At 59.6% G+C, this 115,343-nt stretch carries 99 protein-coding genes (2 of these 99 cut by a window edge); 36 read left to right on the forward strand and 63 right to left on the reverse strand.

The genetic code is table 11. The features are described from left to right. The 5 genes from fmt to ACMG4M_RS00345 all read left to right on the forward strand — a co-directional run. Window positions 1-238: the 3' portion of a methionyl-tRNA formyltransferase gene (gene fmt, locus ACMG4M_RS00325; protein ID WP_272962758.1), read on the forward strand. Its footprint begins 731 nt before the window's first position; only the last 238 of its 969 coding nucleotides appear in the window; its start codon lies off the left edge, out of view; it ends in the stop codon at window positions 236-238. Then, window positions 216-1,520 (forward strand): 16S rRNA (cytosine(967)-C(5))-methyltransferase RsmB, encoded by a 1,305-nt coding sequence (gene rsmB / locus ACMG4M_RS00330; protein WP_414430488.1) that lies wholly within the window; start codon window positions 216-218, stop codon window positions 1,518-1,520. The genes fmt and rsmB overlap by 23 nt, the downstream gene beginning before the upstream one ends. 124 nt (window positions 1,521-1,644) lie before the next feature. Continuing rightward, complete coding sequence (trkA, locus tag ACMG4M_RS00335) at window positions 1,645-3,021, forward strand: Trk system potassium transporter TrkA (protein ID WP_335626691.1); 1,377 nt, start codon at window positions 1,645-1,647, stop codon at window positions 3,019-3,021. 21 nt (window positions 3,022-3,042) lie between these two features. Then, window positions 3,043-4,494, forward strand: coding sequence for a TrkH family potassium uptake protein (locus tag ACMG4M_RS00340; protein ID WP_035249783.1), 1,452 nt, complete (start codon window positions 3,043-3,045; stop codon window positions 4,492-4,494). Between the two features lie 115 nt (window positions 4,495-4,609). After that, window positions 4,610-4,981 (forward strand): hypothetical protein, encoded by a 372-nt coding sequence (locus tag ACMG4M_RS00345; RefSeq protein ID WP_156964914.1) that lies wholly within the window; start codon window positions 4,610-4,612, stop codon window positions 4,979-4,981. Window positions 4,982-5,202: 221 nt separating this feature from the next. Here ACMG4M_RS00345 and ACMG4M_RS00350 read toward each other — a convergent pair whose 3' ends face one another. Further along, window positions 5,203-6,351 (reverse strand): alkane 1-monooxygenase, encoded by a 1,149-nt coding sequence (locus tag ACMG4M_RS00350; RefSeq protein WP_286827384.1) that lies wholly within the window; start codon window positions 6,349-6,351, stop codon window positions 5,203-5,205. Window positions 6,352-6,502: 151 nt separating this feature from the next. Between ACMG4M_RS00350 and ACMG4M_RS00355 the strand changes: the two genes are divergently transcribed. The 3 genes from ACMG4M_RS00355 to ACMG4M_RS00365 all read left to right on the forward strand — a co-directional run bounded on the left by ACMG4M_RS00355 (window position 6,503) and on the right by ACMG4M_RS00365 (window position 9,883). Further along, the gene (locus tag ACMG4M_RS00355) at window positions 6,503-7,171 is read left to right on the forward strand and encodes a GntR family transcriptional regulator (protein ID WP_035249779.1); all 669 of its coding nucleotides are present in this window, start codon (window positions 6,503-6,505) and stop codon (window positions 7,169-7,171) included. 218 nt (window positions 7,172-7,389) lie between these two features. Next, window positions 7,390-9,342 (forward strand): marine proteobacterial sortase target protein, encoded by a 1,953-nt coding sequence (locus ACMG4M_RS00360; RefSeq protein WP_052043054.1) that lies wholly within the window; start codon window positions 7,390-7,392, stop codon window positions 9,340-9,342. Continuing rightward, a complete protein-coding gene (locus ACMG4M_RS00365) occupies window positions 9,329-9,883 on the forward strand; it encodes a class GN sortase (RefSeq protein ID WP_414430489.1) in 555 nt (184 codons plus the stop codon). The genes ACMG4M_RS00360 and ACMG4M_RS00365 overlap by 14 nt, the downstream gene beginning before the upstream one ends. A gap of 260 nt (window positions 9,884-10,143) precedes the next feature. Here ACMG4M_RS00365 and ACMG4M_RS00370 read toward each other — a convergent pair whose 3' ends face one another. The 11 genes from ACMG4M_RS00370 to ACMG4M_RS00420 form a co-directional block, all read right to left on the reverse strand. Further along, on the reverse strand, window positions 10,144-10,593 hold the full coding sequence (locus ACMG4M_RS00370) for a hypothetical protein (RefSeq protein ID WP_414430490.1): 450 nt from the start codon (window positions 10,591-10,593) through the stop codon (window positions 10,144-10,146). A 35-nt stretch (window positions 10,594-10,628) separates the two neighbouring features. After that, on the reverse strand, window positions 10,629-10,964 hold the full coding sequence (locus ACMG4M_RS00375) for a hypothetical protein (protein ID WP_414430491.1): 336 nt from the start codon (window positions 10,962-10,964) through the stop codon (window positions 10,629-10,631). 146 nt (window positions 10,965-11,110) lie between these two features. Next, window positions 11,111-11,392, reverse strand: coding sequence for a hypothetical protein (locus tag ACMG4M_RS00380; protein WP_414430492.1), 282 nt, complete (start codon window positions 11,390-11,392; stop codon window positions 11,111-11,113). Between the two features lie 163 nt (window positions 11,393-11,555). Beyond that, window positions 11,556-12,020 (reverse strand): hypothetical protein, encoded by a 465-nt coding sequence (locus tag ACMG4M_RS00385; RefSeq protein WP_414430493.1) that lies wholly within the window; start codon window positions 12,018-12,020, stop codon window positions 11,556-11,558. A gap of 75 nt (window positions 12,021-12,095) precedes the next feature. After that, a protein-coding gene (locus tag ACMG4M_RS00390) for an IS3 family transposase (protein WP_414430494.1) occupies window positions 12,096-13,276 on the reverse strand; the annotation gives its coding sequence in 2 pieces (ribosomal slippage) (window positions 12,096-12,991 and window positions 12,991-13,276; 1,182 coding nt in all). A 74-nt stretch (window positions 13,277-13,350) separates the two neighbouring features. After that, window positions 13,351-13,782: a hypothetical protein gene (locus tag ACMG4M_RS00395; RefSeq protein WP_414430495.1), complete on the reverse strand. Its 432-nt coding sequence runs from the start codon at window positions 13,780-13,782 to the stop codon at window positions 13,351-13,353. Window positions 13,783-14,189: 407 nt separating this feature from the next. Beyond that, a complete protein-coding gene (locus ACMG4M_RS00400) occupies window positions 14,190-15,329 on the reverse strand; it encodes an acyl-CoA dehydrogenase family protein (RefSeq protein WP_414430496.1) in 1,140 nt (379 codons plus the stop codon). Between the two features lie 198 nt (window positions 15,330-15,527). Beyond that, a complete protein-coding gene (locus ACMG4M_RS00405; protein ID WP_414430497.1) occupies window positions 15,528-15,980 on the reverse strand; it encodes an OsmC family protein in 453 nt (150 codons plus the stop codon). Between the two features lie 87 nt (window positions 15,981-16,067). Next, the gene (locus tag ACMG4M_RS00410) at window positions 16,068-16,922 is read right to left on the reverse strand and encodes an esterase/lipase family protein (RefSeq protein ID WP_414430498.1); all 855 of its coding nucleotides are present in this window, start codon (window positions 16,920-16,922) and stop codon (window positions 16,068-16,070) included. Between the two features lie 208 nt (window positions 16,923-17,130). After that, window positions 17,131-18,294, reverse strand: coding sequence for an alpha/beta hydrolase (locus tag ACMG4M_RS00415; RefSeq protein ID WP_414430499.1), 1,164 nt, complete (start codon window positions 18,292-18,294; stop codon window positions 17,131-17,133). Next, window positions 18,291-18,917, reverse strand: a complete 627-nt coding sequence (locus ACMG4M_RS00420; RefSeq protein ID WP_035249763.1) for a VOC family protein — start codon at window positions 18,915-18,917, stop codon at window positions 18,291-18,293. Before ACMG4M_RS00420 ends, ACMG4M_RS00415 begins: the two co-directional genes overlap by 4 nt. A gap of 162 nt (window positions 18,918-19,079) precedes the next feature. On the opposite strand from ACMG4M_RS00420, the gene ACMG4M_RS00425 reads away from it, so the two are divergent. Then, window positions 19,080-20,003, forward strand: coding sequence for a hydroxymethylglutaryl-CoA lyase (locus ACMG4M_RS00425; RefSeq protein WP_035249761.1), 924 nt, complete (start codon window positions 19,080-19,082; stop codon window positions 20,001-20,003). Between the two features lie 81 nt (window positions 20,004-20,084). Here ACMG4M_RS00425 and ACMG4M_RS00430 read toward each other — a convergent pair whose 3' ends face one another. The 6 genes from ACMG4M_RS00430 to ACMG4M_RS00455 form a co-directional block, all read right to left on the reverse strand. Further along, on the reverse strand, window positions 20,085-20,411 hold the full coding sequence (locus ACMG4M_RS00430; protein ID WP_414430500.1) for an XRE family transcriptional regulator: 327 nt from the start codon (window positions 20,409-20,411) through the stop codon (window positions 20,085-20,087). A 92-nt stretch (window positions 20,412-20,503) separates the two neighbouring features. Then, entirely contained in the window at window positions 20,504-20,941 is a 438-nt protein-coding gene (locus ACMG4M_RS00435; protein WP_297767905.1) for a PaaI family thioesterase, read from the reverse strand. A 254-nt stretch (window positions 20,942-21,195) separates the two neighbouring features. Continuing rightward, window positions 21,196-22,662, reverse strand: a complete 1,467-nt coding sequence (locus tag ACMG4M_RS00440) for a diguanylate cyclase domain-containing protein (RefSeq protein WP_414430501.1) — start codon at window positions 22,660-22,662, stop codon at window positions 21,196-21,198. Window positions 22,663-23,083: 421 nt separating this feature from the next. Next, window positions 23,084-23,632 (reverse strand): YggT family protein, encoded by a 549-nt coding sequence (locus ACMG4M_RS00445; protein ID WP_272962778.1) that lies wholly within the window; start codon window positions 23,630-23,632, stop codon window positions 23,084-23,086. 296 nt (window positions 23,633-23,928) lie between these two features. Then, entirely contained in the window at window positions 23,929-24,738 is an 810-nt protein-coding gene (gene proC, locus ACMG4M_RS00450; protein ID WP_414430502.1) for a pyrroline-5-carboxylate reductase, read from the reverse strand. A gap of 73 nt (window positions 24,739-24,811) precedes the next feature. Further along, window positions 24,812-25,495, reverse strand: a complete 684-nt coding sequence (locus ACMG4M_RS00455; RefSeq protein WP_414430503.1) for a YggS family pyridoxal phosphate-dependent enzyme — start codon at window positions 25,493-25,495, stop codon at window positions 24,812-24,814. Between the two features lie 136 nt (window positions 25,496-25,631). On the opposite strand from ACMG4M_RS00455, the gene ACMG4M_RS00460 reads away from it, so the two are divergent. The 3 genes from ACMG4M_RS00460 to ACMG4M_RS00470 all read left to right on the forward strand — a co-directional run bounded on the left by ACMG4M_RS00460 (window position 25,632) and on the right by ACMG4M_RS00470 (window position 28,349). Continuing rightward, window positions 25,632-26,666 (forward strand): type IV pilus twitching motility protein PilT, encoded by a 1,035-nt coding sequence (locus ACMG4M_RS00460; protein ID WP_272962781.1) that lies wholly within the window; start codon window positions 25,632-25,634, stop codon window positions 26,664-26,666. A 15-nt stretch (window positions 26,667-26,681) separates the two neighbouring features. After that, window positions 26,682-27,803 (forward strand): PilT/PilU family type 4a pilus ATPase, encoded by a 1,122-nt coding sequence (locus ACMG4M_RS00465; protein ID WP_035249738.1) that lies wholly within the window; start codon window positions 26,682-26,684, stop codon window positions 27,801-27,803. A gap of 120 nt (window positions 27,804-27,923) precedes the next feature. Continuing rightward, window positions 27,924-28,349, forward strand: a complete 426-nt coding sequence (locus tag ACMG4M_RS00470; protein ID WP_035249736.1) for a TM2 domain-containing protein — start codon at window positions 27,924-27,926, stop codon at window positions 28,347-28,349. A 155-nt stretch (window positions 28,350-28,504) separates the two neighbouring features. On the opposite strand, the gene ACMG4M_RS00475 is transcribed toward ACMG4M_RS00470, so the two are convergent. Then, entirely contained in the window at window positions 28,505-28,714 is a 210-nt protein-coding gene (locus ACMG4M_RS00475; RefSeq protein ID WP_035249734.1) for a SlyX family protein, read from the reverse strand. Between the two features lie 347 nt (window positions 28,715-29,061). On the opposite strand from ACMG4M_RS00475, the gene ACMG4M_RS00480 reads away from it, so the two are divergent. The 3 genes from ACMG4M_RS00480 (at window position 29,062) to ACMG4M_RS00490 (ending at window position 31,252) form a co-directional block, all read left to right on the forward strand. Further along, entirely contained in the window at window positions 29,062-29,613 is a 552-nt protein-coding gene (locus ACMG4M_RS00480) for a TMEM165/GDT1 family protein (protein ID WP_035249732.1), read from the forward strand. A 94-nt stretch (window positions 29,614-29,707) separates the two neighbouring features. Beyond that, window positions 29,708-30,262 (forward strand): YaeQ family protein, encoded by a 555-nt coding sequence (locus ACMG4M_RS00485; protein WP_414430504.1) that lies wholly within the window; start codon window positions 29,708-29,710, stop codon window positions 30,260-30,262. A 69-nt stretch (window positions 30,263-30,331) separates the two neighbouring features. Beyond that, entirely contained in the window at window positions 30,332-31,252 is a 921-nt protein-coding gene (locus ACMG4M_RS00490; protein ID WP_414430505.1) for a glutathione S-transferase family protein, read from the forward strand. Between the two features lie 146 nt (window positions 31,253-31,398). Here the strand turns inward: ACMG4M_RS00490 and arsH are convergent, their stop codons facing one another. The 9 genes from arsH to ACMG4M_RS00535 all read right to left on the reverse strand — a co-directional run bounded on the left by arsH (window position 31,399) and on the right by ACMG4M_RS00535 (window position 39,938). Beyond that, window positions 31,399-32,109, reverse strand: coding sequence for an arsenical resistance protein ArsH (gene arsH, locus ACMG4M_RS00495; RefSeq protein WP_035249726.1), 711 nt, complete (start codon window positions 32,107-32,109; stop codon window positions 31,399-31,401). Between the two features lie 113 nt (window positions 32,110-32,222). After that, the gene (gene arsB / locus ACMG4M_RS00500; protein ID WP_035249723.1) at window positions 32,223-33,251 is read right to left on the reverse strand and encodes an ACR3 family arsenite efflux transporter; all 1,029 of its coding nucleotides are present in this window, start codon (window positions 33,249-33,251) and stop codon (window positions 32,223-32,225) included. Beyond that, window positions 33,251-33,748, reverse strand: coding sequence for an arsenate reductase ArsC (locus ACMG4M_RS00505; protein ID WP_035249721.1), 498 nt, complete (start codon window positions 33,746-33,748; stop codon window positions 33,251-33,253). Before ACMG4M_RS00505 ends, arsB begins: the two co-directional genes overlap by 1 nt. Window position 33,749: 1 nt before the next feature. Next, window positions 33,750-34,070 carry a metalloregulator ArsR/SmtB family transcription factor gene (locus ACMG4M_RS00510; protein WP_035249719.1) on the reverse strand — a complete coding sequence of 107 codons (321 nt, stop codon included), beginning with the start codon at window positions 34,068-34,070 and terminating at the stop codon, window positions 33,750-33,752. 354 nt (window positions 34,071-34,424) lie between these two features. Continuing rightward, window positions 34,425-35,141, reverse strand: coding sequence for a phosphate signaling complex protein PhoU (phoU, locus tag ACMG4M_RS00515; protein ID WP_035249717.1), 717 nt, complete (start codon window positions 35,139-35,141; stop codon window positions 34,425-34,427). A gap of 21 nt (window positions 35,142-35,162) precedes the next feature. Further along, window positions 35,163-36,056 carry a phosphate ABC transporter ATP-binding protein PstB gene (pstB, locus tag ACMG4M_RS00520; protein WP_414430506.1) on the reverse strand — a complete coding sequence of 298 codons (894 nt, stop codon included), beginning with the start codon at window positions 36,054-36,056 and terminating at the stop codon, window positions 35,163-35,165. A 25-nt stretch (window positions 36,057-36,081) separates the two neighbouring features. Beyond that, window positions 36,082-37,350: a phosphate ABC transporter permease PstA gene (pstA, locus tag ACMG4M_RS00525; RefSeq protein ID WP_035249713.1), complete on the reverse strand. Its 1,269-nt coding sequence runs from the start codon at window positions 37,348-37,350 to the stop codon at window positions 36,082-36,084. 16 nt (window positions 37,351-37,366) lie between these two features. Then, window positions 37,367-38,755 carry a phosphate ABC transporter permease subunit PstC gene (pstC, locus tag ACMG4M_RS00530; protein ID WP_035249711.1) on the reverse strand — a complete coding sequence of 463 codons (1,389 nt, stop codon included), beginning with the start codon at window positions 38,753-38,755 and terminating at the stop codon, window positions 37,367-37,369. A gap of 136 nt (window positions 38,756-38,891) precedes the next feature. Continuing rightward, window positions 38,892-39,938, reverse strand: coding sequence for a substrate-binding domain-containing protein (locus tag ACMG4M_RS00535; RefSeq protein ID WP_035249897.1), 1,047 nt, complete (start codon window positions 39,936-39,938; stop codon window positions 38,892-38,894). Between the two features lie 301 nt (window positions 39,939-40,239). On the opposite strand from ACMG4M_RS00535, the gene ACMG4M_RS00540 reads away from it, so the two are divergent. The 3 genes from ACMG4M_RS00540 (at window position 40,240) to ACMG4M_RS00550 (ending at window position 42,618) form a co-directional block, all read left to right on the forward strand. Further along, the gene (locus tag ACMG4M_RS00540; RefSeq protein ID WP_414430507.1) at window positions 40,240-40,785 is read left to right on the forward strand and encodes a TRAP transporter small permease subunit; all 546 of its coding nucleotides are present in this window, start codon (window positions 40,240-40,242) and stop codon (window positions 40,783-40,785) included. Further along, window positions 40,785-42,155 carry a TRAP transporter large permease gene (locus tag ACMG4M_RS00545; protein WP_414430508.1) on the forward strand — a complete coding sequence of 457 codons (1,371 nt, stop codon included), beginning with the start codon at window positions 40,785-40,787 and terminating at the stop codon, window positions 42,153-42,155. Before ACMG4M_RS00540 ends, ACMG4M_RS00545 begins: the two co-directional genes overlap by 1 nt. Before the next feature lie 67 nt (window positions 42,156-42,222). Continuing rightward, window positions 42,223-42,618, forward strand: a complete 396-nt coding sequence (locus tag ACMG4M_RS00550) for an acyl-CoA thioesterase (protein ID WP_035249705.1) — start codon at window positions 42,223-42,225, stop codon at window positions 42,616-42,618. Between the two features lie 260 nt (window positions 42,619-42,878). Here ACMG4M_RS00550 and ACMG4M_RS00555 read toward each other — a convergent pair whose 3' ends face one another. Continuing rightward, window positions 42,879-44,024 (reverse strand): TRAP transporter substrate-binding protein, encoded by a 1,146-nt coding sequence (locus ACMG4M_RS00555; RefSeq protein WP_272962789.1) that lies wholly within the window; start codon window positions 44,022-44,024, stop codon window positions 42,879-42,881. A gap of 109 nt (window positions 44,025-44,133) precedes the next feature. Then, window positions 44,134-46,296 (reverse strand): DNA helicase II, encoded by a 2,163-nt coding sequence (gene uvrD / locus ACMG4M_RS00560; RefSeq protein ID WP_035249701.1) that lies wholly within the window; start codon window positions 46,294-46,296, stop codon window positions 44,134-44,136. 183 nt (window positions 46,297-46,479) lie between these two features. Here uvrD and ACMG4M_RS00565 point away from each other — a divergent pair, with 183 nt between their 5' ends. Beyond that, entirely contained in the window at window positions 46,480-49,359 is a 2,880-nt protein-coding gene (locus ACMG4M_RS00565; RefSeq protein WP_414430509.1) for an EAL domain-containing protein, read from the forward strand. Window positions 49,360-49,503: 144 nt separating this feature from the next. On the opposite strand, the gene ACMG4M_RS00570 is transcribed toward ACMG4M_RS00565, so the two are convergent. Further along, complete coding sequence (locus ACMG4M_RS00570; protein ID WP_414430510.1) at window positions 49,504-50,487, reverse strand: hypothetical protein; 984 nt, start codon at window positions 50,485-50,487, stop codon at window positions 49,504-49,506. A gap of 86 nt (window positions 50,488-50,573) precedes the next feature. Between ACMG4M_RS00570 and ACMG4M_RS00575 the strand changes: the two genes are divergently transcribed. Next, the gene (locus ACMG4M_RS00575) at window positions 50,574-51,419 is read left to right on the forward strand and encodes a metal-dependent hydrolase (RefSeq protein WP_414430511.1); all 846 of its coding nucleotides are present in this window, start codon (window positions 50,574-50,576) and stop codon (window positions 51,417-51,419) included. 286 nt (window positions 51,420-51,705) lie between these two features. Here the strand turns inward: ACMG4M_RS00575 and ACMG4M_RS00580 are convergent, their stop codons facing one another. Beyond that, entirely contained in the window at window positions 51,706-54,003 is a 2,298-nt protein-coding gene (locus ACMG4M_RS00580; protein WP_414430512.1) for a mechanosensitive ion channel domain-containing protein, read from the reverse strand. A 242-nt stretch (window positions 54,004-54,245) separates the two neighbouring features. Here ACMG4M_RS00580 and ACMG4M_RS00585 point away from each other — a divergent pair, with 242 nt between their 5' ends. The 7 genes from ACMG4M_RS00585 to pta all read left to right on the forward strand — a co-directional run bounded on the left by ACMG4M_RS00585 (window position 54,246) and on the right by pta (window position 66,099). After that, window positions 54,246-54,929 carry a hypothetical protein gene (locus ACMG4M_RS00585; protein ID WP_414430513.1) on the forward strand — a complete coding sequence of 228 codons (684 nt, stop codon included), beginning with the start codon at window positions 54,246-54,248 and terminating at the stop codon, window positions 54,927-54,929. Continuing rightward, window positions 54,929-56,674 carry an SDR family oxidoreductase gene (locus ACMG4M_RS00590; RefSeq protein ID WP_035245597.1) on the forward strand — a complete coding sequence of 582 codons (1,746 nt, stop codon included), beginning with the start codon at window positions 54,929-54,931 and terminating at the stop codon, window positions 56,672-56,674. The genes ACMG4M_RS00585 and ACMG4M_RS00590 overlap by 1 nt, the downstream gene beginning before the upstream one ends. 229 nt (window positions 56,675-56,903) lie before the next feature. Then, entirely contained in the window at window positions 56,904-57,749 is an 846-nt protein-coding gene (locus ACMG4M_RS00595) for a MerR family transcriptional regulator (RefSeq protein WP_035245599.1), read from the forward strand. Between the two features lie 343 nt (window positions 57,750-58,092). Continuing rightward, window positions 58,093-61,182, forward strand: coding sequence for a penicillin acylase family protein (locus ACMG4M_RS00600; protein ID WP_414430514.1), 3,090 nt, complete (start codon window positions 58,093-58,095; stop codon window positions 61,180-61,182). A gap of 203 nt (window positions 61,183-61,385) precedes the next feature. Further along, window positions 61,386-62,366: an NADPH:quinone oxidoreductase family protein gene (locus tag ACMG4M_RS00605; RefSeq protein WP_335625948.1), complete on the forward strand. Its 981-nt coding sequence runs from the start codon at window positions 61,386-61,388 to the stop codon at window positions 62,364-62,366. 192 nt (window positions 62,367-62,558) lie between these two features. Continuing rightward, window positions 62,559-63,758, forward strand: coding sequence for an acetate kinase (locus ACMG4M_RS00610; RefSeq protein ID WP_035245602.1), 1,200 nt, complete (start codon window positions 62,559-62,561; stop codon window positions 63,756-63,758). Between the two features lie 244 nt (window positions 63,759-64,002). Beyond that, window positions 64,003-66,099, forward strand: coding sequence for a phosphate acetyltransferase (gene pta / locus ACMG4M_RS00615; protein WP_232222013.1), 2,097 nt, complete (start codon window positions 64,003-64,005; stop codon window positions 66,097-66,099). 165 nt (window positions 66,100-66,264) lie between these two features. Here the strand turns inward: pta and ACMG4M_RS00620 are convergent, their stop codons facing one another. The 5 genes from ACMG4M_RS00620 to ACMG4M_RS00640 all read right to left on the reverse strand — a co-directional run bounded on the left by ACMG4M_RS00620 (window position 66,265) and on the right by ACMG4M_RS00640 (window position 70,288). Next, the gene (locus ACMG4M_RS00620; protein WP_035245604.1) at window positions 66,265-66,705 is read right to left on the reverse strand and encodes an acyl-CoA thioesterase; all 441 of its coding nucleotides are present in this window, start codon (window positions 66,703-66,705) and stop codon (window positions 66,265-66,267) included. 184 nt (window positions 66,706-66,889) lie between these two features. Beyond that, window positions 66,890-67,216 (reverse strand): hypothetical protein, encoded by a 327-nt coding sequence (locus ACMG4M_RS00625; protein WP_414430515.1) that lies wholly within the window; start codon window positions 67,214-67,216, stop codon window positions 66,890-66,892. Between the two features lie 65 nt (window positions 67,217-67,281). Next, complete coding sequence (locus ACMG4M_RS00630; RefSeq protein ID WP_272963045.1) at window positions 67,282-67,725, reverse strand: acyl-CoA thioesterase; 444 nt, start codon at window positions 67,723-67,725, stop codon at window positions 67,282-67,284. A gap of 149 nt (window positions 67,726-67,874) precedes the next feature. Next, complete coding sequence (locus tag ACMG4M_RS00635) at window positions 67,875-69,269, reverse strand: phospholipase D family protein (protein ID WP_414430516.1); 1,395 nt, start codon at window positions 69,267-69,269, stop codon at window positions 67,875-67,877. 128 nt (window positions 69,270-69,397) lie between these two features. Further along, entirely contained in the window at window positions 69,398-70,288 is an 891-nt protein-coding gene (locus ACMG4M_RS00640; RefSeq protein ID WP_414430517.1) for a DNA ligase, read from the reverse strand. A gap of 151 nt (window positions 70,289-70,439) precedes the next feature. Between ACMG4M_RS00640 and msrB the strand changes: the two genes are divergently transcribed. Beyond that, the gene (msrB, locus tag ACMG4M_RS00645; protein WP_414430518.1) at window positions 70,440-71,501 is read left to right on the forward strand and encodes a peptide-methionine (R)-S-oxide reductase MsrB; all 1,062 of its coding nucleotides are present in this window, start codon (window positions 70,440-70,442) and stop codon (window positions 71,499-71,501) included. On the opposite strand, the gene ACMG4M_RS00650 is transcribed toward msrB, so the two are convergent. Together ACMG4M_RS00650 and ACMG4M_RS00655 are read right to left on the reverse strand one after the other, a co-directional pair. Next, on the reverse strand, window positions 71,484-72,809 hold the full coding sequence (locus tag ACMG4M_RS00650; protein WP_414430519.1) for a Na+/H+ antiporter NhaC family protein: 1,326 nt from the start codon (window positions 72,807-72,809) through the stop codon (window positions 71,484-71,486). The genes msrB and ACMG4M_RS00650 overlap by 18 nt on opposite strands. Before the next feature lie 347 nt (window positions 72,810-73,156). Further along, window positions 73,157-76,432 (reverse strand): carboxyl transferase domain-containing protein, encoded by a 3,276-nt coding sequence (locus ACMG4M_RS00655; protein ID WP_414430520.1) that lies wholly within the window; start codon window positions 76,430-76,432, stop codon window positions 73,157-73,159. A 298-nt stretch (window positions 76,433-76,730) separates the two neighbouring features. On the opposite strand from ACMG4M_RS00655, the gene ACMG4M_RS00660 reads away from it, so the two are divergent. Next, window positions 76,731-77,024 (forward strand): hypothetical protein, encoded by a 294-nt coding sequence (locus tag ACMG4M_RS00660; protein WP_414430521.1) that lies wholly within the window; start codon window positions 76,731-76,733, stop codon window positions 77,022-77,024. Between the two features lie 25 nt (window positions 77,025-77,049). Here the strand turns inward: ACMG4M_RS00660 and ACMG4M_RS00665 are convergent, their stop codons facing one another. The 18 genes from ACMG4M_RS00665 to mnmG all read right to left on the reverse strand — a co-directional run bounded on the left by ACMG4M_RS00665 (window position 77,050) and on the right by mnmG (window position 95,600). Continuing rightward, the gene (locus tag ACMG4M_RS00665; protein WP_414430522.1) at window positions 77,050-77,610 is read right to left on the reverse strand and encodes an RloB family protein; all 561 of its coding nucleotides are present in this window, start codon (window positions 77,608-77,610) and stop codon (window positions 77,050-77,052) included. A 67-nt stretch (window positions 77,611-77,677) separates the two neighbouring features. After that, window positions 77,678-78,934, reverse strand: a complete 1,257-nt coding sequence (locus tag ACMG4M_RS00670; RefSeq protein WP_414430523.1) for an AAA family ATPase — start codon at window positions 78,932-78,934, stop codon at window positions 77,678-77,680. 322 nt (window positions 78,935-79,256) lie between these two features. Beyond that, window positions 79,257-81,086 (reverse strand): glutamine--fructose-6-phosphate transaminase (isomerizing), encoded by a 1,830-nt coding sequence (gene glmS, locus ACMG4M_RS00675; protein WP_414430524.1) that lies wholly within the window; start codon window positions 81,084-81,086, stop codon window positions 79,257-79,259. Between the two features lie 90 nt (window positions 81,087-81,176). Beyond that, window positions 81,177-82,544: a bifunctional UDP-N-acetylglucosamine diphosphorylase/glucosamine-1-phosphate N-acetyltransferase GlmU gene (gene glmU / locus ACMG4M_RS00680; protein ID WP_414430525.1), complete on the reverse strand. Its 1,368-nt coding sequence runs from the start codon at window positions 82,542-82,544 to the stop codon at window positions 81,177-81,179. A 309-nt stretch (window positions 82,545-82,853) separates the two neighbouring features. After that, window positions 82,854-83,276, reverse strand: coding sequence for a F0F1 ATP synthase subunit epsilon (locus tag ACMG4M_RS00685; RefSeq protein WP_035245630.1), 423 nt, complete (start codon window positions 83,274-83,276; stop codon window positions 82,854-82,856). A 21-nt stretch (window positions 83,277-83,297) separates the two neighbouring features. Further along, window positions 83,298-84,680: a F0F1 ATP synthase subunit beta gene (atpD, locus tag ACMG4M_RS00690; protein WP_272974851.1), complete on the reverse strand. Its 1,383-nt coding sequence runs from the start codon at window positions 84,678-84,680 to the stop codon at window positions 83,298-83,300. 58 nt (window positions 84,681-84,738) lie between these two features. Then, window positions 84,739-85,599, reverse strand: coding sequence for a F0F1 ATP synthase subunit gamma (gene atpG / locus ACMG4M_RS00695; RefSeq protein ID WP_035245635.1), 861 nt, complete (start codon window positions 85,597-85,599; stop codon window positions 84,739-84,741). 23 nt (window positions 85,600-85,622) lie between these two features. Further along, window positions 85,623-87,167 (reverse strand): F0F1 ATP synthase subunit alpha, encoded by a 1,545-nt coding sequence (gene atpA / locus ACMG4M_RS00700; RefSeq protein WP_272963053.1) that lies wholly within the window; start codon window positions 87,165-87,167, stop codon window positions 85,623-85,625. 16 nt (window positions 87,168-87,183) lie between these two features. Continuing rightward, complete coding sequence (locus ACMG4M_RS00705; protein WP_272962999.1) at window positions 87,184-87,720, reverse strand: F0F1 ATP synthase subunit delta; 537 nt, start codon at window positions 87,718-87,720, stop codon at window positions 87,184-87,186. Window positions 87,721-87,735: 15 nt separating this feature from the next. Beyond that, window positions 87,736-88,206 (reverse strand): F0F1 ATP synthase subunit B, encoded by a 471-nt coding sequence (locus tag ACMG4M_RS00710; protein WP_035245638.1) that lies wholly within the window; start codon window positions 88,204-88,206, stop codon window positions 87,736-87,738. Window positions 88,207-88,270: 64 nt separating this feature from the next. Continuing rightward, window positions 88,271-88,492, reverse strand: a complete 222-nt coding sequence (gene atpE / locus ACMG4M_RS00715; RefSeq protein ID WP_007151035.1) for a F0F1 ATP synthase subunit C — start codon at window positions 88,490-88,492, stop codon at window positions 88,271-88,273. Between the two features lie 56 nt (window positions 88,493-88,548). Then, a complete protein-coding gene (gene atpB, locus ACMG4M_RS00720) occupies window positions 88,549-89,457 on the reverse strand; it encodes a F0F1 ATP synthase subunit A (RefSeq protein ID WP_272963000.1) in 909 nt (302 codons plus the stop codon). A gap of 35 nt (window positions 89,458-89,492) precedes the next feature. Then, a complete protein-coding gene (locus ACMG4M_RS00725) occupies window positions 89,493-89,921 on the reverse strand; it encodes an ATP synthase subunit I (protein WP_272980109.1) in 429 nt (142 codons plus the stop codon). A 253-nt stretch (window positions 89,922-90,174) separates the two neighbouring features. After that, a complete protein-coding gene (locus ACMG4M_RS00730; protein WP_414430526.1) occupies window positions 90,175-91,278 on the reverse strand; it encodes a hypothetical protein in 1,104 nt (367 codons plus the stop codon). Between the two features lie 31 nt (window positions 91,279-91,309). Further along, window positions 91,310-92,230: a ParB/RepB/Spo0J family partition protein gene (locus ACMG4M_RS00735; protein WP_272963003.1), complete on the reverse strand. Its 921-nt coding sequence runs from the start codon at window positions 92,228-92,230 to the stop codon at window positions 91,310-91,312. Window positions 92,231-92,243: 13 nt separating this feature from the next. Next, window positions 92,244-93,041: a ParA family protein gene (locus ACMG4M_RS00740; protein ID WP_035245651.1), complete on the reverse strand. Its 798-nt coding sequence runs from the start codon at window positions 93,039-93,041 to the stop codon at window positions 92,244-92,246. Window positions 93,042-93,075: 34 nt separating this feature from the next. Further along, window positions 93,076-93,708: a 16S rRNA (guanine(527)-N(7))-methyltransferase RsmG gene (gene rsmG / locus ACMG4M_RS00745; RefSeq protein WP_035245652.1), complete on the reverse strand. Its 633-nt coding sequence runs from the start codon at window positions 93,706-93,708 to the stop codon at window positions 93,076-93,078. Then, window positions 93,705-95,600 carry a tRNA uridine-5-carboxymethylaminomethyl(34) synthesis enzyme MnmG gene (gene mnmG / locus ACMG4M_RS00750; protein WP_335625972.1) on the reverse strand — a complete coding sequence of 632 codons (1,896 nt, stop codon included), beginning with the start codon at window positions 95,598-95,600 and terminating at the stop codon, window positions 93,705-93,707. The genes rsmG and mnmG overlap by 4 nt, the downstream gene beginning before the upstream one ends. 274 nt (window positions 95,601-95,874) lie before the next feature. Between mnmG and ACMG4M_RS00755 the strand changes: the two genes are divergently transcribed. The 3 genes from ACMG4M_RS00755 (at window position 95,875) to ACMG4M_RS00765 (ending at window position 100,709) form a co-directional block, all read left to right on the forward strand. After that, complete coding sequence (locus ACMG4M_RS00755) at window positions 95,875-97,575, forward strand: potassium/proton antiporter (protein WP_035245658.1); 1,701 nt, start codon at window positions 95,875-95,877, stop codon at window positions 97,573-97,575. Between the two features lie 123 nt (window positions 97,576-97,698). Beyond that, the gene (locus ACMG4M_RS00760; RefSeq protein WP_414430527.1) at window positions 97,699-98,508 is read left to right on the forward strand and encodes an SDR family NAD(P)-dependent oxidoreductase; all 810 of its coding nucleotides are present in this window, start codon (window positions 97,699-97,701) and stop codon (window positions 98,506-98,508) included. 386 nt (window positions 98,509-98,894) lie between these two features. Next, entirely contained in the window at window positions 98,895-100,709 is a 1,815-nt protein-coding gene (locus tag ACMG4M_RS00765) for an acyl-CoA dehydrogenase C-terminal domain-containing protein (RefSeq protein ID WP_035245662.1), read from the forward strand. 334 nt (window positions 100,710-101,043) lie between these two features. On the opposite strand, the gene ACMG4M_RS00770 is transcribed toward ACMG4M_RS00765, so the two are convergent. Beyond that, complete coding sequence (locus ACMG4M_RS00770) at window positions 101,044-102,642, reverse strand: isocitrate lyase (protein ID WP_272963008.1); 1,599 nt, start codon at window positions 102,640-102,642, stop codon at window positions 101,044-101,046. Window positions 102,643-103,132: 490 nt separating this feature from the next. Between ACMG4M_RS00770 and ACMG4M_RS00775 the strand changes: the two genes are divergently transcribed. The 3 genes from ACMG4M_RS00775 (at window position 103,133) to ACMG4M_RS00785 (ending at window position 106,028) form a co-directional block, all read left to right on the forward strand. After that, window positions 103,133-104,506, forward strand: coding sequence for a WS/DGAT/MGAT family O-acyltransferase (locus ACMG4M_RS00775; protein WP_035245665.1), 1,374 nt, complete (start codon window positions 103,133-103,135; stop codon window positions 104,504-104,506). Between the two features lie 236 nt (window positions 104,507-104,742). Then, window positions 104,743-105,627 (forward strand): D-hexose-6-phosphate mutarotase, encoded by an 885-nt coding sequence (locus ACMG4M_RS00780; protein WP_414430528.1) that lies wholly within the window; start codon window positions 104,743-104,745, stop codon window positions 105,625-105,627. Window positions 105,628-105,824: 197 nt separating this feature from the next. Next, complete coding sequence (locus tag ACMG4M_RS00785; RefSeq protein ID WP_011590014.1) at window positions 105,825-106,028, forward strand: cold-shock protein; 204 nt, start codon at window positions 105,825-105,827, stop codon at window positions 106,026-106,028. 107 nt (window positions 106,029-106,135) lie between these two features. Here ACMG4M_RS00785 and ACMG4M_RS00790 read toward each other — a convergent pair whose 3' ends face one another. From ACMG4M_RS00790 to ACMG4M_RS00810, 5 genes are all read right to left on the reverse strand, one after another. Further along, entirely contained in the window at window positions 106,136-106,801 is a 666-nt protein-coding gene (locus ACMG4M_RS00790) for a M48 family metallopeptidase (protein WP_414430529.1), read from the reverse strand. Window positions 106,802-106,907: 106 nt separating this feature from the next. Then, the gene (locus ACMG4M_RS00795) at window positions 106,908-110,012 is read right to left on the reverse strand and encodes an efflux RND transporter permease subunit (protein WP_414430530.1); all 3,105 of its coding nucleotides are present in this window, start codon (window positions 110,010-110,012) and stop codon (window positions 106,908-106,910) included. Then, entirely contained in the window at window positions 110,009-111,130 is a 1,122-nt protein-coding gene (locus ACMG4M_RS00800) for an efflux RND transporter periplasmic adaptor subunit (protein WP_272963012.1), read from the reverse strand. The genes ACMG4M_RS00795 and ACMG4M_RS00800 overlap by 4 nt, the downstream gene beginning before the upstream one ends. A 664-nt stretch (window positions 111,131-111,794) precedes the next feature. After that, on the reverse strand, window positions 111,795-113,426 hold the full coding sequence (locus ACMG4M_RS00805) for a fatty acid--CoA ligase (protein ID WP_272974648.1): 1,632 nt from the start codon (window positions 113,424-113,426) through the stop codon (window positions 111,795-111,797). Between the two features lie 259 nt (window positions 113,427-113,685). Further along, window positions 113,686-115,065 carry a class II fumarate hydratase gene (locus tag ACMG4M_RS00810; RefSeq protein WP_272963015.1) on the reverse strand — a complete coding sequence of 460 codons (1,380 nt, stop codon included), beginning with the start codon at window positions 115,063-115,065 and terminating at the stop codon, window positions 113,686-113,688. Window positions 115,066-115,171: 106 nt separating this feature from the next. Between ACMG4M_RS00810 and ACMG4M_RS00815 the strand changes: the two genes are divergently transcribed. Continuing rightward, window positions 115,172-115,343, forward strand: partial view of a GIY-YIG nuclease family protein gene (locus tag ACMG4M_RS00815; RefSeq protein ID WP_198030618.1) — the 5' portion only. Its footprint extends 683 nt past the window's final position; the window shows 172 of its 855 coding nt (coding positions 1-172); it begins with the start codon at window positions 115,172-115,174; the stop codon falls past the right edge of the window.

Raw genomic sequence — 115,343 nt, forward strand, 5'->3', positions numbered from 1 at the left:
CATGCGTATCTGGCAAGCCAGCGAAAGCCCGCAACCTGGCCGGGATAACGATGAGCCCGGCCATATTCTCAACGTGGACGACAGCGGCATCCATGTGGCCACCGGCGATGGCGCACTGATTCTTGAAGAACTGCAACTGCCCGGCAAGCGGCGCATGGCCGTGGCCGATCTGCTGCGCGGTAACCCGGATCTGTTCCAGGTAGGCGAACCGCTGGGTGACTCCATTGACAACGTCTGACCCGCGCCTGACCGCGGTACGTGTCCTCAACAGGGTACTGCCCGGTAAAGGCGACGGGGAAAGCCTGCGCGAAGTGCTGCGTGACTTTCCCCTGCAGGGCGCCGACGGCGGCCTGATGCGCGATATCTGCTTCGGCGTCTGCCGCCACCTACGTCCGCTCAACCACTGGCTCAACCAGCAACTGGGCAAACCCCTTAAAGCCAGCGCCCAACCGGTGCGGCTAGCGTTACTCGCCGGGCTCTACGAACTGTGGTTCAGCGAGCGCCCCGCCCACGCCATCGTCAACGCCTACCCACAGCTGTGTCGCAAACTGAAAGCCCCCTGGGCCGCCGGGCTCAGCAATGCCATTCTCCGCAAGGCCAGCAAACTGACGATGGATGAGGCCGTCGCCGACGCCAACCCCAACATCCAGCTCAGCCTGCCGGACTGGCTATTCAAGCGCTGGCAGCAAGACTGGCCCGCCGACGCGGAAGCCATGGCCCGGGCCAACCTGCAAACACCGCCCTTCACCCTGCGAGTGAACCGGCGCCAGCAGCAGCGCGCCGGAGCCATTGCCGCCCTCGGCGACGGCGCCCGCCCCGGCGAGCTGTCCCCCTGGAGCGTCTACCTGAGCCCGGCCCGCCCGGTATTCCAGCTGCCAGGTTTTGAACAGGGCGCCCTGTCGGTGCAGGACGAAGCCGCCCAGCTGCCCGGCGAAGTCCTGCAGTGTCCACCCACCGGCCGCATCCTGGATGCCTGTGCTGCACCTGGCGGCAAGACCGGCCAGCTCTGCGAGAAATTCCCCGACGCGGAGCTGGTCGCCCTGGAGCTGGAAGGCAAGCGACTGACTCGCATCAAGGAGAACCTGGCCCGCCTCGGTGCCGAGGTCACCCTGCTGCAAGGCGATGCCAGCAACCCGTCAAGCTGGTGGGACGGCACCCCCTTCGACGCCATCCTGCTCGATGCCCCCTGCTCCGCCACCGGCATCCTGCGCCGCCAGCCGGATGTGAAATGGCATCGTAAAGCGTCCGACATCCACGCACTGGTTGATTTACAAGCGCGCATGCTGGATGCACTATGGCCGCTGCTCAAACCCGGCGGCATGCTGGTGTATGCCACCTGTTCGGTACTGCGGGATGAAAACGATCATCAGGTCAGCGCCTTCCTGCAACGCCAGCCACAGGCCCGGGATGTGACGCCACGGCCGGAAGAGGCCACAATGGTCAGCGCGGGATGGCAGCTGTTCCCGCAACACCATGGCCCAGACGGTTTCTATCTGGCGTGCCTGCGAAAGGACACTTGAGCGGGCAGCGTTTTCTCCTTTGTGAGAAAAGTCGTGTAAGAGCGCCGCTCGAGGCACCAATCCTCCCCTGGTCTTACAGGGAAGGGAATCGCGCTGTTCGGGGACTGGAGAGACAGTAAAGCGCATGAAGATCATTATTCTCGGTGCCGGCCAGGTGGGCGGCACCCTGGCCGAGAACCTGGCCAACGAGCGCAACGACATCACCGTCATCGATACCGATGCGGAACGGCTGCGCGAACTGGGCGATCGCCTGGATATCGGTACCGTGCGCGGCATGGGCTGCTATCCGGCGGTGCTCAAGAATGCCGGCGCCGAAGACGCAGACATGCTGATCGCGGTCACCAACTCCGACGAGGTGAACATGATCGCCTGTCAGGTGGCCTACTCCCTGTTCCGCACGCCCTCCAAAATCGCCCGTATCCGCACCGCCCACTACACCAGCCGGTCCGACAAGCTGTTCAACGAAAACGCCCTGCCCATTGATGTGATCATCAGCCCCGAGCAGGTGGTCACCGACTATATCAAGCGGCTTATCGAGCACCCCGGCGCCCTGCAGGTGGTGAACTTTGCCGGTGGCCGGGTACAGCTGGTGGCCGTGCGCGCTTACTACGGCGGGCCACTGGTGGGCAACGAGCTGCGCGAACTGCGCAAGCACATGCCCAATGTGGACACCCGGGTGGCCGCCATCTTCCGCCGCGGCCGGCCCATCATTCCCGAAGGCAACACGGTGATCGAAGCGGATGATGAAGTCTTCTTCATCGCCGCCAAGAACGATATCCGTGCGGTGATGAGTGAATTGCGCCGTCTGGAGCACAACTACAAACGCATTCTGATTGCCGGCGGCGGCAACATCGGTTACCGGCTCGCCAAGAGCATCCAGCACCGTTACAACGTGAAAATTCTGGAGCGCAGCCCCGGCCGCGCGGAATGGCTCGGCGAAAAACTGCATCAGACTGTGGTGTTGCAAGGGCTCGCCACAGACCGGGACGAACTGCTCAAGGCGAACATTGAGAATACCGACGTGTTCTGCGCCCTCACCAACGATGACGAAGCCAACATCATGGCTTCATTACTGGCCAAGCGGCTGGGCGCGCGAAAGGTGATGACGCTGATCTCCAACCCGGCCTACGTGGATCTGGTCCAGGGCCACGATATCGATATCGCCATCTCGCCCCAGCAATCCACCATCGGCAGCCTGCTCAGCCATGTACGGCGGGGTGATGTGGTCAACGTCTATTCCCTGCGCCGGGGTGCAGCGGAAGCCATCGAGGCGATTGCTCACGGGGACAGCAAATCCTCGAAAGTGGTGGGCCGCGCCGTTGAAGACATCGACCTGCCGGAAGGCACCACCATCGGTGCCATCGTGCGCGGCGAAAAGGTGCTGATTGCCCACGATGACGTGGTGATCGAACCGGATGATCACGTGATCCTGTTCCTGATCGACAAACGCCGCACCCGGGACGTGGAAAAACTGTTCCAGGTCGGGTTTACCTTCTTCTAACGGCCGAGGCCACGCCAGCGCATGCATTTTGCACTGATCTCGAAAATTCTCGGCCTGCTACTGGTGGTGTTCAGCTTCACCATGATGCCGCCGGTGGCCGTGTCCTACTGGTATCAGGAAGGCAGCGAAGGCCCCTTCCTGGTGTCATTCGTGATCACCCTGCTGTTGGGGCTGGCCCTGTGGCTCCCCTTCTTCAAGCACAAGGAAGAACTGCAGACCCGCGACGGCTTTCTGGTGGTGACCCTGTTCTGGTCGGTACTGGGTTTGATCGGGGCCCTGCCACTGTATATCAGTAATGACGTCCCCGTCGGCTTCACCGATGCCGTGTTCGAATCCATGTCAGGGCTGACCACCACCGGTGCCACCATCCTTTCCGGCATCGATTTCCTGCCTAAATCGATTCTTTTCTACCGCCAGCAACTGCAGTGGCTGGGTGGTATGGGCGTGGTAGTGCTGGCCGTTGCCATTCTTCCCATGCTCGGCGTGGGTGGCATGCAGCTTTACAAGGCAGAAATCCCCGGCCCCATGAAGGATGCCAAGCTCACCCCGCGCATCGCCGAAACGGCCAAGGCCCTGTGGTTGCTCTACCTGTTTATCACCGTCGCCTGTGCCGTGCTTTATTGGGCAGCGGGGATGACCATCTTTGATGCCATCTGCCACAGCTTCAGCACCGTGGCCACCGGCGGCTTTTCCACCCACGACGCCTCCATGGCCTACTGGGACAACCCCTGGATCGACTGGACCGCCACCCTGTTCATTCTGATCGGCGGCGTCAATTTTGCCCTGCACTTTGCCGTCTGGCGGGGGCGCTCATTGATCGCCTATATTCTTGATCCTGAATTCCGCTTTTTCATGACCCTGTTCCTGCTTTACACCGGGCTGATTACCGTCGGCTTGCTGGCCTTCGAGGTGGATGTGACTGCCGATGATGCACTGCGCCACTCCGCTTTCCAGGTAGCTTCCTTCAGCACCGGCACCGGGCTCACCAGCACCAACGCCGCCGCCTGGCCGGGCTTTATTCCTTACCTGCTGATCTTCACCAGCTTCATCGGCGGCTGCGCCGGTTCCACCGGCGGCGGCATGAAAGCAGTGCGAGCCGCCCTGGTATTCCATCACAGCGTGCGCGAGTTGCGTCGGCTGATTTATCCCAACGGCATCTTTGCCCTTCGCTTTGGCCGCCACTCGGTCCCGGATCGGGTATTACAGGCCGTGTGGGGCTTTGTCGGGGTCTACATCACCCTCTCGGTCATCTTCACCCTGCTGTTCACCATGACCGGCATGGACCTGACCACCGCCGTCAGTGCCGTGGCCGCCAGCCTCAATAACCTGGGTGTAGGTATCGGCCAGGTCGGCGGCGGTTTTGCCAACATTACCGACAGCGCCAAGTGGATGATGACGGTACTGATGGTGGCCGGGCGACTGGAAGTATTTACCCTGCTGGTGCTGTTTACGCCCATGTTCTGGCGACAATAAAAGGGCAGTTACTAGTTAACAGTTAATAGTTGCGCGTGGGGAGCCCTGCCAACGGAAAGGCCGTGCCCACGCCAACAAAACCGCACCGTTATGCAGTCCACATAGGTTATCCCTTATGGCTTTCATTCCGCTGGCATTCGTGGGGCTTTTTATCATTCTGGCAGTGTGGGCCGTTCGCTCACCTAAGTCTCGTACCGATAAAGAAGTTGGTTTAACCCCGCAGTTTGAAGAAATCTGTGGCGGAAGGATTGGAATGATGAACTACACTTGGCCATTAGTTCGTCATTCCATCTATGATGACTTCATTGTTATCAAGTGCCTAGGTGGCTGTTACACCATCCCAAGAAATAGCGTAAAGGTTGAGAGAGGCGACGGAGTTTTATCCAATGGCGTGCTTTATAAATCGCCAAAGTATCTCGGCCAAGAACTACGCATCTGGACTAGCTCTAAAAATGTGGTTTTAGAGGTTCTAGAGAGAAATGCATAACAAGCGGCGCCAGGCAACATCACGACTCCTGCCGTAACCACCCGCTGGCCCGCCCGAAGTGATGGGCGTAACGAATACGCAGCTTTAAGCGCGAAGAGCTGCCAAAGCCAGACGCTAGTCTCGCTTCTGACAGCAGCTCCGCAGACACAAAAAAGCCCCGGCGGTTGCCGGGGCTTTTTTGTTCTAGCTGTTAACTATTCATGATTCACTGTTAACTGCTTTTACGCGATATTGTTCACCCGCTTGGACTCGCGGAACAGCTGGTCCAGTTCGCCTTCGTAGTAGGCTTCCACCCGCGGGTTCATCACTTTCTTCCACAGCGGCGGGATCAGGGCCAGCACGTACATGGTGGCGTAACCGGCAGGAAGCTGCGGGCTTTCCTCGTAGTGACGCAGCACCTGATAACGACGCTTGGCATAGGCGTGGTGATCACTGTGACGCTGCAGCTGGAACAGGGCCAGGTTGGTCAGCAGGAAGTTGGAGTTCCAGCTGTGGGCCGGCGTTACCCGCTCGAAGCGACCTTTTTCGTTCACACGACGGTGCAGGCCGTAGTGCTCGATATAGTTGATGATTTCCAGTGCCAGGGCAGCGAAGAAGCTTTGGCCCAGGAAGAACACCACACCCTGCCAGCCCCACAGCAGACCGAAGGTCACCGCAAACAAGGCAGAAATGCTGTACCACCAGATCAGCTCGTTATAGATACTGATGTTTTTCTTGCCCTTACGCTCCAGGTATTTCTTTTCCAGGCTCCAGGCATTCTTGAAGTTGCGCACAAACGCTTTGGGCAGGAAGTCATACAGGCTCTGGTTGTAGCGGCTGGAAGAGGCATCGTCCGGGGTAGACACATGCACATGGTGGCCACGTACGTGCTCAACCTTGAAGCCGGCATAGGTCACGGTAGACAGCAACAGGCCGCCCATCCAGTTTTCCACCTTGGGATCCTTGTGAATCAGCTCGTGGCCCAGGTTGATGGCGATGATGCCACCCACAGTACCGATGGACACGATCCAACCGATCTTGCCGAGCAGACCATAATCATTGGTCATGAAAACATGGCCGGCGTAAAACAGCACCGCGATCCACACAAAGCCCATGGCGATGGCAGACACCCGGTAAAAAATCTCTTCACTCATGCTGGGGACTTGCACATCTTCACTGGGGTTGGTCGGATCTTTCCCCACCAGATAATCCAGTACCGGGATAATCCCGAAAATAAAGGCATACATGAACCAAGCCCAATAATCCTGAGTGCCGCTATCCACACCCACATAGGCCGAGAAAGGCACAAGCGGCACCATGAATGCCCAGAAAGTCAGGTACCCGTATTTTTTCATTTTTAGCATTACGTCAGCGTTCATGCTCTCGAACATGGCTTATACCTCGCTAGTTCAAGCCAAAAGTAACAGTCTTCAATGTGACGATCAGGTTATCCCTGATTTCTTGAATTGTCAAACAACTCATTTAGTGCCATAGTATCGACCTTGGAGGATAATTCCCGCCGAAGCCGAAAAGGACCTTTTAATGTCGTTGAAAGCCGTCAGCCTGAGTGAGCAGATTGCCCAGCACCTGGCCGAGCAAATCATCACAGGCACCCTGGCACCCGGAGCTCGTTTGCCGGAAAATGATCTGGCCAAGCAACTTGATGTGAGCACCAACTCACTTCGCGAGGCCTTTCGTGTCCTGGAAAAGCAGCACCTGATTGAGTTGCAGCCGCGCAAGGGCGCACGAGTGTGCGACGTCACAGATGAGCAGGTTCACGACCTTTACGACTTCCTTTTCATGCTCCTGTCGCGGCTGGCCGGCCAGGCTGCCAGCAACTGGATGCCCGGCCAGATAGAAGACCTGGTGGAGCTACTGCCCCAGCTGGACCAGCATTATCAGAACAACGACCTGCCCGCCGCCCACCAGCTGGCGTTCCGCTTTGTGGAAATCGCCACCGAACGATTCGCCAACAACCGCTACCTGGCCACCGACATCGTCGATCTGATCCCCCTGCTCAAGCGCTACACCTTTATCGCCCTGCAGGAAGACACCTCCGAGTTCGACGTTTCTCTGCAGCTGTTCAAGCGCTTGCTGATCAACGTGGTCGGCCGCAACACCGCCGATGCCGAAGCAGACATCCGCGAATACGGCGAAAACCAGTGCCAGATCGTCCTGCGCGCCATCGCCAAACGCCGCAACGCGGCTTAAAAGGCAATTAATAGTTCGCGAGCTGAGGCGAGCACCAAGAGCAAACGCATGAGGCCGCGCCTACCTCGTAGACGCGGCCTCATGCATTAGAAAAACAGAGGCGCCTGCTTCGCGCGTTATTAATTATTCATCATTAACTATTAATTGCTTCCCCACACAATCCCCACAAAGCCTCCTTGCTCCATTGCCATGCTGACCTCCATCACAAGGAGGCCACCATGAAACTGACGCTTTTCTTCTCGCTATTGCTACTGACCCTCACCGCCCAGGCGGACTGGCAGGACGAGGCCGCCACCGGCGCGCTGCTGCTGGCCGATGACCAGGGAGACATTACCGCCGCCACCCTGCTCGATACCGATGCTCACATCACCGTCAGCGGCCCGCTGGCGCGGGTCACCCTGACGCAACGATTTCACAATCCCAGCCAGCAGTTTCGTGAGGGCCGTTATCTGTTTCCTCTGCCGGAAAACGCCGCCGTGGACGGCATGGTGCTGACCGTCGGAGAAAGACGCATCGTCGGCCGCATCGACAGGAAAGCCGAGGCGGAAGAGGCTTATCGTCAGGCCCGCGCCAGCGGCAAGAAAGCCAGCCTGGTCAGCCAGCAGCGCCCCAACCTGTTCACCACCGCCGTGGCCAATATCGCTCCCGGCGAAACCGTGCAGGTGGAACTGCATTACCAGCAGACCCTGAACGTGGACGGACGCCGCTTTCAATTGCGCCTGCCGCTCACCCTGACCCCGCGCTTCACCCCAGCCACGGAAACGCCCCATCCCCTGGATTCGCTGCTGCGCAATACCGTGGCCAACCCCGGCGGCCCGGCCGAGGCCGGCACCGCTTCGATCCGCATTGATCTGGACGCTGGCAACCGCCTGGCAACCCTGGGTAGCCCCAGCCACGCCATCCACTCACAACGCCACGGAAGACACTACACCATCACCCCGAAAGGCGGCTCCGTGCCCATGGACCGGGATCTGCTGCTCAGCTGGGAACTGGAAGACAAGGGCGAACCACTGGTCACCAGCTTTCACGAAGAGATCGATGGCGAGCACTACGCCCTGCTGATGGTGGTCCCGCCGGAAACCGGGCAGGTGACAACGCTGCCACGGGAAACCTTATTTATTATCGACAGCTCCGGCTCCATGGGCGGCGCCCCCATGCGCCAGGCCAAGGCCAGCCTGCAGCTGGCCCTGCAACGCCTGAAACCCGGCGACCGCTTCAACATCACCGACTTCGACAGCCAGCACACCCTGCTGTTTGATCAAACTGCCACAGTCACCGACGCCAGCCGCCAACAGGCTCAACGCTTCGTGGACAGCCTGCATGCCGGTGGCGGCACCCACATGCTGCCCGCCCTCAGCGCCACCCTGGCCCAGCCAACCAGCGACGGCTACCTGCGCCAGGTGATCTTTATCACCGACGGCGCCGTGGGCAACGAGAACGGTATTTTCCGCGCCCTGCACGAACAGCTCGGTGAAGCGCGCCTGTTCACCGTGGGCATCGGCTCCGCCCCCAACAGCCACTTCATGACCCGTGCCGCCCAGTTCGGGCGCGGCAGCTTTACCTACATCAACGACCAGAACCAGGTCCAACAGGGCATGGATACGCTCTTCCGCCGCCTGGAATCACCGCTGATGCGCAACCTGCAGGTGCAGCTCCCGGACAACGTGGTCGCCGAACGCTGGCCGCAAAAGCTGCCAGATCTGTACGCCGGTGAGCCCCTGCTGGTGACCATGAAACTGTCCGCCCCCACCGACCGGGTTACCGTCAGCGGCTACAGCCACCAGCACTGGCAGCAGGCGGTCACCCTGCCCGTCAGCAGTAACCACCCGGGCACCGCCAGCCTGTGGGCCCGGCGCAAGATCGCCGACCTGATGGACCGCATCACTCTGGGTGCCCCGGAAACCGATATCGCCCCGCAGATCACCCAGGTGGCCCTGCGCCATCAACTGGTCAGCCGCTACACCAGCTTTATCGCCGTGGAAGAGACCGTCTCCCGCCCGGCCTATGAACCCCTGCTGCAAGACACCGTCCGCAACCAGGCACCTCATGGCACCGCCTGGCCCAGCACCGCAACACCGGCACCCCTGTTATGGCGGCTGGCCGGCGTGCTGCTGATCGTCACCCTGCTGCTCTGGCTGCGTCAGCGGAGGCTAAACCATGGGACGGCTTGAACGAGGCTCGCTGGTATTGAGTCTCGCCGCCCTGCTGGGGCTGGTAGGCTGGGCCAGCTGGCTGGACGGCAAGGCCTGGCTGGCCCAGCACCTGATCGCCCACGCCTGGCACACCACCCTGGACCAGGGCGCCCCCCAGCGCCCCTGGCCCTGGGCAGACACCTGGCCAGTGGCGCGGCTCATCACCCCCGCTGGCAAAACCCTCTTTGTACTGGAAAGCACCAGCGGCGAAGCCCTGGCCTTCGGCCCCGGCCGACTGACAGGGGGAATCGACAGCGACCAGGCCCTCACACTGGCCGGCCACCGGGATACTCACTTTGCCTTTCTGGAAACCCTGCACACGGACGACATCCTCACCGTGCAATTTACCGACGGCTCACAGCAGCACTTTCAGGTCAGCTCGCAGCAGGTCATCAACAGCCAGCAGCACCCCCTGCATATCCCCCGTGACAACCAGCAGCTAGTGCTGATCACCTGCTATCCCTTCGACGCCATCACTGCCGGCGGCCCCTTGCGCTACGTCATCACCGCCAGGGCGTAACCGTGGGAGCCATCGTTCGATGGCGAATGAAGCTCGCGACGGTGAAAGCGAAGCGATTGTAGCGCTTGAGGGGATGGGGATGATTGAATCCAGGAAACAACACTAGATAGGACAGCACCACCCCCGTTGGAGCTTTGCTGGCAAAGCGAAGGCGCTTATCCATTCCGCAGAGATTCGCTTTACCAGCAAAGCCCCAACGGCACACTACCGTTCATCAAGTCAGTATCTTCCAGACACTTGCGGATCGGACCAGCAGGCTCTCAGCCCTGATAGTCACTGCAAAACCCAAGCTTCTCGCTGGCTAGATACGCACAGAACGTCTCAACGTCATCGTTGGCATAAGTATTGGAAATTAGCTCACTGGGAATCAACCCCTCATCCCAGCGGTTCGCGATGATCCTGTGGGCCTTGCCACCCTCGTCACCGGGGTAAATGTTCACCTCGGCGGCTGTCTGATGAATATAAAGATCCCGAATCGCTCTGGAACAACGAAACTGGCCAGCTTCTGAATCAGTGCTGCAGGCATAGCCCGCGTCAGAGAAAAATGTGTTCGCAACAGAGAACAGGCGCTCTGTGCTCAAAGATTCTCCGGTCTGTGGGAAAATGGTTCTTGGAGTATCGCCTGTCACATTTGTGCAGCCGACGAGCACAGCCAGAAGAAGGGGAAGTAACGCAGGCTTCATCATGTCGCGCAATTCTCTCTTTTTCACGTCGTAGCCTTAGTTAAGATATTTTCTGTCGCGGCTCAAAATTGGTACCAGTTTTTTTTGAATGTATCATTGAATGGAATGGCCGCTATTTGATGCTCATCTTGGTATACGATATTCCCTAGTCTATCAGTAGCGACCTGTTTTACTCTAACACCATGCGATTCAAGTATTTGGGAATACTGGCGCATATTCCCTGTATGCTGCGTGGCAGATGATTTAAACCAACTGATAGATCTTGGCTTAACGTGACAACCAGATTTACTGGATTGTACGTCAGGCACTTTTAGATTCTTCTTAAACCAGCTATAGAGCTCTTTCTCAAGATCACGTTCATAGCCATAAAGCGCATTGCTTTCGAGAAGAGCATCCATAGCGATAAATATCCCTCTCTCTCCCGGAGACATCATCCTTCTCATCTACTTCAAAGCGCAAATACATGACTATCTCTTACATTTAATGCCTTTCTCACCAGAGTGATCTGTCATCTGCAAGACAATCTGATAATTTCAGAGACTTGCTAGTTTGCATCTGGCTTCCAGCCTAAGTGCGCTTCAGGGTCGCACCCAAAACCAGCTGCCATAAAAAGATCTCTCCAGTCCTTTTGGGCCAGTGCCACAGCTTCTTTAAGGTGGGTGTAATCACCATCGCTTAATTTCAGCGCAGACAACCTTATCCGGTCCATTTGGTCTGGCGAGCAGCCTTCGCAGAAAGGAATATTTTCCGCACACTCGTAAATCAATTGCTCCCTAACCAGAAGAGCAATCTCTTCTGGAAACATGAGCTGGATGGCTTCTTGCACTCTCTCTGTTAGCTCTATCACTGTCGTCGCCACTCTTCCTGTACACTAACGCCGCCAACAGCGGCAGACTTGTTGTTGTGTGCAACAATGGCAAAGCCATGCACAAAAGGCGCAACGGCAAGGCTGTCCCAATGAGCGAAGCGACTAATGCTGCTTGGCCTTGTTACGCATTGAACTCAATTTTACCTTTAGTGTTAGTGGCGTATGACTCGTGTTTTAGTATTGAGGCCACATATGTTGCTATCATTCTCTTAGTAACATTCTTCTTTAACCACTCATCAAGAGTGCCCTCTTCATAGCTAGACGATTGTACTGAGCCTACTTTTAGAGTTTGACCAGAAAAATGGCTAATCAATTCTTGGTATTTCTCAGCTGTGACTTCTGATGTTTGCTTGGAATTACCGATTATAATTCTTGTGCCTTCCTTTACTGAGCCTGAATAGGAAAACTGTGATTGACCAGCCCAAGTTTTAAGCTCTTTTGGTGAGCCTTTATGTATTTGAGGTGAGGCTACCGCTTTTTTAGGGGCAATTTTAACGTGATTTCTTTGCTTTAAATAATGCGGCAAGGTAGCCGCAATAATCACTGCAACAGCTCCTATAATTGATGCGATAATCGTTGAATCCATAATTCTCTCTATTTATGCATAACGCTGCCGACACGTGCTTGTGATCTTCACCCGATAAAACGGACATATGATTATTTACTCTGCCATTCCTTCATACTCCATTGGCGAACAATGGCCAATTCCCGAGTGCAGGCGCTTCCTGTTGTAATATTGGTTTATGTATCCACTCAGAGCATAGCGTAGCTCTGAAGCACTTTGGAATGATCGACCTCTCAATAGCTCACCTTTCAATGTATGAAAGAACGACTCCATATGAGCATTATCCGTGCATTGACCAGGCCGGTTAAGGCTGTGAGAAATACCATGCCGTTTTAGGGCCGACTGATAATCAGCGCCACGGTATTCAATCCCCCGATCTGTGTGGATCATCAGTCCTGCTTCCGGTTCACGCTTGCGCAACGCACTTACCAGTGTCTTCCTTGTCGTTGCCGCTGTCCGGGATACATTAAGGCTCCACCCCACAATCCGGCGAGAATAAAGATCCATCACTGCTGACAGGTAATGCCACCGGTCCTTAACCTTAAGGTATGTGACATCTGCCACCCAGACCTTATTCATGGCCTTCGGCACACCACCATCCGGTCTCAAATTTTCCCCAGCAGCGATAAAGCGCTTCAAGCCGGGCTGACGACGGGTGACCTTTACCACTCTAGCGACCAGGCCGTTCTCACGCATCAATCTCGCCACTCGCTTTTGACCAATGGCAAAACCCTGCTTTTGAAGCGCCTTGAAAATACGAGGGCTGCCGTAACGGCCATCGTTGGCGTCATAAATTGCTTTAATTCGTTTCGCCAACTCCGCATCTTCTATATCACGCTCACATGGCTGACGCTTACACCAGTCGTAATAGCCACTACGTGACACGCCCAGCCACTCACAAAGTGCCTGCACTCCTAGCTCTTTTCCGAATCTCTGGACGAATCGATATCTAGCTGATGTTCCTCCGCAAGAAACCGTTGCCACTTTTTTAGTAGAGAGTTCTCCTGCTTCAGCCTGGCATTATCAGCCTTGAGCCGCTTTAACTCAGCCAGCTCTTTCTTCTCTTTGCTGACATCAACAACTTTCTTGCGCTTATCAGTCACGATCTTCCCTTCTCGGTATTCTTTTCGCCAACGTGACAGCATGAAAGGATGAATGTCGAGTGTTTCAGCAACAGTCTGAACCTGGATGCCATCCAGAAGGCTTAACTGAACTGCCTTGGCCTTGAATTCATCTGAATACTGCCAGGTCTTTCTTGGGTTGTTGTATCGGGGCATGGGACACCTCATCTTCTGTTAGAGATTGGTGTCCGTTAAAGCGGGTGAGGATCATTGTCGCGTGCTCGGCCTTGTTATAAGTGAATGACCCGGCTGAGCGCATCTTTAAGATTCTCCTCATAGCCATCTCTCGGTTTCACCCCCAGTTCTATTAAGTCCAGCTCATCACTTATCCAAACAAAATGGTCAAATGCTGCACCTCCCCAATCTAAAGCCAGGTACATGCTTTGGCAGGCTGTAGCGATTTGAAAGATATCCCTCTCTCCTGCCCCAAAGAGATCCAGCATTTTCTGTGCAATCAACGAACAATCCGAATCATTTATGGGAGTTAAAACTAAATCCAGCCCTTCGATTCTGTTCAAAGAGCCGTTGGTAGAGATATCAATCATCCAGTCAGGAAACTCATCATTATCTCTGATGTAGTTATCAGCCAACTGAACGAGGTCACGATTGGATATTAATCCAATCTTTTCCTGAATGATCCAATTCCTAGCTATTGCTTTCATATTTTGGACTTATAACAGCGCATTAATACGAACGATTCGACTTAATTCAATTCGACATAATTATTTATGACTTAACATATTGGCCACAAATAATTTGATATTGATTAGTGACTTACCAACAGGTTGAGAATCTATCCCAAATGACAAATCGCGAACGTTCGACATAATTCCAGTACGAGAGTGCTTTTTGGTAAAGTACTCCTCCTCTGAAAATCCACTTTATATCAGCCAGTTAGCATTTTCTGTAAGCCATATCTTACAAGCCAGGAAGGCCCATCTGTTGAGCACAGGTGTAGTCAGGGTTTGGCTACATTAGGTTCGCACCTCAAGAGGTACTCCTATAGAAACGAGAAGGCATAAAAAAACGCGGCCTGGGCCGCGTTTTTTGGTGCTGAAATCCTGAGGATTTATCGCCCGATGATATCCCGGGAGATGATTTCCTTCATGATTTCGCTGGTGCCGCCGTAGATGCGCTGGATGCGGGCATCCACGTAGTCGCGGGAGATGGGGTATTCCTGCATGTAACCGTAGCCACCGAACAGCTGCAGGCATTTGTCGGCCACCACGCCTTGCAGCTCGGTGGTGGTGAGCTTGGCGATGGAGGCGTTGGTGGCGGTGAGTTCGTTGCGATCGTATTGCTCGATGCACTGTTCGCCGTAGGCGCGGTTAACCACAACCTGGGCGTGCAGGTCTGCCAGCACGAAGCGGGTGTTCTGCAGGCTGGAGATCGGCTTGCCGAAGGCCTGGCGCTCTTTGGTGTATTCGATGGTGCGCTCGATCATGCCTTCACAAGCAGCGATGGCGCCCAGGGCCAGGATCAGGCGTTCGCGAGGCAGTTCGTTCATCAGGTTGGCAAAGCCTTTGCCTTCACCGCCAAGAATCTGGTCGGCGCCCACTTTCACATCCTCGAAGAACAGCTCGGAAGTGTCAGCGGCGTGGTGGCCCATTTTTTCCAGGTTGCGACCACGGGCGAAGCCCGGCAGCGCACAGTCCACGGTGAACAGGGTCATGCCCTTGGAGCCGGCGTTGGGGTCGGTCTTGGTGGCGAGCACGATGACGTCGCAGTGCTGGCCATTGGTGATGAAGGTTTTCTGGCCGCTGATCTTGTAGCCGTCGCCATCCTTGTCGGCACGGGTCTTCATGCCCTGCAGATCGGAACCGGCGCCAGGCTCGGTCATGCCGATGGCGCCAACGGCTTCACCGCTGACCATTTTCGGCAGCCAGGTCTGCTTCTGCTCTTCACTGCCCAGGTGCAGGATGTAGGGGGCAACGATGTCGGAGTGCACAGAGATGTTGGAGGCCAGGGCACCGTAGCCAGCGCGGGAGGCTTCTTCCACGATGACCGCTGACAAGCGGAAGTTGGCGCCGAAGCCGCCGTACTCTTCCGGTACGTCCACGCACAGCAGGCCATTCTCGCCCATCTTGTTCCACAGCCCACGGGGGAACATTTCGGCTTTTTCCCACTGGTCGTAGTGTGGAGCCACTTCGTTTTCGAGGAATTTTTTAACGTTGTCGCGGAACAGTTCGATTTCGTTTTGATCAAGCATTTCAGACAGTCCTGTTGGTCAACGGCACCGCCCCGAGGTCGGGGCCGGCAAATCTATGGCCAACATTCTAGCGGCACGGTGTGAAGGCAACATCATCCGCGAGTGACTGTCCGGTCCGCTGTATACCGTTTTCCCAGGTGCTAACGTCGCTTCCCGCCCCTGCAACGGACTTTGCCGCCGCAGGAGCGATGGGCTACGTCAGATAGGCTCGATGCTGATATCGGCCTTGAGGGAATTGGCCACGAAACAGTTGCGGTGGGCACTGGCGTGGAGCTTGTCCATCGCCGCGGCATCCGGTTCCTGGCCATCATCAAACACCACCCGCGGGCGCAGGACGATGCGGGTGATGGCCAGGCGCCCGTCGCTGCCCTTCTCCACCGTGCCGGTTGGCTGGTCGATATAGCTGAGCACCTTGTGGCCCTGTTTGGCGGCAATCGACAGGAAGGTAAGCATGTGACAACTTGCCGTGGCGGCGATTACTGCCTCATCCGGGTTAACCCGGTTGCCGCTGCCGAAGTATTCCGGTGAGGCCGAGGCCTGCACCACTTCGCCACCGGCGAAAGTCCACTCGTGTCCCCGGTTGAAGTGTTCGTAATCGAACGACGCGCCCGGCTTCAGATGCCAGGCGACCGTTGCACCGTATTCACTCATGATTCGCTCCCTCTGTTGCATCACGGTTTTCTGTTCTCCTGTTTCAACCATGATACTGCCGGGTCGCCAATGCAAGATTGTCGTGGATCAAACCTCCGGCTTCGGCGATAACAGGCAGCGCTCCACCTGATCCAGCACGCGATTGCTGTACAGCAAGGCGCAGTGACCCAGGTAAGGAACGTTGATGTTGGCTTCAGCACCATCCAGAACCGCGGTGGATACCGGCAGCACGAAGTTGTCCAGGTTGGAGTAGATGGAGAAGAAACGGGCGCCGCCCGGGCAGCTACCGCCTTCTGTCAGCTCCTGCACAAAGGGACTCTGGTAGCGCATCTGCGCCGCAGAGCCCTGGGCCGGGAACAGGCCGGCAATACGCGAGCCATAGTGGGGGCTGCCGAGGGTGATGACCCGGTCGACCTTGCCGGCCAGGCCCAGGTTTTTCAGGGCGTAGCGGGTAAGCGGCCCACCCATGGAGTGGCAGACGATATGGGCTTTTTGCGCACCGGTGGAGGCAAGGATGCGCTCCACATGGTCGTTGACCTGCTGGGCCAGTTTGCGGGCGTTAATATGCGGTGGGGTGTAGCTCACCGAATACACATTGCCCCAGCCACGCCATTTCAGTCGCCACTGCATGAACAGGAAGTTGGCGCTGTTACCGCCGTAGCCGTGCACCAGAATCACCGGGGTTTCCCCGTGGTGGCGGCTGCGCACCGGTGAGGCATCGTGAATCAGCCGCAGCGGGTAGCTGAACACCAGCACGGTAAGGCTGGCGGCTTCCTTGATGATGCCCACCACGATAGGCACCAGACGCAGCGGTTGCTCACCGGGCAGCTGCGCCTGCTCGGGAAAGCTGCGACGGTCGTAGAACCAGCACATGTAGAACAACAGGGTGATAGACACTGTCGTGAGTATCGCCAGTGCCAGAAGAAAAATGATCAGACCCATCCCGTAATTACTCCGTTGTTGTTTTTACCGACGCTAGGCCAGTGCCGGGGACCATGAAGCGCCGCTGGTATGACTGTCGGACAAGGTGTGAAGAGAATTCACAATTGGTCGCCCCCTTACCTGTTGGAGCTTTGCTCGCAAAGCGAAGTCCAAGGGTAATCTCAAACCTTCGCTTTGCGAGCAAAGCTCCAACGGCGGCTTTCTTCGGCTAGGCAAGCAGCCCCTGCTCTTGCAGCCAGGTTGTACAGTGCGCCACCGCTTCAGCCAGTTTGTCGTTCTGACCAAAGTAATAGTGGTTAGCCCCGGCCACCTCACGCAGGGTGGCTTGTCCTGATTGGAACCCGTCGAAGAGCCGGCGGGTATGGCTGGGGGTGCAGGCATTGTCTGCGGTGTTGCCAATCACCAAAGCAGGTATCCGGATTCGTCCGGCGCAGGCCGGGCCGTTGGCGCGGGAATCATCATAGCTCCACTGGCTCAGCCAGCCGCGCAGGGTGTTGAAACGGGCCAAGGCTACCGGGCCGTTGTTAACGGTTTGCGGGTCACCCAGATAACAGGTGCCGGGAGGACGCTGATTGGGGTCCTGCTGCGGGTCCAGCCAGCGCACATCGCACATGGTGCGGTGGACAATAAAACCATATTCCTCGTTGGGCAGACCCTTGGCGCGAAAGTCCGCCAACTTGCCTTTCACCCAGTCGGTGATGCGCCGGTTGCGGTCGATCTGCGCCTGGCGAAAACGGGCCACGAAGTCATCGCTATAAGGCGGCTGGTTGGGGCAGTTGGGATGGTAGATATCCAGTTGCCGGTCCCGCTGGTCCGGGTTGTTCTCATCCAGCACGGACGGGTCCAGCCATTCGGTCATGGTGATGGCCCGGGACACATGGGCAGCCAGCAGCATGATGCCATCGGCGGGGATCAGTTTCTGTGCGGTCAGATCATAGGGGTCGCCGGCCGGGGTCTGGGTGATCTGCGGGTCTTCCGCTTCCGCCTGGTAGAGCAGACTCAGGGAGCCGCCGCCGGACCAGCCCGCCAGCACCACTTTCTCAAAGCCGAGGCGCTCTTTGGCATCGCGCACGCAGGCGCCCAAATCCGCCACCACCTTTTCCATCAGCAGGGCACTGTCCGCTCCCCGGTAGCGGCTGTTGCAATAGATCACCGACAGCCCGGCCTTTGCCAGTGCCGATACCATGGGCAGGTAGGCGCCGCCGCCCACCGGGTGCATGAAGATCACCACGGTCTTGCCCGGGCCTGCGCTGGGTGAGAGCAGATGGGCCTCCAGGGCCACCAGACCCATTGGGCCAGCATAGGTATCCTTGAAACTGGATGGCTCGGTGAAGGTCACCAGATAGGGGGTACGGTCATAATGCTTGCTCATTGCGGCGCGTCCTTCTTGCTGGAGCCCTTCAGTTTTGAAAAGTCTGTCTTGCTCATGTCGATGCCGCGCAGGTCCAGGGCGGCGGCGCCAAAGGTCTGTTCTTTCAGGGCGCGGGTCTTTTCGGTCCATCCCTGGAGCACGCTGTGAGCGTTGGCGGCGTCTTCGGCCACCACGGCCTCGTAGCTGGCGTCCTTGATGGTGATTTCCAGCGGGATGCCGTTGGGGTCGAAGAAATAGATGGAATGGATGAACTCGTGGTCGATGGGCCCAAAGCAGGGGCGACCGGCCTGGTTGATGCGGCGACGCCAGTCCTTCAGTTCTTCCCGGGTATCCACTTCGAAGGCCAGGTGCAGGTCGAAGGCGCTGCGCGGGCGGAACAATTTTTCATCGGCGCCATCCGGGGCGTCGAAGAAGGCGATGAAGTTGTCGTCACCCATCTTGAAGAACAGGTGCATGTAGTCGATCTTGCGACCGGTGCCCGGCTCTTCATCGAAGACCATGGCCAGGGTCAGCGGCAGGCGCAGCACATCCTCGTAAAACCAGCGGGTCTGCTCCGCATCGCGGCAACGGTAGGCGCTGTGGTGCACATGCTTGAGCATGGCGCAATCCGGCAGGCTGCTCATGATTGGCTCCCGATTGTTGTTGTATTCGGGTGCCATTGTTGCCACAGGCTTGCCGGGAACTGAAAACCGAAACCACCAAGAACCTGTCAGTTCTGGCCACTCGCGCCGGGCCGACGACGGTGGCAAACTGTCCGCCCCTTTATTGGCAGCACGGCAACGCAAATGGCAGACCAGGCAATCATCAACGAAGTAGGCCTCCGCGACGGCCTGCAGAATCAACCGGTCACCGTGGACACGGACACCAAGGCCCGGCTGGCCCGGCTGCTGGTGGATGCCGGTATGCGCTATCTGGAACCGGTGAGCTTTGTCAGCCCCAAGGCGATTCCGCAGATGGCTGACGCCGCCGCGCTGACCCCTCTGCTGCCACAGGGTGACCATCTGCATTACACCGCCCTGATCCCCAACCTGAAGGGCTATCAGCTTGCCAAAGAAGCAGGCTACCCGACGGTGGCGCTGGTGCTGTCCACCACGGATTCCTTCAACGAACGCAACCTGCGCATGAGCCTGGAGCAGGCGGCACAGAGCTGCGAGACCATTATTGCGGCGGCTAGGGAAGACGGTATTGCCACCCGCACCTATATCTCCGGCGCCTTCGCCTGCCCCTACGACGGCCCGGTGCCGGTGAGCCTGCCTCAGCAGCTGGCCGAGCGCATGTTCGCCGCCGGCAGTAACGAGGTGGCCATTGCCGACACCATCGGCGCCGGCAACCCGCAGCAGATGAAAGCCATCATGACGCCGCTGATTCGCGACTTCGGCGCAGAACGGTTCTATGTGCACCTGCACGACACCCGTGGGCTGGCCGCCGCCATGGCCTGGGAAGCCGCGGATCTGGGGGTAAGAAAATTCGATGCCTCGGTGGGCGGCCTGGGTGGCTGCCCCTTCGCGCCGGGTGCCACCGGCAATATGGCCACGGAAGACCTGGTCTACCTGCTGGAAAGCTGTGGTCTGGATACCGGCATCAATATTGAAGGCCTGCGTGAGGCGGTGGCACTGGCCGCCGAAGCCACCCAGCGCCCGCTGGGCGGACGCATTCTCGACTGGATGGCCTCCCAGGAAAAACAGGGCAAGACGCCCTGCCTGTGGTGACAGACCCAGGCGTGCCGGGACCTGCCAGCCACCCTGGACCTTATTTCCAACCCTGCCTGCAGGCTCCTGCAACCAGAAAAATCAGGCGCCGGAGCCGGCTTGCTGCTCCGCAATAAGGTCTTCCAGCAGGGCACGATCCTGCGTTGATATGCGCCAATGGATGTCAGCCTGCTCCATCAAGCTAACCAGATCACGCAGACGGAAGGCGCCGATCTTGCCTGCCATCAGCGCGTCCACCCGGGCGGCAGACAAATCCAGCCAGCGGCAAGCATGATCCTGGTTCCAGCCCTTGTCAGTGATGCCCTGTTGCAGGTTCATCAGCAGGCGGCTGCGCAGCTCCATTTCCCTGGCCAGCCGACCATCGTCCTCCAGACGGCCCCAGCCCTGATCAAACCACTGTGTCTCCATAGCACCTCCTTCCGGTACAAGCCCGGCAGGGTCGCCGGACCCTGCCTTCAGGCTACACCGCCGAGGCGCAGAGACAACCCGGGGGCGGGCACTCAGCGCTGGCGGATCACCATGCAGGTGGCGGTAGCGTGGGCATAGAGTCTGCCGTCTTCGTCTTCGATGCGCCCTTCGCTGATCACCAGGCTGCGGCCCACGTTGATCACCCGCCCTTCCGCGCGCAGGGTCTTGTTGAACGGCAGCGGCCGACACATCTTGATGTTCAGATCGGTGGTGCCGTAACTCTCGCCAGCGGCCAGCACGGTGTGGGTGGCACAGCCAGTGACCGAGTCCAGCACCGTGGCAGCAAAGCCGCCGTGCACGCCCCCCAGGGGATTGGTGTGGCGTTCATCCGCGGTAGCGAGGAAAACCACCCGGCCCTCTTCCACCCGATCCGGTTCCATGGGCATGGTCTCGGAGATGGGTGGGCGCGGCAGTTTGCCGGCGGCGAAGGCCTGCATGATTTCCAGGCCGGTCAGAGTCGCAATGTTCATGGGAATGTCCTGTTTGCCTTAGGTAGGGGATGCCCGTCATTGTAGGTTCCTTTTTGGAACTTACAATATGATACAGGGCGTATCCCGGCGAACGGCAGGAACAGATCAGGCAAAAAAACAGAAAGGGGGATCGGAAAGGGATGGCCCCGCCATCAAGGGCTGAGACTTCACGCAGGTGGTTTCGCGAGTTACGAGAAGCGAAAGGCAAAACCGGTTTGCTCTTCGCAACTCGCAGCTAGTAGCTGATCTTCGCCCTACAACGTCACCGTCCGGAAACAGTTCCTGCCCGCCTCACGGGCGGCGGCAAGGGCGGTCTCCACCGCCTGCAGGGCAGTGTCCGTAGAGCCGTAGTCTTCCTGATCCGCGTCACAGGGCATCAGGGTAGCCACACCAAGACTCACCGTCAGGGGTACCGGCACCTCGGGCAAAGACAACACCGTCTGGCGACAATCCTCTGCCACACTCTCCGCCTGATTGAGGCCTGCTTCCGGCAGTAGCATCAGGAACTGTTTACCGGTGAAGCGACCCAGGCAGGCATGATTTCCACCCAGCTTGCCCAGCGCCTCAGACACTGCCATCAGGGCATCATCACCGGCAGCATGGCCATGCTCCTGGTTCAACTGGTCGAGATTGCCCACTTCCACCAGCACCAGCGAGAGGGGCTCACGGGTTCGCAGGCCCAGCTTCAGGTTCTGACGCAGCTGCTCCAGGATCACCGGGCGGTTACTCAGGCCGGTGAGCGCATCCTGGCGGGCCAGACCGGCCAGCTCGCGGTTGAGCTGTTCCAGTTCATCGCGCTGCTCGCGCAAGGCAAGTTCGCCGTTCACCTGGGCGGTGATGTCTTCGAGCTGGGAGAGGAAATAGCGCGGACTGCCATCACTGTTGCGCACCAGCGACACCGCCAGCAATACCCACACTTCGCGGCCATCCTTGTGGGTATAACGTTTTTTCATCCGGTAGGTGGTGGCTTCGCCACGTAACAGGCTGTCCACGTGCTCCAGATCCGTTTCCAGGTCATCCGGATGGGTGATGGCCTGGAAATCAATCTCGCGCAGCTCGCTGTCGCTGTAGCCGACAATTTGGCTTACCGCTTCGTTGACCCGCAACCAGCGCCCGTTGGGGGCAACGATGGCCATGCCGATGGCGGCGTGGCGGAACGCCCCTTCGAACAGCGCCACACTGGTTTCCATGTCTTCCACCGCCCGCACACGCTGGGTTTCCAGCCAGGAGCGCTCCAGGCCATTGCCCAGAGACAGGGCCATCAGCTCCAGGAATTCCATTTCCTCCATGCTGAAGGGCTCCGGACGGGGCCGGGTATCGCTGAAGTTCAACGTGCCTACCACGTCGCCTTGCACCCGGATGGGTGTGGCGATATAAGCCTGCAGCTTCAAGCCGGTATAGCTGGGGTGTGAGCGCATGGATTCCAGAGCGCCCACATCGAAAAGCGCCACCGAGCCCTGCTTGTCCAACACCTCGGAACAATAGGTATCGCCCAGGGCGAAATGGTCACCGGTACGGATGACGTCATTGTCCGACTGCACCGCCAGCACCTCGTAGTCCTGGCCCTGCACGCGACTGATGATGCCGACAGACAGCCCCAGCAAGCGGCAACCCACTTCCAGATATTGTCGATACAGCTCGCGGCTGTCCGCACCATCCAGTAATGACAACCGATGCAGTTCCTTCAGGCCCACCAGACGCGGGTCCGCCCCCTCTTCCATGATCCTCGATCCTTTTCCAGGCAACATTTTCGCAAACGTTAGAACCTGTTTAGAGCCTATACGCAGTCGCGCTGGAGGCAATTTTTCCGTCAGGTCGTGATTACGATTGTGCGGTGTAGTCATTCTACATAAACAATCGTTATCGCGGGCGGGCGGGCGGGCTCTTTACCTTAAAGAATGGTGTCCCGGCCCTTCAGGGTTGTGCTGAGAATGGCGTCTGACAGTACTGAAAACCGTCAAAATGACCACCGCACAAGGCGTGTACCCATGGATTCTTGCCATTTTCTGCGACAACGCGGCTGAGTACAGGCTCTAAACAAGTTCTTTTTATACGCTTGTGAGCCGCAAGTAAAAACCTTGCACAACATTTGTTATGCAGACATAAAAAGGCGCCATGCGGCGCCTTCCAGGGCCCTTGTGCTCAATGCAGTTGAAACAGGATCTGTAACAACTGGATGCCCAGCAGTACAAACAGCGGGCTCAAGTCGAAGCCACCCATAGGCGGAAGCAACTTGCGTACCGGCGCCATGATCGGCTCGGTGATCTGCACGATCACCCGCACCACCGGACTGTAGGGGTCCGGGGCCACCCAACTGAGAAGCACGCGGATCAGCACTGTCCAGAACACATAATTGAGAATCAGGCTGGCCAGTTCGCGCAGGGCATGAAGCACCAGGGCGGCACCGATACCGCTGGGGAAGCCTCCCACCTGGATGCTCAGCAGGATCACCGTCTTGAGGATGATCAACGCCACCACCAGTACCAGCGCGGCAATATCCAGCCCACCGTAGCCGGGAATAATCCGACGCAGGGGCTTGAGCAGCGGGTTGGTGGCCTTGAGCACGAACTGGGAGATGGGATTATAGAAATCCGCCCGGGCCAGCTGCAGCACAAAGCGGGTCAGTACGATGAAGATGTAGGCGCTGAAAACAAAGTCCAGCAGGAAAAACAGGGCGCCCTGGGGGTTCATGGATTACTCCGTGGTTCGCAACAGGCTAAGAGTTTGGGGCAAGGGGCGGAAATTTCAAAGGGGCAGTTGCTTGTAGGAGCGTCGCTGGCGGCGCGATAACCTGGATCATGCTGCCTCGGGCTGTTTCGAAGCACTGTAGGAGCTCCTCTTGAGGGGCGAACCGAACGTAGCTAGGCCGCATAGCTTAGCGGGCTCGCAATGGAACCCGCCAAGCGCTGATATTCCTGATCGCCCTGCGGGCGATTTCCACGATGACGCGTGGTTCGCCCCTCAAGAGGAGCTCCTACAAAAACGCTTTACCCCGCCAGCTCTTCCGACCGCTCCCGGGCCGCAGCAACGGCGGCCTGGACCTGTTCGCGGAAGCCCGCTTCCTCGAACACGTTCAGCGCGGCAGCGGTGGTGCCGCCGGGGCTGGTGACCTGCTGGCGCAGCACATCCGGGCCCGCTTCGCTGGCGATGGCCAGTTGCGCCGCGCCCCAGGCCGTCTGCAGCACCATCTGGCGGGCAGTGGCCGGGTCCAGCCCTTGCGACTTGGCGGCTTCGATCAGGGATTCCATCAACAGGAAGAAGTAGGCCGGGCCGGAGCCGGAGACGGCGGTGACCGCATCCAGTTCCTTTTCCTCGGCAAACCAGAAGGTCAGCCCCACGGAGCCGAGGATCTCCTTGGCCATGGCTTTCTGCTCATCGCTCACGCCCTCGGCGGCATACAGACCGGTGGCACCGGCCTGAACCAGCGACGGCGTGTTGGGCATGCAACGCACAATCGGGGTCTCGCCCAGCCAGCTTCGCAGGTTGGCCATGGTGACACCGGCGGCGATGGAGATCACCAGCGGCTGGCGATCGGCAATCAGGTCACGCAGATCTTCACACACGGCCTGCATCATTTGTGGTTTCACCGCTAACACCAGCACATCCACCCGGCCGGCCACGTCACGGTTCTCGGTGCTCACGTGCACACGGTGCAGCTGGGACACCTCTTCCAGACGATCCCGGGAGGGGTCGCTCATCCAGATGCGGGCGGGGCGAATTCCTTTCGCCACCATGCCGCCGGCCAGGCTGGTGGCCATGTTGCCGGCGCCGATAAATCCGATGCTTTGCTGTGCCATAACTGCGCAATCCTTGTCTTGTGTTGTAACGCGTACGATGCCCCGAGGCGCTGACGACGCGGCTCTGTTGTCGTCAGGCGGTGCGCGGACCAAACAGGGCGGTGCCCACACGAACCATGGTGGCGCCTTCTTCGATGGCCACGCCGTAATCCGCGCTCATGCCCATGGAGAGCGTATCGAGGGACGGCATTGTATTGCGCAATTGTGACAGTGTCATGGCGAGCTGTCGGAAAGCACCCCGGCTGTTGTCCCCGCTGTCCGCCCGGGGAATGGCCATCAGGCCACGCAGACGCAGGTTGGGCAGAGTGGCGATCTCGGCGGCCAGGGCAGGCACCGCCTCCAGCGCAATACCGCTCTTGCTGTCTTCGTCGTCCACATTCACCTGAATACAGACATTCAGCGGAGGCAGCTCTGCCGGGCGCTGCTCACTGAGGCGGCGAGCCACTTTCAGCCGGTCCACCGAGTGCACCCAGTCAAAGTGAGCAGCGATATCGCGGGTCTTGTTGGACTGGATGGGCCCGATGAAGTGCCACACCAGGTCGCGGCCTTGCAGTGCCGCTATCTTGTCCAGGGCTTCCTGCAGGTAGTTCTCGCCGAAATGCCGCTGCCCCTGGTCAGCCAGGCGGGCCAACTCGTCCGCTGTGCGGGTCTTACTGACCGCCAGAAGCTGCAAACTGTCGGAATCACGGCCGGATTGCTCACAAATTGCACTAATTTGCGCATTGATTTCTATCAGTGGGCTTTTGGAGTCTGTCATTATTGAACGGCTCAAGAGGTCGGGTTACTTTAGGCATGCGACGAATTTCTGAGAAAGCCAATTTCCGGCGCTCGCCATAATAACAAAAGGGGGCTTCGGGCTCCCTTTCAATACCAGACAACGCAAGTAGAAACCCATGGATATTACCGAGCTGCTCGCTTTCAGCGCCAAAAACGGCGCTTCCGACCTTCACCTGTCCGCCGGTCTGCCACCGATGATTCGTGTGGACGGCGACGTGCGCCGCATCAATCTGCCGGCCATGGAGCACAAGGAAGTCCACGCGCTGATCTACGACATCATGAACGACAAGCAGCGCAAGGATTTCGAGGAATTCTTCGAAACCGACTTTTCCTTCGAGGTGCCCGGCGTGGCCCGCTTCCGGGTCAACGCTTTCAACCACAACCGGGGTGCCGGCGCCGTATTCCGGACCATTCCCTCGAAAGTGCTTACCATGGAAGACCTGGGCATGGGCAAGGTATTCCAGAAAATCTCCGACATGCCCCGGGGCATTGTGCTGGTTACCGGGCCCACCGGTTCCGGTAAGTCCACCACCCTTGCGGCCATGGTCGACTACATCAACGATTCACGCTACGAGCACATCCTCACCATTGAGGATCCCATCGAATTCGTGCACGAATCGAAAAAATGCCTGGTCAACCAGCGGGAAGTCCACCGCGATACCCTCGGCTTTTCCGAAGCCCTGCGATCCGCACTGCGGGAAGACCCGGATATCATTCTGGTGGGCGAGCTGCGGGATCTGGAAACCATCCGCCTGGCGCTGACCGCCGCGGAAACCGGTCACCTGGTATTCGGCACCCTGCACACCACCTCCGCTGCCAAGACCATTGACCGGGTGGTGGATGTATTCCCCGCCGAAGAAAAATCCATGATCCGCTCCATGCTGTCGGAATCCCTGCAGGCGGTGGTATCCCAGACCCTGCTGAAGAAAAACGGCGGCGGCCGGGTGGCCGCCCACGAAATCATGATGGGCACACCGGCGATCCGTAACCTGATCCGCGAAGACAAGGTGGCGCAGATGTACTCGGCCATCCAGACCGGCGGTGCGCTGGGCATGCAGACCCTGGATCAGTGCCTGCAGGGTCTGGTCAATAAAGGCCTCGTGGCCCGCGATGTGGCCCGCGAAAAAGCCAAGAGCCCGGACTCAATCTAACGAGGAGAAGAACAGATGGAATTCGAAGAGCTCCTCAAACTGATGGTACAGAAAGGCGGCTCCGACCTGTTCATTACTGCCGGTGTGCCGCCCAGCATGAAGGTGAACGGCAAGATCCTGCCTGTGACCAAGAGCGCGCTGACCCCGGACATGACCCGGGACATCGTGTTCGGCGTAATGACCGAACAGCAGCGCAAGGAATTCGTGGCACACCACGAGTGCAACTTCGCCATCTCCGCCCGGGGCATCGGCCGGTTCCGGGTATCCGCTTTCTACCAGCGCAACCTGGTGGCCATGGTGCTGCGTCGTATCGAAACCAAGATCCCCAATGTGGACGACCTGCGTCTGCCGCCAGTGATCAAGGAACTGGCCATGACCAAGCGCGGCCTGGTGATCTTCGTGGGCGCCACCGGTACCGGTAAATCCACCTCGCTGGCCTCCATGATCGGCTATCGCAACAAGAACTCGAAGGGCCACATCATCACCATTGAGGACCCCATCGAATTCATCCATCAGCATCAGGGTTGTATCGTTACCCAGCGTGAAGTGGGCATTGATACCGAGTCCTTTGATGTAGCGCTGAAGAACACCCTGCGTCAAGCGCCGGACGTGATCCTGATCGGCGAGATCCGTACCCCGGAAACCATGGACAAGGCCATTGCCTTCGCCGAAACCGGTCACCTCTGCCTGGCTACCCTGCACGCCAACAACGCCAACCAGGCGCTGGACCGGATCATCCATTTCTTTCCGGCGGACCGCCACGGCCAGCTGTGGATGGACCTGTCCCTGAACCTGAAGGGCGTCGTCGCCCAGCAGCTGATCCCCACCCCGGACGGCAAGGGCCGCCGCGCCGCCATCGAGGTACTGCTGGGCACGCCGCTGGTTCAGGACCACATCCGCAAGGGCGAAGTGCACATGCTCAAGCAGCTGATGAGCAAGTCCCGGGAACAGGGCATGCAGACTTTCGACCAGGCCCTCTACGACCTCTACTCCGTTGGTGAAATCACCTACGAAGACGCCATGCTGCACGCGGACTCACCCAATGACCTGCGTCTGATGATCAAGCTGGGTAACGAGACTGATTCCTCCAGCCTGGACATCGCCACGCGGGGATTGAGTATCGAGGACACTGAGTAAAGGCAGTTAATAATTAACAGTGAATAGTTAATAGTTGCGCGGGTGAGCTCGTCAGGGACTGACGGGCCTTGCCCGCGATAACAGGGACGATTTTTACTTTACCAATGGAGGGGGGAACCCATGCAACAACAAAAAGAAACACACCTGACACCCATCGGCTATCTGCTGTGGTTTTTTGGCGGTATCTTCGGTTACCACCGTTTCTACTATGGTCGCCAGCTCACCGGCCTGCTGTGGATGCTTACCGCCGGGATCTTCTTCATCGGCTGGATCGTGGATGCCTTCCTGATTCCTGGCATGAACCGGGACGCCAATAACCAGTTCAAGTCCGGCGAGACCGATTACAGCGTGGCCTGGGTGCTGATGCTGTTTCTGGGTATCTTCGGCGCCCACCGCTTCTACATGGGCAAGATCGGCACCGGGGTACTTTACCTGCTGACGCTGGGCCTGCTGGGTTTTGGGGTAATCTATGATCTGTTCACCCTGAACGGCCAGGTCTCCGAGCGCAACGGCGAAACCGCCCAGGGCGAGCCGGTTCCTGCCTGAAGAGCGGCAAGTTTCAAGTATCAAGTTGCAACGCGGACAATATTATTGCGAACTTGAACTGACGAGGCCGCGCCCAAAGGTTGGGCGCGGCCTCTTTGCTTTTACCTTAGAAAAACCCTTTATCGCGTTGCAACTTGTCACTTGAAACTTGCAACTCAATAATGCGGCGGCGGTGCATCTTCAATGCGTGACGCAGCCATTTCCTCGGACAAATCCAATACCCGGTCCACCAGTTTGCGGCACACCTTTTCCAGCTCGTCGATCTTGCCCTGCTGGTCACTGACCACCTTGTTCAGATGCTGGACCAGGTCTTCCTGGTAGGCCAGCTTGGTTTCAATATCGACCAGCCGTTCTGCGTCGCTCATGAAGTACCCTCTTACTGTAGGAGCCATGCTTGCATGGCGAACCGCCGAAGGCGATCACCGCAAGCAGGTTCGCCATGCAAGCATAGCTCCTACAATGTGTGTCATTAACATTGGCCCCATTGTACTTGCCCGCACGCAATAATGCCGCTAAGGTTTGCCCGTCTTGGGGGAGTAGTCGCTCGGTTTTCACCCCTTGGCGGTCATCAACATAGTTGCGCCGCATGCGCATGGTGGCCGCGTCCGCGTCCTTCCGGATTGACGAGACCTGAGACATCGCTGGTATTCCGCTGGGGCGGGATTGACCGGTGGTGTCTCTGTGTCGCAATCCCGCCCCTCTGGAAACGTTCATGGAAGCCCTGTTCAGCTCTTTTCTGCTGGTTGCCCTTGGCGAAATCGGCGACAAGACCCAACTACTGTCCCTGGCCCTGATCCTCAAATTCCGTAAACCCTGGCCGATTCTGGCTGGCGTGGTGGTGGCTACCCTGCTCAACCATGGCGCCTCGGTGTGGTTTGGTGACTGGTTGGCCGGCGCCATTCCCGGAGACTGGCTGCGCTGGATTCTCGGTATCAGCTTTATCGGCCTGGGCCTGTGGATGCTGATCCCCGACGGCGATGAGAAAGTGGATGAGAACCCCCGCTTCGGCCCCTTCCTGACCGCCCTGGTGCTGTTCTTCATTGCCGAAATCGGCGACAAGACCCAGTTCGCCACCATTGCCCTGGCGGTTCAATTCAAGGATCAGTTCTGGCCGGTGCTGGGTGGCTCCACCCTGGGCATGATCGCCGCCAACCTGCCGGTCATCTGGTTGGCACATCAGTTTGGCGGCCAACGCTTTGAAATCTGGGCCCATCGCATCAGTGCCGTGCTATTTGTAGGCTTCGGGGTGTGGGCCTTGGTGTAAAACAGGCCCCACGCGACACGCATAAAGCCTGATACAATCTGGCCTCTTTTTGCGTGCATGCGTGTTGCGTGCCGCCTGTTTGCGAGTCCTGCCCATGGCCCTCACCGCCACCATCTACAAAGCCGAACTGACTGTGTCCGACATGGACCGGGACTACTACGCCACCCACAACCTGACCGTGGCGTTGCACCCGTCGGAAACCCCATCACGGATGATGCTGCGACTGCTGGCCTTTGCGTTGAATGCGCACGAAGCTCTCACCTTTACCCGTGGCCTTTCCAGCACCGACGAGCCGGATCTGTGGCAACGCAATCCGGACGACACTCTGGAACACTGGATTGAACTGGGCATGCCAGACGAAAAACGCCTGCGCAAGGCGTGCGGCCTGGCCCGACACGTGACGCTTTATACCTATGGCGCCCGGGCTCCACAGGTATGGTGGGAGAGCATGAAGAACAAGGTGACCCGCTTCAGCAACCTGCACATCGTTCATGTGGATCCGGACAGCGAAGCAACCCTGGAGCCACTCATGCAGCGCACCATGCAACTACAATGCATGATTCAGGATGGACAAATCTGGTTCGGCAGCACCGAGCAATCCATGGAGATGGGCCTGGCAACCTGGTTTGGTGCCAGCCCCCATCACTAAATCTTCACGCTGCGCCCAATGCCTTCATGTTACTAGTGCCCTCGCCATTTCTTTGACCACGGAGCCCCCATGTCAGACCTGATTCTGCACCACTACGCCCTGTCCCCCTTTTCCGAAAAGGTGCGGGCCATGCTCGGCTATGCCGGTCTGGACTGGCAGTCCGTCACCGTGCGGGAAATGCCGCCACGGCCGATGCTGGCGCCACTGGCAGGCGGCTACCGGAAAATTCCGGTGGCACAGAGCGGCGCCGATGTGTTCTGCGACACTCGCATTATCGGCGCGGAGATTGCCGCACTGGCCGGCAAGCCGGAGCTGGTAGCCAGCAACGCCAGTGTCGACGTACAGGATTTTGTCGCCAGGGTGGACCTGGACATCTTCCTCGCCTGCATCATCTCTGCAGGCAACATGACTCTGCTGCGCAAGGTGCTCAAGGAGTCGTCGCTGCTGGATCTGGGTCGCCTGTTGTGGGACCGCATCGCCATGGGCAGCAAGGCCAAGGTAAAAACCAACAGCCCAAAACAGATGAAACGCATGGTGGAAGCCCATCTGACCGATCTGGAGGGGAAACTGGAATCACACCCTTTCCTGTTTGGCGACACGCCAAACGCCGGCGATTTTTCCGCCTACCACAGCCTGTGGTTCCAGCGTGACCTGGCGGAACAACCGCGCTTCAAACGCTACCCGAAAGTGAATGCCTGGCTGGATCGTCTGCAGGCCTATGGCCAAGGCAACAGCACCCAGATCAGCGCCGACCAGGCCCTGGAGCAGGCCCGGGCTGCCACCCCTCGCCCACTGCCCGATTCCACCCAGGACCAGGCGCTGATCGGCAAGACCGTGAGCGTGGTCCCCAACGACTACGGTCGCATTCCGGTGGAAGGCACCCTGGTGGCCAGCACCGATGAACGCTGGATCGTGGCGCGGGACGAGGACGCCGTGGGTCGGGTGCATGTGCATTTGCCGCGCCAGGGGTTTGTGATCCGCGCGATCTGACCGAGCACTGATTCAAGCGTTGGAGCCTTGCTTGCAAGGCGAAGGGCTTGCCCCTGTGCCGTGATAACGGCTGATCTTTCGCTTTGCGAGCAAAGCTCCAACGGGAGCTTTGCTCACAAGGCGAACGTCCCGGGCCCGGCATCCCCTTACAGGCTGCGCTGATTAACCCGTTTCATCAGTTCTTCGGCGCTTTCCTTACGCTCGGAATAGCGGTCGGTGAGATAGTCACTGCGGTCGCGGGTCAGGTAGGTGAACTTCACCAGCTCTTCCAGGACATCGACAATACGGTCGTAGAAGCCGGAGGCTTTCATACGATCGTTTTCATCGAATTCCAGAAACGCTTTCGGCACCGATGACTGGTTGGGGATGGTGAGCATGCGCATCCAGCGGCCCAGCACCCGTAGCTGATTCACCGCATTAAAGGACTGCGATCCACCACACACCTGCATCACTGCCAGGGTCTTGCCCTGGGTGGGGCGCACTGCGCCCAGCGACAATGGAATCCAGTCGATCTGAGCTTTCATGATGCCGGTCATGGCGCCATGCCGTTCCGGCGAACACCACACCATCCCCTCACTCCAGGTGACCAGATCTCGCAGTTCCTGCACCTTGGGGTGGCTGGCATCCTCACTGTCCGGCAGCGGCAGGCCATCGGCATGAAACACTTTCGGCTCCGCGCCCATGGCTTCCAGCAAACGAGCCGCTTCCTCCACCACCAGACGGCTGAAGGACCGCTGGCGCAAGGAACCGTACAACAACAGGATGCGCGGTTTATGGGTAGACGGCTGATCCCGGAATACGCTGTCGGTAGCGGGGACCTGGAAGCAATCGTTATCGAGGTTGGGTAGATCTTTCATCGAAGCTCTCATTTTTTGTAGGAGCCCATGCTTGCATGGCGAAGGGTTCTGTTTCCTGAAAGCAGGTGTGAATCTGACAGACTTTCGCCATGCAAGCATGGGCTCCTACAGGATTACGCAGGATTTTCTTCAAACCAGTGCGAGGTACGATTCACAATCGCTACCAGCGTCAGCATCACCGGCACTTCCACCAGCACCCCCACTACGGTGGCCAGCGCCGCACCGGAGTGCAGGCCGAACAGGCTGATGGCCACGGCCACCGCCAGCTCGAAGAAGTTGCTGGTGCCGATCAGGCAGGCGGGGCCGGCCACGTTGTGTTTCAGCCGCAGGCGACGGGCCGCCCAGTAAGCAATCACGAAGATGCCGTAGGTCTGGATCAGCAGCGGGATAGCGATCAGCACGATGGCCATGGGTTTGGCGAGGATGGTTTCCGCCTGGAAGCCGAACAGCAGCACCACCGTGGCCAGCAGCCCCATCACACTGATCGGCTTGAGGGCAGCAACGAAGCGTTCCACTTTCGCCTCGCCCCCTTTAGCCACCAGCATCTGGCGGGTGAGGAAACCGGCAATCAGCGGCAGCACCACATAGAGCACCACGGACAACAACAGCGTATCCCAGGGAACGGTGATGTCACTGACACCCAGCAACAGGGCCGCGATGGGGGCAAAGGCGAATACCATGATGATGTCGTTCACCGACACCTGTACCAGGGTGTAGTTGGCATCGCCCTTGGTCAGGTGACTCCACACGAACACCATGGCGGTACAGGGCGCCACGCCCAGCAGGATCATGCCGGCGATGTACTCGGTGGCGGTCTGTGGGTCCACCCAGCCGGCGAACAATACCTTGAAAAACAGCCAGCCAAGCGCCGCCATGGTGAACGGCTTGATCAACCAGTTGATTGCCAGAGTGAGCAGCAACCCCCGTGGGTTCTGTCCTACTTTCTTGATCGCGGTGAAATCAATCTGGATCATCATCGGGTAGACCATCACCCAGATAAACACCGCCACCGCCAGATTCACGTGGGCGTACTCAAACGCTGCCACCGCCTGAAACAGAGGCGGTACTGCCAAACCCAGGGCGACCCCGGCAATAATCGCCAGGCCCACCCAGACGCTCAGGTAACGTTCGAAAAACGGCATCAGTGATCCTCCATGTCCCGATGGATCTGCTCACCGCAGGCCACCAGGCCTTTGCCGTTGAGGTCATCCAGCGAAACGTCGAACAGTGCCTGCAGACGACTTTCCAGTTGCTGGTAGGTAGCCTCAAAGGCCGCAGCAATCTCCTCTTCCGTGCCTTCCACATGAGCCGGGTCCGGCAGGCCCCAATGCAGTTTGGGCACATCCCCCAGCCACACTGGGCAGGCTTCCCCGGCGGCGCTGTCGCAGACGGTAATAATCAGATCGATATCTTCACCGGCCAGATCATCCATGGATTTGGAACCGGGGTTGTCCGGGGTAATGCCATGGCGGGCCAGCACTGCCAGCGCTCCCGGGTTCACCTGGCCGGTAGGATGGCTACCGGCACTGAGGCCCCGGAAACGGCCTTTGCCCAGGGCATTGATCAATGCTTCGCCAATAATGGAACGACAGGAGTTGCCGGTGCACAGCACCAGAATCGTCATGGGTTGCAGTTGCATGTCAGTTCTCGCAGCAGGCAGGGACAGGAAGGTTCAGAGACAGGGCCTCGCAAGCCGGTGATACCAGACTCGCCAACGTCTGTTGGGCCCAGGCAGGCAGTTCCGGGTTAATGCGGTAATGCATCCAGGTACCCTGCCGTCGTGCCACCACCAGCTCACACTGGCGCAGCTGAGCCAGGTGGCGAGATACCGTGGACTGCGGCGCACTGACCGCATCCACCAGGTCGCACACACAGACCTCGCCCTGACCGTGCAACAGGCAGACCAGACTCAGGCGAAGGTCATCGCCGAGGCATTTGCAGAGCTGGGTGGGAGTGAGCATGGGTCGCCCTGTATTCGTATATTCGGAAATACGGATATTAAAGAGGCACGTTGCAAGATACAAGTTTCAACGCGGGAAGGTTTTGTGACGATGCTGGAAAGGCAAAGGCCGTGCCTGAAGGTAAGGCGCAGCCTTTGAAAGGGCCGTAGGAGCGTCGCTTGAGACGCGAACCTCGAGCAGCGAGGAAATCGCCCGCAGGACGATCAGGACTGTAGAGCTCCACAGGCCTATCCATATCCATATAAAGGTTATGGCTAGATTGAAGCTCATTCCTCGCGAAGGCTCGGTTCGCGTCTCAAGCGACGCTCCTACAGCGGCTTCGTAGCAGGTTTTGCTCGTAGCTTGTAGCTGCCTTTATTTCTTCAGCTTGGCTTCGATCTCGTCCACGGTGATGTGGCGTACGTCCTTGCCTTCCACCAGGTAGATGACCTGCTCGCCGATGTTGCGGGCGTGGTCACCGATACGCTCCAAAGCACGCAGGGACCAGATGATGTTGAGGATCCGGGTAATAGAGCGCGGATCTTCCATCATGAAGGTCACCAGCGAACGCATGGCGCTGCGGTATTCCATGTCCACTTCGTTGTCTTCAGCGGCGACGGCCAGGGCTTTCTTGGCATCGAAACGGGCGAACGCGTCCAGGGTATCGCGCAGCATGTTGCGCACGTGGTTGCCAATGTGCCGCACTTCCACGTAGCCACGGGGGGACTCGCCCTCTTCCGCAAGCTGCTGGCCCATGCGGGCAATCTTGGCCGATTCGTCGCCGATCCGTTCCAGGTCGGAGACGGCCTTGGTGACGGCAATGATCAGACGCAGGTCGGAGGCCGCAGGCTGGCGCAGGGCCAATACCCGGGTGCATTCCTCGTCGATCAGCATTTCCAGCTTGTCGACCTTGTCTTCCGTTTCCAGCACCTTCTGGGCCAGGTCGGAATCCGCATGCAGCAACGCCTGCAAGGCATCCACTACCTGCTTTTCCACCAGGCCACCCATCTCCATCAGATTGTTGCGGATGGATTCCAGCGCCTCATTGAACTGGGTTGAGCTGTGCTCACCAAAATGCATGCGATCCATGATCTGTTTTCCTCCGAGCGGCGCTTAGCCGAAGCGCCCGGTGATATAGGCTTCCGTCAGATCGTGTTCCGGTTTGGTGAACACGGTCTCGGTGTCATTCATTTCCACCAGACGACCCAGGTGGAAGTAGGCGGTGCGGTGTGACACCCGCGCGGCCTGCTGCATGGAGTGGGTAACGATGGCGATGGTATAGGACTCGCTCAGTTCGCTGATCAGCTCTTCGATCTTGGCAGTGGCGATGGGGTCCAGCGCGGAGCAGGGCTCATCCATCAGCACCACTTCCGGGCTCACCGCGATGGTGCGGGCAATACACAGACGCTGCTGCTGACCACCAGACAAGCCAGTGCCCGAGGAATGCAAACGATCCTTCACTTCGTCCCACAGACCCGCCTTGCGCAGGCTGTTTTCCACGATCTCGTCCAGGTCGTACTTCTTGTTGGCCAGGCCGTGGATACGCGGGCCATAGGCCACGTTATCGTAGATGGACTTGGGGAAGGGGTTGGGCTTCTGGAACACCATGCCGACCCGGGCGCGCAGCTCCACCACATCCAGTTTCGGATCGTAGAGATCCTGATTTTCCAGATGCAGGCTGCCCTTCACCTTACAGATGTCGATAGTGTCGTTCATGCGGTTCAGGCAGCGCAGGAAGGTGGACTTGCCGCAACCGGACGGACCAATCAGCGAGACCACTTCGTTCTTGCCGATATCCAGGCTGACGCCATGGATAGCCTGATTATCGGCGTAGAACACCTCCACATCACGCAGGCGCATTTTCGGGTTGTCCACAAAGGGCTGACCCACGGTCTGATCGGGATAGGGAGTGTCTTGTGTCATTGCGTCACGCTCGTTAATGGCCTTGTCTTTGGCCGCATCATTGTTGCCCAGAGACGGTTTGTCCAGTTGCTGTGCGGTTTCCATCACTCAAATCCTCGTTACCGGTCCGTTACCAGCGCCGCTCAAGACGCTTGCGCAGTACCACCGCCAGGGTGTTCATGGTGATCAGGAAGGCCAGCAGCACCATGATCGCGGCGGACGCCAACGCTTCGAAAGATTGCTCCGGGCTGTCTGCCCACAGGTAGATCTGTACCGGCAGTACCGTGGCAGCATCCAGCGGGCCGGCGGGCAGATCGACGATAAAGGCCACCATGCCGATCATCAGCAGCGGTGCGGTTTCACCCAGGGCCTGGGCCATACCGATGATGGCACCGGTGAGCATGCCCGGCAGCGCCAGCGGCAGCACATGGTGCAATACCACCTGCATCTTCGACGCCCCCAGCCCCATGGCCGCCTGGCGAATGCTGGGCGGTACCGCCTTGATGGCGGCGCGGCTGGAAATGATGATGGTCGGCAGCGTCATCAACGTCAGTACGATACCGCCCACCAGTGGCACCGAGCGGGGCAGGCCGAACAGGCCGATGATCACCGCCAGACCCAGCAGGCCGAAGATGATCGACGGTACCGCCGCCAGGTTGTTGATGTTCACTTCAATGAAATCGGTGAACTTGTTCTTCGGGGCAAATTCTTCCAGGTAGATCGCCGCGGCCACACCCACCGGGAAACTCAACACCAGGGTCACAATCATGGTGAACAGCGACCCGAGAATGGCGCCGAGAATACCGGCCTGTTCCGGCTCACGGGAATCGCCGTAGCTGAACAGGGACTGGTTGAATACCATCCGGGTTTCCCCGGAGGCTTCCAGCTCGGCGACCCACTGCTGCTGCTTGGTATTCAGGCGGCTGTCTTCGCGTTGCTTTTCACTGGCCTTGAGGAACAGGTCCACGTCGTCATCGGCCAGCAACCACAGGGTGCGGGTCTCGCCCAGCAGGGAAGGATCTTCGCGCAACATATCGCGCAGGGCATAACCGGCGCCGGTGCTCACCAGCTGGTTCAACGCCCGGGTATCCTGGCGTCCTTCCACGGTGGGGAAGCGCTCTGCCAGGGCGTCGCGGATCACCCCCTGATAATTACCGTAGTTCAGTTCATCCTCGTCGCGGGGGTCGCTGACATCCAGCACCTCGGCGTCAAAGGTGATCGGCAGCTGGACTTCATACTCGAAGAACGCGCTGTGACCCTTGCCAATAATGTCGGTGAACAGCAGCACCAGGGCCATCAAGCCAATGCCGATGGACCCGATGCCAAATGCCTTGAAGCGCTTCTCGGCCCGGTAGCGCCGGGCCAGCGTCTTGCGAACTTTTTCCGTGGTTTCGCTCATGGTCTCTCTCCGGCTCCTAGTCGTACTGCTCGCGGTATTTCTTCACGATATGCAGCGCGAAGATATTCATGACCAGGGTGGTGATGAACAACATCAGGCCCAGGGCGAAGGCCGCCAGGGTCTTGGCGCTGTCGAATTCCTGGTCGCCGGTCAGCAAAGTCACAATCTGTACGGTGATGGTGGTCACCGCTTCCAGCGGATTGGCGGTCAGATTGGCCGCCAGGCCAGCGGCCATCACCACGATCATGGTTTCGCCAATGGCCCGGGAGGCGGCCAGCAGGATGCCGCCCATGATGCCCGGCAGGGCCGCCGGGAAAATCACCTTCTTGATGGTCTCGCTCTTGGTGGCGCCCAGCCCGAGAGAACCATCACGCATGGCCTGGGGCACGGCAGTAATCACATCGTCCGCCAGGGAAGACACGAAGGGGATAATCATGATGCCCATCACCAGACCAGCAGCCAGAGCCGATTCCGACGCCACATCCAGGCCGATGGATTCGCCCATGCCACGAATGAAAGGCGCCACCGTCAGGGCGGCAAAGAAGCCGTACACCACAGTGGGCACCCCGGCCAGCACTTCCAGTGCCGGCTTGGCCACGGTACGAACCCGGTTGCTGGCGTATTCCGCCAGGTAGATGGCGGACATCAGTCCCACCGGCACCGCCACCAGCAAGGCAATGGCGGAAATCAGCATGGTGCCCATGAACAATGGCACGGCACCGAAGGCACCGCCGGACGCTACCTGATCGGCGCGCAGGGCAGTCTGTGGGCTCCACTGCAACCCGAACAGGAAATCGGTGACCGGCACCTTGCCGAAGAAGCGGATGGATTCGAACAGGACCGACAGCACAATGCCCACGGTGGTCAGGATCGCCACCGTGGCACACAGCATGAAGAGGGTCTGCAGTACCCGCTCCACCTGCTGGCGAGCGCGCAACTGCGGTGACACTTTCAGCCAGGCCCAGGCGCCGCCGAACATGCACAGCACGATAATCACCACGGTCAGGGCCATGGCGCTGGTCTGGCGCAGGGCCTGCAGGTTCTCTGCCGCGGCAGCAATGGGCGCTTCGACGAAATTAGCAGGCAGCGCACCGCTGGCCACGTTCTGGATCTTGCTGAGCGTCAGGTTATAGCTGGACGCATCCGTCGGCTGCAGCTCCGCCGGCAAGCCGGCAAGCACCTGCTGGCGGATAATGCTGTCGTCAAACGCCAGCCACAGGCCCAGCACCACCAGAGCAGGAATGGCACACCACATGGCCGAACGCATGGCAAAGTAAAACGGCAGCGAGTGCAGGTGGCGAATCCCCCCCAGGGGACGGGCCAGCGCGTAGGAGCGGCGAAGCCCCACAAAGTAGGCGCCAGCCACCATCACCACCAGCAGTAACAGCAGGTTTCCGGTTTGCATGTAGTACTCCGATCGGATTTGCTCAAACAAAATCACCGCAATGATCTTGGTGGAACAAATACAGGTTTTTCAGGGGCGAAAAAGCCCGGTGGCAAACACCACCGGGCCGAAAGCATCCATGCTTTTTGTTATTCCCTTACAACTCTTCGCCAGTCATGGACTTCAGGCTGCGGGCCTGCTTGGCCATGCTCTTGCGCAGGTCATCACCCAGCGGGATCAGGCCTTTCTCGCCCAGGTAACCCTGGTCGCCCCAGGCTTTCTCGCTGGTGAACTCTTTCACGTAGCCTTCGATACCGGGTACCACACCCACGTGGGCTTTCTTCACGTAGAAGAACAGGGAGCGGGATACCGGGTAGTCGCCGGAGCCGATGGCTTCGAAGGTCGGCTCAACACCATCCACGTTGGCAGCCTGTACCACACCGCGGTTCTGATCCAGGAAGGAGTAACCGAACACACCGTAGGCGGCCGGGTTCTTTTCCAGTTTCTGCACGATCAGGTTGTCGTTTTCACCGGCTTCCACATAAACACCGTCTTCACGAACGCTGCGGCAGATGGCCTTGTACTTGGACTTGTCTTCGCTCTTGATGGCCTTCAGCCAGGGGAAGGTCTTGCAACCACCCTCGATGGCCAGCTCGTTGAAGGCATCACGGGTACCGGAAGTCGGCGGCGGACCGAGTACTTCGATTTCGGTGTTGGGCAGCGCCGGGTTCACGTCTTTCCAGGTCTTGTAAGGGTTGGCAACCAGCTCTTCGCTGCCATCCGGGTTCGGTACATCCTTGGCCAGGGCCAGGAAGATGTCACGCAGGGACAGATCGATGTGCTCGCCCTTCACGGAGTTGGCGATAACGATGCCATCGTAGCCGACCTTCACTTCGGTGATGTCTTTCACGCCATTGCTCTGGCACAGCTCGAACTCGGACTTCTTCATGCGACGTGACGCATTGGTGATGTCCGGGTGCTGGGTACCAACGCCCTGGCAGAACAGCTTCATGCCGCCGCCGGAACCGGTGGATTCGATTTTCGGGGTGGCGTTGCCGGTACGACCGAAACGCTCGGCCACCACGGTGGCGAACGGATATACCGTGGAGGAACCCACGATGGAGATAGTGTCACGCGCCATGGCAGTACCCGGTACGCTGGCCATGGCCAGTGCAGCGGCGGCACCTGCCAGAGTTGCTTTCATCTTGAAGTTCACGGTTAAGCCTCCTAGTTACATGGCACCGGCGCTTGTCAGGTTTGACCCCACCCCGGTTTTGTTCTTGCAATCTTTGCAAACCAGTTCATGTTTCAGCACAGCGCATGCTAGAGAGGATTTATGACAGCAACATTACAGGATCATTGCGCCCCTGTGATCTGTCAGTTTTACCGGCAATCCCGCCCGATACTCTGGTTCTAGCCGGCAGCCCCCGTATAATGCGGGTTTTCGCGGGATGCATCCGTATCACAGATGGCACCGGAGCCAGTCTCCCGGGGCACAGGTTTTTATGACACAACAACTATTACGCTGGCAGCAACGTCTGACCGGTTTTACCACCCTGGTGGGCCGCAGCAGCGCCTGGCTGGCCCTGCTGCTGGTACTGGGCACGGTGCTGGTGGTGGTGCTGCGTTATGGCTTCGGCATCGGCAATATCGCCCTGCAGGAATCGCTCACCTATCTGCACGGCAGCCTCTTTATGCTGGGAATTGCCTATACCCTGGCCGAGGACGAGCATGTGCGCGTGGATGTGCTCTACCAGCGCTTAAGCCCCCGGGGCCGGGCCTGGGTCAATCTGCTGGGCACCCTGTTCCTGCTGTTACCGGTCTGCGCGGCCATTTTCTGGCTGTCGCTGGACTATGTGATCAGTAGCTGGCGCGAGCAGGAAACCTCCGCCAATGGCGGCCTGCCTTTTGTCTATTTGCTGAAAACCCTGCTGCTGATCCTGCCCGCCCTGCTCACCGTGCAGGCCCTGGCGGAGCTGTTGCGCCATAGCCTGACCCTGCTGGGGGCGACACCGCCAGCGCCCCAGGACCATCCCGGGGAGGGCCTGTGATGGAATGGGTTCCCCTGCTGATGTTTGTGGTGGTCTGCCTGGTGCTGCTCAGCGGCTACCCTGTGGCCTTTGTACTGGGCGGCACCGCCCTGTTGTTCGCCGCCGCCGGCATGGTGACCGGCACGTTCAGCCCGGCGGATCTCACCTTTGTGCCCAACCGGCTGTTCGGCATCATCGACAACACCACCCTGATGGCGGTGCCACTGTTCGTGTTCATGGGGGTGATGCTGGAGAAATCGCGGGTGGCGGAAAAGCTGCTGGCCAGTATGGGCCAGCTGTTCGGCGGCCTGCCCGGCGGCATGGGCGTGGCCATCATTCTGGTAGGGGCGCTACTGGCCGCCAGCACCGGCATCGTCGGCGCCACCGTGGTGACCATGGGGCTACTGTCGCTGCCCACCATGCTGCGTCAGGGCTACCAGCCGCAGCTGTCCACCGGGCTGATCTGTGCCACCGGCACCCTGGGGCAGATCATCCCCCCTTCCATTGCGCTGGTGCTGCTTGGCGATGTGTTGGCCAACGCCTATCAGGAAGCCCAGCTCAAGCAGGGGCTGTGGTCCCTGGACACGGTGTCCGTGGGCGATCTGTTTGTCGGGGCGCTGATTCCCGGCCTGATTCTGGTGGGCCTGTATCTCTTGTATGTGGTAGCCATCAGCCTGCTGAAACCGGAGTGGGCACCCGCGTTTCAGTCCAATGATGGCGAGCCGCGCGGCTGGCGCCCCCTGCTGGGCGGCCTGATTCCGCCGCTGCTGCTGATTGCGGCGGTGCTGGGCTCCATTCTCACCGGCAAGGCCACCCCCACCGAAGCCGCCGGCGTGGGCGCCTTCGGTTCGCTGCTGCTGGCTGCCGGCAACCGGCACCTCAACGGACAGATTCTCGGCCAGGTGGTGCGCGCCACCAGCCGGGTCACCGCCATGGTGTTCATGATCCTGATCGGCGCCAGCCTGTTTTCCCTGGTGTTTCGCGGTTTCGGTGGCGAGGAGGCGGTCCATGCCCTGTTCGAAAGCCTGCCCGGTGGGGTGATCGGCGCCACCCTGCTGGTGATGCTGCTGATCTTCCTGCTCGGCTTTATCCTCGACTTTATCGAGATTACCTTTGTCGTCGTGCCCATCGTCGGCCCGGTACTGCTAGCCATGGGTCTGGACCCGATCTGGCTGGGGGTAATGATCGCCCTGAACTTGCAAACCAGTTTTCTGACCCCACCCTTCGGGTTTGCCCTGTTTTACTTGCGCGGGGTGGCGCCGCCAGAGGTAAAAACCACGCAGATTTACCAGGGCGTGATACCTTTTATCATTATCCAGCTACTGATGCTGGGTATACTGGCGCTGTTCCCGGAACTGGCCACCTGGCTCCCCGATCAACTTTACGGGTAAATGAACTGCGGCGCGGCAGTGTATAGACTGCAATCTAAACCGGCTCAAAATATTACGGATAACAAACATGACCGATAACACCGACGACATGCCCCAGCCCATCGGCACCCTGGCTATTCAGACCATCGCCATGCCGCAGAGCGCCAACTGGAATGGCGATATCTTTGGTGGCTGGCTGGTATCGCAGATGGATCTCGCCGGTGCTGTCACCGCCCGCAAGAAAGCCCGTGGCAGGGTGGCCACCGTAGCGATTGATTCCATGGCCTTCCTGCGCCCGGTGCCGGTGGGCGCCGTGGTCAGCTGCTACACCCAGTTGCAGGATGTGGGCCGCAGCTCCATGCAGATTCTGGTGGAAGTGTGGATCCGCGAAGACACCGGCACCCTGTCCAAGGTGACCGAAGGGCACTTCACCTTCGTGGCCATTGATGACACCGGGCGGACCCGGGCGGTGCCGAGGGACTGACCGAAGCCTGCCGTTTGGTTATCGCGCCGCCAGCGACGCTCCTACGGTTGGGGTTCGGTTTTCTGTAGGAGCACCGCTTGAGGTGCGAACCGAGCGTAGCGAGGCCTGAGGATTGAGGTTGGCGCTATTCTTTCCGGAAAGGTCTGTCGGCCACTGAGATCCCTGATCGCCCTACGGGCGATTTCCGCGCAAGCGCGGTTCGCACCTCAAGAGGTGCTCCTACAGCGGCTTCGTAGATACGCCTCTTGAGGCGCCTCCGCTCAACCTTTGGCTAACTCACTCCGCACGTTCATATACGACTGCTCAGCCACCGCCATGTACTCCACGGATTCGTCGCGGAATGTGCGGTAGGACTCGTACACCTTGCGTGCTTCGCTGTTGTCGGCCACCAGCGCTTCGATCACCTCGTCGCTGGCCTCCTTGAGAGCCTTGAGAACATCATCCGGCAGCCGGCGCAGTTTCACCCCGTGCTTGTTGACCAGCTCCTGCAGCGCCGCGTTGTTCTGGGCGGTGTACTCGTCGAGCATGTCCTGGTTTTCCGACTGGGCGGCGTAACGGATAATCGCCTGCAGGTCCGCCGGCAGGCTGTCCCATACCGTCTTGTTGATGGTCAGCTCCAGGGTCGGGCCCGGCTCCTGCCAGCCCGGGTAATAGTAGTACTCGGCCACCCGGTGCAGGCCAAAGGTCAGGTCGTTGTAGGGGCCGACCCAGTCCGCCGCATCAATGGCGCCGGTCTGCATGGAGGTGAACACCTCGGCACCGGGCAGCTGCACCGGCGTGGCACCCACCTTGCCCAGCACCTCTCCGGCGAGGCCCGGCATACGCATCTTCAGACCTTTCAGGTCCTCCACGCTGTTGATTTCCTTGTTGAACCAGCCCGCCATCTGGGTGCCAGTGTTGCCACAGGCAAACGGCTTGAGATTGAACTGGGCGTACAGATCGTCCCACAATTTCTGGCCACCACCATGGTGTAACCAGCCATTCATTTCCTGGGCGGTGAGCCCGAAGGGGACGGCGGTAAAGAACGGCGTGGCCGGATGCTTGCCTTTCCAGTAGTAGGCGGCCCCGTGGCCCATCTCGGCGCTGCCCTGGCGCACCGCATCGAACACTTCAAAGGCCGGCACCAGTTCCTTGGCGCCATAGACCTTGATCTTGATACGCCCGGCAGACATTTCTTCCACGCGCTTGGCAAACCGGTTGGCGCCAGCACCCAGGCCGGGATAGTTCTTCGGCCAGGTGGTCACCATTTTCCATTCGTAGGTCTGCTGTTCAGGCTTTTTCTTTTCCGGCTCCGCGCCGGCAGCAGCCTGACCCTCCACGGGCGGGCAGTCTTTCTGTTCGCAGCCAGCCAGAGCCAGGCCACCCAGCCCAAGACCCAGGGCGGAAACAAATTTACGACGATCCAAGGTAGCTCCTCCGATAAAGGGCGGCAGCGCTCTGCCGCTTTCGGGTTATTTTTTTCCACCTGAGGCCTGATGCACGACGCTTCTCACGTCCTGCGTCAAGTATCCGGCGTTATATCACTTCCAGCCGTGCGTACTGGCTGACCAGCCACTTGGTGCCGGCGCCGTCAAAATTGATCTGCAGCCGGGCGTTGGGGCCCTGGCCTTCGAAGTGCAATACGGTGCCTTCGCCGAATTTCGGGTGCAATACCCGCGCGCCCAGGTTGATGCCATTGGACTCGGTTTCGCGAATCGGCCGAGACGCGCCGCCCACCGGCCGGCTGAAGCCGGCCCGGGCGCGGATTTCTTCCAGAAACTCGGCGGGTATTTCGCGCAGGAAGCGACTGGGCGGGTTATGGTTTTCATTACCGTAGAGGCGACGGCTTTCCGCATGGGTCAGGTACAACTCGCGCATGGCGCGGGTCAGGCCCACGTAGCAGAGGCGCCGCTCTTCGGCCATGCGGCCTGGCTCCTGGCTGGACATCTGGTGGGGGAACAGACCTTCCTCCATGCCACAGATGAATACCGCCGGAAATTCCAGCCCCTTGGCGGAATGCAGGGTCATCATCTGCACCGCGTCCTCGTGGGCGTCGGCCTGGCCCTCGCCGGATTCCAGGGCGGCGTGGTCGAGAAAGGCTGTCAGGCTGTCCAGTTCGGAGTCTTCATCCTCGTCACCGAATTCCCGGGTGGCGGAGACCAGTTCGCGCAGGTTTTCCAGACGTTGCTGGCCCTTTTCGCCCTTTTCCTTGCCGTGGAAATCCACCAGGCCACTGGCTTCGATTACATGTTCGGTGGTTTCCGCCAGCGACAGGCCATCGCATTGCTGCTCCAGCTGCGCCACCAGGTTCAGGAACACCGCCAGGGCATTGGTGGCCCGGGCGGTAAGTAACTGCTCACTGATCAGCGCCTGAGCCGCAGCCCACAGGGACACGCCACGCTGACGTGCCAGCTCGCGCAGGCTTTCCAGGGTCTTGTTGCCGATGCCCCGGGTGGGGGTGTTCACCACCCGTTCGAAGGCGGCATCCGCATCGCGATGGCTGAGCAGGCGCAGGTAGGCCAGGGCGTTCTTGATTTCCGCCCGCTCGAAGAAGCGCTGACCGCCATAAATGCGGTAGGGAATACCGGCCTGCAAAAAGGCTTCTTCCAGCACCCGGGACTGGGCGTTGGAGCGATACAGCACCGCCATTTCCCGCCGCGCGGTGCCTTCCTGAAACAGCTTTTCCACCCGCCCGGCAATAAAACGGGCTTCGTCCACTTCATTGAACCCGGCATAGAGGCGAATCGGATCACCGTCGCTGCCCTCGGTCCACAGTTCCTTGCCAAGCCGGTCGGCATTGTTGCCAATCACGGCATTGGCCGCTTTCAGGATGGTGCCGGTGGAGCGGTAGTTCTGCTCCAGGCGAATGGTGCGGGTATCCGGGAAATCGCGGCTGAACTTGTGGATATTCTCGATCTTGGCGCCGCGCCAGCCGTAGATGGACTGGTCATCATCGCCGACGATGGTGACGGCATTATCGTCGTTGGCCAGCAACCGCAGCCAGGCATACTGGATGCTGTTGGTATCCTGAAACTCGTCCACCAGAATGTGCCGGAAGCGACGCTGATAATGGCCACGCAGGCCATCGTTGTCGCGGAACAGCTCCAGCACTCGCAGCAGCATTTCGTTGAAGTCCACCAGGCCGCTGCGCTCGCAGGCTTCTTCGTAGCCGAAGTAGATCTTCTGCATGGTCTGCACGAACAGATCGCCATTGGCGTCCATGTGCTTGGCACGCAGGCCCTCATCCTTCTGGCCATTGATAAACCAGGTGGCCTGACGGGCCGGCCAGCGCTGCTCGTCCAGCCCCAGCTCCTTGATCACCCGTTTGATCAGCCGGATCTGATCATCCGCATCGATGATCTGGAAGCCCTGGGGCAGGCCCGCTTCCTGCCAGTGGGCGCGCAGCAGGCGATGGGCAATGCCGTGGAAGGTGCCCACCCACATGCCGTCGGCGGACATGTCCAGCAACTGCTCGATGCGCCCGCGCATTTCGGCAGCGGCCTTGTTGGTAAAGGTCACCGCCAGAATACCGAACGGCGAAGCCTGCTCGGTGGCGATCTGCCAGGCAATACGGTGCACCAGCACCCGGGTCTTGCCCGAGCCGGCACCAGCCAGCACCAGTAAATGTCGGTCATCGGCAGCCACCGCGTCGCGCTGGGCCGGGTTCAAGCCATCAATAAGGGAAGTTACGTCATCCATGGCGCGGGAGTTTAGCAGAATGTCCGCTGGCGCGATGCCTGCATACTGAACCCGGTTAGATGAACCCGTGCAGCATGGCAATACGCCACTATCAAGAGTGAGATGGCGGTTTCCCTTGGCATCGCCGATAGGTAAACTGACAAAGAAAAACACTCGGCTAAACGCCAGAGGATAATAATCAAGGTGTCTTCGCAGTCTCCGCAAACCCGAACCGCTCCGCCGTTCAATGGCGTGCTCACTGAACAGTGCCAACTGTTACTCAGTGGCATTGCGGTGCTGATGTTGCTGGAAATAGCCAGTGCCATCACGCTGGTATGGGCCTACTGGAGCACCCCCATTCCCCGGCAGCACCTGCTGATCTGGCTGGGACTGGTGGCTGCCGTTCAGGTCGGCAAGTTGATCGCCCTGCCCTTCTGCCATCGGCGCCTGCGCAACGATCTGGCCACCCCACACTGCCGTCGCATTCTTTCTGCCGTCGCCCTGAGCACCCCACTGATCCTGGGCACCGCCGGTTACCTGTTCAATCCGCTGGATACCCTGTTCGCCAGCGACATGCTGGCCGCCCAGCTCACCATTGCCTGCCTGGGGCTGGGCCTGAGCACCATGGCTCTGGCCGCCTACAGCAGCCACTTTCCCACCGTTTTCCTGTATCTGCTGATGCTGCTCGGCCCCGGCATGCTGCGACTGTCGGAGACCCAGGCCCATGGCCAGCTCTCGCTGATGCTGCTGATGTCGCTGCTGGGACTGTTCTTCCTGTTCGCCGCCCGCCGCATCAACCAGACCGGCCACCAGGCGATGATGCTGCAGGCCAGCAACCGGTCGCTGATCGACTACCTGAACCGGGCCCGCAGCGATGCGGAAGCCCTCAACGAGAAGCTGGCCCAGGAAATCTACGAGCGTAAGGAAGCCCGCCAGCGCCTGCAGGAGACCAACGAGCGACTGGAATCCATGGTGCAGGAGCGCACCCGGGCCCTGGGCGAAACCAACCAGGCCCTGGCAGCCACTGGTGAACGACTGGAACTGGCGCTGGAAGCCAGCAATATCGGCCTGTGGGACTGGATGCTGGATACCGGGCGCAACTACCACACCAACTTCGACCGCCTGCTGGGTTACGACGGCGCCTACTTCAAGAATTTCTTCGGCGACCTGGAAACCCTGGTTCACCCGGAAGATCTGACCCGCATCCGCCGCGCCATGGTGTCCCACTTCAAGGGCCAGGATGACCGTTACCATGCCGTGTATCGGCTCCGCCATGCGGATGGCAGCTGGCGCTGGATCGAGGATGAGGGTCGGGTGGTGACATGGTCTGATCAGGGCCGCGCTCTGCGCATGATCGGCACCCGCCGGGATATCACCGAAGACCGCCAGAGCCAGGAGCAGCTGCGGCTGGCTGCCACCGTCTTCGACAACGCCCCGGAAGGCATCTTCATCCTCGACCACAAGTTCCGCTTCCTGGCAGTAAATGCCCGCTTCGAACAGATTACCGGCTACAGCGAATCCATGGTGCTGGGCAAGCAGGTGCTGGATCATCAGGAAACCGCCGCCAACCGCGACACCTACAAGATGATTACCGCAGCGTTGCGAGAGAACGGTTTTTGGGAAGGGGAAATCAACGAGACCCGCCGGAATGGCGAACCCTTTCCGGAATGGCTGCAGGTCAGTGCGGTTCGCGACGAACACAAAAAGGTGATTCGTTTTGTCGGCATGATGTCCGACCTGACAACCCGCAAGGAAACCGAACAGCAGCTGCAGTTCCTGTCCAATTACGACCGCCTCACCGGCCTGGCCAACCGCACCCAGTTCCGCGAACACCTGCACAAGTCACTGACCCTGGCACGACTGAACCGGGAAAAGGTGGCGCTGCTGATGATCGACCTGGACCGCTTCAAACCGATCAACGAATCACTGGGCCATGAAATCGGTGACCGTCTGCTCAAGGCCGCCGCCGAGCGCATGGCCCAGCACGCCGGGGGCGAAGAAAATCTCGCCCGGGTGGGCGGCGATGAATTCACCCTGCTGCTGGAAAACCACGGCGGCGAAGGGGCCATCAGCCAGCATTGCCAGAAGCTGATCAATGCCATGAAGAAGCCCTTCATGATTGACGGCCACGAACTACTGCTGGGCGCCAGCGTTGGCATCAGCGTGTTCCCGGACACCGCCAAGGAAGCCCAGAGCATGATCAATCAGGCCGACATGGCGGTGTATCAGGCCAAGCGCAGCGGCGGCAACAACTTCCAGTTCTACCGCAGCAACATGCGCGTGGCCTCGGTGGAACAGCTGGCCCTGGAAACCAGCCTGCGCAAGGCCATCTTCAAGAACGAGTTCGTAGTCTACTACCAGCCGAAGATGGACCTGGCCAGCAACCGCATTACCTCCGTGGAAGCCCTGGTACGCTGGCAACACCCGACCATGGGCCTGCTGCCGCCAGCGGATTTCATTCCCCTGGCCGAGGAAACCGGGCTGATCTCCGCCATCGGCGAACTGGTGCTGGAGCGTGCCTGCCGCCAAGCCCACCAGTGGAACAAACAGGGGCTGGGCAATATCTGTGTATCGGTGAACCTGTCCGCCCACCAGTTCCGCAAGGGCAATGTGGCCGAGATCGTCGACCGGGTGCTGGAAAGCACCGAGCTACCGGCTCACCTGCTGGAACTGGAGCTCACCGAAAGCCTGATCATGGAAGACATGGAGCAGAACATCGAACTGCTCCAGCAGCTGCGTACCCGCGGCATCGAACTGGCCCTGGACGACTTCGGTACCGGCTACTCCTCACTGAGCTACCTGAAACGCTTCCCGGTGGACACTCTGAAGATCGACCGTTCCTTCATCATGGATCTGGACAAGAGCCCGGACGACGCCGCCATCACCCGCGCCATCATCGACATGGCCCACAGCCTGCAAATGAACGTGGTCGCTGAAGGGGTGGAAACCGAAGCCCACCTGAGCATCCTGCGCGACATGCACTGCGACATCATCCAGGGCTTCCTGATCAGCCGCCCGGTGCCGGAGAAGGAGCTGGTGGAGTTGTTGCATACTCAGGCGTATCGGAAGGCAATTGATAATTGAGAATGGATAATTGATAACTCGCGGGACAGCGCTAGTTGGGTTCTGCAAACGAATGAGGCCGCGCCCAGACTATGGGCGCGGCCTCATTTGTTTCAGATCGTTGAGATGCTTATTCGCGCGCTATCAATTATCCATTCTCAATTATCAATTAAGCAGAGCCAGCGTCTCCTCCCGCTCAAAATACCCCTCCAAATGCCTACGCAACCACGCCTCCAGCAGGCCTTCGGCGCGCAATTTTTCCATTACCGGGGGCAGGAAGCGGCGGGCGTCATCGAGCATCAGTTCGCGGGTCACGCCCAGTTCGTCGAGCAGCTCCATCAGGGTGGTGTCGCCGTACTTGTCGAAGAAGGCGTTGACCCCGGAATCCAGCATGGCAATGAAGTAGTCGGTATGGCGCAGATCGCGCCAGTACTCGAAACCGATCACGAACAGCTCCTGAATATCCTCGCTGCTGATCAGTTCGCGCAACTCCGCAACCGGACGCTGGGAGAATTCCTGCCAGGCCACCAGCACCAGCTCGCGCAGTTCGTCCAGGTTTTCATCCCGGTACAGCCAGGGGTCACTGAGCAGTTGTTCCGTGCGCTTGAGCAACCATTCCTGCAAACGCACTTCCAGGCTGCCCAGCCAACGGGCCGGCAGGCGCTTGCGCAACTGCTCGTGCAGCGCCGGCGGCAAGCCCTGGTGCAACAGGGTTTTCAGCCCCAGCTGGGCGCCACCGGCCAGCAACGCCAGTAGCACCGGGTTGCGGCCCAGCCAGGCCATGCTCTGGCGAGACAGGGGAATCTCCAGCACCTTGTCGAGCAGGGCCATGACCACATCCTCGTCCACCACATCGCCGATGAGGCGATCGCTCTGGATACCGTGGTCGTAGAACTGCTCCACCATGTCACCGACCAGCTCGGGAATGGCGCCGCTGATGTCCATTTCTGCCGCATATTTCTGGGCAGTAATGCGGATCTGCTCGACGCTGACCCAATCGTTCAGAGTATAGCGGGTGGCCACATCCAGAGCGTAATCCAGCTCCTGCTCGATCAGCCCGTCCAGCTGCCCCGGCGACAGTTTGGCCAGCAGGTGGTCAATGAGGCCATCCAGTAAACGATTAGCAACTTCCTGTTTATCATGAGCCATTTTTTTCATTTCCCGGTGGAAAAAACTTGCTGTGTGACACAGCAATTGTATCATCGAATGATGTAACAGTTACGGAGGTACGCACCATGGCGATCTCGATTCTTCCCATCCGCCGCAATCTGAAATTCAACCTGAACCCGGCCAAAGCCCTGACTTGGCACCGGGACGGCCTGAATGTCAGCCAGTTCATGAACACCATGAGCCTGTTTTTTCCGGTGGGGGAACGCTTTTTCATCGACAGCGTACGCAATTACCGTGACCAGATCACGGATCCCGAGCTGAAAAAGGCGGTCACTGCCTTTATCGGTCAGGAAGCCATGCATGGCCGGGAGCACGAAGAATACAACGATTTCGTGGCCCAGGCAGGTATTCCCCTGCACGCCCAGGAAGCCTTTGTGGCCCGTCTGTTGAAAGCCGTGCAGGACTATTCCCCACAATCCTTCCAGTTAGCTGCCACCGTGGCCCTGGAACACCTGACCGCCATTCTCGGGGGTGGCCTGCTGGATCTGCCGGAAATCCTGGAAGGGGCCGACGAGGGCTACAAGGCCATCTGGAACTGGCACGCCCTGGAAGAAACCGAGCACAAAGCGGTGGCCTTCGATGTCTACCAAGTGGCCGTCGGTGACGACAGCAACCTGGGCGCCTATGCCCTGCGCAGCGGCACTCTGGTCGCCGCCACCGGCATCTTCTTTGCCCTGATGATTCCCTTCTACGTGCACAACGTGCGCATCAAGGGCGGCCTGACCGATCTGAAAGGCTGGCGCGCCGTGGCCAGGAATACCTGGGGCAAGAAAGGGATTTTCCGCAATATTACCAAGCCCTGGTTCGACTGGTTTAAACCCGGTTTCCACCCCTGGGATCACGACAACAGCGAGCAGCTGAAGAACTTTGAAGCCTTGCTGGGCGACCTCCTCAAGGAGGAGGCCGCCTGACGCTTTCCATCACCGAGCTCTCCCTTTTCCGGTGACTCCAGGGTCGGCATTTATGCCGGCCCTTTTTTTTGGTCACAAACGCCCCGCAACATTGCAAACGCCAGATTGGTGCAGTTCGCCTTAGGCTCAGTGCACCCTACGCAATCAATGGCAACGTTCCGGGATTCAAAGGCAGCATCATCAAAAAGGGCACAGAGCACAGAGAAAAAGTTTTCCTCCGTGAACTCTGCGCCCTCTGTGGTGAAAAATTGATGTTCAACAACGCCTGCCGTGGCAGGCGCCAGTCTTACCCGTCGTTGCCATCCTGCGTGGACACCACCCGCTGGTCGGCCAGGCGGATGTTGCCCGCCGGGGCCTTGCCGTCCCGGTCTTCGCCGAAGTACAGGGTGGTATGGGGGAACGGAATTTCGATGCCGGCCTTGTCGAAGTAGATCTTCACCAGACGATTGAAGGCACGACCCACGGCCCACTGGTTACCCGGCGTGGTCTTGATCACCACCCGGATATTCACCGAGCTGTCCGCCAGCGCGGTAACCCCGGCAACCGTCATCGGCGCCAGAATATTGTCCTTGTGGGCCCCTTCCTTGAGCTCTTCGAAAGCGGCTTCCAGCTGAACGATGGCATCATCGATGCTCTCCCGATAGGCAATGCCGTATTCGCCCACATGGTTACCGAATTCGCGAGTGAAGTTGGACACCGCATCCACCGAGGAGAACGGCACGATGTGGTAGGTGCCATACAGATCCCGCAGGGCCACCGAGCGGATCCCCACCCGGTCCACGGTACCGGAATTGCCACCCACGCTGACGAAATCGCCGGTGTTCATGGCATTCTCCAGCTGAATGAAGATCCCGGTGATCACGTCCTGCACCAGCTTCTGGGCACCAAAACCAATGGCCAGACCCAGCACACCGGCGCCGGCAATCAGCGGGCCGATCTCGATACCGATCTCGGACAACACGATCATCGTCGTCATGATGATGATGGTAATGGCCATGGTGGTATGGAACAGTCCCAGCAGGGTCTCTCCGCGGGCCGCCTCAGCTGGCGTGCTGTCTTCGCGCGGGCTGAACTTATGCTCCACCAGGCTTGCCAGCACCACCCACACCAGGGCCGCCAGCGCCAGAATAATCAGGATATCGATCAGAGCGGAAACCGTCTGCGCCCCCGCCGTGGTGGCATACCAACCGGCCAGGTCATAGAGCTCCCAGGCATCCAGCGACAGCACCACCACCAGGATCAGGATCAGCGCGCGGATCACTTTCAGCCCGCTGGGCACATAGGTGTTCACCCGGGCCTGCAGGCGCGGCATGCTGGCATTGAGACGGTCGGAGAGCTGGATTTCCTTGCCGATCAGCTGTCCCAGCGCCACCGACACCAGCAGCCCGACACCCACATAAATCAGGGTCTCCAGCGTCGCCATAGCCACATAGGGCAACGCGGTTTCCGGATGCAGCACGGTGACCGCAAACACCAGCAGGGCATAGGCCAGAGCCAACCAGTGCCAGATGCGCGCCAGCAATAGCAGTGCCAGACGCATGGGGCCGTAACTGGCATTGGCACGCTCGGTCAGTGCGTCGCGCAGCACCTGCCGCTTGCGGACAATCACTACGGCGGCATAGGCCAGCGCCACCAGCATGATCAGGGTGCCGGCGCCACTGCCCACAGCTTGGGACACATTGAAGTTCAGCACTGGTACCAAAACCAACATGCCGTAGCCGATCAATCCCGCTTCCCGGGCCAGAAACCGGTTGCAGTAGCGCGCCTGCTCCGCCGCCACCGGCAGCATCCGCAGGCCCTCATATTGGGAGGAAAAGAACATGCGCAGACCGGCCTTGGCCAGTTCCACGATCAGGAAGGCATTCAGGAACAGGGCCAGCCGGGTGGCATCCGCCCCCAGCTGCTCGGTCAGCACCGGCGCCACGAAGGTACCGCCCAGGTAGGCCAGCGCCACCACGATGATATCCAGCAGCGCGGCGACCGCCACCGCCACTGTGGTGCGCAGAATGGCCAGCTTTTCCGAACCGCCCCGGGCCCAGTTGCTGAGCCGGCCAAAGGCGGAACCCGCCAGCATTCGTAGCACCCAGAAAACGGCAAAGGTGATCACCACCAGAATGGCCAGATTCAACAACGCAGCGGTGACCGCTTTCATGTCCACCGAAGTGGTGGCAGCCGCTTCTACGGCACTGTCATCACTGACGAACCAGCCGCCAACCAAACCACTCAATGCCGTGAACTGGCGCCCCATGTCACCGGCCAGATTGCCGGTGGCCGCCGCCATGCGGCGGGCCAGGGATACCTGTTCGGCGGTTTGCCCGCTGGGAGACTGGGCAGCAATGTCGCTGACCGGAACCTCACTCTCCAGCCCCAGTGGGGCAGGGTTGGCTGCAGCCTGCAGACCGCGCAGCTGATCGATCAGCTGCTGGCGAGTGGCATCATTCTCCAGCAGCGTCGCCAGCTCTGCATAATCCTGGCCCGAAGAAGGCGCCTCCTGGGCGGGCAATGCTGTCGTCAGCATCACTAACAACAGGGAAAGCAGGGCTGTCAGGCCCCGCAACGACTGGGCTTGATGGCGCACACTCATCTCCTTAGTGCCGGCTTTTGCCGGGTCAACCGCTATGTGTGAAGCATATTCAGACGCACACCTTAACAAGGGAGGCCCGGGAAATTGTGAAGATCACGCGAACGCTCTGTACCGCAATTGTCACGCCGCATTGACCCTGGGGAGGTATTACCGGCAAGGGAATGCCAATCGCACCGGTTGACCGTGACATTGTCCACTGTAATTATCGGACTCCATTCCATAACAACATGGCGGAGGCGTTAATGAGCGCATTCTGGACCCCGGCTTCCCAGGCTCTGGCCCCTTATCTCCACAACCGGGAACAGGCCGACAAATGCCTGCAGATTATCGCCGCATCCCTGCAACCGGGCATGAGCGAACAGGATTGTGAGCTGCTTATCCGCGACTGGCTGCGCGCCCATCAACTGTTTGATCCGGCCCGCCCGCCCAGGGTGCGTTTTGCCGGCCAGCTACCACGCCGTCGCTTTGGCCTGAACAGACCGGGAAAGCGCCGCTACCGGATCGGTATGAGCTATATACTGCGTTGCGATGCGGTGCAGAACGGCTATGTCGCCAAAGCCAGCCTCAGCGGCCCGGCCTCCGTGCTGGCACCGTTGCACGCGCAGCTGTGTGACATTCGCGAACAACTGCCGCGGACTCTCCAGCAGGGCGAAACGCCGCAACAGTTGGCCAGCCAGTTCCCCGGCCTACGCCAGCATTACCGGCTGGTGCCGCTAACCGGCACTCTGCCGGAGGGCAATCGCATCGACGAAGCGCCGCTGATCCCGGGACTGTGGCAGTGGCAACTGACCCTGAGCGATGGCCAACACAGTGTCGCCAGCAGTGAATTTCTGCTGATGGACGACCAGGGCCCGCGCTGGCTGACCGCCACCCCGGCTCACCTGCTCGACAACAGCCATAACGACAATCAAGAGGAAGCAGCCTGATGGTGCAGTGGTGCGATACAACCGTAAGCCGTGATGGCGTAGATCTGGCCGTACGCACCTGGAGTGCGGACAAGAGCCCTACAGTGATACTGGTGCACGGCTACCCGGACGCCAATCACGTCTGGGAAAAAGTCGCCGAGCGACTGAGCCGGGATTTCAAAGTGGTCGCCTATGACGTACGCGGCGCCGGCAATTCTTCCGTGCCACAAGGTCGTGCCGCCTACAAGTTACGGGAACTGCGCGACGATCTGCATGCCGTCATGGACGCGGTCAGCCCCGATGAGAAGGTCCACCTGGTGGGCCACGACTGGGGCTCCATCCAGACCTGGGAATCGGTCACCGACCCGGGTGCCGAAAACCGTATCGCCTCCTACACCACCCTGTCCGGCCCCTGCCTGGACCACGTGGGCCAGTGGATGAAAGCCCGGCTGCGCGAACAGAAAATTGGCGCCGTGCTCAACCAGCTGTCCCACTCCTGGTACATCGGCGCGTTTCAATTACCGGTACTGGCCCCGGCCCTGTGGAAAGCCGGCCTGGCCAAGGCCTGGCCGAAAGTCCTGCGCCGTACCGAAAACCTGGACAGTGAGCCCAGCGCCACCCAGTTACAGGACGGCACCCACGGCATCGAATTGTACCGGGCCAACATGTTGCCCTGTCTGCTTAAGCCACGCGAGCGGCACACCAAAGTGCCGGTGCAGCTGATTGTCGCCCGCCAGGACAACTATGTGCGCCCGGCCATGCTGGAAGACCTGTCCCAGTGGACCGATCGGTTGTGGCGCCGGGAACTGGATTGCGGTCACTGGGGCCCACTACTGCAACACCCGGACGTAACCGCCGACTGGATTCGCGAATTTATTCAGCACATCGACGGGGCCCCCGCTTCCGGTCCTCTGCAACGCAGTGAAGTCACCACCAGCCAGATAAAAGGCCCGGACAGCGGCAAGCGCGTCGTGATTACCGGCGCCGGCTCCGGCATCGGTCGGGAAACCGCCCTGGCCTTCGCCCGCCGTGGCGCCCTGGTGGTCTGCACCGATATAAACACCGAGGCCGCTGCCGCCACCGCCCGCATCATTACCGCTGAAGGCGGTGAGGCCATCAGCCGCAAGTGCGACGTGAGCAGCACCCGCTCCATGGAAGCCCTGGCCGCCTGGGTGGAAAAGGAACTGGGCGCCCCTGACATCGTGGTCAACAATGCCGGCATCGGCCTGTCCGGTTCGCTGCTGGACACCAGCGTGAAGGATTGGCAACAGGTGCTGGGCGTGAACCTGTGGGGCGTCATTCATGGCTGCCGCCTGTTCGCTCGCCAGATGATCGATCAGGGTCGCGCCGGGCACATCGTCAACGTGGCCTCCGCCGCCGCCTTCATGCCCTCGCGCATGTTGCCCGCCTATGCCACCAGCAAGAGTGCGGTGCTGATGTTCAGCGAATGCCTGCGCGCCGAACTGGGCGACCATGGCATCGGCGTCAGTGCCATCTGCCCGGGCATCATCGATACCCCCATTACTCGCAACACCCGTTTTGTGGGCGTCGACAACGAGGAACAGGAACGGCGCCGCCAGCACGCCCACACGTTCTATCAACGCCGTGCCTTTACCCCGGACCGGGTGGCCCAGGCCATCGTCGAGGCCGTGGAGAAAAACCGCGCGGTGGTACCGGTAAGCCCGGAAGCGCGGGGCATGCAATGGCTGGGACGCTTTACCCCCTCCCTGGCCCGCAATCTGGCCCAGGTGGAAATTACCCCCTGAGCCAGATGGTTCTTGTGGGAAGCGATGCCAGGCATCGCTTCCCACACACGCCAAGCTCTGTTGCTGGCGATCATCCTTCGGCCAACGACGTTTCGCTTGCAGGCAAGCTCCTGCCTCTGCATTACTACCTCTTCGCAAGTGACGACCGTCACGTTTATGTCCTAAATCACCAACTCACAACCACTGCGAGCTGTGGCGCCTGTGCAAAAAGCGGGCTATCATCGCGGGCATGAAAACCAGTGACCGCAATCCCGCCGCTATCCTGCGCAGCCTGAAGAAATATACTCAGCCTGTGACAGGCGCGCTTCAGGCCGAAGCCGGCAACCACAAGGAATTTACCATCGACGAACTGGCCCGCGAGGCCGGCTCCACGGTGCGTAACGTGCGTGCCTACCAGGACCGGGGCATTCTGCCGCCGCCGGAGAAACGCGGTCGTACCGGTATCTATACCGATGTGCATCTGGCACGCCTGAAAATCATCGGCGCCCTGCTGGAACGTGGCTACACCCTCAATAATATCCGTGACCTGCTCAGCGCCTGGGAACAGGGCCGCGAACTGAACGATGTACTCGGCCTGGAAGTGGCAGTGACCTCCTGGCAGAACCCCAGTGTGCCGTCTTACCTGGACTACCAGGAACTGCTGGATGACTTCGGCGAAGACATCACCCCGGAAGTGATGACCAAGGCGGTGAAGCTGGGCTACATCATTCCCGAAGGCATGCGCCTGCGCATTCCCTACCCGCGCATCTACAACGCGGGCAAGGAACTCAGCGAGGCCGGCGTGCCACTGGATGCGGTACTCACCCATGTCGGCCTGGTTCGCGAAGAAGTGGACAAGCTGGCAGAGCGCTTTATCGGCATGATCATCCATCACCTGGTGGACGAGAAGTACGGTGACGAAGCCCTGCCGGAAGGCGAAGACGTGCCCAAGCTGGCCGACTTCATCACCCGCATCCGCCCACTGGCCGACGCGGTAGTCAGCGACGAACTGGGCCGGGTACTGGAAAAAAGCATCAACAAGATTCTCGTCGACCGCCTCGCCAACGTGCTGGCGCATATCGAAAAGAACATCTGAAACGCAATGACAAGTTGAAAGTGTAAAGTTGCAAAGCGCGGGCACGGCATCGCAAGGCGTCACCGCCTTGCCCGCGTTTCAACTTTAAACTTTGAGCTTTCAACTCTCCTCCGCGGGCACGGCGTTACAAACCCCACCCACCTCTCCCGCGCCTTGATACTTGCAACTTGAAACTTGCTCCTCCCCCCGTGTTGCGTGAAGCGTGCCGCATGCTGCGTTTGGTAGGCTTTTCTTGCTGTTTTGTTGCCAGGGCTCCTTTCATACCCGCAGGAATGCCAATCTTGGGACGTTAGTGCGAATCAGGTTCGCCGACCAAAACAATAATGTCCCCGAGGAGAGCATCATGAAACCCGGCCTGTTACTCAGTGCCTTGCTGAGCGCCAGCCTGCTTGCCGCATGTGGCGGCGGAGGCTCCAGCAACCCGGCACCAGTCAGCAACACCCCCACACCCAGCAACCCGCCGACGCCGGAAACGCCCACTGGCCCGGAACCGCGCCCATCCAATGTCACCGCTCCCTTTGCGGATTACGGCACGGTACTGAACATCCTGCCCCCGGGTCAGGATGACATCGGCGGCGTTGCCAATCTGAGCGCAGACATTCCCGGTCTCGGGGATCTGCTCAGCACCCTGTTCGACGACCTGGTGGCAGAAACCGGTCTGGTGCCGGCCCTCAGCAAGGAGCCCCACTTCGACGATCAGCTGGGTCTCTACGATGCCCTGGTACGCAGCGAACCCGGGTTGACTGATGACCAGCTCGGCGACTACTTCAAAGCGGCCCCACTACTGGCTCCGGAAGCAGGTAACTGGGAAAGCGAGCAGACCCTGGATGCCGCCGGCTATCAGGTGGATATCAAACGCGACAACTTCGGGGTGCCACACATTTTCGGCGAGTCCCGCCGCGATGCCCTGTTCGGGGTCGGTTATGTGACCGCCGCCGACCGCCTGTTCCTGCTGGATGTGCTGCGTCGTGCCGGCCGTGGCGAGCTGTCCCGTTTTCTGGGACCGGCGGACTTCTCCTTCGATGAGGATATCGCCGTCAATGCGCCCTACCGGGAAGAGGACCGCACCACCATGATTGCCAATACCATCGCCCGTTTCGGCGATGACGGCGCCCAGGTCTTCGACGACGCCACCAACTATGTGGCCGGCCTCAACCAGTACGTGGCCGACGCCCGCAGCGGGCTGCTGCAAGTGCCGGTGGAATACGTGGCCCTGGGGGTACAACTGGAACCTTTCGTGATTGAAGACGTGGTCGCCATTGCCACCCTGATCCAGGGCATCTTCGCCGGTGGCGGCGGCAACGAGCACAACAATGTGTTGCTGTTGCAGGCCCTGGAAGCCCAGACCGGCAGCAAGGAGATCGCCTGCGATCTGTGGAAAGACCTGCGCCACGGCACCGATCCGGAATCCTCCGTGACCACCACCACATCCTTCGCCACCCAGTCACCACCGACCCTGCCGGACATCTGCCCACTCAGCGGCGAGCTGGCCGGCCAGTTCCCCGGTGCGGTGATGTTCGATGCCGGCTCCTTCCAGACCTTTGACCCGCTCAGCCATGAGCCCTGTGGCCGCCCGGGCCAGCCCGAGTGTCCCGAAGCCCTGGGCAATGTCCCCGCCCTGCCCGGCACCGGTGTGGTCGGCGGTCTGGTGGATACCGTGGGCGACCTGCTCGGCGGCATCCTGTCTCTGTCCTTCCTGGACGATGGCGGCCAGGCCCTGTCACAGCAATGGGCCAGCCTGACCCGTCAGCTGCCCGCACTGTGGACCCGCAAAGACACTCTCACCGAGCAACAGCAACAACAGGCCATGCAACGTATCGCCGCCATCGAAACCGGCATTCAGGGGCTGCGCGACGGCTTCCCCAGCGTCATGTCCAATGCCCTGCTGCTCAATGCGGAGCATTCCGCCAGCGGCCAGCCACTGGCCGTGTTCGGCCCGCAGACCAGCTACTTTGTGCCCCAGCTGCTGCTGGAAATGGCCGTCCATGGTGGCGACATCAACACCCGCGGCATGACCTTCACCGGCCTGCCCTATGTGGTCATCGGGCGTGGACCGGACTTCGCCTGGAGCGCCACCTCCGGCAGCTCCGACCTCACCGACGTACGGGTGGTGCAACGCTGTGAACCGGCCGAGCCGCCGGCCCATGGTGAAGGCGGCTACCAGGTCAACGGCCAGTGTCAGCCCTTCGATGTGATCGACGAGCAATGGGTGGCCCGCTGGAACCTGGCCTCTTCCACCGATCCGGAGGCCGTGGGTCAGAACGAAGCGGTCACTCGCCGGGTGATCCGCACCGAGGAATACGGCCCGGTGATCGGCTTTGCCACCGTGTCCGGCATGCCCGTGGCGGTGACCCGCCAGCGCAGCACCTACTTCGCCGAACTGGATACCGCCCTGCCGTTCCTGCAGGCCAGCCGCAATGACGTGCACGATGTAGAGAGCTTCTACGATGTGTTCCACAACACCACCGGCAGCTTCAACTGGTTCTATATCGACGACCGGGACATCGCCTTTTTCCACTCCGGTGATTACCCGCAACGGGCCAACGGCATCCACCCGGAACTGCCCAGCTGGGGTAACGGCCAGTACGACTGGAACGGCTTTATCCCGCAGCAGGCACACCCTCAAGCGAGCAACCCGGACCGCGGCTACCTGGCCAGCTGGAATAACCGTCCGGCCCGCGATTGGTGGGCTGCCGATGCCCATGCGCCCTATGGCTCCGCCCACCGTAACGACATCCTCGATGTGCGCCTGCAGCAACTGGTGCAGGAAGGCAGCGTGACCCGGGCGCGCATGGTGGAAGCCATGGGCAATGCCGCCACCGTGGATCTGCGCGGCCAGGAAATCGTCCCCGCCGCTCTGGCGTTGCTGGCAAGCGCGCCGGTCACCGGCGATCAGGACAGCGCCATCCGCCTGATGCAGGACTGGGTCGACAACGGTGCCCTGCGCCGGGACCGGGACGGTGACGGCAACTACGACGAGGAAGCCGCCGTGGCCCTGATGGATGCCTGGTACCCGCTGATGATCGACATCCTGCTGCCGCAGATCACCGCCGTGGAAGACGTGGACGGCCGCAACCTGTCACTGATGGGCCGGGACAACAAACCCGGTGCCGGCGGCTCCGCCTACAACAATGGCTACTACGGCTATCTGGAACGGGTGCTGGAACAGGCCGCAGGCAACAGCGCCAGCCCCTACCGGGCCCTGCGCTGCGCGGACAGCGATGACCTGGCAACCTGCCGCAGCGCGCTGGCCAGCAGCCTCAACCAGGCCATCGAGCAACTCGGCGGCATTGCCAGCATGGACAGCTGGAACGTGGACGAAAGCCAGGACCAGATCCAGCACCGCGCCATCGGCCTGGCCACGGTCCCCGCCATCCACTGGCAAAACCGCCCCACCTTCCAGCAGGCGGTGGAGTTCACCGGGCACCGGTAAGCCCCCTCTGTAGGAGCCATGCTTGCATGGCGAACCTGCTCGCGATAGCCCATCCCCAGGGCTATTCGCCATGCGAGCATGGCTCCTACAATTCTTTATAAGCCGCCCTTATTCCCCCCCATCCACCCCATGCATTTGTCTAATCCCCCCAACGGCGTTAGCGTCTCCTACACATAAAAAACAGATTTCCGGGAGAGCACCACATGCGCGCGATTTTGTGCAAGGAACTGGGGCCGGCGAACACGCTGGTCATCGACGACATCCCTTCCCCTGAGCCGGGCAAGGGCCAGGTGAAGGTACGGGTAAAGGCCGCCGGGCTGAATTTCCCCGACACCCTGATCATCGAAGGCAAATACCAGATCAAGCCGGAGCTGCCGTTTTCACCGGGTGGCGAAATGGCCGGTGAAGTGCTGGCCGTGGGCGACGGCGTTCAGCGTTTCAAACCCGGCCAGCGGGTCATGGGCCTGACCGGCTACGGCGCCTTCGCGGAAGAAATTCTGGTGCCGGAAAACCAGCTGATTCCGGTGCCGGATGGTATGAATGACCACACTGCCGCCGCCTTCTCCATGGTCTACGGCACCAGCTACCACGCCCTCAAGCAGCGCGCCAACATCCAGCCTGGGGAAACCCTGCTGGTACTGGGTGCCAGCGGCGGCGTGGGCCTGGCGGCCGTGGAACTGGGCAAGGCCATGGGCGCCACCGTGATCGCCGCCGCCAGCAGCGCCGAGAAACTGGAAGTGGCCAAGGAAGCCGGCGCCGATGACCTGATCAACTACGCCGACGAGGATCTCAAGGACGCGCTCAAGCAGCGTTACCCGAAGGGCGTGGACGTGATCTACGACCCGGTGGGCGACAGGTTTACCGAAGCGGCCATCCGCAATATGGCCTGGAACGGGCGCCTGCTGATTGTCGGCTTCGCCGCCGGCGACATTCCTAAAATCCCCGCCAACCTGGCGCTGCTGAAAGGCTGCTCCATCATCGGCGTGTTCTGGGGTGCCTTCACCCAGAAGGAACCACAAACCAACATCCAGAACATCATGGAACTGATGCAGCTGTTCAATCAGGGCAAGATCAACCCGCGCATTAGCCAGGTGTTCCCGTTCGAGGAGTACGAGCAGGCCCTGGCCGCGCTCACCTCACGTACCGCCAAAGGCAAAGTGGTACTGGATATTGCCGGCGCCTGATACGCCCCGCCTGCACTTGTAGGAGCGATGGTTCCACCGCGATTGTCATCCCCGATAATCGCGGCGGCGCCAGCGCATTTTCTGCGCTCTACCCCTTCGCCGCACCCTGCATACATTAACGCCACCAACCCGGTGATACAGCCCCGCCTTACCTTGTATATAGTGGAACCTCGCAATGGCAAGGAGGCAGGAATGACCACACCGCTGGTACTGGTAATCAACTGTGGCAGCTCGTCCATCAAGTTCGCCCTGGTGGATGAAGACAGCAGCGAGTTTCCCCTGGAAGGGCTGGCAGAAAGACTGAACAGCCCCGAGGCGGTACTGCGCTGGGAGCAGGATGGCGAGCAACAGGAAGAGCCGCTGGCAGACGCGGATCACCGCCAGGCCCTGGAAGCCCTGCTGCCCCGGGTGCAGGCCTACGCCGGGGACCGGCTGGCCGCCATTGGCCACCGAGTGGTCCACGGCGGCGAGCAGTTCACCGCGGCCGGGTTACTGAATGAGGACGCCCTGGCAGCGATCCGTGCCGCCAGCCCGTTGGCGCCCCTGCATAACCCGGCCAACCTGCTGGGCATCGACGCCGCCCAGGCCCTGTTTGCCGACCTGCCCCAGGTGGCCGTGTTCGATACCGCCTTTCACCAGAGCTTGCCCGAACACGCCTACCGCTATGCGCTGCCCATCGAGTTGTATCAGCAACAGCGCATTCGTCGTTATGGCTTCCATGGCACCAGCCATTGCTATGTGACCCGACGGGCTGCGAGCCTCACCGGGTTACCGGTGGACACCAGTGGCTGGCTGTCCGCCCACCTGGGCAACGGCTGCTCCAGTTGCGCCGTGCAGGATGGCCACAGCCGCGACACCAGCATGGGCTTCACGCCGCTGGAAGGGCTGGTGATGGGTACCCGCAGTGGCGATGTGGACCCCAGCCTGCACGCTTTTCTGGAACGGGAACGGGGCTGGTCCGCCCAACACACCGATCAGGTGCTGAGCCGGGAGAGCGGCTTGCTGGGCCTGTCCGGGCTGTCCAACGACATGCGCACCCTTGAGCAGGCCAGCAGCGAAGGCCATGAGGGCGCCACCCTGGCCATTGAGGTGTTCTGCTATCGGCTGGCCAAATCCCTGGCCGGCCAGGCCTGTGCCCTGACCCGGCTGGACGGCCTGATCTTCACCGGCGGCATTGGCGAAAATTCAGCCCTGGTGCGCGCCAAGACCGTGGCCCATCTGGGGCTCATGGGGCTGGCCATCAACGACGATGCCAACCGTGCCTGCGTGGGCGGCAACAGCGGCGAAATCCAGGCCGACAACAGCCCCCGCATTCTGGTGGTGCCCACCAACGAGGAACGCCAGATCGCCCTGGAAACCCTGGCCGCCATCGGCGCCGAAAAGGAGAGGTAGGGGGCTGTTAACGCTTCATTCTCGCCTCTGTTGCGTCTAAAAAAGCGCCAATCTAGGCACGAGGAGAGATGTTTGTTACTCCAAATGAACGAATCGTAACAACGAGTGGCGCTTTTTTAGACGCAACCCGAAGGGCTGGGCTCCTTTTCCCGCCCAGCTGCGTTGGCGGTCGTTCACATAGAAAAACTATGCCACACTCCCTTCGCCTTGCCGGGCGAAAAAATGAACTCCAGCAGAGGCGAGAATGAAGCGTCAACAGCCCCCAATGCAGATCTACTTTATTGCCCCCACCGGCTTCGGCGTAGGGCTCACCTCCACCAGCCTGGGGCTGCTGCGGGCCCTGGAACAGGGCGGCCTGAAGATCGGCTTCTGCAAGCCCATCGCCCAGCACCACCCCGGCGACACCGGCCCGGAACAATCCAGTGAACTGATCACCCGCACCTTCTCCATCGAACCGCCCGCACCCATGCCCCTGGAGCAGACGGAAAAGTACCTCGGCGACGGCCAGCTCGACGACCTGCTGGAGCAGATCGTGCAGCGCTTTCATCAGGCCGCCGAAGGCAAGGACGTGATGGTAGTGGAAGGCATGGTGCCCACCCGCACGGTGAGTTATGCCGCTCGCCTGAACGCGGCACTGGCCAGCAGCCTGGGGGCGGACGTGATTCTGGTGGCGGCGCCGGAAGACGGCAACGTGTCTGCCCTGGCCGACAGCCTGGAAATTCACTGCCGCCAGTTCGGCGGCAGTCGCAACGACAAAGTGCTGGGGGTGGTGCTCAACAAGGTCCATGACGACAGCCTGCCAGAGCAACTCAAGCAGCAATTTCCGGCCCTGGAGAAAGGCGACCTACGCCTGCTCGGCTGCGTGCCCTGGCAGGAAGAACTGAATGCGCCGCGCACCCGCGACGTGGCCAAGCTGCTCGGCGCCAACGTGTTGCACGCCGGCGATGACGAGCACCGGCGCATGGAGAAAATCGTACTCTGCGCCCGCGCCCTGCCCAATACCGTAGAGCTGTTCCAGCCACGGGTGCTGGTGGTGACCCCCGGCGACCGGGACGACATCATCGTTGCCGCCAGCCTGGCCGCCAGCAACGGCGTGCCCCTGGCCGGGCTGTTGCTGTGCACCGGCTTCCAGCCGGACCCGCGGGTAATGCGTCTGTGCCAGAGTGCCCTGGATGCGGGCCTGCCGGTGATGACGGTCGACACCGGTTCCTATGAAACCGCTACCAACCTGAATCGCATGAACCGGGAAATCCCGGTGGACGACAGCGAGCGGGTGGAAAAGGTAACCAACTTTGTGGCCAGCCATCTGGATCATGAATGGTTGCGCGAGCGCTGCGGCAGCCCCCGCGAGCTGACCCTGTCACCGCCGGCCTTTCGCTACCGCATGGTGCAACGGGCCCGCGAAGCCAACAAGCGCATCGTACTGCCGGAAGGCAGCGAACCGCGCACTATCGAGGCAGCGGCCATCTGTCAGGAACGGGGCATTGCCCGCTGCGTACTGCTGGCCAAACGGGAAGCGGTGGAATCCGTGGCTCGCACCCAGGGCATCACCCTGCCGGAAGGCCTGGAAATTCTCGACCCGGACAGCATTCGCGAACAGTACGTGGAACCCATGGTGGAACTGCGCCGTAACAAGGGCCTCAACGCCCCCATGGCCCGCGCCCAGCTGGAAGATACCGTGGTGCTGGGCACCATGATGCTGGCCCTGGACGAAGTGGACGGTCTGGTATCCGGCGCCATCAACACCACCGCCAACACCATCCGCCCGGCCCTGCAGCTGATCAAGACCGCCCCGGAATACAACCTGGTATCGTCGATCTTCTTCATGCTGCTGCCGGAGCAGGTGCTGGTCTACGGGGACTGTGCGGTAAACCCGGACCCGGACGCTGAGCAGCTGGCGGAAATCGCCCGGCAGAGCGCCGCCTCGGCAAAAGCCTTCGGCATCACCCCGCGGGTGGCCATGCTCAGCTACTCCACCGGCGATTCCGGCACCGGCAACGATGTGGTGAAGGTGCGCGACGCCACCCGCCTGGCCCGCGAGGCCAACCCGGATCTGTTACTGGATGGCCCGCTGCAGTACGACGCCGCGGCCATCGACAGCGTGGGCAAGGCCAAGGCCCCGGACAGCCCGGTGGCCGGCCGCGCCACCGTGTTCATCTTCCCGGACCTGAACACCGGTAACACCACCTACAAGGCGGTACAGCGCAGCGCCAACTGCATCAGCGTGGGGCCCATGCTGCAGGGGCTGCGTAAACCGGTGAACGACCTGTCCCGCGGTGCCCTGGTGGACGACATCGTCTACACCATCGCCCTCACCGCCATCCAGGCGGCGGACCTGTGAGGAGCGCAGAGTTTCAAGTTGCAAGTAACAAGTTTCAACGCGGGCACGGCATCAACGACGGATGAGTTTGTGCCCGCGATTCAACCTGAGCGCGGGCACGGAACCTAAAACCCTTCGGCCCAGGCCCGCGCCTTGAAACTTTCAACTTGTAACTTGCAACTGCTCTTATCGGCCACTCTGATCAATCACCACACCCGGTGCCCCGACCTGAAACAATTCACGCAGGTCGTCGGGCACCGGTGTCTTTTCAAACGGTTCGTTGGTCATCATCACGTACACCGCTTGCGAATACGCAATGGCGCGGTCATCGTCAGCATGGCGGATTTCCGCTTCCAGGGTGAAGGAGGTGTTGCCCAGTTGCTTCACTGACACGAACACGTTCAGCACATCGTCGAAACGCGCCGAGGATTGCCACTCTATGGTCAGCTTCACCGCCTGATTATCCAACCCTCGTGCCTGCAACTGGCTGTACTCGCACCCCAGAGCACGCATGAATTCCTTAATGGCGAGGTCCACATAATCCGCGTAACGGGCATTGAAAACCACTTGCTGGCCATCGCATTCTTGATAGCGAACCCGAAAGCGGAAACAGAACGGCTGGGGCATAACACTCTCCAAAAATTTTAATGCAGGCCTGCACGAAGCTTACTGTAGGAGCTATGCTTGCATGGCGAACAGCCCGCCCTTCGCCATGCAAGCATAGCTCCTACAGCGGAAATAAAATGGTCTTTGGCCCTGTTCGAGCAGGCCACGTCTACAGCATCCGCTCAATGAGCAATAGCGACAGAAATCATGCCAGCAGGCGCCGCCATACCGTCACATCGGGTTCGTTGTGATGCACTACCGAACGACCATCATGGCCATCGCCGGCCCAGGTCAATTTCTCCGCCCTATGTCCACCCATAGCGATTTCCGGGACCAGCTTTTCTTCGATAAAGGCACCTACCTGCTGGCCCACTACGTCAGACGCCGCATAGTAGCTTATTTCGGTATTCAGGTGCTCCGAGCGAGAATCGATATTGAACGCGCCCACCAATATCTCGCGGTGATGCAGGGCGAGGGCTTTGGCTTTCAGTACGTGCCGCCCCCCCTCGCCCATAGTCCGATTGGTAACCAATGAGTCCTGCGAAACACCAAGAGCCTGGCGTAGTGAGGATTAGCCTAAGGCGTAATCCTGCTTAGTTACGGGCGCCCACTCTGATCAATCACCACCCCCGGCGCTCCGGTCTGCAGCAACTCGCGAAATTCGTCGGGCACCGGGGTTTTTGCGAACGGTTCCGTGGTCATCATCACGTACACCGTTTCCGCACGGGCGATAGCTCGTCCTTCGTCCGCATGGCGGATATCCGCTTCCAGAGTGAACGAGGTATTACCCAGATGCTGGAGTGACACGAACACGTCCAGCACATCGTCAAAGCGTGCCGAGGATTGCCATTCGGTGGTCAACTTCACCACCTGATTATCCAGCCCCTGCGCCAGCAACTGGTTGTAGTCACAACCCATGGCGCGCATGAACTCGGTCATGGCGAGATCCACGTAATCGCCGTAACGAGCATTGAAAACCACCTGCTGGGCATCGCATTCGTTGTAACGAACCCGAAAGCGAAAACAGAACGGCTGGGACATAACTCTCTCCAAAACGTTTTAATGCAGGGCGGGCCGAAGCTCACTGTAGGAGCTATGCTTGCATGGCGAACAACGTACCATTCGCCATACAAGCATAGCTCCTACAGTGAAAATAAAATGGCCATTGGCGCTGCTTGAGCATGCCGCGCCTACAACATCCGCTCAATGGGCAATAGCGACAGTAACCATGCCAGCATCCGCCGCCATACCGTCACGCCGGGTTCGTTGTGAAGCACTAGTGGACGACCGTCATGGCCATCACCGGCCCAGGTCAGTTTGCCCTGCTCTTTGTCGACTCGATAACTGTTTTCCGGCGCCAGCCCCTCTTCGATAAAGGCTGCTACCTGCTGGCCCAGTTCCGCAGACGCCACGTAGTAGCCCATCTCGGTATTCAGATGCACCGAACGTGGATCGATATTGAATGAGCCCACGAACACTTCTCGCCGATCCAGCACCATGGCTTTGGTGTGCAGACTGGCCCGGGAGCGCCCCTTGAATAACCGCACCTGCCGATGCAGGGCCCGAGCGTTGGGCGCCAATTCATGCAGCTCCACCCCGGCTTCCAGCAAACCATCGCGATAACGGGCATAGGCACCGTGGGCCGCAATCACATCATTGGTGGCCAGGCTGTTGGTGAGCACCGCCGCGCGACCTCCCCGCTGTTTCATTTCTGCCAGTTCCGCCACAAAGGCATCACCGGGAATAAAATAGCTGGCCTCCATCAGCAGCTCCTGATGATCATCCCGGGCCAGCAGGTGGGCGAGCTGGTCGCCCATCAGGGTCTGCTTGACCCCGGTCGCCTTGTCGGGACTATCGAACAGCAATACCGCATGGGCCTGTACACACTGGCGATCCTGCCCTGCCAGGTAGTCGGTGAAGAACGCTTCGTGCTGAGGAAACAGGTAGGGGTAATTTTTCAGGGACCGGCGCCATTGTCGCAGCCACTGCCAGACACGCTCCGCCGCCGCCTCCCGATAACGACGCAGGGTCTTCATGGGCATGGCCAGCGGGCTGTCCCAGTAGCAGTCAAACGCCGCCTGGGTATCGGCGACGATGGGGCCGCGGGCGTACAGGTCCAGATCGCGAAAGTTGGTGGACGCATTCACGCCGAAATAGTGATCGGCGATATTGCGGCCGCCTACCAGCGCCCGTTCACCATCCACGATCCAGGCCTTGTTGTGCATGCGGTGATTCAGCAGCGGCATGTGATGAAGCCATTGCAGGACATGCTTGTAACGCCCATGAAAAGCGTTGAACAGGCGCACCTCGATATTGGGGTGGGCATCCAGCGCCGCCCACTTTACGTCCCGGCCCAACTGGTTGGCGTGATCCAGCAGCATGCGCACTTTCACGCCCCGGCGTGCCGCCTCCAGCACCCGGTAAATCAGCAGCTTGCCGGTGGTGTCGTCATCCCAGATGTAGTACTGCACATCCAGCGTCCGCCGGGCCAGGCGGGCCAGCGTGATCCGCAGGGTAAAGGCCTGCTCGCTGTCAGCCACCAGCGACAGGGACGACAGCGCCATTGCCGTAGCCCCGGCGCTCATGCCGGCTCCTGGAAACGGTGTGATAGGGAAATGACTGACGCTCCTGCAACCTTGTGACAACCCGACCCATGAGCGGCGTTGCCGTTTTCGTTGTCCTGCAAGGTAGCAGAAGCCAACCCCTAACTGAATCAGTCGAACTGGGACACATTACGACTCCGCGCCGGCGGCTGGTCATTTCGTATCCGTAGAAAGCTGGCAAAGCGCGGCAGGCCGTTGGCGGTGAGCCCGAAGAATTTGTAGGTCACGGTGCTGCCCACGGGCGGCGGGTCCGCCCGCTCGTTATCGCTGAGGCCACTGCCCAGCTTGAAACGTCGACCGTCCCCGGTCTCCACCACCAGTGCGCCCACCTGACCCTGGTATTTGCCTTTCCCGTCGCTGTAATCCACCACCGTTGCTTCCGCATCCTGAAAGGTTTTCACCTTGAGCAGTGCCGCCGTGCGGCCGGCTTTGTAGAAGCTGTCACCGTGATGCAGCATCAACCCTTCACCCCCGACCGCCAGCACCCGGTCCAGGCGCGCCAGCAGGGCACCGTGGTCCGTGGCTGGTCGTTGTTCTACCAGGGCCAGGTGATAGGAAGAGGTCTTGCCCACCAGCTCACGCATCCTTTTCACCCGTTCACTGAATGGCACGCCGCTGGCCGGCAGGTCGAACACCATAAAGCGGATCTGCCGCCATTCTTGCGCCTTTGGTTGCAGCCGTCGCACCGCTGCCGACACCTGGGCAAACCGGCCACGGCCCATCCACAGCTCTCCGTCCAGGGGCTGCGCGGGAAAATCGCGCAGGAACCAGTCCGGCGCGGCGATAATATTGCCGCCCCGGGACAGCAACTGCTGCCCGTCCCAGTAGGCCCGCACCCCATCCAGCTTTTCGCTGACCCAGTAGCCCTGCAGATCCATACCCGCCTGATACACCCTGGCCAGCTGCAAAGGGGGCTCGCTGGCCCGGGCCACGGCCACCAGCAGGCACATGAGCACCATCAGGCCAACCCGCAGACATCCTTGTCTTACCGGTATTTTCACGGTCTTCTCCCTTTATTCTCGCTCGCGGTCCCAGACTGTGCCTGAAGGAGAGGCCCGGCTCTGTGCGCCATCGCAGCGCCAGTGCGTAAGAAATCACCGGTTTTGCAACAAATCCGTTTGCCGGGCATCCAATCTTCAGGAGGTAACAACTATGCGCACACTATTATTTCTGGCGGCTCTTACATTGAGCGCCCCTGTACTCGCCGCCGAGGCCTACTTTGCTGGCGGCTGTTTCTGGTGTACCGAATCGGATTTTGAAGAGCTGGATGGCGTCAGCGAAGCCATTAGCGGCTTTGCCGGGGGCGACGAGAAGAATCCCAGCTACGAGGATGTGGCCCATGGCCGCACCGGCCATACGGAAGTGGTAAAAGTCATTTATGACCCGGCGGTGGTGAGCTATGACAACCTGCTCACCTGGTTCTGGCAGCACGTGGACCCCACCGACCCCAACGGCCAGTTCGTGGATCGCGGCCAGCAATACCGCAGCGCCATTTTCTATCAGACCGAGGCAGAGAAAACCGCCGCCCTGGCCTCGCGTAAAGCCCTGGAGGAAAGCGGGCGCTTCGACAAACCGGTGATCACCGAGATTACCGAGCTGGACACCTTCTACCCGGCGGAGGATTACCATCAGGATTACTACAAGACCCACAGCCTGAAGTACAAGTACTACCGCTATCGCTCCGGTCGCGACCAGTTTCTGCAGGAACACTGGGACGACCCGAAGCATCGCCCCTGGCTCACCGACCAGGTGACTCTGCGCTGGCAGGGGGCGGATCAGTTCCAGCGCCCCAGCGATGAGGTACTGAAAAAATCCCTACCCAAGCTGGTCTACCAGGTGACCCGGGAAGACGCCACCGAACGGGCCTTCCAGAATGAATACTTCGACCATAAAGGCGAGGGTATCTATGTGGATGTGATCAGCGGCGAACCGTTGTTTTCTTCCACGGATAAATACAAATCCGGCACCGGCTGGCCCAGCTTTACCCAGCCTATCGACAAGGCATTCGTAACGCTGGAGGAAGACAACAAGCTGTGGGCCACCCGCACGGAAGTGCGCAGCCGCTACGCGGATTCCCACCTGGGCCATGTGTTCAGCGACGGCCCGGAGCCCACTGGCCAGCGCTGGTGCATGAACTCCGCCGCGCTACGTTTTGTGCCCAAGGCCGAGATGGAAAAACAGGGTTACGGGGAGTATTTATCCCTGTTTGAGTGAGGGCAGCCGTGGCCGGTTGATGACAATGGCGATCACCCCGGCCACCGCCAGCGCCCAGCAGTAATGAATGGCACCGATCAGCGCCAGCGGCGACAGCCCGGCAATGGAACAGGCCAGCAACACCTGGGCGCCGTAGGGAATCAGCCCCTGCACCACGCAGGAAAAGATATCCAGCACACTGGCGGAACGGCGCAGATCCACGCCATAGTCTTCGGCGATATCTCTGGCCATTTCCCCGGTGAGCACGATGGCCACGGTGTTGTTGGCCACGAACACATTGGCCACCACCACCAGCAAGGCAATACCCACTTCCCCGGCCCGTTGCAGCGGCAGTTTCAGCCAGCGGGTCAGGCCGTGTATCCGTTCGATCAACCAGCGGGTGCCGCCCTGGTCAGTCATCAGTTGCGATAGGCCACCGATCAGCATGGACAGCAGCATGATCTCGAACATGCTTTCGAAACCGCTGTAGACCGCCCCGTTCACCTGGGCCAGCCCATAGTCCGCCCCCTGCACCATGCCGGTGACCCCGGCCACGGCGATGCCGATGATCAGCACCGCCAATACATTCAGCCCACTCAGGGCCAGGGCAAAGACCAGCAGATACGGCAACACCAGCCAGGGCTGCAACGGCTCCGCCTGCACCTGATGATCACCGCCACCCAGCAACACCAGCACCGCCACGGTCACCAGCGCCGCCGGCAGGGCAATCCAGATATTCACACGGAACTTGTCCTTCAACGAGACACCCTGGCTGCGGGTGGCGGCAATGGTGGTATCGGAAATCATCGACAGGTTGTCGCCGAACATGGCGCCACCCACCACGGCCCCCACGGCCAGCGGCAAGGGCAGCCCGGTGGCCTGGGCAAACCCGGCGGCAATCGGCGCGGTGGCAGCGACAGTCCCCATGGAGGTGCCCATGGCCGTGGCAATAAAACCGGCAATCAGAAACAGGGCGGGCAGCACCCAATCAGAGGGAATAATGCGCAGACCCAACTGTACCGTCGCATCCACACTACCGATGCTGTCGCTGACACTGGCAAAGGCCCCCGCCAGCAGGAACACCAGGCACATGAGGATGATATTGGGGTGGCCGATCCCCGCCAGCAGGCGTTCCACACTGCGGCTCAATGCCTGCCGCGCCAGCACACAGGCCAGCACGATCGCCGCCATGGCCACCACCGGCGCCTTGATCTGGTAAAAGGCGAACTCGGTGCCCTGCAGGCTGTAGTAGATCCCGCTACCGAAAAACACCGCCATAAAGAACAGCAGCGGCAACAAAGGCCAGGCGCGGGCAGGAGCGTGGGTCATGGATCAGTCCGGATCAGCGGTAATTTCGAACAGTGTAGAGATTCCCGGCCAGGGGCGGTACCTGCGCCCCTGTAGGAGCTTGCCTGCAAGCGAAAGCCGGAGGGTGTCTCGGTGTTATCTACAAAGCCGCTGTAGGAGCTCCGCTTGAGGGGCGAACCGAGCGCCAGCGAGGCAACAGAAATCCAGGCGACGGCCATCCTTTCTGAAACCTGTCGAGGCATTAACCCCCTGATCGCCCTGCGGTCGATTCCGCGTTAACACGCGGTTCGCGGCTCAAGCGCCGCTCCTACAGCGGCTTCGCATCCAGGTTTTCGCAACTCGAAACTCGTACCTCGCTCCTGGCCTTTTCAAAACGTATCCACAAACGGCCGACCACCACTCCCACCCCGGTGCCCGGACGCATTCAACCCGCGCAACAACCACTGGCGACTTTCCACGGGATCGATCACCGCATCGATCTCCAGGAAGCTGGCCATGTTTAGCGCTTTGCCCTGCTGGTAGGCCTTGGCCACCAGTTTGTCGAACAGCCGTTGCTGTTTCTCCGGGCTGGGCTGGGCCGCCAGTTCCTTGGCGAAGCCTAGGCGCACCGCGCCTTCCAGCCCCATGGCGCCGAATTCGGCACTGGGCCAGGCGGCGGTGAACAGCGGCGAATGGAAACTCCCCGCTGCCATGGCCTGGGCACCCAGGCCGTAGCCCTTGCGCAGCACCAGCGTAAAGAACGGCACGGTGAGGCTGGCAGCGGTGACAAACATGCGCGACACATGGCGGACGGTGGCCTGTTTCTCGGCCTCCGGTCCCACCATGAAACCGGGAGTGTCACACAGTGACACCATGGGCAAACCGAAAGCCTCGCACAGCTGCATAAAGCGCGCCGCCTTGTCGCCGCCCACCGCATCGATGGCGCCACCCAGGTGGCCGGGATTGTTGGCGATCAACCCAAAGGGGCGACCTTCGATACGCACCAGGGCGGTGATCATGCCCGGGGCAAATTCCTTGCGCAGTTCCAACACCGAACCGCTGTCCGCCAGGGTGTCGATGACCTGGCGGATATCGTAAACCCGGGTGCGTTTTTCCGGGATACGATGTCGCAACTCACGCTGGTCGGCGGCCTGCCAGTCGCTCACCCGGCCCTGGAAGTAGGACAGGTACTGCTTGGCCACGGCCACCGCTTCCGCCTCGTCCTCGACGATCACATCCGCCACACCGTTGGGCCCCTGCACACTCACCGGCCCCACCTGCTCCGGGGTGAACCGGCCCAGGCCGCCCCCTTCGATCATGGCCGGCCCGGCCATGCCGATGCTGGCGTCTTTCGTGGCGATGATCACATCGCAACAACCTAGCAGGGCCGCGTTACCGGCGAAGCACCGCCCGGAGCCGATGCCCACCAATGGCACCTGGCCGGACAGCGCCGCCATGGCAGCAAAGGTATGACAATCCAGCCCGGCCACGCCGACAAAATCCGTATCGCCGGGGCGCCCGCCACCGCCCTCGGCGAACAGCGCCAGCGGCATCTTCCATTGCCCGGCCAGCTGCAGCAGGCGGTCGGTTTTCTTGTGGTTCATCATCCCCTGGGTGCCGGCGAACACGGTGTAGTCGTAGCTCATGGCCAGCACCCGGGCGGCCTCGTCGCCGAACTGCTCGGCATTGACGGTGCCGGTGCCACCGATCAGGCCATCCGCCGGGCTCATAGCCTGCAACTCTGCGGCACTGCGGCGACGGCGCTGGGCCGCCAAAGCCATGGCGCCGTATTCCTGGAAGCTGTCCGCATCGAGCAGATCGTCGAGATTTTCCCGGGCGGTGCGCTTGCCTTTGCTGTGGCGTTTTTCCACCGCCTGGGGTCGGCCGGCATCGCTGATGGCCTGGTGGCGATCCAGCACTTCCGCCAGATCCTGGCGGATATGATCCAGGTCCACGCTTTCCTCCGTGGCGATGGCGTCACCCTCCACGTCACCGGGTTCCACAAACAACAGCGGCGAGGCGTCGTTCAGGGCATCGCCTTCCTGGGCGGCCAGGCTATGCACCCGGCCGGCGATGGCGGCGCGCACTTCGAATTCCATCTTCATGGCTTCCAACACCGCCACCACCTGGCCCACCTGCACCGTGTCGCCCTGCTGCACCAGCAAGGACACCAACACGCCGGTGGTGGGGCTGGTCAAGGCCTCGCAACCCGCCGGGGTGGCAAGGGTGTCAGCCTGTGGAGATGAATCGGCAGACGGCAAGTCCGGGGCCACATCACTGGGCAGGGCCCGCAACAGTTCTGGCAGGTGGGTTTCCACATAGCGGGTGGTCACCGCATTGGCCTGCACCGCATCGCTGGCCAGCAAGGCCTGCAGCAGCGGCAGGTTGCTTTGCACACCCTCAATGCGGGTCTGTTTTAGGGCCCGGCGGGCCCGTTGCAGCACCGAGGGATAGTCCGCGCCGGTAACGATCAGCTTGGCCAGCAGGGAATCGTAGGCCGGGCTGACCGGGTAACCAGCATAGCCGTAACCATCCACCCGAATCCCCGGCCCGCTGGCGGGTTCATAGGCGGTGAGGGTGCCCGCCGAGGGCGCGGTGCTGCCATCGGCCTTGAGGGTTTCCAGGTTGAGGCGCAGCTGTACCGCCATGCCGTTACAGGCCGGTGGGGTGAGCAGATTCAGGTCAGCCAGACTGGCCCCCGCCGCCAGCCGAATCTGGCTCTGCACCAGATCCACCCCGGTGACCTGCTCGGTGACCGTGTGCTCCACCTGCACCCGGGGGTTGGCTTCCATAAAGTAGAAACGGCCCTGCCCCGGCTCCACCAGAAACTCGAAGGTGCCGATGCCCAGATAGTTCACCGCCTTGGCCAGCGTCAGGGCGCTGTCGATGATGCGATCACGCAAGCCAGCATCGAGACCCGGCGCCGGGGCGAACTCCACCAGTTTCTGGTGACGACGCTGCAAGGTGCAGTCCCGCTCCCACAGATGGCTCACCGCCCCGCTGCCATCACCCAGCACCTGAACCTCGATATGGCGGGCGGCGGGCACCAGCTGCTCTACATACACCGCCTCATTACCGAAGGCCGCTTTCGCCTCGGACTGACAACGCTGAAACGCCGCCTCAAGATCTGCCGGGTCAGTAACCGCTCGCATACCGCGCCCGCCCCCGCCGCTCAGGGCCTTGATCATCACCCCGCTTCCCTCAACCTCCAGCGAGGCCATAGAGGCCCGGGCTTCCTCCAGCGTCACCGCCTGCTCGGTGCCCTGCACCAGCGGCACCTGGCAACGAGCCGCCAACGCCCGAGCCGAGGCCTTGTCGCCAAACAACCGCAGAGTCTCCGCCCCCGGCCCGATCAACGTCAGCCCGGCCCGGTCACACTGTTCGGCAAACTCCGCATTCTCGGCCAGAAAGCCATACCCCGGATGGATCGCCTCACAACCCTGCTCCCTGGCAACCGCAATCAACTGCGACCCATCCAGATAAGCCGGCACCCCCCGCCCCGACAACGCCACCGCCGCATCCACCTGACGGGTGTGCAGGGAGTGCTGATCATCCTCCGCAAACACCCCCACGGACCGAATGCCCAGATCCGCACAGGCGTTGGCAATACGAATGGCAATCTCGCCACGGTTGGCAATCAGAATGGCAGAAAACGGGACGGGCACGGCGGACTCCAGTCTTTGGTTCGACGGCAAAGACCACAGTGTAGCCAGTTGGGGTTATCGATGGCATTGATCGGGGTGCATGAAGGATTATGCATTGGGTTAATGCTGACTTGTCGAGATAAAGGGCAAGGGGCAAGACCTGACCCCCATAGTCCTGAATATTCGGGTGGACGGCGGTGCGGTTAGGTATGTTTAAATCTTGTTCGGTGCACAGGACGAGACTTGTGCCCTGTTATCGCTCCGTCACAAACGATGTCATGCTTGATTTTTAAGCCTGGTAACTGAAGTTCAGTAAATTATGAATGTTGCTATTAGTTGGTATCAAAAAGAAGAGTGGGAAAAAATGAAAGCTCTCTCGGTAGATGCAGAGACGCTGGATGATGACTATGAAAGCTGGAAGAAAAATGCAAATTCGCTGATAGCATCGCTAAAGGAAAATGGCGTGGCCGCCCAAAAAGTCTCCGTCAACGCTGAGAAGCTCTTAGAGTGGTGCCAGGAGCAAGGAAGGCCGCTCAATGGCGAGGCAAGATCGGCCTATGCCGTTCACATTTTGCAGCAGCGCCACGAGAAAAGCGCACGGGGCAAGACCTGACCCCCATGGCCGAGTTATGGCCGAGTTATGCTTTTTTTGGGCTTTCCATTTCTTCAATATAATCAACCAACTCATGGAGTTGAGTGCTTGGGTTCATCTCTCCCTCTCTGCTGGCAGCTTCCAGAATCTTCAAAGATCTAGACCTTGCATCATTTAGCCGCTCTTTTAATTCCCTATACAGACTTGACCTACCTTTATCATAGTTTGGCATGACATCGTCTTTCTTGAGTTCGCGAATCAACTCATCTCCAGGAGATTTCTTTCCGGACCGGACAAATGGCTTCCGAGTTAACAAAAAATGTAAAAGCAGCCAAAATTCAAAACTCGGGTACGAAGCCACTATTTGAACATTGCTTAAACCGTTTGCCTCCGAACAAGCCTTACCAAAGCTCGGGTGTTCATCCCTATCAATCACACAGAATATTTTTTCATATTTGTTTTTATTTTTTCTAGCATAATTAATTATGCCTTCTGGGTCAGTATTACCACAGTGAGAAACTTTAACTTTAGCATTAGACCTAAAATCTACGCACAAATCCTCCAAGTAATTCTTACTCGATTTACTATCCTCACACACAATAAGCACATGCGGCTGCGGCTTGAACTTCGCTCCCCCTCGACTAAAAGAACTCCCTTTCCTACCCTTCAAAACTTCACACCCCCTTCACTATAGGAAGCCCTTTGTATCTTCCTTCATAGTACCTTTTCTCAATATCCTCGCTCTCTCTTCCTTCAAAATCATGGACAGAAAAAAGAACAGTTGCTCCATTAGAATCACGATCAGTAATCCAAAACTGATCTCTCCTCATGAGCTTTGAATCCATAAGATGTGTATCGTGTGTCGTGAAAATCAATTGCGCACTGTTGTTTTTAGCTGAAATATGAGACGCAACGAGCTTACACACAATGTGAGGATGCAAACTACTATCTAGCTCATCAACAACTAAGCAACTCGTAGAATCATTCTTGTTTTTCAACATCCACGGGAGCCAGAAGCCAAGAAGATTTCTAGTTCCTTCCGACTCTTCGGAAAAATAAAAATCTGCCTTTCCAAGGTTTGTCTCATGACTCAAAATCATTTTTCTTTTCGGCTCATTATAAAGATCTGACTCTTTCAGCTCGCTTGTCTCATCTCCATCAAAAGAAGTCTCATCAAACCGTATTCCACTAACCGGAATGTCATTTTCTTTCAAAAAATCAACCACTTCTTGCATTATTTCCGGCGAATAAGCCATAACTTTTTGCAAAGCTTTAGCAAAATTTTGCATCAAAGAAGGAGATTGTACTATAGCTAAGCCAGAGGATAGCCAAGAGAAGGGATGCTTTAGCTGTTGCAAGTCATCGCTACTATTTGCTACGGCCTGCGAAATAAACAAAGATCTAGGCCCAGTCAGCTTTTTCCAAACATTATTTACCTCTTCCCCGCCTTCAAGAGATTCACCAAAAATATAATTTTCATTACCTGCTTCATCCAGCGACCTCTCATAAAGAAGCCTTTCTTTTCCTTTAGGATAGGCTATTAATCTCTCCTCATGGATGCGATTAATATCTAAAGCAACATTGAATTGATACCTAACTCGGTTAGCAATGAAGTGAATCTCAAACTTGCTTGGCTTATCCGACAGGTGTCTATCAAACCTAAACGCTATAGGGTTCTTGAAAGGAAATTCCTCTCCAGGCTTCATAGAAGCCAGCACAGTCACCAAATTTAGCGCTTTAACAAAATTGCTTTTCCCTGAAGCATTTGGTCCGTAAATCGCCGCGACTTTTAGTAAGTTTGGCAATTTCTCCCCGTCAACATCAGGCGCAAATACATTATCCCTTTTACGTAGCCGGCCGGCAGCCACCATAGAGAACACTTGCCGGTCACGGAACGACCTATAATTTTCAACCGCAATCTCTATCAACATACAAAAAATCTGCACATGGGATCTATTTATGGCGAAACATACACTATTTCTTATATTTTCTACAGTTTTTCTGCAGAAATGTACTTTTAAATTCTACCGCAAGCTCAGCTGACCCAAATATACCCAGAACTGTCACAATAAAGCACCAGAGACTACACAAGACTGGGTCTTGCCCAGCCCCTTCTTGCCCTTTTCCCAGCCAACCACCATCGATATAGCGCCGCCAGCGACGCTCCTACGGCAAGATTATGGTTATCTGCCATAAAAAAGCCCGGCATCGCCGGGCTTTCGTTATCAATTATCCATTCTCAATTATCAATTTTTACTCCACCGTCACCGACTTCGCCAGATTCCTAGGCTGATCCACATCCGTCCCCCGCAGCACCGCCACATGGTAGCTGAGCAACTGCAACGGCACGGTATAGACGATCGGGGCAATGGTTTCCGGCACCGCCGGCATGTTCAGCACGTGGATGCCTTCGCCTTCTTTCACGTGGGCATTTTTGTCGGCGAATACGTACAGCTCACCGCCGCGGGCGCGGACTTCCTGCAGGTTGGATTTGAGCTTTTCCAGCAGTTCGTCGTTGGGGGCCACGGAGACCACCGGCATGTCGCTGTCTACCAGGGCCAGGGGGCCGTGCTTGAGCTCGCCGGCCGGGTAGGCTTCGGCGTGGATGTAGGAAATTTCCTTGAGCTTGAGGGCACCTTCCAGGGCCACCGGGAATTGCACGCCACGGCCCAGGAACAGGGTGTGGTGTTTTTCAACGAAGGCTTCGGAAAGCTTCTCGATGGGCTTGTCCAGCGCAACGGTCTGTTCGATCAGGTTGGGCAGCTGGCGCAATTCGTCGAGGATGCCTTCGATGCGGGCATCATCCAGGCCTTTCTGCCGCCCCAGGGCCAGCACCAGCATGAGCAGGCCGGTGAGCTGGGTGGTGAAGGCCTTGGTAGAGGCCACGCCGATTTCCGGGCCGGCCTTGGTGAGGAACACCAGTTCGGATTCACGCACCAGGGAGGAGCTGTCCACGTTGCAGATGGCCAGGCGACCCACGTAGTTGGGTGACTGGGTGTCACGCAGAGCCGCCAGGGTGTCGGCGGTTTCGCCGCTCTGGGAGATGGTGACGAATAGGGTGCCTTCCGGTACCACATGGTTGCGGTAGCGGAATTCGCTGGCCACTTCCACCTGGCAGGGAATGCCGGCGATGTCTTCCAGCCAGTAACGGGCCACCATGCCGGCGTGGTAGCTGGTGCCGCAGGCGACGATCTGCACGGTTTTCACCCGGTCGAAGATGGCTGGGGCTTTTTCGCCGAAGGCGTCGATCAGGCTCGCCGGGCTGTCGATGCGACCTTCCAGGGTTTTCTGGATGGCCGCCGGCTGCTCGAAGATTTCCTTCTGCATGTAGTGGCGGTATTCGCCTTTTTCCGCGTCTTCGTGGGTGCCGTCGAATTCGTGGGTGTCGCGGTTGGCCAGGTTACCCTGTGCATCGACGATGCGGATGTTGTCGGTGCTGATTTCCGCCTGATCGCCCTCTTCCAGGAAGATGAAACGGTTGGTCACCGGCAGCAGGGCCAGCTGGTCGGAGGCGATGTAGTTTTCGTCGATACCCAGGCCGATCACCAGCGGGCTGCCGGAGCGCACGGCGACCAGTTTATGGGGCTCGTCCTTGTGGATCACGCCCAGGGCGTAGGCGCCATCCAGTTTCTTCACCACTTGCTGGACGGCGGTAAACAGATCCACGCCGGTGGCCAGTATCTGGTGGAGCAGGTGCACGATGACTTCGGTGTCGGTCTGGGACTGGAAGTCATAACCGGCGGCTTCCAGTTCGTCTTTCAGTTCCTGGAAGTTTTCGATGATGCCGTTGTGCACCAGGGCCAGATCGCTGCCTGACATGTGCGGGTGGGCGTTGGCTTCCGAGGGTTTGCCGTGGGTCGCCCAGCGGGTGTGCGCAATACCGGTGAAACCGGTGGTTTGCTCGTCCACGGTGGCGCTTTCCAGGCCAGCTACCTTGCCCTGGCGGCGCACCCGGGTAATGCCGGAATCATTGAGCAGCGCCACACCGGCGCTGTCGTAGCCCCGGTATTCCAGGCGCTTGAGGCCAGTGATCAGGATATTGGTGACATTACGCTGGGCAATGGCCCCGACGATTCCACACATGTTGGTTTCCTTGAATATTGCTTGCCGGCAGTGCTTGCCGGTCCACTGCCCTGTCTATTCGCCATGCGCGCATGGCTCCAACGAATTCGATTACTTCCTTTGCGGCCGTTTCCAGTCGCTGACGTTGCGCTGCTGGCCGCGGGCTACGGCCAGGCCGTTGTCGTCCACGTCCTTGGTGATGGTGCTGCCGGCGCCGACGGTGGCATTTTCGCCGATGGTAACCGGTGCCACCAGTGACGAATTGGAGCCGATGAAGGCACCGTCTTTCATCACTGTCTGGAATTTGTTGGCGCCATCGTAATTGCAGGTGATGGTGCCGGCGCCCACATTGACGCCCTTACCGATCTGGCTGTCGCCGATGTAGGTAAGATGGTTCACCTTGGAACCCTCGCCCACATAGGACTTCTTGGTTTCCACAAAGTTGCCGATCCTGGCCTTGTCGGCCAATTCCGTGCCGGGGCGCAGACGGGCATAGGGGCCGATGGTGCAGTGCTCGCCGACGATGGCGCCATCCACCAGGCTGTTGGCCTCGATGACAGTGCCGGCACCGATGTTGGTATCGCGGATAATGCAGTTGGGGCCGATGACCACACCTTCCTCGATGGTGACATCGCCTTCCAGCACCACGTTCACATCGATGATCACATCCGTGGCGATCTGCACGCTGCCGCGCACGTCCAGGCGATTCGGATCGCGCAGGGTGACGCCGTCGCGCATCAGGGATTCGGCCTGGGCCAGCTGGTAGATGCGCTCCAGGCGGGATAGCTGCACCCGGTCGTTAATACCGTCCACTTCCCAGGCGAATTCCGGCTGCAGGGTTTCCACGGTCAGGCCGGACTGCACCGCCATGGCGATCACGTCGGTCAGGTAGTATTCGCCCTGGGCATTATTACTGGACAGTTTTGGCAGGCAGTCATCCAGGAAGCCACGGGTGCAGGCGAGGATGCCGGTGTTGATTTCCGGGATACCCAGTTCCGCTTCGCTGGCGTCTTTCTGCTCAACGATGCGCTGCACATTGTTCTGGCCATCGCGGACGATGCGGCCATAGCCGCTGGGGTCGTCCAGGGTCAGGGTCATCAGCGCCAGGGTCTTGTCATCCACGGAGGCGACAAAATCCCGCAGGGTTTCCGGGCGGATCAGGGGGACGTCGCCGTACAGCACCAGTACGATATCTTCCTTGACCAGGGGCATCGCCTGGGCCACCGCATGACCGGTGCCCAGCTGCTCGGCCTGCTCGGCCCACTTCAGGTGATCGCCATTGACGATCTCTTTCACCTGATCCCCACCGTGGCCGTAGACGATGATGGTGTTGTCGGCGGCCAGGCTGGTGGCGGCATCCACCACATGCTGGACCATGGCTTTGCCGGCCACTTCATGCAGCACCTTGGGCAACGCACTTTTCATGCGGGTGCCTTTGCCGGCGGCGAGAATGACGACTGCAATAGACCCTGAACTCATACCCTGTCCTTATGTTTTACCCTTGTCGCGATCTGCCCTGCGGCTTTATAGCATGACATCGTGACATTTCTGTCTCTTGACCTGAATCCATGGTTTCAGCGTGGATGCATGGCGTAAGAATTTGTTGTCACAGGGAATTTTCTGAAGAAGCGTCGCATCTGGGAATGCGATCGACTGAAGAAAATTTTCTGTGGCGGCAAAGGCTTACGTCAGGCGCCGCGATCAAGTCATGGACTCAGGTCTATGACAGAAACAAAAAAGGGTAGCACTTGGCTACCCCCCTCTGTGTTGAAGAATTGCAAAAGGTGCTTACCGCCCTTTCTTCTTCAACTGCTGAATTGCGCGCAACTGGGCCACAGACTCGGCCAGGGTAGCGGCGGCACGGGAATAATCCATTTCGGAGTTCTTCCCTTCCAGTGCTTCCTTGGCGCGCTGTTTTGCCTGTTCGGCAGCAGCTTCATCCATGTTGTCGGCACGTTCTGCGGTATCGGCCAGCACAGTTACCAGCTTCGGCTGCACTTCCAGGAAGCCGCCGGATACATAGAACACTTCTTCTTCACCATTCTGCTTCTTCACCCGTACCGGACCCGGCTTGAGCCGGGTCAGCAGCGGGGCGTGGCCCGGCATGATACCGAGATCGCCTTCCACACCGGAGGCCACCACGATTTCAACCAGACCGGAGAACAGCTGGCGTTCTGCACTAACAATGTCGCAATGCACGGTCATCGCCATTTGCTTGTCTCCCGGTGCAGGTTACTTGCTACGTTTGTTGTAGGCTTCTACCACTTCGTCGATAGAACCCTTCATGTAGAAATCCTGCTCCGGGATGTGATCGTAATCACCGTCAAGGATGCCCCGGAAACCGGTGAGGGTGTCCTTCAGGGAAACATACTTGCCCGGAGAGCCAGTAAATACTTCGGCCACGAAGAACGGCTGGGACAGGTAACGTTCGATCTTACGAGCACGGGCAACGATGGTCTTGTCTTCTTCAGACAGTTCGTCCATGCCCAGGATCGCAATGATGTCCTTCAGTTCCTTGAAGCGCTGCAGTACAGACTGCACGCCACGGGCCACGTCGTAGTGTTCCTGACCAATCACCAGCGGATCCAGCTGACGAGAGGTGGAATCCAGCGGATCGATCGCCGGGTAGATACCCTTGGAGGCGATGTCACGGCTCAGTACCACGGTCGCATCAAGGTGAGCAAAGGTGGTTGCCGGAGACGGGTCAGTCAAGTCATCCGCAGGTACGTATACGGCCTGAACGGAGGTAATGGAACCGGTCTTGGTGGAAGTAATACGTTCCTGCAGAACGCCCATCTCTTCCGCCAGGGTCGGCTGGTAACCTACCGCTGAAGGCATACGGCCCAGCAGTGCAGATACTTCGGTACCGGCCAGGGTGTAACGGTAGATGTTATCCACGAAGAACAGTACGTCACGGCCTTCGTCACGGAACTTCTCGGCCATGGTCAGACCGGTCAGCGCTACACGCAGACGGTTACCTGGCGGCTCGTTCATCTGACCGTAAACCAGCGATACTTTATCCAGTACGTTGGAGTCCTTCATTTCGTGGTAGAAGTCGTTACCCTCACGAGTACGCTCACCCACACCGGCAAACACGGAGAAACCGGAGTGCTCGATCGCGATGTTCCGGATCAGCTCCATCATGTTTACGGTTTTACCTACACCCGCACCACCGAACAGGCCAACCTTACCGCCTTTGGCGAAAGGACAAACCAGGTCGATTACCTTGATGCCGGTTTCCAGCAGTTCGTTGGTGGCTGCCTGGTCCGCATAGGTAGGAGCAGCACGGTGAATCGGCATGCGCTCTTCTTCACCGATCGGGCCGGCTTCGTCGATGGGTCGACCCAGCACGTCCATGATACGGCCCAAGGTCTTGGTGCCCACCGGAACCTGAATCGGCTCACCGGTGTCGACCACGTCAAGACCACGCTTCAGACCTTCGGTGGAGCCCATGGCAATGGTACGGACAACGCCGTCGCCCAGCTGTTGCTGAACTTCCAGCGTGGTTTCAGTACCGTCCACGGTGAGGGCGTCATATACCTTCGGTACGCCGTCGCGCGGGAATTCCACGTCGATCACAGCACCGATGATCTGAACAATACGACCGCTACTCATGCTTGCATCCTCTTAACTTGCGTTTTTGCCGCGTTCTTTCTACCAGTCTGCTGACAAATCAGACCGCAGCAGCACCACCAACGATTTCGGAGATTTCCTGCGTAATAGCAGCCTGGCGTGCTTTGTTGTACACCAGCTGCAGATCACGAATGATGTCGCCGGCGTTATCACTGGCCGCTTTCATCGCTACCATTCGCGCTGCCTGCTCACAGGCATTGTTTTCTACCACGCCCTGATACACCTGGGACTCGATGAACCGCACCAGCAACTCGTCGAGCAGTGCTTTCGGAGCCGGCTCGTAAATATAGTCCCAGTGGCGCTTGAACTCTTCATCATCTGCTGCTTCCAGCGGCAGCATCTGAATGTTCTTGGGCGCCTGGGTCATGGTGTTCACGAACTCGTTGTACACGATGTACAAGCGGTCGATCTCACCATTATCGTAGGCATCCAGCATCGCCTTGATGGAACCGATCAGGTCGTTCAGGTGCGGGGAATCCCCCAGACCGGACACTGTCGCTTCCACATTGCCGCCAACACTCTTGAAGAAAGAAACACCCTTGGAGCCCACTACGCAGTACTGGGCCTTGGCGCCTTTTTCTTCCCACTCTCGCGAGCTTTTGACGACATTCTTGAGCAGGTTTACGTTGAGGCCACCGCAGAGACCCCGATCGGAGGTCACTACGATGTAGCCAACGTTCTTCACTTCCCGCTCTTGCAGGTAGCTGTGCCGGTATTCCAGATCGGCATTGGCCAGATGTGCAACCACCTGACGCATACGAGTTGCGTAGGGCTTGCTTGCCGCCATACGCTCCTGCGCTTTACGCATCTTGGAGGCTGCCACCATTTCCATTGCACGGGTAATCTTCTTCGTGCTCTGGACGCTGGCAATTTTGCCTTTGATCTCTTTACCGCTGGCCATAGGAAGTACCCTTTTTCAGCGAATTACCAGGTCTGGGTGGCTTTGAACTGATCGAGAGATTCTTTAATCTCGGCTTCGATCTCGCCGTTGTAGTCACCCTTCTCGTTGATTTTGTCCATCAACGCTTTCTTTTCGCTGTTCATGTAATCCAGCAGAGCCGCTTCGAAGGCGCCGATTTTCTCGACTTCCATCCCTTTCAGGTAGCCTTCGTTCGCTGCGTACAGAACAACACCCATTTCGGCAACGCTCATGGGGCTGTACTGCTTCTGTTTCATCAGCTCGGTAACCGCCTGACCATGCTCCAGCTGTTCGCGGGTGGAGTCATCCAGGTCGGATGCGAACTGGGCGAATGCCGCCAGTTCACGGTACTGAGCCAGAGCCAGACGAATACCGCCGCCGAGCTTCTTAACGATCTTGGTCTGCGCGGAGCCACCTACACGGGATACGGATACACCCGCGTTCATCGCCGGACGAATACCGGAGTTGAACAGGTCGGTTTCCAGGAAGATCTGACCATCGGTAATGGAAATTACGTTGGTCGGTACGAAAGCGGAAACGTCACCACCCTGGGTTTCGATGATCGGCAGTGCGGTCAGAGAACCGGTTTTGCCTTTCACTTCACCGTTGGTGAACTGCTCAACGTAATCTTCGTTTACCTTGGCGGCGCGTTCCAGCAGACGGGAGTGCAGGTAGAACACGTCACCAGGATAAGCTTCACGACCCGGAGGACGACGCAGCAGCAGGGAAATCTGACGATATGCCCAGGCTTGCTTGGTCAGATCATCATAAACGATCAGTGCATCTTCGCCGCGATCACGGAAGTACTCGCCCATGGTGCAACCGGCAAACGGTGCCAGGAACTGCATGGAAGCGGGATCGGAAGCGGAGGCCGCAACGATGATGGTGTTTTCCATCGCGCCGTGCTCTTCCAGCTTGCGCACCACGTTGGCAATGGTGGACTGCTTCTGACCGATGGCGACGTAGACACACTTAATGCCGGAGTCTTTCTGGTTGATGATCGCATCAACCGCTACCGCGGTCTTACCAATCTGACGGTCACCAATGATCAGCTCACGCTGACCACGGCCGATCGGCACCATGGCATCAATGGACTTGTAACCGGTCTGGACAGGCTCGTTAACCTCACGACGCCAGATAACGCCAGGCGCTACCTTTTCAACTGCGTCGGTCTGCTTGGCATCGATCGGGCCTTTGCCGTCGATCGGGTTACCCAGGGAGTCCACAACACGACCCAGCAGTTCCGGGCCAGTAGGGACTTCCAGGATGCGGCCGGTACAACGTACCTTCTGACCTTCGGCCAGACCCAGGTAATCACCCAGGACCACGGCACCCACAGAGTCTTGCTCCAGGTTAAGGGCCATGCCGAAGATGCCGCCCTCAAACTCGATCATCTCGCCGAACATCACGTCGGCCAGACCATGAATACGCACGATACCATCGGATACGGATACGACCGTGCCCTCGTTGCGTGCTTCGGTGGAGGTATCAAGTTTCGCAATGCGCGATTTGATAATCTCGCTGATTTCGGACGGGTTGAGTTGCTGCATCTCTAATCCCTCAAACTCAAGAGTTCAGTTGCTCTGCCAGACGATTCAGTCGGCCGCGCACACTGCCATCAATTACGGTATCGCCGGCTCGCACCAGCACGCCCCCAATCAGGGATTGGTCCACGGACGTGGTGACATTCACATCCGTGCCAAGGCGTTTCTTCAGCGCTGTTACCAGCTTCTCGGTTGCAGCGTCGTCCAGATCGAATGCGGAGATAAGCTCCACATCGGTGAACCGCTGCTCCTGGGCCAGAAGCTCGTGGAACAGTTGCAGGATGATCGGCAAAAGCGGCAGGCGCTTGTTTTGCGCCAGCTGGGCAACAAAGTTGCAGCCACTTTCGTCGAGTTCATCGCCACAGACTTCTGCAAAAGCAGAAACCTTGGCAGCGTCATCCAGTTCCGGCTGGTCAAGGTAGGCACGCATGGTGGCATCACCTGCCACTGCCGCTGCCAAGCCCAGCATCTTTTCCCACTTACCCAGGTCGCCTTGTTCCTTTGCAAAAACAAAGGCGGCCTTGGCGTAGGGGCGTGCGATGGTGGTCAGTTCAGCCATGGGTTACCCGTAGTCTCAGAGTTCAGCCGCCAGCTGCTCAAGCATCTGCTTGTGCGCGTCCTGGTTTACTTCGCCAGCCAGTACCTTCTCGGCACCGCTCAGCGCCAGGGCCGCCACTTCTTTCCGCAGTTGCTCACGAGCCTGATTAACCTCTTGGTCAATCTCAGAATGGGCTTTGGCTACCAGACGCTCACCTTCGGTGCGCGCTGCATCTTTAGCCTCTTCCACAATCTGATTAGCCCGGCGATTGGCCTGATCAATAATTTCGGCCGCCTTCTCTTTCGCTTCTTTGAGATTGGCGGTCGCCTTTTCCTGCGCCAGTTCCAGATCACGCTCTGCCCGATCCGCGGCACTCAGGCCCTCGGCAATCTTCTGCTTACGTTCCTCGAGCGCCCGAGAAATCGGAGGCCAAACGAACTTCATGCAGAAGAACACAAACAGGGCAAACCAAATGGCCTGGCCAATTAGTGTCGCATTAATATTCATGCCAACACCTCAATCCGCGTTGCTTAGATTTCCCAAAATCGGGGCTTAAAAAGTAAAGCGCGATTTACTGGAAAATCAGCAGGAACGCGATGGCGATACAGATAATCGGCACAGCATCCAGCAGACCGGCGATGATGAACATGCGAGTTTGCAGCATCGGAGCCAGTTCAGGCTGACGAGCCACAGACTCCAGGAAACGACCACCCATCATGCCGAAGCCCAGACCTGCGCCGATGGCCGCCAGGCCAGCTACGATAGCAGCAGCAAGAAATTGAATGCCTTCCATCTTTACACTCCCGTTAAGTGCTTGGTTGGTTTAATTAAAAACCGGTTTAAAAAAACTTAGTGCTCTTCGACCGCCATGCTCAGATACACGATGGTCAGAACCATGAAGATAAATGCCTGCAGGGTGATTACCAGAATATGGAATACCGCCCAGGGCCAGGCACCTATGAACTGCCAGGTGCCCATCATGGCTGCCAGCAGAATAAACACAAACTCACCCGCGTACATGTTACCGAACAGTCGCAGGCCCAGAGATACCGGCTTGGCCAGCAGAGCAATGGTTTCCAGCAGCAGGTTCACCGGGATCAGAAGTGCTTTGACCACCGGGTTGCCGGATTCAAAAGGATGCAGTGCCAGAGTTCCGACAAATCCGCCCACACCTTTGGTTTTGATGGTGAGGAAGATGATCAGGAACATTACGCTAAATGACATGCCAAGAGTAATGTTCGGATCGGTGGTCGGAACAATCTTGAAGTAGGCTTCGTGAGCGCTCCAGCCGAAGAAGCTCACCATTACCCACTCGAATGTCTTCGGGATAAAGTCCACGGGGACCAGATCCATCAGGTTCATCAGGAAGACCCAGCAGAAGATCACCAGTGACAGCGGGGCGATCAGCTTGCTCTTGCCATGGAAAGAGTCGCGAACCTGGGTATCAATGAACTCGATAATGATTTCTACGAAATTAAGGAAACCGGAAGGAATGCCGGCAGTTGCCTTGCGAGCGCCCAGCCAGAAAAGCAGGCACATGATAATGCCCAGGCCACCAGACCAGACCAGGGAATCCACGTGAAAGGCGGCAAAGCCCATGTCTTTGGCTTCGTTACCGTTACAGGCGAAGGTCCAGGTAGTCTCGGTCAGCGTCTCCGCGTGACCATGGCATTCACGGACATACCCTTCGGGCAGTTTGCCATAGGTCAGATTACCCAGATGGTGCTTGATATACTCGCCGGCGGAGTTCGCTGCCATGTCAAACCTCTGTTAGAGAGCCGATGCCTACAGTCTCAGTCGTCTTGACTGTCTTGTTCTGCCGCTGCTTGCCCGTCCAGGCGTGCCACCTGAACCCAGCCCACAATCTGGGTCAGCATGAAGCCCAGCAGCAGAACCATTGCGATTTTCATTTCCCGCGCTTCAGGGACCTTGGAGAAAGTGAGCCAGAACAGCAACAACATAATTGCGATCTTGCCCATCTCTGCCCGAATCGCTGCCGTCGCCATGCGTTTCGGTGCGCGGTTACCGGGGTGCAGCCATAACTGAAAGCCGCCCCAGGCGTATGCGATCAGGCTGATAGTGCCTCCCCAGGCCGCTACCAGACCGGCCAGCGTACCGGCCAGGGAGGTTACCAGCAGCGCGAATAGCACCAGCGTTACGAGCTGGGCGCGCATTAAGCCCCAGAACAAGGTTCTGTTGGGCTGAAATTCGTTGCTGGTCACCGTAAAGCCTCTGGGCCGATGCAAGTTGATGCCGCACCAGGCGCAAGGTCATGGCACCCCTGATCTTTAGCGCGGCGAAGTATATGTAGTTGGCGCGCTACTGGCAACCGTGCATGGCGGATTGTTCGTCAATGTCAGTGTAAACACGGGATGGAAAAGTGATGAGAGCGGGGCCATGCGCTTTGTGAATTCAATTCACAAAAAGAAATAAACATTAAAATATTTTTGTTTACCCTGCGGCAGGAGCCATCGCCTATGCCCTTGCGGGCAAAACCGGCGCCAACGCTGCCAGCTGTTCCTTATCGCCATGGACAGATAACACCGGCCAGACGGCATCCACCATAGCCGCGGCTTCATCGGTGTGCCTCAGCCGCAACAGGGCACAGGCGGCATCACCCCCGACCATGGCCAGCGTGCACCACACCGCTGGATTGCTGGCTAGCGACTGCAGCCGGTCGAGGGCGTCGCGAAGACAGACTATCGCGGCTTCATTCCGGCCCTGGCGCAATGCCACGACACCTTCCACCCAGGGCACAAAACCATCGCCATATTCCGGCAGCAACGTCGGGTCCACCTCCAGCAGCAGACAATGGGCACGGGCAGCGGAGCCATAACGGGCTTCCATCAACGCATAGTCCAGGGTCTGGCTGGGGTCCTGATCTGAGGCCGCCACCGCATCGCGATGGCAGCGCAGCAGCCTGTCATGGTCCCGGGCTGCCAGGTAGACCCGCGCCTGCTGAGCAGAAAACATGCCCGGCATCAGCATATCCATTACCGGCTGCCACTGCGTCAGTTCCGCCAGGGCGCGATCCAGATCCCCGCTCCGGGCCTGCAGACAGGCCCTCTGGACGGACAGCTCCATGGCCACGGATTCATCACGGATACGGCGACTCAGGCGGTCAGCCAGGGAGCTGGCTTTTTGCCAGTGGCCCAGCGCAATGGCGGACAGCATGGCATCAAAATCCCGGGCGTCGCGGTATTTCCACAGGCCGATGGCCGCCGCTGTCAGGGGCAGAAGCAACAACAGACCGGCCCAGAGTCGATAGTCGGTCAGCCACAGGAACACCGCCCCGGGCACGGCCAACAGCCAGAGCAGCCAGGTTTGCTTGAGCAGCATCAACAGGAAGGGGCGCAGCCCGTGGCGGGCCTGGAAATAGTGGCGTAGTTCGGCGTAGTCCCGATCTGCCAGTCCGCCGGTATCCAGAGGCATGGCGGCGGTCATGGCATCGTTCTGCAGACGCACGGACTGCAGACCCTGCTCCTTGAGCAAGGTCAGTGCTTCAGCGGCGCTAGCCGCATCCTGAATACCGGAAACCGGTTTACCGTCGGCCTCGGCCCGGTAAAGAAACCGCCCCACTACACCCTCCATGGATCCTGCGTCGGACGTGTTACTTGATATGGGCCAGGATGCCGTCCAGTTCATCCAGGTTGTTATAGCTGATCACCAGCTTGCCCTTGTTGCCCTGGCCCTGCTGGATCTGCACCGGTGCCCCCAGACGATCAGACAAATCGCCAATCAGCGCCTTCACGTTGGGGTCTTCCTTCGGTGGTGCCGGTTTGGCGGGTTTGGCTTTTTCGAAATCACGGACCAGTTCTTCGGTCTGGCGCACGGACAGCCCTTTGGCCACCACGGTGCGCGCCGCTTCCACCTGTTTGTTGCCGGTCAGCGCCAGCAGCGCGCGGGCATGGCCCATTTCCAGGTCGCCGTGCTCGAGCAGCTTTTTAACGTCGGATTCCAAGCTCATCAGGCGCAGCAGGTTGGTGACCATGGCGCGGGATTTGCCCACTGCGTCGGCCACCTGCTGGTGGGTCAGCCCGAATTCTTCCTTCAGGCGCCCCAGCGCAATGGCCTCTTCCATGGGATTGAGGTTTTCCCGCTGGATGTTCTCGATCAGCGCCATGGCGATGGCGGCTTCGTCGGGCACCTCGCGGATTACCGCCGGAATGGTGTCCAGCTCGGCCATCTTGGCGGCACGCCAGCGGCGTTCACCGGCAATGATCTCGTAGCGCTTTTCGCCGAGCGGGCGCACCACGATGGGCTGCATGACCCCCTGGGCGCGGATGGACTCGGCCAGCTCTTCCAGGGCATCCGGGGACATGTCACGGCGCGGCTGGTAACGACCGCGTTCCATGCAGTCCACCGGCAGGTGGCGCAACTCGCCATCACGAGGTGGATACTCCACACCGCTGACCCTGTCTTCCTCCTGCTGCTGGATCCGCACTTCGTCCTGGTGCTGCTGGTAGGATTCGCTGCTGCTGAGCAGGGCATCCAGGCCCTTGCTGAGACCGCGTTTACGCTTTGCCGCCATGATGTTTCGTTCCTTATGAAGCTGCTGCAGGCTGGGCCTTGAGCGCCTGCTCACGACGCAGGATCTCACCGGCCAATGCCAGATAGCTGACCGCACCGCGGGATTTCGGATCGTAGGTGATCACCGGCGCGCCGTGGCTGGGGGCTTCCGCCAGCCGCACGTTACGCGGAATGATGGTGCGATACACCTTGTCCCCGAAGTGGCTGATCAACTGGTTGGACACATCGTTGGACAGGCTGTTGCGCGGGTCGTACATGGTGCGCAGCAGGCCGCCGATGTGCAGCTTGGGATTGAGGACCGAGCGGATCTTTTCGATGGTGTTCATCAGCGCGGTCAGACCTTCCAGGGCGTAGTACTCGCACTGGATCGGCACGATCACCGAATCCGCCGCCGTCAACGCATTCACGGTGAGCATGTTCAGGGACGGCGGGCAATCGATGAGGATGTAATCATAGTCGTCGCGGATCCGCGCCAGCGCATTACGCAGGCGAAATTCCTTGGACTTCAGGTCCAGCAACTGGACTTCGGCGGCGGTCAGGTCGCCGTTGGCGGCGATCAGGGCGAAGCCGGATTCTTCCGGCGTACCGGTCACCGCCTGCTCGATGGGCACATCATCGCAGAGCACATCGTAGATGGTGTAATCCGTCTCGAACTTGTCTACCCCGGAGCCGGTGGTGGCATTGCCCTGGGGGTCGATATCCACCAGCAACACTTTCTTGCGGGTGGCTGCCAGCGACGCCGCCAGGTTCACACTGCTGGTGGTCTTCCCCACGCCGCCTTTCTGGTTCGCTACGGCAAATACGGTGGTCACTGCTGTCTCCTTATGGAGGCCACTGAGATGGCCTTCAATCGCTGCGCTGTTGTACCACCACCAGTGTCCTGGGCTCATCGAGCCCGGGAATGTTCAGACTATGGTGGTTGCCTTGCCAGTGCGGCGGCATGGTCGCCAATTCCCGCTCTGTGCTGGCCGCTTTCATGGCCAGTACCCGGGTATTATCGGTAATTATCGGCGCCATGAGTGCCAGCATGTCCGACAAGGAGGCAAAGGCACGGCAAATTATCTGTGATGGGCTCTTACCGTACTGTTCCACGCGGGCGTGCACAACCTCCACGTTATCCAGCCCCAGCTCACGGCGGGCCTGGCGCACGAAGCGCGTTTTCTTGCCGTTGGAATCCAGCAGGGTAAAGGCCTGATCCGGCCGCGATACGGCGAGAATAATCCCTGGTATACCGGCACCGGTGCCCACGTCCAGGGTGTCGGTGTCTGCCACGTAGGGCAGCACCGCCAGGGAATCGAGCAGATGACGGGTGACCATCTCTGCCGGATCGCGAATGGCGGTGAGGTTGTAGGCCTGGTTCCACTTCACCAGCAGGTCCACGTACGCCAGCAGCAGGCGCTGCTGGTCATCACTGAGGGACAGGCCCAGGGCATCGACGCCCCGGGCCAGGGTGTCGGATAAGGTTGTGGAAAGGCTCATGCCTGCTGGGCCGCCTTCTGCTGGTGCTGGTGTTTCTTCAGATAGATCATCAGCAGGGAAATCGCCGCCGGGGTGACCCCGGGAATCCGGCCGGCCTGACCCAGGGTTTCGGGGCGGATATCCCCCAACTTCTGCTTCACCTCGTTGGACAGGCCTTTCACCTGGCCATAATCGAAGTCGTCCGGTAGCCGGGTGGTTTCCGCCGCCCGCAGCTTCTCGATTTCGTCGCTCTGACGGTCGATATAGCCGGCATACTTGGCGAGGATTTCCATCTGCTCGATCACCGCCGCGTCCGGACGGTCTTCCAGCGCCACCGCGTCCGCCAGGGTGGCATAGCTCAACTCCGGGCGCTTGAGCAGATCCAACAGGCTGTATTCGTGGGTCAGCGGCTTCTCGATCAGGGTGTTCACCGCCTCGGCCTGGGGCGTTTTCGGCTGCACCCAGGTGCTTTTCAGGCGCTGTTCCTCTTTCACCATGCCCTCGCGCTTGGCATTGAAGGCGGCCCAGCGTTCATCGTCCACCAGACCCAGCTCACGGCCTTTTTCGGTGAGGCGCAGGTCGGCGTTGTCTTCACGCAGCAGCAAGCGGTATTCCGCCCGGCTGGTGAACATGCGGTAGGGCTCCTGGGTGCCCATGGTGATCAGGTCATCCACCAGCACGCCGATGTAGGCTTCGTCCCTGCGGGGCGTCCAGGCCTCTTTCTCCTGGCTTAACCGCGCCGCATTCAGGCCCGCCAGCAACCCCTGGGCGCCAGCTTCTTCGTAACCGGTGGTGCCATTGATCTGGCCGGCGAAGAACAGGCCCGGCATGTGCTTGGTCTCCAGGCTGTGCTTGAGATCCTGGGGATTGAAATAGTCGTATTCGATGGCGTAGCCCGGACGGGTGATATGGGCATTCTCGAAACCACGAATGGAGCGCACCGCCTGCAGCTGCACATCGAACGGCAGGCTGGTGGAGATGCCGTTGGGGTACAGCTCGTGGGTATCCAGCCCTTCCGGCTCCACAAAGATCTGGTGGCTGTCCTTGTCCGGATAGCGGTTCACCTTGTCCTCGATGGACGGGCAATAGCGCGGCCCGACCCCGTCGATAACCCCGGTGAACATGGGGCTGCGATCAAAACCGCTGCGGATGATGTCGTGGGTCTGGGCATTGGTGTGGGTGATATAGCAGCACACCTGTTGCGGGTGCTCTTCCACCTTGCCCAGGTAGCTCATCACCGGCAACGGGCTGTCGCCCCACTGCTCCTGCATCACGGAAAAATCCACGGTCTTGCCGTCGATGCGCGGCGGCGTGCCAGTTTTCAGGCGGTCGACGCGGAACGGCAGTTCGCGCAGGCGGCGGGCCAGGGCATTGGAGGGCTGATCGCCGGCACGGCCACCCTGGTGGTTATCCAGGCCGATATGAATCACGCCGCCCAGGAAGGTACCGGCGGTGAGCACCACCGCATCGGCCACAAAGCGCAGGCCCATATTGGTGACCACCCCCACACAGCGACCGTTGTCCACGATCAGGTCGTCCACGGCCTGCTGGAACAGGGTCAGGTTGGGCTGATTTTCCAGGGTGGCGCGGATGGCAGCCTTGTAACGGACCCGATCCGCCTGGGCGCGGGTAGCGCGCACCGCCGGACCTTTGCGAGCGTTGAGTACGCGAAACTGGATGCCCCCTTTATCGGTGGCCCGGCCCATGGCGCCGCCCAGGGCGTCGATTTCGCGCACCAGATGACTCTTGCCAATGCCGCCGATGGCCGGGTTGCAGCTCATCTGACCCAGGGTTTCGATGTTGTGAGTCAGCAGCAGGGTGGAGACGCCCATGCGGGCGGACGCCAACGCCGCCTCGGTGCCGGCATGGCCGCCGCCGATCACAATCACGCCAAATCGCTGGGAAAAATCCATCTCAACACTCGCCTTGCAGGGGTCTGCTGTTCAAAATATAGCCAGAAGGGCGCGCTAGTATAATGCCAACCTCACACGCTGCAAGCTCCGCGCACGCGATTTACCGTAGGAGCGGCGCTTGAGCCGCGAACCTGCTCGCGAACACTTTCCCAATGCCCTTCGCGGCTCAAGCGCCGCTCCTACGCAAAGATCATCGTCCCGTCATGTAGCGCGCAGCGCGTTGCGTGTAAGCTATTCTACTATAGAACCCTGATTCTCTTGGCATGGATTCCGCTTGGACTCTCTGAACCTGTTTCTTCTTATCGGCACCGGCCTGATGTTTACCGGCTTGCTGCTGGGCTCCCTGAGTGCCCGGTTCGGGGTGCCGTCTTTGCTGATCTTCCTGGTGGTGGGCATGCTCGCCGGCGAGGACGGCATCGGCGGTATCCAGTTCGATGACTTCTCCACCGCCTATGTAATCGGCAATATTGCCCTGGCGGTCATCCTGCTCGACGGCGGCCTGCGTACCCGCCTCAGTACCTTCAGGCTGGGTCTGAAGCCGGCACTCAGCCTGGCCACCTTTGGCGTCGCCATTTCCGCCGCCCTGGTGGGCGCCTTTGCCACCTGGATGATGGGCGTGGACTGGCGGGTGGGGCTGCTGCTGGGCGGCATTATTGGCTCCACCGATGCGGCGGCAGTATTCAGCGTGATCAAGGGCGCCGGGGTGACGCTGAATGAACGAGTGGCCAGCACCCTGGAGATCGAATCCGGCCTTAACGACCCCATGGCCATCTTTATCACCCTGATGCTGGTGGGGCTGCTGGTGGACCCCGCTGCCGACTGGGGTGTCGGCATGCTCTGGACTCTGCTGCAACAGTTCGGCCTGGGCGCCCTGCTCGGCCTGCTGCTGGGTGCGGTGATCAGTGAGCTGTTGTTACGGGTGCGCAGCAACGAAGGCCTGCATGCCCTGCTGCTGTGTAGTGGTGGCGCCATGGTGTTTGCCCTCACCAACCTGGTGGGTGGCTCCGGCTTTCTGGCCATCTATCTCACCGGCCTGGTGGCGGGAAATCGCCGTGGCGGTACCGGTGATAACGTGCTCAAGGCCATGGATTCCATGGCCTGGCTGGCCCAGTCCGGCATGTTCCTGATCCTTGGCCTGCTGGTGACGCCGTCCCGGCTCACCGAAAACCTGCCCTGGGCCCTGGCGGTCGCCGCCTTCCTGATGCTGCTGGCTCGCCCCATCGCCGTGTGGGTAAGTCTGCTGCCGTTCCGTTTTACCTGGCGCGAGGAAACCTTTATCGCCTGGACCGGCCTGCGCGGCGCGGTGCCCATTGTCCTGGCGGTGTTCCCGTTGCTGGCCGGAGTGGAGCAGACCTACCTGCTGTTCGATATCACCCTGGTGGTGGTGCTGATTTCCCTGCTCGGCCAGGGCGCCAGCCTGCGCTATGTAGCGCGCAAACTGAAAGTGTCGGTGCCGCCCACCACCGAACCCAAACAGACCGTCCCGCTGGCCGCCCCCCGTGATCGTTATCTGATGCAGTTCGAGGTCGAGGCCGGCGCCCGGGCCGTGGGCAAGCCACTGGGCGAATTGAGCGAGGACAAACGCACCCCGCTGATCCTGTATCGCAACCAGCAAGTGCTCAGCCTCAGTGACAACCCGGATATCGAAGCCGGCGACCTGATCGCCTGGCTCGCGCCCCTGTCCCACAAGTCCGCCCTGTCCGACCTGTGCCACAAAATGAGCAACGACGAGAAACGCTATTACGGCGATTTCACCGTGCTCGGCAAGACGCCGGTGGCGCAGTTGATAGCCATCTATGGTGTGGAAGCACCGCCGCCCCTCTGGCAGGGGCTCACCGTGGCCGAGATGTTCACCAAACAGGTCGGGAAGCAGACCGTGGTCGGTGATACGGTTCGTGTCAGCGGCCTGCGCTTGCGGGCCCGCTCGGTGGAAGATGGCAAGGTGGTGCTGGTCGGCTTGAAGCTGCCGGGGTAAGACATGTAAGTGTCGAGTTGCGAGAAGCGAGTTTCGAAAAGCAAAACCGTTTTGGCTTTTCGCAACTCGAAACTCGTTACTCGCAACTCCTCACTGAATCTCTGACTCACACAAGGATGACTCATGGCCCGTTTTGATAATCATCGCATTCTGATCACTGGCGCCGGTGCCGGCATTGGCGCCCTGATGGCGGAGGAATTTGCCAAACAGGGCGCAGAAGTGATCGTTACCGCCCGGCGCATCAGTGCAGCTCGCGAAGTCACCGATCGCATCAAGGCAGCCGGTGGCAAGGCGCACCCCTATGTACTGGATGTGAGCAAGATCGCCTCCATCGCCAAATTCCGCGACAAGCTTCATGCGGAGGTCGGCCCCATCACCGGTCTGATCAATAATGCCGGCGTGGTGTTCGGTGGCGAGTTTGAGACCGTCGAACTGGAACAGCACCTGAACACCTTCCGGGTGAACAGCGAAGGCCTGATGGCCACTACCCATGCGTTCCTGGAAGACCTGATTCAGGCCAGCGAGGCTTTCCTGGTCAACATCGCCAGTGCCTCTGCCTTTATCGGCCTGCCCTACGGCAGCACCTATGCGGCCAGCAAATGGGCGGTGGTGGGCTTCTCGGAGTCCCTTCGGCTGGAACTGGCGGTACGCAAGATCAAGCATGTGCACGTCACCAGCGTTTGCCCCAGCTATATCTCCACCGGCATGTTCGACGGCGTGAAGACGCCGCTGTTCTCTCCCATGCTGACCCCGAAGAAGGTGGTGAAAAGCATCATGCGGGGCATGCAGAAGAAAGACGCCTTTGTCATCGAACCGCCCATGGCCAAGTCCGTGGAACTGATGAAAGCCCTGCTCCCCCAGGGCATCTGGGACGAAGTGGCGCGACGGACCGGGGTGTCCACGTCTATGTATAGCTGGAAAGGAAAGAAATAACGTCCAACTATAAAAACCCCCTGACTACGTAGCCGCTGTAGGAGCTATGCTTGCATGGCGAACCGCACGCAGTGCGGAATCGGCCGAAGGGCGATCTTGGTGTTGGCGTTGCGGGAACGGTTTTCTGAGAGCAAGGCGAGGAACGGCAACGATTTCCTCGCTGTGGCTCGGTTCGCACCTCAAGCGGTGCTCCTACAGCGGCTTCGTAGAAAGGGTTGTGGTTACTTGAAGCTCAACATCCCGTGAACGCCCATTCACCCTAACGCCCGCCCGCGCCCGCCTTGACAGTCAATGTGTTTGCGCTTGAATTGCCGAACAATGCCCGCCCTGTTGCGCTGTCCGTTACTGACAGTTGAATCGATTTCTGCCTGACGAGGGTAACTGTTATGCCGACTTACAAGGCTCCCGTGCGCGATATGCGCTTTTTGATGAACGAAGTGCTCGATTTCGAAAGCCACTACAAGACTTTCCCGGAAGGCGAAGAAGCCACCCCGGATATGGTCGAAGCGATTATTGGCGAAATGGCCAAGCTGTGTGAAAACACCCTCGCGCCCCTTTACCAGAGCGGTGACGAAGAAGGCTGCAAGTTTGAAGACGGTGTGGTGACCACGCCGAAAGGCTTCAAGGAAGCCTACGACGAGTTCGTGGCCGGCGGCTGGCAGGGTCTCAGCCACCCGGTGGAATTCGGCGGCCAGGGCCTGCCCGCGTCCCTGGGTCTGATCAAGTCCGAAATGATGGCCACCGCCAACTGGTCCTTCACCATGTACCCGGGCCTGTCCATGGGTGCCATGAACACCATCCAGATGCACGGTTCCGAGCAGCAGCTCCAGGACTACATGGTCCCCATGACCGAAGGTACCTGGGGCGGCACCATGTGTCTGACCGAGCCGCAGTGCGGTACCGACCTGGGCCAGGTGAAAACCAAGGCCGAGCCGCAGAAAGATGGCTCCTACAAGATTTCCGGTACCAAGATCTTCATCTCTTCCGGTGAGCACGACCTGACCGAGAACATCGTCCACATCGTTCTCGCCCGCCTGCCCGATGCGCCGAAAGGCACCCGCGGCATCTCCCTGTTCATCGTGCCCAAGTACCTGCCGGGCAAGATCGGTGAAGATAACGGTGTGCACTGTGGTTCCCTGGAAAAGAAAATGGGCATCAAGGCGTCCGCCACCTGCGTGATGAACTTCGACGAAGCCACCGGCTTCCTGATCGGTCCCGAGAACAAGGGCCTGGAGTGCATGTTCACCTTCATGAACACCGCGCGTATCGGTACCTCCATCCAGGGTCTGGCTCACGCCGAGCTGTCCTATCAGGGTGCCCTGACCTACGCCAAGGAGCGTAAGTCCATGCGCGCTCTGTCTGGCAAGAAAGAGCCGGATGCCATCGCCGACAGCCTGATTCACCACGGTGACGTACGCCGCATGCTGCTCAAGCAGAAGGCCATCGCCGAGGGCGGTCGCGCCATGATCTACTTCGCCGCCCAATACGCGGACAAGATGATCAGCGCAGCCCAGGCTGACAACGATGAAGAGTACCAGAAGTGGGATGACGAGCTGGGCTTCCTGACCCCGATCCTGAAAGGCTTCCTGACCGAGAAAGGTCTGGAAGTGGCCAACGACGGCATGCAGGTATTCGGTGGCCACGGCTACATCAAAGAGCACGGCATGGAACAGATCGTCCGTGACGCGCGCATCTCCACCCTGTACGAAGGCACCACCGGCATCCAGGCACTGGATCTGCTAGGCCGCAAGGTACTGCTGCTGACCAAGGGCAAGTGTGTTCGTGACTTCAGCAAGAAGCTGGTGGATTTCGGCACCAAGAACCTGCGTGATCCCAAGCTGCGTCCGTTCGCCTGGAAGCTGCTGAAGATCGCCGCCGAGTGGAACTACCTGACTACCCGCATCATGCTGGTGGCCTCCAAGGACCGCGATATCGTTTCCACCGCCAGCTACGACTTCCTGATGTACAGCGGCTACGCCATGATGGCCTACTTCTGGGCCCTGCAAGCCGGTGTTGCCCAGGACAAGCTGGAAAATGGCGGCGCAGAGCCGGCGGAGTTCTACCAGGCCAAGCTGGCCACCGCCGAGTTCTACTTCGATCGCATGCTGCCCTCTGCCAAGGCCCACGCGGATGCCGCGCTGAAGCCGACCAAGAGCACCATGCAGCTGAAGCCGGAACACTTCTCCTTCGATTACGAGTAAGGAGAAGGTCGGACGTCGCAACACGGACGTCAGACGCAAAAAAAGGGCGGCCTTCGGGTCGCCCTTTTTTTGTGGCCAACTCTGATACGCGATCACATAGCCCCTGTAGGAGCGCTGCTTGAGGCGCGAACCGAGCGCAGCGAGTAAGGCACGCCCGCTCTTCTCCAGAAATACTCGTCCGCGTCTGGATGGGTTTGTCGCCTCGCTGCGCTCAGTTCGCGCCTCAAGCGGCGCTCCTACGGCGGGTTTGAAAAGGAGATGGGTTTTTCCGGCACAAAAAAAACGGCCCCCTTTCGGGGGCCGCCTTTTAAGACTTACCAGAATCTATCGAGAATTAGGTGTTCTCGAACTGCCCCATGGTGTTGTCTTTACCGCCAGCTTTCAGTGCTGCTTCGCCGGAGAAGTACTCTTTGTGGTCATCACCGATGTTGGAACCGGCCATGTCCTGGTGCTTCACAGTAGCGATGCCCTGACGGATTTCCTTACGCTGAACGCCTGCAACGTAGGCCAGCATGCCTTCGTCACCGAAGTAGCCTTTAGCCAGGTTGTCGGTGGACAGAGCAACAGTGTGGTAGGTCGGCAGAGTGATCAGGTGGTGGAAGATACCTGCTTCACGGGACGCATCACGCTGGAAGTTCTTGGTCCACTCGTCAGCCAGCTCAGCCAGCTCGGTGCTGTCGTAGTCGGCGCTCATCAGACGATCGCGATCGTAGGCGGATACGTCTTTGCCTTCCTTCTCCCAGGCATCGAATACCTGCTGACGGAAGTTCAGGGTCCAGTTGAAGGACGGGCTGTTGTTGTAAACCAGCTTGGCGTCCGGCACCACTTCGCGGATACGGTTAACCATGTCTGCGATCTGGCCAACGTGGGGCTTCTCGGTTTCGATCCACAGCAGGTCAGCGCCGTTCTGCAGGCTGGTGATACAGTCCAGAACCACACGGTCAACACCAGTGCCGGCTTTGAACTGGAACAGGCCGGAAGCCAGACGCTTCGGCTTGAGCAGCTTGCCGTTGGACTTGATCACAACGTCACCGTTGTTGATGTCGCTAGCAGATTCAACCACGTCACCGTCGAGGAACGCGTTGTACTGGTCGCCCAGGTCGCCCGGCTCGTTGGTTACAGCGATCTGCTTGGTCAGGCCAGCACCCAGGGAGTCGGTACGGGCAACGATTACACCGTCGTCGATACCCAGTTCCAGGAACGCGTAACGTACGGCGTTGATCTTGGACAGGAAGTCAGCGTGAGGAACGGTTACTTTACCGTCCTGGTGACCACACTGCTTCTCGTCGGAAACCTGGTTTTCGATCTGGATACAGCACGCGCCAGCTTCGATCAGCTGCTTGGCCATCAGGTAGGTAGCTTCCGGGTTACCGAAGCCAGCGTCGATGTCAGCGATGATCGGAACAACGTGAGTTTCGAAGTTGTCGATCTTGCTGATGATGTCTTTCTGCTTGGCTTCGTCGCCAGCTTCTTTGGCATCGTCCAGAGCACGGAACAGGTGGTTCAGTTCCCAGGCGTCAGCCTGCTTCAGGAAGGTGTACAGCTCACGGATCAGGTCAGCAACAACAGTCTTCTCGTGCATGGACTGGTCAGGCAGCGGACCGAACTCGGAGCGCAGCGCAGCAACCATCCAGCCGGACAGGTACAGGTAACGGCCTTTGGTGGTACCGAAGTGCTTCTTGATGGAGATCAGCTTCTGCTGACCTACGAAGCCGTGCCAGCAACCCAGGGACTGGGTGTACTTGCTGGTGTCCTTGTCATAGGCCGCCATGTCTTCACGCATGATCTTGGCGTTGTACTTGGCGATGTCCAGATGCGTGTTGAAACGGTTTTGCAGACGCATGCGAACAGCAGATTCCGGGTTGATATCTTTCCAGGTGCTGTTGGCACCAACCACAGAACTCAGTGCTTCGATGTCTTTGGTGTATGACATGGTGAACCTCTGATTAACAAATTGGTTTATCGATACCGGGAGGGGCAACCCTGCTCATGCCAGACGGACACATGCCGGTCTACCGATGCGGCGCATTCTAGAGGCAGTAGACCCATAAACATAATCAATATGATCTATGTTCGGTATTTTCCTGGTGAATGTAAGGCGTATTTCGTAGTGCCCGAGCCTCTGATTGGCCGCCAGATTGGACCTGCGCCGGCATGAATCCGGGCGATCTCGAACCTGACTTGCCAACACGCAACCCGGCCTTCAAGGTGGATAGGAACCTCCATTTTCCTGAACACACTGCCACTCATCAATGAGACAGCCAGCGGCATTTACCGCATCGCCCGCCAATTTACACCTTGCACACAGTGACCCGAATGGGGCTTTGCTACTATGATCTTTCCTGCACAGCTGGCATGGAGAGTGCATTGCCATTTCAGGTAACAGTTGTGTTCAGGGAGATAAAAATGACGAAGGGGAACCTATGAAAGCGCTTAGTCCGGTGGACCAACTTTTCCTGTGGCTGGAAAAACGCCAGCAGCCCATGCATGTAGCCGGTCTGCAGCTGTTTTCCTTCCCGGAAGATGCAGGCCCGAAATATGTCAGCGAGCTCGCTCAGCACATGCGCGACTACTGCTCCCCGGTGGCGCCATTCAACCAGCGACTGACTCGTCGCCTGGGCCAATATTACTGGACCGAGGACAAGCACTTCGACATCGATCATCACTTCCGCCACGAGGCCCTGCCCAAGCCGGGCCGCATCCGTGAGCTGTTGTCGCTAGTGTCGGCCGAGCATTCCAACCTGCTGGACCGGGAGCGGCCGCTGTGGGAAGCCCATCTGATCGAGGGTATCCGCGGTCGCCAGTTCGCCCTCTACACCAAGATTCACCATTCCGTGGTGGATGGTATCTCTGCCATGCGCATGGGCATGCGCGCCCTGTCCACCGATCCGGAGGAGCGGGAACTGCCGCCGGTGTGGGCCTATGAGCCGAAAAAACGCAGCCGCTCCCTACCCAGCAGCCCGGTGGATGTGGCGTCCAGCCTGGCGCGCCTTGGCGCAGGCCTAAGCAAACAAGCCGCCACCGTGCCAGGCCTCGCCCGCGAGATCTACAAGGTGAGCCAGAAGGCCAAAAAAGATGAGAACTATGTGTCCATCTTCCAGGCCCCGGACACCGTACTCAACCAGACCGTTACCGGATCACGCCGTTTTGCCGCGCAGAGCTATTCGCTGTCGCGGCTGAAAGTCATCGCCAAGGCCTTCGGCTGTACAGTCAATACGGTTGTACTGTCGATGTGCGGCCATGCCCTGCGTGAGTACATGATCAGCCAGAACGCCCTGCCCGACGAGCCGCTGATTGCCATGGTGCCCATGAGCCTGCGCCAGGATGACAGCGCTGGCGGCAACCAGATCGGCATGATCCTGGCCAACCTGGGCACCCACATTTGTGATCCGGCCAACCGGTTGCGGGTGGTACACGACTCGGTACAGGAAGCGAAAGAGCGCTTCTCGCAGATGAGCCCGGAGGAAATCCTCAACTTCACCGCCCTGACCATGGCCCCCACCGGCCTCAACCTGCTCACCGGGCTGGCGCCAAAATGGCGAGCCTTTAACGTGGTGATCTCCAATGTGCCCGGGCCGAAGGAACCGCTGTACTGGAATGGCGCGCAGCTTCAAGGCATGTATCCGGTGTCCATCGTGCTGGATCGCATCGCCCTGAACATCACCCTGACCAGCTATCAGGATCAGCTGGAATTCGGCCTGATCGCCTGCCGTCGTACCCTGCCTTCCATGCAGCGCTTGCTGGACTATCTGGAGCAGTCCATCCGTGAGCTGGAGATTGCGGCGGGGATAAAATAACCGCGCCTCCACCGCAGGAGCGTCGCACTCTGTGCTCCGCGAGTAGGCGACGCGATAAAAGACCAGAATCAAAAGCACTTTCACCACAGAGTACACAGAGAAAACCCGTCTTTTCCTCAGTGATCTCTGTGTCCTCTGTGGTAAATCCATCTTTCAGGTTTTGGGTTTATGCACTTCGTGCACCCTTCGGGCCGACCTGCGTTCGTTGCTACGCTCCTACATTTCGCGGAGAAGGCATGACAGCAACCATCAAACAGATTACCCGCGGCGACCTGGCCTGCTGGGAAATTCGCCACCGTAACCAGACCCTGGTGATTGCCGAACAGGGCGCCCAGGTGCTGGAGTATCAGCGGGATGGCGAGCATCCACTGATCTGGCTCAGTGAGGAAGCGGCGTATCACCGCGGCCAGGGCGTGCGTGGCGGGGTACCGGTGTGCTGGCCCTGGTTCGGTGGCCTGGATTTCAACCCGGAAAAGATCCGCCAGCAATATGCGCTGACAGAGCCTCCCGCCCACGGCCTGGTCCGTCAGCAGCCCTGGGGTCTACACAGCCAGGAAGAGGCCGACGGCATCACTCTGCGCTTCGGCCTGTCGGACCAGGCCGACCGGCAATCCCTGCCCCCCGTGGAGCCCACCCTGACCGTGCGCCTGGACGATGGCCTGAGCCTGGCGCTGAACAACCATAACCATGGCAACACGCCGGTATGGATCAGCCAGGCTCTGCACAGTTACTTCGCGGTATCAGACTCCCGACAGGTAACGGTATATGGCCTGGACACCTGCCCCTATGTGGACGCGCTGGATGACTGGCAACCCCATCGCCAGCAAGGCCCGCTGACTGTTGTCGGTGAGACCGACCGGCTGTATCTACAGCTTCCCGACACCCTGCATATTGATGACCCCGGCTGGCAGCGTCGGCTGACCCTGTCGGCCTCCGGCAGTCGCTCCGCGGTGGTATGGAATCCCTGGGTCGACAAAAGTCGTCGTCTGACACAATTCGCCGGCGATGCCTGGCAAAGAATGCTCTGTATTGAAACCGCCCGTGTCCTCGACAACGCCCTGCTGCTGGGCCCTGGCGAGCAACACAGCATGGCGGTTCGCTTTGTGACAACGGCGTTATAACTGCCGGTTTAAGCGTCCATAAAAAAGGGGTGGTGCTCGCCAAAAAAGGAGGGTAAAGTCGGAAATGGCTGCGAATTATGGCAGTGGATTAGTTTGGTAATTGTCTTCCCTGCGTGAAGCTGAAGTTGTCTCCGAACACCGCCCAACATGGTTTGCAAGCAACACTCAAAGTAAATAGTTTCGAGGTATAGATTCACATGGCTACAGGTACTGTGAAGTGGTTTAACGAGTCCAAGGGTTTTGGTTTCATTTCTCAGGACGATGGTGGTGCGGACGTATTCGTTCATTTCAGCGCAATTACCGGCTCAGGCTTCAAAACCCTGGCCGAGGGTCAGAAGGTTTCCTTCGAGATCCAGCAGGGCCCAAAAGGTCCGCAGGCCGCTAACGTAGTTGCTGAATAAGCGATTACATTAGCAAGAAAAAAGCCCGCTTCGGCGGGCTTTTTTTATGTCTGCTCCCCTGCCCTCTTATTGCCGTAGGAGCGGCGCTCCTACGGCGACATCCATCATCAGGGTTGATAGAACGGTTGGTCGAGGAGTTGTTTGTGTTGGCGCCAGTCGGGCATGCGGGCGTCCATGAGGGCGTGGAAGCCGGGGCCGTGATCCATGTGTTGCAGGTGACACAGCTCGTGCATGACCACGTAATCCAGCGCTGCCGGCGGGTACTGCAGCAAGGCCATGTTCAGGTTGATGTACCCCTTGGCCGACAATGATCCCCAGCGGGTACGCATTTTCTTCACCCGCAATGCCGGCCGCGAATAACCCTGGCTGGCGAACCAGGAAAACTGGCGGGTGATGCTATCTTCGAACAGGGACCGTGCCTGCTTGCGCAACCAGCCTTCAAGCGTCTGTTGCACTGCCGCCTCGCTGTCCGGGTCCGCTACCCGAATCTGCAGGTAACCACCGGACACGGCCACCGCGCTGCGCCCGGCTGACACATCCATGGTCAGCGGCTGTCCCCGGAACGGAAATGACGCCCCATCCTGCCAACGCTGGCGAGGCCGGCTGGCCTGGCGCTGCTGCTGACTACGAATCCACTGGCTGCGACTGTCCACAAACGCCTGCACCATGCGCAACGACGCCCGCTGCGGCGCCCGCACCTGCACCCGGCCATCTTCCAGCACACGCAGCTCCAGGCTGCGACGTTTGCTGCGGATCAGTTCGTAGTCGGTCATGGTTCCTGTAGAGCGTTCTGTAGGAGCGGCGCTTGAGCCGCGAACCGTACTTGGGAAAGCCTTCCTCGTTACGCTCGGTTCGCGGCTCAAGCGCCGCTCCTACGGATTATCCATCCTGGCTTTCGTTCACTGCCATCTCTTTATCCAGCTGCTGCTTCACTGCATCCGCCGACGAGGCATAGGGTGCCAGCCACTGGTACAACACCGGAATAATAAAGAGTGTCAGCACGGTGGCAAAGAGCAAGCCGCCGAGAATCACCACGCCGATGGTGAAGCGGCTTTCCGCGCCGGCACCGGTCGCCAGCACCAGAGGGATGGCACCGAAGATGGTGGAGACGCCGGTCATCAATACCGGGCGGAAGCGCACGATGGCGCCCTGGTAAACCGCCTCTTTCACCGCCAGCCCCTGGTCGCGCAACTGGTTGGCGAATTCCACGATGAGAATGCCGTTCTTGGCCATCAACCCCAGCAGCATGATCATGCCGATCTGGCTGTAAATGTTCAGGCTGTCGCCGGTGACCCAGATCGCCAGCACCGCCCCGGCCAGGGCCAGGGGTACGGTGAGCATGATGATCAGCGGATGGATCCAGCTTTCAAACTGGGCGGCCAGCACCAGGAACACGATCACCAACGCCAGCGCAAAGGTGACCAGGATGGCGGCGGCGGATTCCTGCAGTTCTTCGGCCATGCCCTTGTAGCCAATGCGCGCTTCCAGGGGCAAGCGTTCACGGGCCTGGTCTTCCACATAGGTCATGGCGGACACCAGGTCATAGCCATCCGCCAGGTTGGCGGACAGGGTGATGGCGGGCAGCCGGTCCACCCGGCGCAGCTCCGGGGCATCGCCGGTGGTGGTTAGCTCCACCACGCTGGAGAACGGCACCAGCTCGCCGTTGGCTGCACGCAGATAAATCGGCAACACATCGTCCGGGCCCTGGCTGTTGCGTTTTTCCGCTTCCAGCAGCACATCGTATTCACGGCCTCGATCCACATAGGTGGAGGCAGTGAGGGTGGCGAACATGGCTTGCAGGGTCTGACCCACATCGGTAGCGGTGATGCCCAGATCCGCCGCACGCTCCCGGTCCAGCTTCACGTCCAACTGTGGCTGAGTCTGCTCGAAATCTGTATCAATACTGGTCAGCCCCGGATTCTCCTCCATGGCCTCCATCAGTGTTTCGCTCCAGGCCAACACCTGATCGTAGTCCGGCCCGGCCACTACCACTTCCAGGGCCTGGTTAAAGGCACTCTGGCCCAGCCCTGGCGGGTTCACCGCAAAGGCACGCAGGCCCGCCACCTGGGACAGCTTGCCCCGCACTTCATTGACGATCTCCTGCTGGGAGCGGTCACGCTCGCCCCAGTCCTTGAGCCGCACGATACTGAAGGCCCGTTCGGTGACGCCACGAAAACCGACGATGGACAGGGCCCGTTCCGCCTCGCCGCTTTCCACCAGCGGCGCCATGATGTTTTCCACTTCCTTCACATGATGCAGGCTGTATTCGGCGGTGGAACCCTGGGGCGCTGACGCGGGGATAATAAAGACACCCCGGTCTTCGGTGGGAGCGAGTTCCTGGGGCAAACCCCGGAATACCAGCAACGCCACCACGCACAGGGCCACGCAGCCCACCACCAGCGGCCAGGGTTTACCCAAGGCCGCCGCCAGACTGCGGGCATAGCCGTTGTTGAGTTTTTGCAGGCCACGTTCGAAGGCATTGCCCTCGCCTTGCAGTTCCTTGACGCTGTGCCGGTGCAGCCAGCGGGAACAGAGCATGGGCGCCAGACTCAGAGCGACGATGCTGGAGATGATCACCGCCGAGGCCAGGGTAAAGCCGAACTCGCCAAACAGCCGACCCACGTCACCGCCCATGAAGGAAATCGGCACGAACACCGCCACCAGGGTCAGAGTGGTGGCCACCACCGCAAAGGCCACCTGGCGGGCACCGCGATAGGCGGCCACCAACCGGGTTTCCCCTTCGTCAATGCGCCGCTGGATGTTTTCCAGCATGACGATGGCATCGTCCACCACCAGGCCAATGGCCAGGATCAGCGCCAGCAGGGTGAGCACGTTGATGGAGAAATCCATGATGCCCAGGCCGATAAAGGCACCAATGATCGATACCGGAATGGTCACCGCCGGAATCAGGGTAGCGCGCAGATTACCCAGGAAGGCGAAGATCACCGCGATCACCAGCGCCACGGAAATACCCAGGGTGACCAGCACTTCCTTGATGGAGGCGCGAATAAACAGGGATTCGTCGTAGTTCACATCCAGGCTGATATCCGCCGGTAAGCTGCTCTTCACCGCCTCGATTTCTGCCTGCACGTTATCGGATACCGCCACGGTATTGGCCTTGGACTGGCGAATGATACCCAGGCCGATGGCGGTCTCGCCGTTGGCACGCAGCACGGTGTCATCGCTTTCCACGCCCAGCTCCACCCGGGCTACATCGCCCACCCGCAGCAGGTAATTGCCCTGGCGACGCACCACCAGATCCTCAAACTCATTCACCGAGGACAGACGATTATCGGCACGCACAGTAAAGGCACGGGACTGGGATTCCAGGCGCCCGGCGGGCAACTCCACATTGTTGCTGCGCAGGGCCTGTTCGATATCAGTGACGGTGACCTGGTTGGCGGCCATGCTCTGGCGGTCCAGCCAGACGCGCATGGCGTAGCGGCGTACGCCGCCGATAAAGACTTCCGACACCCCGTCCAGCACCGCGAAACGATCCACCAGGGAACGCTCGGCAAAGTCGGTGAGTTCCTCGGGCGCCAGGGTGCTGCTGGTCAACGTTACCCAGATGATGGGCCGGGCATCGGCGTCGGATTTGGCGATTACCGGGGTGTCCGCTTCTTCCGGCAGACGGTTGAGCACCCGCGACACCGCGTCACGCAGGTCGTTGGCCGCCACGTCCACATCCCGGTCCAGATTGAATTCCACACTGGTACGGGCGGAGCCCAGCCGGCTGCGCGATTCGATCTTGCGCACCCCTTCCACCCCGGCCACGGCCCCTTCGATCACCTGGATAATCTGGGTATCAATGACTTCCGGCGCGGCGCCAGCATAGTCCACCGAAATAGACACTTCCGGCGGATCGATGTCCGGGTATTCGCGCACCGACAATTTCATCAAGGCGCTGATGCCGAATACCACAATCAACAGACTGATGACCGTGGCGAAGACCGGTCGCTTGATGGAGATATCGGAAAGAATCATGCAGCGGCCTCGCTGTCCGCCTTATCGGCGTCCGGCGAAGCAGGCTTCAGCAGGGCCCGCTGGCCCGGCAGCAAGGCCTCCGGGTTATCCAGCACCTGCACCGCCTGGCCGCTGCCCAGACGGGAATGGCCGTTGACCACCACGTCCGGCTTGCCGGTCAGGCCACTGGTGATTTCTACCCAGCCGTCACGACGGCCACCCAGGGTGACCGGGTGGCGCTCGGCAGTGTTGTCCGCGGTGACGGTGAACACATAGCTCTGCGCCCCCTGGGTAATGATCGATTGCTCGGGCACCAGCAGGGCATCGCGCTCGGCCAGCTGCACGGACACGCGCAGGAATTGCCCGGGACGAATCCGGTCCTGGGGGTTTTCCAGCCGCGCCCGCGCAGTGAGGCTGCGGCTGGCCGTGCTGACCCGGGAATCCAGATCGGTGATGTTGCCTTCGAACACCTGATCCGGAAAGGCTTCGTTGCGAGCCTGCACCGGCAGGCCGGAAACCAGCCGGGCCAGGTAGCGTTCCGGCACCTGAAAATCCACTTCGATATAACCCAGATTATCCAGGGTGGTGATGGCATCGCCGGTTTGCAGGTAGCCACCCGCATCCACCTGACGCAACCCCACCACGCCGGCAAAGGGAGCGCGAATGGTGTGATCGTTGAAATTGGCCCGGGCGGCATCGCGGCTGGCCTTGGCACCATCCAGGGTGGTGCGGAAGGTATCCACTTCGGACTGGGAAATAGCGCGGCTCTTGACCAGTTTCTGGCCGCGCTGGAAATCATTCAGCGCGCGCTGGTATTCCGCTTCGCTGCGCGCCAGCTCGGCGCTGGCATTGCGGTCATCCAGAGTGACCAGCACCTTACCCTGTTCCACCTTTTGCCCCTGGCGGAAATGGATCTTCGCCACCCGGCCGGGGACTTCGGTAAGGATGGTCACTGCCTGGGCGGCCCGCGCCGTACCCACCGCTTCCACCCGATCAAACAGGGAACGTTCGATACTCGGCGCTAGGTTGACCACCGTGGGCGGACGCTGCCCCATGGGTGCCGGCGCCGGCGCCAGGGCCCACCAGAGGCCAGCACCTACCAGCACCACCAGAATCAGGGCGGCGATAATCCGCTTCATGAACGTCTCCAAGATATATGATTCACAACAAGCCGTAGGGGAAGTCTAGCGCCCAATTATGCAAGCAATTTGTAGAGGGAGCGTAAAACCTGGATCCGTGACTTCATCGCGGCGCCTGACGGAAGCCTTTGCCGCCACAGAACATTTTCTTCAGTCGATCGTATTCCCTGATACGACGCTTCTTCAGAAAATCCCCTGTGACAACAAAATCTTACGCCATTCATCCACGCTGAAATCACGGGTCCAGGTTAAAGTGACAGGCAATTATGAAGGAAATTCAGTTTACGCGCAGATTCTTGCCGTAGGAGCGGAAAAGCAACGGCACTTTCACCACAGAGGGCACAGAGCACACCGAGAAAACCCAGTTCTTTTGTTTATCGCAAATTTGCTCGCCTGGCGGATGACAGCACCTGCGATCTGAATCCCTGCCCACCGCCACAGATTGCGTAGGGTGCACTGAGCTCAAGGCGAACTGCACCACAACCACCATCTCCAGCAAGTTGGTACAGCAGCCATTTTCACTCTACTCCACGATAAATCTTCTTTGCCTCTGTGTGCTCAGTGCCCTCTGTGGTGAAAAGGCTTTTGATCATGACCTGCTTTGTTCGCCAATAAAAAGCCCGCCGGGAGGCGGGCTTCTAAGTAGTGTGACGCCGTGGAGACACTACACCATTTCGGCGCGCATCTTCTTCTTGTCCAGCTTGCCCACAGACGTGCGCGGCAGCTCATCCACGAAAATGACGCGGTCGGGGATGCCATAACGGCTGATGATGCCCTTGTCGGCGTAATCGGCCATCAGGGCCTTGATACCCTCTTCGTCCGCGTCGCCATTCTTGACCACCAGTGCCACCGGGCGCTCGCCCCATTTCTCGTCAGGCACACCGACCACGGCACATTCGCCGACGCCGGCGTGCTGCAGGATCATGCCTTCCAAGTCGATGGAGGACACCCACTCGCCGCCGGTCTTGATCACGTCCTTGATGCGGTCGACGATCTTCAGCCAACCATCCTCGCTCATCACCGCCACATCACCGGTGTGCAGCCAGCCGCCGGCCCACAGCTCCTCGGATTTTTCCTTGTCGTGGAGATAGCCCTGAGTCAGCCACGGGGCACGCACTACCACTTCGCCCTGGCTCTTGCCGTCGTGGGGCACGTCGTTCATTTCCGCATCGACGATACGCAGCTGCACCATGGCCACCGGGCGACCAGTGCGGGTGCGGTAGTCCGCCTGGGTTTCCAGGTCAGCCTTTTCCAGTTCCGGGGTCAGTTGCGCCAGGGTCAGCAGCGGGCAGGTTTCGCTCATGCCGTAGCCGGTGTAGATATCGATGCCGCGCTCCAGCGCGCCCATGGCCAGAGCCTTGGGCAAGGCGGAGCCACCGATGATCACTTTCCAGCCGCTCAGGTCGATGCTCTTGGCCGCTTCCGCCTGCAACAACATCTGGATGATGGTGGGCACGCAGTGGGAGAAGGTGACCTTCTTGGTAACCAGCAATTTGAGCAGGGAGGCCGGCTCGTAACGACCCGGATACACCTGCTGCACGCCCATCAGGGTGGCCATGTAGGGAATACCCCAGGCATGCACGTGGAACATGGGGGTAATCGGCATGTAGACGTCGTCTTCGTTGAAACGTCCCTGACCCACACCGGCCATGGAGGAGCGGCCGGCGAAGGTGTGCAGCACCAGCTGACGATGGGAGAAGTACACGCCCTTGGGCAGGCCGGTGGTGCCAGTGGTGTAGAAGGTGGTGGCGCGGGTGTTTTCGTCCAGCTCCGGGAACTCGAAGCGGGCCGGTGCCTTGGCCAGCAGCTCTTCGTATTCGCCGGCCAGGGGCAGCGCATCGCTGCTTTTTACACCATCGTCGTCGAGCAGGATGTAGGTCTTCACCGGCTCGATGCGATCCTTGATGGCTTCCAGGATCGGCAGGAATTCGCTGTTCACCAGGATGGCATCATCCTCGGCGTGGTTGATGGTGTAGAGCACCTGCTCCGGGCTCAGGCGCACGTTCACGGTGTGCAGCACCGCGCCCATCATGGGGATGGCAAAGAACGCTTCTAGGTAACGGTTGGTGTCCCAGTCCATCACTGCCACGGTATCGCCGGGCTTGATGCCCTGGGCGGCCAGCGCGCCAGCCAGACGATGCACCCGCTCTTCAAATTCCCGGTAGGTAAAATCCCGGTCGCCGTAGGTGATGGTCTGTTCCGGCGCCTTTTGCACGCCCGCTTCGAGAATACGGTTGATCACCAGCGGCGGCTCCACGGCGGAAGGGGTGCGCTGGATGGTGAGGTTACTGCTCATAGTGGCTCCGTTACCTTGTTATTCTGGCGATATGGGCGGGGCGAGGCGTCCATACCTGTGAGTATGTAAGGCGTTCCAGACTGACACAGTCCCCCGCACGGGTCATCCGTTCAGCTACGCCTGAGGTAACAAAATACTACTCGGTGTAGACGCTGTGTCTAGGGATAAAAGCACAAAGCAATGAGGGAGACGCAGGGTGTACTGCGCTGGAGGCGAGCCAATGGTGCAGTTCGCCTTGGGCTCAGTACACCCTGCGGATTCAGGGACGGGTCAGGCGTTTCGGGTCCAGCAGTTTTTCCAGCTCCTGCCGTGACAGGTCGGACTGTGCCTCGGCCACGTCGATCACCGGTCGGCCGCTGGCAAAGGCTTCCTTGGCGATCTTCGCGGCCTTCTCATAACCGATCACCGGATTCAGGGCGGTGACCAGAATCGGGTTCTTGCCCACGCCCTCGGCCAGACGGTCTTCATTGAAGGTCATGCCGGTGATCGCCCGGTCGGCCAGATTACGGCAGCTGTTGGCCAGCCACGCGGTCATGTCCAGCAGGTTGCTGGCCACCAGCGGCAGCATCACATTGAGCTGGAAGTTGCCGCTCTGGGCCGCCACCGCATTGGCCTGATCCAGCCCCATCACCTGGGCCGCCACCATGGTCACCGATTCGCAGATCACCGGGTTCACCTTGCCGGGCATGATCGAGGAACCAGGCTGGGTGGCCGGCAGCTGCAGCTCGCCCAAGCCATGAATGGGGCCTGAGTTCATCCAGCGCAGGTCGTTGCTGATCTTCATCATCACCACTGCCAGCCCGCGCAAGGCCGCGGACAGATTCAGCGGCGCATCCAGAGCGCTCTGGGCCACAAAGGGATGCGGCAAGGGCTTAAAGCCCAGGCCGGTTTCGTCCGCCAGTTGCTCCGCAAAGGTGGTCGCAAAATCCGGGTGGGCATTGATACCGCTGCCTACCGCCGTACCGCCCTGGGGGATGGCCAGCAGCTCATCCCGGGCGCGGGCCAGCCGGCTGCTGGCATCCTGTAACTGCAGCACCCAGGTCTGCAGCTCCTGCTCCACCGTCACCGGCATGGCATCCATCAGATGGGTGCGGCCGGTCTTGACCAACTCGCGACCTTCGCGGGCACGCAGCCCCAGAGTCGCGATCAGGTGTTCCAGACCGGGGAGCAATTGCTCGGTGACAGCCAGTACGGACGACACATGAATCGCAGTGGGAACAGTGTCGTTGCTGCTCTGCCCTAGATTCACATCATCATTGGGATGAATCTCGGCGCCGGCATCCGCGCACAGGTGGGCAATCACCTCGTTCACGTTCATGTTGGTGCTGGTACCGGAACCGGTCTGGAAAATATCCACCGGGAACTGATCCAGATGGTGGCCGTCGAGCAGATCATTACAGGCGCCGACGATGGCAGCCTGCTTGTCCGCCGGCAATTGTTCCAGCTTGAGATTGGCTTCCGCTGCGCAGCGCTTGATGCGAACCACCGCAAGAATGAAACGCTCCGGCAACGGGCGACCGCTGATGGGGAAATTATCCACTGCTCGCTGGGTCTGGGCGCCCCAGCGAGCGGCTTTGGGTACCTGCACCTGGCCCAGGGAATCGGTTTCGATACGGGTGTCGGTGTCGTGGCCGCTCATGGTTGCCTCCTGGCAATGCATTTTCTCCATCATGGCACGGTAAAAATATCAGATCATCCATCTCGCCTTCACCACATCATGGCGTTTCCCCATGGACACTACCGGCATGTACCCAGATTCAGATGCCTCCCCGGTCGACCCGGGCCTGTTTGCTGACCTGCCCACCCTCCCCGGCATTTACCGGTTTTTTGGCGAGCAGGACGAACTACTCTATGTGGGTAAAAGCATCAATTTGCGGCAACGGGTAAAAAGCCATTTTTCTGCCCGGCATCGGGATA

Source organism: Alcanivorax sp. IL3 (genome assembly GCF_047495465.1).
In the GTDB taxonomy this organism is placed as follows: Bacteria; Pseudomonadota; Gammaproteobacteria; order Pseudomonadales; family Alcanivoracaceae; genus Alcanivorax; species Alcanivorax jadensis.

What these genes read in the sequence shown, in the direction of transcription:
- trkA (WP_335626691.1), top strand. Translation starts at nt 1,645, where the DNA reads ATGAAGATCATTATTCTCGGTGCCGGCCAGGTGGGCGGCACCCTGGCC.
- ACMG4M_RS00340 (WP_035249783.1), top strand. Translation starts at nt 3,043, where the DNA reads ATGCATTTTGCACTGATCTCGAAAATTCTCGGCCTGCTACTGGTGGTG.
- ACMG4M_RS00345 (WP_156964914.1), top strand. Translation starts at nt 4,610, where the DNA reads ATGGCTTTCATTCCGCTGGCATTCGTGGGGCTTTTTATCATTCTGGCA.
- ACMG4M_RS00350 (WP_286827384.1), bottom strand. Translation starts at nt 6,351, where the DNA reads ATGTTCGAGAGCATGAACGCTGACGTAATGCTAAAAATGAAAAAATAC.
- ACMG4M_RS00355 (WP_035249779.1), top strand. Translation starts at nt 6,503, where the DNA reads ATGTCGTTGAAAGCCGTCAGCCTGAGTGAGCAGATTGCCCAGCACCTG.
- ACMG4M_RS00360 (WP_052043054.1), top strand. Translation starts at nt 7,390, where the DNA reads ATGAAACTGACGCTTTTCTTCTCGCTATTGCTACTGACCCTCACCGCC.
- ACMG4M_RS00365 (WP_414430489.1), top strand. Translation starts at nt 9,329, where the DNA reads ATGGGACGGCTTGAACGAGGCTCGCTGGTATTGAGTCTCGCCGCCCTG.
- ACMG4M_RS00375 (WP_414430491.1), bottom strand. Translation starts at nt 10,964, where the DNA reads ATGGATGCTCTTCTCGAAAGCAATGCGCTTTATGGCTATGAACGTGAT.
- ACMG4M_RS00385 (WP_414430493.1), bottom strand. Translation starts at nt 12,020, where the DNA reads ATGGATTCAACGATTATCGCATCAATTATAGGAGCTGTTGCAGTGATT.
- ACMG4M_RS00395 (WP_414430495.1), bottom strand. Translation starts at nt 13,782, where the DNA reads ATGAAAGCAATAGCTAGGAATTGGATCATTCAGGAAAAGATTGGATTA.
- ACMG4M_RS00400 (WP_414430496.1), bottom strand. Translation starts at nt 15,329, where the DNA reads ATGCTTGATCAAAACGAAATCGAACTGTTCCGCGACAACGTTAAAAAA.
- ACMG4M_RS00405 (WP_414430497.1), bottom strand. Translation starts at nt 15,980, where the DNA reads ATGAGTGAATACGGTGCAACGGTCGCCTGGCATCTGAAGCCGGGCGCG.
- ACMG4M_RS00410 (WP_414430498.1), bottom strand. Translation starts at nt 16,922, where the DNA reads ATGGGTCTGATCATTTTTCTTCTGGCACTGGCGATACTCACGACAGTG.
- ACMG4M_RS00415 (WP_414430499.1), bottom strand. Translation starts at nt 18,294, where the DNA reads ATGAGCAAGCATTATGACCGTACCCCCTATCTGGTGACCTTCACCGAG.
- ACMG4M_RS00420 (WP_035249763.1), bottom strand. Translation starts at nt 18,917, where the DNA reads ATGAGCAGCCTGCCGGATTGCGCCATGCTCAAGCATGTGCACCACAGC.
- ACMG4M_RS00425 (WP_035249761.1), top strand. Translation starts at nt 19,080, where the DNA reads ATGGCAGACCAGGCAATCATCAACGAAGTAGGCCTCCGCGACGGCCTG.
- ACMG4M_RS00430 (WP_414430500.1), bottom strand. Translation starts at nt 20,411, where the DNA reads ATGGAGACACAGTGGTTTGATCAGGGCTGGGGCCGTCTGGAGGACGAT.
- ACMG4M_RS00435 (WP_297767905.1), bottom strand. Translation starts at nt 20,941, where the DNA reads ATGAACATTGCGACTCTGACCGGCCTGGAAATCATGCAGGCCTTCGCC.
- ACMG4M_RS00440 (WP_414430501.1), bottom strand. Translation starts at nt 22,662, where the DNA reads ATGGAAGAGGGGGCGGACCCGCGTCTGGTGGGCCTGAAGGAACTGCAT.
- ACMG4M_RS00445 (WP_272962778.1), bottom strand. Translation starts at nt 23,632, where the DNA reads ATGAACCCCCAGGGCGCCCTGTTTTTCCTGCTGGACTTTGTTTTCAGC.
- proC (WP_414430502.1), bottom strand. Translation starts at nt 24,738, where the DNA reads ATGGCACAGCAAAGCATCGGATTTATCGGCGCCGGCAACATGGCCACC.
- ACMG4M_RS00455 (WP_414430503.1), bottom strand. Translation starts at nt 25,495, where the DNA reads ATGACAGACTCCAAAAGCCCACTGATAGAAATCAATGCGCAAATTAGT.
- ACMG4M_RS00460 (WP_272962781.1), top strand. Translation starts at nt 25,632, where the DNA reads ATGGATATTACCGAGCTGCTCGCTTTCAGCGCCAAAAACGGCGCTTCC.
- ACMG4M_RS00465 (WP_035249738.1), top strand. Translation starts at nt 26,682, where the DNA reads ATGGAATTCGAAGAGCTCCTCAAACTGATGGTACAGAAAGGCGGCTCC.
- ACMG4M_RS00470 (WP_035249736.1), top strand. Translation starts at nt 27,924, where the DNA reads ATGCAACAACAAAAAGAAACACACCTGACACCCATCGGCTATCTGCTG.
- ACMG4M_RS00475 (WP_035249734.1), bottom strand. Translation starts at nt 28,714, where the DNA reads ATGAGCGACGCAGAACGGCTGGTCGATATTGAAACCAAGCTGGCCTAC.
- ACMG4M_RS00480 (WP_035249732.1), top strand. Translation starts at nt 29,062, where the DNA reads ATGGAAGCCCTGTTCAGCTCTTTTCTGCTGGTTGCCCTTGGCGAAATC.
- ACMG4M_RS00485 (WP_414430504.1), top strand. Translation starts at nt 29,708, where the DNA reads ATGGCCCTCACCGCCACCATCTACAAAGCCGAACTGACTGTGTCCGAC.
- ACMG4M_RS00490 (WP_414430505.1), top strand. Translation starts at nt 30,332, where the DNA reads ATGTCAGACCTGATTCTGCACCACTACGCCCTGTCCCCCTTTTCCGAA.
- arsH (WP_035249726.1), bottom strand. Translation starts at nt 32,109, where the DNA reads ATGAAAGATCTACCCAACCTCGATAACGATTGCTTCCAGGTCCCCGCT.
- arsB (WP_035249723.1), bottom strand. Translation starts at nt 33,251, where the DNA reads ATGCCGTTTTTCGAACGTTACCTGAGCGTCTGGGTGGGCCTGGCGATT.
- ACMG4M_RS00505 (WP_035249721.1), bottom strand. Translation starts at nt 33,748, where the DNA reads ATGCAACTGCAACCCATGACGATTCTGGTGCTGTGCACCGGCAACTCC.
- ACMG4M_RS00510 (WP_035249719.1), bottom strand. Translation starts at nt 34,070, where the DNA reads ATGCTCACTCCCACCCAGCTCTGCAAATGCCTCGGCGATGACCTTCGC.
- pstB (WP_414430506.1), bottom strand. Translation starts at nt 36,056, where the DNA reads ATGGAAACCGCACAGCAACTGGACAAACCGTCTCTGGGCAACAATGAT.
- pstA (WP_035249713.1), bottom strand. Translation starts at nt 37,350, where the DNA reads ATGAGCGAAACCACGGAAAAAGTTCGCAAGACGCTGGCCCGGCGCTAC.
- pstC (WP_035249711.1), bottom strand. Translation starts at nt 38,755, where the DNA reads ATGCAAACCGGAAACCTGCTGTTACTGCTGGTGGTGATGGTGGCTGGC.
- ACMG4M_RS00535 (WP_035249897.1), bottom strand. Translation starts at nt 39,938, where the DNA reads ATGAAAGCAACTCTGGCAGGTGCCGCCGCTGCACTGGCCATGGCCAGC.
- ACMG4M_RS00540 (WP_414430507.1), top strand. Translation starts at nt 40,240, where the DNA reads ATGACACAACAACTATTACGCTGGCAGCAACGTCTGACCGGTTTTACC.
- ACMG4M_RS00545 (WP_414430508.1), top strand. Translation starts at nt 40,785, where the DNA reads ATGGAATGGGTTCCCCTGCTGATGTTTGTGGTGGTCTGCCTGGTGCTG.
- ACMG4M_RS00550 (WP_035249705.1), top strand. Translation starts at nt 42,223, where the DNA reads ATGACCGATAACACCGACGACATGCCCCAGCCCATCGGCACCCTGGCT.
- uvrD (WP_035249701.1), bottom strand. Translation starts at nt 46,296, where the DNA reads ATGGATGACGTAACTTCCCTTATTGATGGCTTGAACCCGGCCCAGCGC.
- ACMG4M_RS00570 (WP_414430510.1), bottom strand. Translation starts at nt 50,487, where the DNA reads ATGGCTCATGATAAACAGGAAGTTGCTAATCGTTTACTGGATGGCCTC.
- ACMG4M_RS00575 (WP_414430511.1), top strand. Translation starts at nt 50,574, where the DNA reads ATGGCGATCTCGATTCTTCCCATCCGCCGCAATCTGAAATTCAACCTG.
- ACMG4M_RS00580 (WP_414430512.1), bottom strand. Translation starts at nt 54,003, where the DNA reads ATGAGTGTGCGCCATCAAGCCCAGTCGTTGCGGGGCCTGACAGCCCTG.
- ACMG4M_RS00585 (WP_414430513.1), top strand. Translation starts at nt 54,246, where the DNA reads ATGAGCGCATTCTGGACCCCGGCTTCCCAGGCTCTGGCCCCTTATCTC.
- ACMG4M_RS00590 (WP_035245597.1), top strand. Translation starts at nt 54,929, where the DNA reads ATGGTGCAGTGGTGCGATACAACCGTAAGCCGTGATGGCGTAGATCTG.
- ACMG4M_RS00595 (WP_035245599.1), top strand. Translation starts at nt 56,904, where the DNA reads ATGAAAACCAGTGACCGCAATCCCGCCGCTATCCTGCGCAGCCTGAAG.
- ACMG4M_RS00600 (WP_414430514.1), top strand. Translation starts at nt 58,093, where the DNA reads ATGAAACCCGGCCTGTTACTCAGTGCCTTGCTGAGCGCCAGCCTGCTT.
- ACMG4M_RS00605 (WP_335625948.1), top strand. Translation starts at nt 61,386, where the DNA reads ATGCGCGCGATTTTGTGCAAGGAACTGGGGCCGGCGAACACGCTGGTC.
- ACMG4M_RS00610 (WP_035245602.1), top strand. Translation starts at nt 62,559, where the DNA reads ATGACCACACCGCTGGTACTGGTAATCAACTGTGGCAGCTCGTCCATC.
- pta (WP_232222013.1), top strand. Translation starts at nt 64,003, where the DNA reads ATGAAGCGTCAACAGCCCCCAATGCAGATCTACTTTATTGCCCCCACC.
- ACMG4M_RS00620 (WP_035245604.1), bottom strand. Translation starts at nt 66,705, where the DNA reads ATGCCCCAGCCGTTCTGTTTCCGCTTTCGGGTTCGCTATCAAGAATGC.
- ACMG4M_RS00630 (WP_272963045.1), bottom strand. Translation starts at nt 67,725, where the DNA reads ATGTCCCAGCCGTTCTGTTTTCGCTTTCGGGTTCGTTACAACGAATGC.
- ACMG4M_RS00635 (WP_414430516.1), bottom strand. Translation starts at nt 69,269, where the DNA reads ATGAGCGCCGGGGCTACGGCAATGGCGCTGTCGTCCCTGTCGCTGGTG.
- msrB (WP_414430518.1), top strand. Translation starts at nt 70,440, where the DNA reads ATGCGCACACTATTATTTCTGGCGGCTCTTACATTGAGCGCCCCTGTA.
- ACMG4M_RS00650 (WP_414430519.1), bottom strand. Translation starts at nt 72,809, where the DNA reads ATGACCCACGCTCCTGCCCGCGCCTGGCCTTTGTTGCCGCTGCTGTTC.
- ACMG4M_RS00660 (WP_414430521.1), top strand. Translation starts at nt 76,731, where the DNA reads ATGAATGTTGCTATTAGTTGGTATCAAAAAGAAGAGTGGGAAAAAATG.
- ACMG4M_RS00670 (WP_414430523.1), bottom strand. Translation starts at nt 78,934, where the DNA reads ATGTTGATAGAGATTGCGGTTGAAAATTATAGGTCGTTCCGTGACCGG.
- glmS (WP_414430524.1), bottom strand. Translation starts at nt 81,086, where the DNA reads ATGTGTGGAATCGTCGGGGCCATTGCCCAGCGTAATGTCACCAATATC.
- glmU (WP_414430525.1), bottom strand. Translation starts at nt 82,544, where the DNA reads ATGAGTTCAGGGTCTATTGCAGTCGTCATTCTCGCCGCCGGCAAAGGC.
- ACMG4M_RS00685 (WP_035245630.1), bottom strand. Translation starts at nt 83,276, where the DNA reads ATGGCGATGACCGTGCATTGCGACATTGTTAGTGCAGAACGCCAGCTG.
- atpD (WP_272974851.1), bottom strand. Translation starts at nt 84,680, where the DNA reads ATGAGTAGCGGTCGTATTGTTCAGATCATCGGTGCTGTGATCGACGTG.
- atpG (WP_035245635.1), bottom strand. Translation starts at nt 85,599, where the DNA reads ATGGCCAGCGGTAAAGAGATCAAAGGCAAAATTGCCAGCGTCCAGAGC.
- atpA (WP_272963053.1), bottom strand. Translation starts at nt 87,167, where the DNA reads ATGCAGCAACTCAACCCGTCCGAAATCAGCGAGATTATCAAATCGCGC.
- ACMG4M_RS00705 (WP_272962999.1), bottom strand. Translation starts at nt 87,720, where the DNA reads ATGGCTGAACTGACCACCATCGCACGCCCCTACGCCAAGGCCGCCTTT.
- ACMG4M_RS00710 (WP_035245638.1), bottom strand. Translation starts at nt 88,206, where the DNA reads ATGAATATTAATGCGACACTAATTGGCCAGGCCATTTGGTTTGCCCTG.
- atpE (WP_007151035.1), bottom strand. Translation starts at nt 88,492, where the DNA reads ATGGAAGGCATTCAATTTCTTGCTGCTGCTATCGTAGCTGGCCTGGCG.
- atpB (WP_272963000.1), bottom strand. Translation starts at nt 89,457, where the DNA reads ATGGCAGCGAACTCCGCCGGCGAGTATATCAAGCACCATCTGGGTAAT.
- ACMG4M_RS00735 (WP_272963003.1), bottom strand. Translation starts at nt 92,230, where the DNA reads ATGGCGGCAAAGCGTAAACGCGGTCTCAGCAAGGGCCTGGATGCCCTG.
- rsmG (WP_035245652.1), bottom strand. Translation starts at nt 93,708, where the DNA reads ATGAGCCTTTCCACAACCTTATCCGACACCCTGGCCCGGGGCGTCGAT.
- mnmG (WP_335625972.1), bottom strand. Translation starts at nt 95,600, where the DNA reads ATGGATTTTTCCCAGCGATTTGGCGTGATTGTGATCGGCGGCGGCCAT.
- ACMG4M_RS00760 (WP_414430527.1), top strand. Translation starts at nt 97,699, where the DNA reads ATGGCCCGTTTTGATAATCATCGCATTCTGATCACTGGCGCCGGTGCC.
- ACMG4M_RS00765 (WP_035245662.1), top strand. Translation starts at nt 98,895, where the DNA reads ATGCCGACTTACAAGGCTCCCGTGCGCGATATGCGCTTTTTGATGAAC.
- ACMG4M_RS00770 (WP_272963008.1), bottom strand. Translation starts at nt 102,642, where the DNA reads ATGTCATACACCAAAGACATCGAAGCACTGAGTTCTGTGGTTGGTGCC.
- ACMG4M_RS00775 (WP_035245665.1), top strand. Translation starts at nt 103,133, where the DNA reads ATGAAAGCGCTTAGTCCGGTGGACCAACTTTTCCTGTGGCTGGAAAAA.
- ACMG4M_RS00780 (WP_414430528.1), top strand. Translation starts at nt 104,743, where the DNA reads ATGACAGCAACCATCAAACAGATTACCCGCGGCGACCTGGCCTGCTGG.
- ACMG4M_RS00785 (WP_011590014.1), top strand. Translation starts at nt 105,825, where the DNA reads ATGGCTACAGGTACTGTGAAGTGGTTTAACGAGTCCAAGGGTTTTGGT.
- ACMG4M_RS00790 (WP_414430529.1), bottom strand. Translation starts at nt 106,801, where the DNA reads ATGACCGACTACGAACTGATCCGCAGCAAACGTCGCAGCCTGGAGCTG.
- ACMG4M_RS00795 (WP_414430530.1), bottom strand. Translation starts at nt 110,012, where the DNA reads ATGATTCTTTCCGATATCTCCATCAAGCGACCGGTCTTCGCCACGGTC.
- ACMG4M_RS00800 (WP_272963012.1), bottom strand. Translation starts at nt 111,130, where the DNA reads ATGAAGCGGATTATCGCCGCCCTGATTCTGGTGGTGCTGGTAGGTGCT.
- ACMG4M_RS00805 (WP_272974648.1), bottom strand. Translation starts at nt 113,426, where the DNA reads ATGAGCAGTAACCTCACCATCCAGCGCACCCCTTCCGCCGTGGAGCCG.
- ACMG4M_RS00810 (WP_272963015.1), bottom strand. Translation starts at nt 115,065, where the DNA reads ATGAGCGGCCACGACACCGACACCCGTATCGAAACCGATTCCCTGGGC.